113 protein-coding genes, 1 tRNA gene and 1 pseudogene (1 of these 115 running past the window's edge) are annotated in these 109,625 nt (G+C 64.6%); 57 read left to right on the top strand and 58 right to left on the bottom strand.

The features are described 5' to 3' along the window. Positions 1-542, top strand: partial view of a tetratricopeptide repeat protein gene (locus RAD15_RS36705; protein WP_458183601.1) — the 3' portion only. It extends 286 nt beyond the left edge of the window; only the last 542 of its 828 coding nucleotides appear in the window; its start codon lies off the left edge, out of view; its stop codon occupies positions 540-542. 59 nt (positions 543-601) lie between these two features. Here RAD15_RS36705 and xth read toward each other — a convergent pair whose 3' ends face one another. Beyond that, positions 602-1,399 carry an exodeoxyribonuclease III gene (gene xth / locus RAD15_RS36700; protein ID WP_458183600.1) on the bottom strand — a complete coding sequence of 266 codons (798 nt, stop codon included), beginning with the start codon at positions 1,397-1,399 and terminating at the stop codon, positions 602-604. A 135-nt stretch (positions 1,400-1,534) separates the two neighbouring features. Between xth and RAD15_RS36695 the strand changes: the two genes are divergently transcribed. Then, entirely contained in the window at positions 1,535-3,865 is a 2,331-nt protein-coding gene (locus RAD15_RS36695; protein ID WP_458183599.1) for an ATP-binding protein, read from the top strand. Between the two features lie 4 nt (positions 3,866-3,869). Here the strand turns inward: RAD15_RS36695 and erpA are convergent, their stop codons facing one another. Next, positions 3,870-4,199, bottom strand: a complete 330-nt coding sequence (erpA, locus tag RAD15_RS36690) for an iron-sulfur cluster insertion protein ErpA (protein WP_145665718.1) — start codon at positions 4,197-4,199, stop codon at positions 3,870-3,872. Between the two features lie 122 nt (positions 4,200-4,321). On the opposite strand from erpA, the gene RAD15_RS36685 reads away from it, so the two are divergent. The 12 genes from RAD15_RS36685 (at position 4,322) to surE (ending at position 16,458) form a co-directional block, all read left to right on the top strand. Then, positions 4,322-5,518 carry a deoxyguanosinetriphosphate triphosphohydrolase gene (locus RAD15_RS36685; protein ID WP_458183598.1) on the top strand — a complete coding sequence of 399 codons (1,197 nt, stop codon included), beginning with the start codon at positions 4,322-4,324 and terminating at the stop codon, positions 5,516-5,518. Between the two features lie 9 nt (positions 5,519-5,527). Beyond that, positions 5,528-7,318 (top strand): arginine--tRNA ligase, encoded by a 1,791-nt coding sequence (gene argS, locus RAD15_RS36680; RefSeq protein ID WP_458183597.1) that lies wholly within the window; start codon positions 5,528-5,530, stop codon positions 7,316-7,318. A 140-nt stretch (positions 7,319-7,458) separates the two neighbouring features. Continuing rightward, the gene (locus RAD15_RS36675) at positions 7,459-9,066 is read left to right on the top strand and encodes an SPOR domain-containing protein (RefSeq protein ID WP_458183596.1); all 1,608 of its coding nucleotides are present in this window, start codon (positions 7,459-7,461) and stop codon (positions 9,064-9,066) included. 46 nt (positions 9,067-9,112) lie between these two features. After that, complete coding sequence (gene nagZ / locus RAD15_RS36670; protein ID WP_458183595.1) at positions 9,113-10,141, top strand: beta-N-acetylhexosaminidase; 1,029 nt, start codon at positions 9,113-9,115, stop codon at positions 10,139-10,141. After that, on the top strand, positions 10,138-10,977 hold the full coding sequence (locus RAD15_RS36665) for a segregation and condensation protein A (RefSeq protein WP_458183594.1): 840 nt from the start codon (positions 10,138-10,140) through the stop codon (positions 10,975-10,977). The genes nagZ and RAD15_RS36665 overlap by 4 nt, the downstream gene beginning before the upstream one ends. Positions 10,978-10,998: 21 nt before the next feature. Beyond that, on the top strand, positions 10,999-11,751 hold the full coding sequence (scpB, locus tag RAD15_RS36660) for an SMC-Scp complex subunit ScpB (RefSeq protein WP_458183593.1): 753 nt from the start codon (positions 10,999-11,001) through the stop codon (positions 11,749-11,751). Between the two features lie 165 nt (positions 11,752-11,916). Continuing rightward, on the top strand, positions 11,917-12,150 hold the full coding sequence (locus RAD15_RS36655) for a twin-arginine translocase TatA/TatE family subunit (RefSeq protein WP_018317874.1): 234 nt from the start codon (positions 11,917-11,919) through the stop codon (positions 12,148-12,150). A gap of 87 nt (positions 12,151-12,237) precedes the next feature. Continuing rightward, positions 12,238-12,774, top strand: a complete 537-nt coding sequence (gene tatB / locus RAD15_RS36650) for a Sec-independent protein translocase protein TatB (protein WP_458183592.1) — start codon at positions 12,238-12,240, stop codon at positions 12,772-12,774. Next, a complete protein-coding gene (tatC, locus tag RAD15_RS36645) occupies positions 12,771-13,583 on the top strand; it encodes a twin-arginine translocase subunit TatC (RefSeq protein WP_092181319.1) in 813 nt (270 codons plus the stop codon). The genes tatB and tatC overlap by 4 nt, the downstream gene beginning before the upstream one ends. A gap of 196 nt (positions 13,584-13,779) precedes the next feature. Next, positions 13,780-15,111 (top strand): serine--tRNA ligase, encoded by a 1,332-nt coding sequence (serS, locus tag RAD15_RS36640; RefSeq protein WP_458183591.1) that lies wholly within the window; start codon positions 13,780-13,782, stop codon positions 15,109-15,111. Positions 15,112-15,207: 96 nt separating this feature from the next. Next, the gene (locus tag RAD15_RS36635; RefSeq protein WP_458183590.1) at positions 15,208-15,585 is read left to right on the top strand and encodes a hypothetical protein; all 378 of its coding nucleotides are present in this window, start codon (positions 15,208-15,210) and stop codon (positions 15,583-15,585) included. Positions 15,586-15,690: 105 nt separating this feature from the next. Next, positions 15,691-16,458 carry a 5'/3'-nucleotidase SurE gene (surE, locus tag RAD15_RS36630; protein WP_458183589.1) on the top strand — a complete coding sequence of 256 codons (768 nt, stop codon included), beginning with the start codon at positions 15,691-15,693 and terminating at the stop codon, positions 16,456-16,458. A 3-nt stretch (positions 16,459-16,461) separates the two neighbouring features. Here surE and RAD15_RS36625 read toward each other — a convergent pair whose 3' ends face one another. After that, positions 16,462-16,833 (bottom strand): response regulator, encoded by a 372-nt coding sequence (locus RAD15_RS36625; protein ID WP_128925878.1) that lies wholly within the window; start codon positions 16,831-16,833, stop codon positions 16,462-16,464. Positions 16,834-17,060: 227 nt separating this feature from the next. Between RAD15_RS36625 and RAD15_RS36620 the strand changes: the two genes are divergently transcribed. Together RAD15_RS36620 and RAD15_RS36615 are read left to right on the top strand one after the other, a co-directional pair. Continuing rightward, positions 17,061-17,711, top strand: a complete 651-nt coding sequence (locus RAD15_RS36620; protein WP_458183588.1) for a protein-L-isoaspartate(D-aspartate) O-methyltransferase — start codon at positions 17,061-17,063, stop codon at positions 17,709-17,711. Between the two features lie 109 nt (positions 17,712-17,820). Then, a complete protein-coding gene (locus tag RAD15_RS36615) occupies positions 17,821-19,224 on the top strand; it encodes a peptidoglycan DD-metalloendopeptidase family protein (protein WP_458183587.1) in 1,404 nt (467 codons plus the stop codon). Positions 19,225-19,388: 164 nt separating this feature from the next. Here the strand turns inward: RAD15_RS36615 and RAD15_RS36610 are convergent, their stop codons facing one another. Continuing rightward, on the bottom strand, positions 19,389-20,393 hold the full coding sequence (locus RAD15_RS36610; RefSeq protein WP_458183586.1) for an ATP-binding protein: 1,005 nt from the start codon (positions 20,391-20,393) through the stop codon (positions 19,389-19,391). A gap of 181 nt (positions 20,394-20,574) precedes the next feature. On the opposite strand from RAD15_RS36610, the gene yajC reads away from it, so the two are divergent. Genes yajC through RAD15_RS36580 form a run of 6 tightly spaced genes read left to right on the top strand, consistent with a single transcriptional unit; the run spans position 20,575 to position 26,225 of the window. Beyond that, positions 20,575-20,952 (top strand): preprotein translocase subunit YajC, encoded by a 378-nt coding sequence (gene yajC / locus RAD15_RS36605; protein ID WP_458183584.1) that lies wholly within the window; start codon positions 20,575-20,577, stop codon positions 20,950-20,952. A 47-nt stretch (positions 20,953-20,999) separates the two neighbouring features. After that, entirely contained in the window at positions 21,000-22,604 is a 1,605-nt protein-coding gene (gene secD / locus RAD15_RS36600) for a protein translocase subunit SecD (RefSeq protein ID WP_458183583.1), read from the top strand. A gap of 10 nt (positions 22,605-22,614) precedes the next feature. Then, positions 22,615-23,634, top strand: a complete 1,020-nt coding sequence (secF, locus tag RAD15_RS36595) for a protein translocase subunit SecF (RefSeq protein WP_458183582.1) — start codon at positions 22,615-22,617, stop codon at positions 23,632-23,634. A 60-nt stretch (positions 23,635-23,694) separates the two neighbouring features. Then, a complete protein-coding gene (locus RAD15_RS36590; protein ID WP_458183581.1) occupies positions 23,695-24,078 on the top strand; it encodes an Mth938-like domain-containing protein in 384 nt (127 codons plus the stop codon). Next, positions 24,075-24,935, top strand: a complete 861-nt coding sequence (locus tag RAD15_RS36585) for a phytoene/squalene synthase family protein (protein ID WP_458183580.1) — start codon at positions 24,075-24,077, stop codon at positions 24,933-24,935. The genes RAD15_RS36590 and RAD15_RS36585 overlap by 4 nt, the downstream gene beginning before the upstream one ends. Positions 24,936-24,980: 45 nt before the next feature. Further along, complete coding sequence (locus RAD15_RS36580) at positions 24,981-26,225, top strand: threonine ammonia-lyase (protein ID WP_458183579.1); 1,245 nt, start codon at positions 24,981-24,983, stop codon at positions 26,223-26,225. A gap of 10 nt (positions 26,226-26,235) precedes the next feature. Here RAD15_RS36580 and RAD15_RS36575 read toward each other — a convergent pair whose 3' ends face one another. The 6 genes from RAD15_RS36575 to RAD15_RS36550 form a co-directional block, all read right to left on the bottom strand. Next, complete coding sequence (locus RAD15_RS36575; protein WP_458183578.1) at positions 26,236-27,414, bottom strand: aminotransferase class V-fold PLP-dependent enzyme; 1,179 nt, start codon at positions 27,412-27,414, stop codon at positions 26,236-26,238. Between the two features lie 28 nt (positions 27,415-27,442). Then, positions 27,443-27,856, bottom strand: a complete 414-nt coding sequence (locus tag RAD15_RS36570) for a GFA family protein (protein WP_458183626.1) — start codon at positions 27,854-27,856, stop codon at positions 27,443-27,445. 93 nt (positions 27,857-27,949) lie between these two features. Then, complete coding sequence (locus tag RAD15_RS36565) at positions 27,950-28,507, bottom strand: CAP domain-containing protein (RefSeq protein WP_458183577.1); 558 nt, start codon at positions 28,505-28,507, stop codon at positions 27,950-27,952. An 82-nt stretch (positions 28,508-28,589) separates the two neighbouring features. Further along, entirely contained in the window at positions 28,590-29,684 is a 1,095-nt protein-coding gene (locus RAD15_RS36560; RefSeq protein ID WP_458183576.1) for a serine/threonine protein kinase, read from the bottom strand. A 7-nt stretch (positions 29,685-29,691) separates the two neighbouring features. Further along, positions 29,692-31,119: a methylenetetrahydrofolate--tRNA-(uracil(54)-C(5))-methyltransferase (FADH(2)-oxidizing) TrmFO gene (gene trmFO / locus RAD15_RS36555; protein WP_458183575.1), complete on the bottom strand. Its 1,428-nt coding sequence runs from the start codon at positions 31,117-31,119 to the stop codon at positions 29,692-29,694. A gap of 125 nt (positions 31,120-31,244) precedes the next feature. Further along, entirely contained in the window at positions 31,245-31,397 is a 153-nt protein-coding gene (locus RAD15_RS36550) for a DUF1127 domain-containing protein (RefSeq protein WP_007590701.1), read from the bottom strand. 647 nt (positions 31,398-32,044) lie between these two features. Between RAD15_RS36550 and RAD15_RS36545 the strand changes: the two genes are divergently transcribed. Then, positions 32,045-32,371 carry a hypothetical protein gene (locus tag RAD15_RS36545; protein ID WP_458183574.1) on the top strand — a complete coding sequence of 109 codons (327 nt, stop codon included), beginning with the start codon at positions 32,045-32,047 and terminating at the stop codon, positions 32,369-32,371. A 61-nt stretch (positions 32,372-32,432) separates the two neighbouring features. Here the strand turns inward: RAD15_RS36545 and RAD15_RS36540 are convergent, their stop codons facing one another. Both RAD15_RS36540 and RAD15_RS36535 read right to left on the bottom strand, forming a co-directional pair. Further along, the gene (locus tag RAD15_RS36540) at positions 32,433-33,257 is read right to left on the bottom strand and encodes a lytic murein transglycosylase (RefSeq protein WP_458183573.1); all 825 of its coding nucleotides are present in this window, start codon (positions 33,255-33,257) and stop codon (positions 32,433-32,435) included. A 129-nt stretch (positions 33,258-33,386) separates the two neighbouring features. Further along, complete coding sequence (locus RAD15_RS36535; RefSeq protein ID WP_458183572.1) at positions 33,387-34,295, bottom strand: DUF2189 domain-containing protein; 909 nt, start codon at positions 34,293-34,295, stop codon at positions 33,387-33,389. 334 nt (positions 34,296-34,629) lie between these two features. Between RAD15_RS36535 and RAD15_RS36530 the strand changes: the two genes are divergently transcribed. Continuing rightward, entirely contained in the window at positions 34,630-35,019 is a 390-nt protein-coding gene (locus tag RAD15_RS36530; protein WP_458183571.1) for a DUF3597 domain-containing protein, read from the top strand. Between the two features lie 53 nt (positions 35,020-35,072). Here the strand turns inward: RAD15_RS36530 and RAD15_RS36525 are convergent, their stop codons facing one another. Further along, entirely contained in the window at positions 35,073-35,348 is a 276-nt protein-coding gene (locus RAD15_RS36525; RefSeq protein ID WP_458183569.1) for a GNAT family N-acetyltransferase, read from the bottom strand. Positions 35,349-35,668: 320 nt separating this feature from the next. Between RAD15_RS36525 and RAD15_RS36520 the strand changes: the two genes are divergently transcribed. Further along, positions 35,669-36,067: an SPW repeat domain-containing protein gene (locus tag RAD15_RS36520; protein WP_458183568.1), complete on the top strand. Its 399-nt coding sequence runs from the start codon at positions 35,669-35,671 to the stop codon at positions 36,065-36,067. 46 nt (positions 36,068-36,113) lie between these two features. Here RAD15_RS36520 and RAD15_RS36515 read toward each other — a convergent pair whose 3' ends face one another. From RAD15_RS36515 to RAD15_RS36505, 3 genes are all read right to left on the bottom strand, one after another. Then, positions 36,114-36,389 carry a GNAT family N-acetyltransferase gene (locus tag RAD15_RS36515; protein WP_458183567.1) on the bottom strand — a complete coding sequence of 92 codons (276 nt, stop codon included), beginning with the start codon at positions 36,387-36,389 and terminating at the stop codon, positions 36,114-36,116. 11 nt (positions 36,390-36,400) lie between these two features. Next, positions 36,401-36,916, bottom strand: coding sequence for a DUF3828 domain-containing protein (locus RAD15_RS36510; protein ID WP_458183566.1), 516 nt, complete (start codon positions 36,914-36,916; stop codon positions 36,401-36,403). Positions 36,917-37,006: 90 nt separating this feature from the next. Then, the gene (locus tag RAD15_RS36505) at positions 37,007-37,372 is read right to left on the bottom strand and encodes a hypothetical protein (RefSeq protein WP_458183565.1); all 366 of its coding nucleotides are present in this window, start codon (positions 37,370-37,372) and stop codon (positions 37,007-37,009) included. A gap of 94 nt (positions 37,373-37,466) precedes the next feature. On the opposite strand from RAD15_RS36505, the gene RAD15_RS36500 reads away from it, so the two are divergent. The 3 genes from RAD15_RS36500 (at position 37,467) to RAD15_RS36490 (ending at position 40,547) form a co-directional block, all read left to right on the top strand. After that, positions 37,467-37,964: a hypothetical protein gene (locus tag RAD15_RS36500; RefSeq protein WP_458183564.1), complete on the top strand. Its 498-nt coding sequence runs from the start codon at positions 37,467-37,469 to the stop codon at positions 37,962-37,964. 105 nt (positions 37,965-38,069) lie between these two features. Beyond that, positions 38,070-39,677, top strand: a complete 1,608-nt coding sequence (locus tag RAD15_RS36495) for an acyl-CoA synthetase (RefSeq protein ID WP_458183563.1) — start codon at positions 38,070-38,072, stop codon at positions 39,675-39,677. Positions 39,678-39,686: 9 nt separating this feature from the next. After that, on the top strand, positions 39,687-40,547 hold the full coding sequence (locus RAD15_RS36490) for a PCC domain-containing protein (protein ID WP_458183562.1): 861 nt from the start codon (positions 39,687-39,689) through the stop codon (positions 40,545-40,547). Between the two features lie 13 nt (positions 40,548-40,560). Here RAD15_RS36490 and RAD15_RS36485 read toward each other — a convergent pair whose 3' ends face one another. After that, positions 40,561-42,630 carry a DUF1217 domain-containing protein gene (locus tag RAD15_RS36485; RefSeq protein ID WP_458183561.1) on the bottom strand — a complete coding sequence of 690 codons (2,070 nt, stop codon included), beginning with the start codon at positions 42,628-42,630 and terminating at the stop codon, positions 40,561-40,563. A gap of 274 nt (positions 42,631-42,904) precedes the next feature. Here RAD15_RS36485 and RAD15_RS36480 point away from each other — a divergent pair, with 274 nt between their 5' ends. The 4 genes from RAD15_RS36480 (at position 42,905) to RAD15_RS36465 (ending at position 46,571) form a co-directional block, all read left to right on the top strand. Then, a complete protein-coding gene (locus RAD15_RS36480; protein ID WP_458183560.1) occupies positions 42,905-43,672 on the top strand; it encodes an AAA family ATPase in 768 nt (255 codons plus the stop codon). A 950-nt stretch (positions 43,673-44,622) separates the two neighbouring features. Next, positions 44,623-45,204 (top strand): SRPBCC family protein, encoded by a 582-nt coding sequence (locus RAD15_RS36475; protein ID WP_458183559.1) that lies wholly within the window; start codon positions 44,623-44,625, stop codon positions 45,202-45,204. 2 nt (positions 45,205-45,206) lie between these two features. Further along, positions 45,207-46,160 carry a YVTN family beta-propeller repeat protein gene (locus RAD15_RS36470; protein ID WP_458183558.1) on the top strand — a complete coding sequence of 318 codons (954 nt, stop codon included), beginning with the start codon at positions 45,207-45,209 and terminating at the stop codon, positions 46,158-46,160. Between the two features lie 186 nt (positions 46,161-46,346). Next, on the top strand, positions 46,347-46,571 hold the full coding sequence (locus RAD15_RS36465; RefSeq protein WP_458183557.1) for a hypothetical protein: 225 nt from the start codon (positions 46,347-46,349) through the stop codon (positions 46,569-46,571). Positions 46,572-46,669: 98 nt separating this feature from the next. Here RAD15_RS36465 and RAD15_RS36460 read toward each other — a convergent pair whose 3' ends face one another. From RAD15_RS36460 to RAD15_RS36435, 6 genes are all read right to left on the bottom strand, one after another. Beyond that, a complete protein-coding gene (locus tag RAD15_RS36460; RefSeq protein WP_458183556.1) occupies positions 46,670-47,596 on the bottom strand; it encodes a nucleoside hydrolase in 927 nt (308 codons plus the stop codon). Positions 47,597-47,631: 35 nt separating this feature from the next. Further along, complete coding sequence (locus RAD15_RS36455) at positions 47,632-48,273, bottom strand: HAD-IA family hydrolase (protein WP_458183555.1); 642 nt, start codon at positions 48,271-48,273, stop codon at positions 47,632-47,634. A gap of 18 nt (positions 48,274-48,291) precedes the next feature. Next, positions 48,292-48,855 carry a DinB family protein gene (locus RAD15_RS36450; protein ID WP_458183554.1) on the bottom strand — a complete coding sequence of 188 codons (564 nt, stop codon included), beginning with the start codon at positions 48,853-48,855 and terminating at the stop codon, positions 48,292-48,294. Between the two features lie 136 nt (positions 48,856-48,991). Next, entirely contained in the window at positions 48,992-51,967 is a 2,976-nt protein-coding gene (gene uvrA, locus RAD15_RS36445) for an excinuclease ABC subunit UvrA (protein WP_458183553.1), read from the bottom strand. Positions 51,968-52,256: 289 nt separating this feature from the next. Further along, positions 52,257-52,940 (bottom strand): outer membrane protein, encoded by a 684-nt coding sequence (locus RAD15_RS36440; protein ID WP_458183552.1) that lies wholly within the window; start codon positions 52,938-52,940, stop codon positions 52,257-52,259. Between the two features lie 236 nt (positions 52,941-53,176). Beyond that, positions 53,177-53,944, bottom strand: coding sequence for an outer membrane protein (locus RAD15_RS36435; RefSeq protein WP_458183551.1), 768 nt, complete (start codon positions 53,942-53,944; stop codon positions 53,177-53,179). 451 nt (positions 53,945-54,395) lie between these two features. On the opposite strand from RAD15_RS36435, the gene RAD15_RS36430 reads away from it, so the two are divergent. Then, positions 54,396-54,893: a single-stranded DNA-binding protein gene (locus RAD15_RS36430; protein ID WP_018317913.1), complete on the top strand. Its 498-nt coding sequence runs from the start codon at positions 54,396-54,398 to the stop codon at positions 54,891-54,893. Here RAD15_RS36430 and RAD15_RS36425 read toward each other — a convergent pair. Then, positions 54,890-55,234, bottom strand: a complete 345-nt coding sequence (locus RAD15_RS36425; RefSeq protein ID WP_458183550.1) for a low molecular weight protein tyrosine phosphatase family protein — start codon at positions 55,232-55,234, stop codon at positions 54,890-54,892. The genes RAD15_RS36430 and RAD15_RS36425 overlap by 4 nt on opposite strands. A 272-nt stretch (positions 55,235-55,506) precedes the next feature. Here RAD15_RS36425 and RAD15_RS36420 point away from each other — a divergent pair. The 3 genes and pseudogenes from RAD15_RS36420 (at position 55,507) to RAD15_RS36410 (ending at position 59,647) form a co-directional block, all read left to right on the top strand. Further along, a pseudogene (locus RAD15_RS36420) lies at positions 55,507-55,905 on the top strand (DUF2306 domain-containing protein). 168 nt (positions 55,906-56,073) lie between these two features. After that, a complete protein-coding gene (gene gyrA, locus RAD15_RS36415) occupies positions 56,074-58,839 on the top strand; it encodes a DNA gyrase subunit A (protein WP_458183549.1) in 2,766 nt (921 codons plus the stop codon). A 19-nt stretch (positions 58,840-58,858) separates the two neighbouring features. Next, complete coding sequence (locus RAD15_RS36410; protein ID WP_458183548.1) at positions 58,859-59,647, top strand: substrate-binding domain-containing protein; 789 nt, start codon at positions 58,859-58,861, stop codon at positions 59,645-59,647. 50 nt (positions 59,648-59,697) lie between these two features. On the opposite strand, the gene RAD15_RS36405 is transcribed toward RAD15_RS36410, so the two are convergent. Together RAD15_RS36405 and RAD15_RS36400 are read right to left on the bottom strand one after the other, a co-directional pair. Then, a complete protein-coding gene (locus RAD15_RS36405; RefSeq protein WP_458183625.1) occupies positions 59,698-61,551 on the bottom strand; it encodes a potassium transporter Kup in 1,854 nt (617 codons plus the stop codon). A 194-nt stretch (positions 61,552-61,745) separates the two neighbouring features. Then, a complete protein-coding gene (locus tag RAD15_RS36400) occupies positions 61,746-62,003 on the bottom strand; it encodes a hypothetical protein (protein WP_458183547.1) in 258 nt (85 codons plus the stop codon). Between the two features lie 261 nt (positions 62,004-62,264). Between RAD15_RS36400 and coaD the strand changes: the two genes are divergently transcribed. From coaD to RAD15_RS36370, 6 genes are all read left to right on the top strand, one after another. Then, complete coding sequence (coaD, locus tag RAD15_RS36395; protein WP_458183546.1) at positions 62,265-62,762, top strand: pantetheine-phosphate adenylyltransferase; 498 nt, start codon at positions 62,265-62,267, stop codon at positions 62,760-62,762. A gap of 36 nt (positions 62,763-62,798) precedes the next feature. Continuing rightward, entirely contained in the window at positions 62,799-63,362 is a 564-nt protein-coding gene (locus tag RAD15_RS36390; protein WP_458183545.1) for a peptidylprolyl isomerase, read from the top strand. Positions 63,363-63,371: 9 nt separating this feature from the next. Further along, on the top strand, positions 63,372-63,785 hold the full coding sequence (locus RAD15_RS36385) for a hypothetical protein (protein WP_458183544.1): 414 nt from the start codon (positions 63,372-63,374) through the stop codon (positions 63,783-63,785). Beyond that, positions 63,782-64,246, top strand: coding sequence for a peptidylprolyl isomerase (locus RAD15_RS36380; RefSeq protein ID WP_458183543.1), 465 nt, complete (start codon positions 63,782-63,784; stop codon positions 64,244-64,246). Before RAD15_RS36385 ends, RAD15_RS36380 begins: the two co-directional genes overlap by 4 nt. Positions 64,247-64,398: 152 nt before the next feature. Further along, positions 64,399-65,484, top strand: a complete 1,086-nt coding sequence (gene queA / locus RAD15_RS36375) for a tRNA preQ1(34) S-adenosylmethionine ribosyltransferase-isomerase QueA (RefSeq protein WP_458183542.1) — start codon at positions 64,399-64,401, stop codon at positions 65,482-65,484. 166 nt (positions 65,485-65,650) lie between these two features. After that, positions 65,651-66,781 carry an acyltransferase family protein gene (locus tag RAD15_RS36370; RefSeq protein ID WP_458183541.1) on the top strand — a complete coding sequence of 377 codons (1,131 nt, stop codon included), beginning with the start codon at positions 65,651-65,653 and terminating at the stop codon, positions 66,779-66,781. 48 nt (positions 66,782-66,829) lie between these two features. On the opposite strand, the gene RAD15_RS36365 is transcribed toward RAD15_RS36370, so the two are convergent. From RAD15_RS36365 to RAD15_RS36350, 4 genes are all read right to left on the bottom strand, one after another. Next, a complete protein-coding gene (locus RAD15_RS36365) occupies positions 66,830-67,867 on the bottom strand; it encodes an aspartate-semialdehyde dehydrogenase (RefSeq protein ID WP_458183540.1) in 1,038 nt (345 codons plus the stop codon). Positions 67,868-68,110: 243 nt separating this feature from the next. Next, positions 68,111-68,716 carry a PepSY domain-containing protein gene (locus RAD15_RS36360; RefSeq protein WP_458183539.1) on the bottom strand — a complete coding sequence of 202 codons (606 nt, stop codon included), beginning with the start codon at positions 68,714-68,716 and terminating at the stop codon, positions 68,111-68,113. Positions 68,717-68,967: 251 nt separating this feature from the next. After that, positions 68,968-69,714 (bottom strand): TetR/AcrR family transcriptional regulator, encoded by a 747-nt coding sequence (locus tag RAD15_RS36355; RefSeq protein ID WP_458183537.1) that lies wholly within the window; start codon positions 69,712-69,714, stop codon positions 68,968-68,970. A 135-nt stretch (positions 69,715-69,849) separates the two neighbouring features. Beyond that, positions 69,850-71,004, bottom strand: a complete 1,155-nt coding sequence (locus RAD15_RS36350) for a patatin-like phospholipase family protein (RefSeq protein WP_458183536.1) — start codon at positions 71,002-71,004, stop codon at positions 69,850-69,852. Positions 71,005-71,237: 233 nt separating this feature from the next. Between RAD15_RS36350 and tgt the strand changes: the two genes are divergently transcribed. After that, the gene (gene tgt, locus RAD15_RS36345) at positions 71,238-72,386 is read left to right on the top strand and encodes a tRNA guanosine(34) transglycosylase Tgt (protein WP_458183535.1); all 1,149 of its coding nucleotides are present in this window, start codon (positions 71,238-71,240) and stop codon (positions 72,384-72,386) included. A 1-nt stretch (position 72,387) separates the two neighbouring features. On the opposite strand, the gene RAD15_RS36340 is transcribed toward tgt, so the two are convergent. Then, positions 72,388-72,603, bottom strand: coding sequence for a hypothetical protein (locus tag RAD15_RS36340; RefSeq protein ID WP_458183534.1), 216 nt, complete (start codon positions 72,601-72,603; stop codon positions 72,388-72,390). A 223-nt stretch (positions 72,604-72,826) separates the two neighbouring features. Here RAD15_RS36340 and cysK point away from each other — a divergent pair, with 223 nt between their 5' ends. Next, on the top strand, positions 72,827-73,804 hold the full coding sequence (cysK, locus tag RAD15_RS36335) for a cysteine synthase A (protein WP_458183533.1): 978 nt from the start codon (positions 72,827-72,829) through the stop codon (positions 73,802-73,804). A 3-nt stretch (positions 73,805-73,807) separates the two neighbouring features. Beyond that, positions 73,808-74,047, top strand: coding sequence for a BrnA antitoxin family protein (locus RAD15_RS36330; RefSeq protein WP_458183532.1), 240 nt, complete (start codon positions 73,808-73,810; stop codon positions 74,045-74,047). Positions 74,048-74,090: 43 nt separating this feature from the next. Here RAD15_RS36330 and RAD15_RS36325 read toward each other — a convergent pair whose 3' ends face one another. The 5 genes from RAD15_RS36325 to solA form a co-directional block, all read right to left on the bottom strand. Beyond that, positions 74,091-74,843, bottom strand: coding sequence for an amino acid ABC transporter ATP-binding protein (locus tag RAD15_RS36325; RefSeq protein WP_458183531.1), 753 nt, complete (start codon positions 74,841-74,843; stop codon positions 74,091-74,093). Positions 74,844-74,854: 11 nt separating this feature from the next. After that, positions 74,855-75,697: an amino acid ABC transporter permease gene (locus RAD15_RS36320; protein ID WP_458183530.1), complete on the bottom strand. Its 843-nt coding sequence runs from the start codon at positions 75,695-75,697 to the stop codon at positions 74,855-74,857. Continuing rightward, positions 75,694-76,437 carry an amino acid ABC transporter permease gene (locus RAD15_RS36315; protein WP_458183529.1) on the bottom strand — a complete coding sequence of 248 codons (744 nt, stop codon included), beginning with the start codon at positions 76,435-76,437 and terminating at the stop codon, positions 75,694-75,696. The genes RAD15_RS36320 and RAD15_RS36315 overlap by 4 nt, the downstream gene beginning before the upstream one ends. A 98-nt stretch (positions 76,438-76,535) precedes the next feature. After that, positions 76,536-77,348 carry a transporter substrate-binding domain-containing protein gene (locus RAD15_RS36310; RefSeq protein ID WP_458183528.1) on the bottom strand — a complete coding sequence of 271 codons (813 nt, stop codon included), beginning with the start codon at positions 77,346-77,348 and terminating at the stop codon, positions 76,536-76,538. Between the two features lie 70 nt (positions 77,349-77,418). Then, positions 77,419-78,588 (bottom strand): N-methyl-L-tryptophan oxidase, encoded by a 1,170-nt coding sequence (solA, locus tag RAD15_RS36305; protein ID WP_458183527.1) that lies wholly within the window; start codon positions 78,586-78,588, stop codon positions 77,419-77,421. Positions 78,589-78,713: 125 nt separating this feature from the next. Here solA and RAD15_RS36300 point away from each other — a divergent pair, with 125 nt between their 5' ends. Next, positions 78,714-79,673, top strand: a complete 960-nt coding sequence (locus RAD15_RS36300; protein ID WP_458183526.1) for a LysR family transcriptional regulator — start codon at positions 78,714-78,716, stop codon at positions 79,671-79,673. 52 nt (positions 79,674-79,725) lie between these two features. Here RAD15_RS36300 and RAD15_RS36295 read toward each other — a convergent pair whose 3' ends face one another. Next, positions 79,726-81,156 carry a caspase family protein gene (locus RAD15_RS36295; RefSeq protein ID WP_458183524.1) on the bottom strand — a complete coding sequence of 477 codons (1,431 nt, stop codon included), beginning with the start codon at positions 81,154-81,156 and terminating at the stop codon, positions 79,726-79,728. A gap of 204 nt (positions 81,157-81,360) precedes the next feature. Further along, positions 81,361-82,236 carry a DMT family transporter gene (locus tag RAD15_RS36290; protein ID WP_458183523.1) on the bottom strand — a complete coding sequence of 292 codons (876 nt, stop codon included), beginning with the start codon at positions 82,234-82,236 and terminating at the stop codon, positions 81,361-81,363. Between the two features lie 150 nt (positions 82,237-82,386). Between RAD15_RS36290 and RAD15_RS36285 the strand changes: the two genes are divergently transcribed. Further along, a complete protein-coding gene (locus tag RAD15_RS36285; protein WP_458183522.1) occupies positions 82,387-82,785 on the top strand; it encodes a RidA family protein in 399 nt (132 codons plus the stop codon). Positions 82,786-82,843: 58 nt separating this feature from the next. Here RAD15_RS36285 and RAD15_RS36280 read toward each other — a convergent pair whose 3' ends face one another. From RAD15_RS36280 to RAD15_RS36270, 3 genes are all read right to left on the bottom strand, one after another. Next, the gene (locus RAD15_RS36280) at positions 82,844-83,389 is read right to left on the bottom strand and encodes a hypothetical protein (protein WP_458183521.1); all 546 of its coding nucleotides are present in this window, start codon (positions 83,387-83,389) and stop codon (positions 82,844-82,846) included. Further along, the gene (locus tag RAD15_RS36275; RefSeq protein ID WP_458183520.1) at positions 83,334-83,684 is read right to left on the bottom strand and encodes a hypothetical protein; all 351 of its coding nucleotides are present in this window, start codon (positions 83,682-83,684) and stop codon (positions 83,334-83,336) included. Before RAD15_RS36275 ends, RAD15_RS36280 begins: the two co-directional genes overlap by 56 nt. Positions 83,685-83,856: 172 nt before the next feature. Continuing rightward, positions 83,857-84,444 (bottom strand): formyltransferase family protein, encoded by a 588-nt coding sequence (locus RAD15_RS36270; RefSeq protein ID WP_458183519.1) that lies wholly within the window; start codon positions 84,442-84,444, stop codon positions 83,857-83,859. Between the two features lie 494 nt (positions 84,445-84,938). Here RAD15_RS36270 and RAD15_RS36265 point away from each other — a divergent pair, with 494 nt between their 5' ends. Next, on the top strand, positions 84,939-85,172 hold the full coding sequence (locus RAD15_RS36265; RefSeq protein WP_458183517.1) for a hypothetical protein: 234 nt from the start codon (positions 84,939-84,941) through the stop codon (positions 85,170-85,172). A 5-nt stretch (positions 85,173-85,177) separates the two neighbouring features. Here RAD15_RS36265 and RAD15_RS36260 read toward each other — a convergent pair whose 3' ends face one another. The 3 genes from RAD15_RS36260 to RAD15_RS36250 form a co-directional block, all read right to left on the bottom strand. Then, positions 85,178-85,480, bottom strand: coding sequence for a hypothetical protein (locus tag RAD15_RS36260; protein ID WP_011087444.1), 303 nt, complete (start codon positions 85,478-85,480; stop codon positions 85,178-85,180). A gap of 91 nt (positions 85,481-85,571) precedes the next feature. Continuing rightward, complete coding sequence (locus RAD15_RS36255) at positions 85,572-87,617, bottom strand: acetoacetate--CoA ligase (RefSeq protein ID WP_458183516.1); 2,046 nt, start codon at positions 87,615-87,617, stop codon at positions 85,572-85,574. Between the two features lie 869 nt (positions 87,618-88,486). Further along, positions 88,487-88,714, bottom strand: coding sequence for a hypothetical protein (locus tag RAD15_RS36250; protein ID WP_458183515.1), 228 nt, complete (start codon positions 88,712-88,714; stop codon positions 88,487-88,489). A 258-nt stretch (positions 88,715-88,972) separates the two neighbouring features. Here RAD15_RS36250 and RAD15_RS36245 point away from each other — a divergent pair, with 258 nt between their 5' ends. Then, complete coding sequence (locus RAD15_RS36245; protein WP_458183514.1) at positions 88,973-89,692, top strand: outer membrane protein; 720 nt, start codon at positions 88,973-88,975, stop codon at positions 89,690-89,692. A 12-nt stretch (positions 89,693-89,704) separates the two neighbouring features. Here the strand turns inward: RAD15_RS36245 and RAD15_RS36240 are convergent, their stop codons facing one another. Then, positions 89,705-89,920, bottom strand: a complete 216-nt coding sequence (locus tag RAD15_RS36240) for a hypothetical protein (RefSeq protein ID WP_458183513.1) — start codon at positions 89,918-89,920, stop codon at positions 89,705-89,707. 145 nt (positions 89,921-90,065) lie between these two features. On the opposite strand from RAD15_RS36240, the gene RAD15_RS36235 reads away from it, so the two are divergent. Further along, positions 90,066-91,157 (top strand): AI-2E family transporter, encoded by a 1,092-nt coding sequence (locus tag RAD15_RS36235; RefSeq protein WP_458183512.1) that lies wholly within the window; start codon positions 90,066-90,068, stop codon positions 91,155-91,157. A 145-nt stretch (positions 91,158-91,302) separates the two neighbouring features. Then, positions 91,303-91,695, top strand: coding sequence for an NUDIX hydrolase (locus tag RAD15_RS36230; RefSeq protein ID WP_458183511.1), 393 nt, complete (start codon positions 91,303-91,305; stop codon positions 91,693-91,695). Positions 91,696-91,717: 22 nt separating this feature from the next. Here RAD15_RS36230 and RAD15_RS36225 read toward each other — a convergent pair whose 3' ends face one another. From RAD15_RS36225 to RAD15_RS36210, 4 genes are all read right to left on the bottom strand, one after another. Next, on the bottom strand, positions 91,718-92,002 hold the full coding sequence (locus tag RAD15_RS36225) for a hypothetical protein (protein ID WP_458183510.1): 285 nt from the start codon (positions 92,000-92,002) through the stop codon (positions 91,718-91,720). A 161-nt stretch (positions 92,003-92,163) separates the two neighbouring features. Continuing rightward, on the bottom strand, positions 92,164-92,403 hold the full coding sequence (locus RAD15_RS36220) for a hypothetical protein (protein ID WP_458183509.1): 240 nt from the start codon (positions 92,401-92,403) through the stop codon (positions 92,164-92,166). A 259-nt stretch (positions 92,404-92,662) separates the two neighbouring features. After that, complete coding sequence (locus tag RAD15_RS36215; RefSeq protein WP_458183508.1) at positions 92,663-92,905, bottom strand: hypothetical protein; 243 nt, start codon at positions 92,903-92,905, stop codon at positions 92,663-92,665. A 243-nt stretch (positions 92,906-93,148) separates the two neighbouring features. Further along, a complete protein-coding gene (locus RAD15_RS36210; protein WP_458183507.1) occupies positions 93,149-93,319 on the bottom strand; it encodes a hypothetical protein in 171 nt (56 codons plus the stop codon). 260 nt (positions 93,320-93,579) lie between these two features. Between RAD15_RS36210 and RAD15_RS36205 the strand changes: the two genes are divergently transcribed. Beyond that, positions 93,580-94,251 (top strand): hypothetical protein, encoded by a 672-nt coding sequence (locus RAD15_RS36205; protein ID WP_458183506.1) that lies wholly within the window; start codon positions 93,580-93,582, stop codon positions 94,249-94,251. Positions 94,252-94,598: 347 nt separating this feature from the next. Here the strand turns inward: RAD15_RS36205 and RAD15_RS36200 are convergent, their stop codons facing one another. From RAD15_RS36200 to RAD15_RS36185, 4 genes are all read right to left on the bottom strand, one after another. Then, positions 94,599-94,760 (bottom strand): hypothetical protein, encoded by a 162-nt coding sequence (locus RAD15_RS36200; protein ID WP_458183505.1) that lies wholly within the window; start codon positions 94,758-94,760, stop codon positions 94,599-94,601. Between the two features lie 175 nt (positions 94,761-94,935). Then, positions 94,936-95,011, bottom strand: a tRNA-Lys gene (locus tag RAD15_RS36195). 327 nt (positions 95,012-95,338) lie between these two features. Continuing rightward, positions 95,339-98,014, bottom strand: a complete 2,676-nt coding sequence (locus RAD15_RS36190) for a glycosyltransferase (protein WP_458183504.1) — start codon at positions 98,012-98,014, stop codon at positions 95,339-95,341. A 217-nt stretch (positions 98,015-98,231) separates the two neighbouring features. Further along, positions 98,232-98,819: a beta-1-3, beta-1-6-glucan biosynthesis protein gene (locus RAD15_RS36185; protein ID WP_458183503.1), complete on the bottom strand. Its 588-nt coding sequence runs from the start codon at positions 98,817-98,819 to the stop codon at positions 98,232-98,234. Between the two features lie 266 nt (positions 98,820-99,085). Between RAD15_RS36185 and RAD15_RS36180 the strand changes: the two genes are divergently transcribed. Beyond that, a complete protein-coding gene (locus RAD15_RS36180; protein WP_458183502.1) occupies positions 99,086-100,711 on the top strand; it encodes a glycoside hydrolase family 17 protein in 1,626 nt (541 codons plus the stop codon). Here RAD15_RS36180 and RAD15_RS36175 read toward each other — a convergent pair. The 3 genes from RAD15_RS36175 to RAD15_RS36165 all read right to left on the bottom strand — a co-directional run bounded on the left by RAD15_RS36175 (position 100,671) and on the right by RAD15_RS36165 (position 103,082). After that, on the bottom strand, positions 100,671-101,051 hold the full coding sequence (locus RAD15_RS36175; RefSeq protein ID WP_458183501.1) for a hypothetical protein: 381 nt from the start codon (positions 101,049-101,051) through the stop codon (positions 100,671-100,673). The two genes, RAD15_RS36180 and RAD15_RS36175, sit on opposite strands and share 41 nt — an antisense overlap. 231 nt (positions 101,052-101,282) lie before the next feature. Further along, positions 101,283-101,540 carry a hypothetical protein gene (locus RAD15_RS36170; protein ID WP_458183499.1) on the bottom strand — a complete coding sequence of 86 codons (258 nt, stop codon included), beginning with the start codon at positions 101,538-101,540 and terminating at the stop codon, positions 101,283-101,285. A gap of 201 nt (positions 101,541-101,741) precedes the next feature. Beyond that, positions 101,742-103,082, bottom strand: coding sequence for a hypothetical protein (locus RAD15_RS36165; protein WP_458183498.1), 1,341 nt, complete (start codon positions 103,080-103,082; stop codon positions 101,742-101,744). 168 nt (positions 103,083-103,250) lie between these two features. On the opposite strand from RAD15_RS36165, the gene glmU reads away from it, so the two are divergent. Beyond that, entirely contained in the window at positions 103,251-104,618 is a 1,368-nt protein-coding gene (gene glmU, locus RAD15_RS36160) for a bifunctional UDP-N-acetylglucosamine diphosphorylase/glucosamine-1-phosphate N-acetyltransferase GlmU (protein ID WP_458183497.1), read from the top strand. Between the two features lie 6 nt (positions 104,619-104,624). Here glmU and RAD15_RS36155 read toward each other — a convergent pair whose 3' ends face one another. Continuing rightward, positions 104,625-104,843, bottom strand: coding sequence for a hypothetical protein (locus RAD15_RS36155; protein WP_458183496.1), 219 nt, complete (start codon positions 104,841-104,843; stop codon positions 104,625-104,627). 218 nt (positions 104,844-105,061) lie between these two features. Between RAD15_RS36155 and glmS the strand changes: the two genes are divergently transcribed. From glmS to RAD15_RS36140, 3 genes are all read left to right on the top strand, one after another. Next, on the top strand, positions 105,062-106,888 hold the full coding sequence (gene glmS / locus RAD15_RS36150) for a glutamine--fructose-6-phosphate transaminase (isomerizing) (RefSeq protein WP_458183495.1): 1,827 nt from the start codon (positions 105,062-105,064) through the stop codon (positions 106,886-106,888). Between the two features lie 86 nt (positions 106,889-106,974). Then, complete coding sequence (locus RAD15_RS36145) at positions 106,975-107,745, top strand: DUF502 domain-containing protein (protein ID WP_458183494.1); 771 nt, start codon at positions 106,975-106,977, stop codon at positions 107,743-107,745. Positions 107,746-107,849: 104 nt separating this feature from the next. Continuing rightward, positions 107,850-108,707 (top strand): DUF1932 domain-containing protein, encoded by an 858-nt coding sequence (locus RAD15_RS36140; RefSeq protein WP_458183493.1) that lies wholly within the window; start codon positions 107,850-107,852, stop codon positions 108,705-108,707. A 10-nt stretch (positions 108,708-108,717) separates the two neighbouring features. Here RAD15_RS36140 and RAD15_RS36135 read toward each other — a convergent pair whose 3' ends face one another. Beyond that, positions 108,718-109,239 (bottom strand): AAA family ATPase, encoded by a 522-nt coding sequence (locus RAD15_RS36135; RefSeq protein WP_458183492.1) that lies wholly within the window; start codon positions 109,237-109,239, stop codon positions 108,718-108,720. Between the last annotated feature and the right edge of the window lie 386 nt (positions 109,240-109,625).

Genomic DNA, 109,625 nt, shown 5'->3' with positions numbered 1-109,625 from the left:
ACATGCGCGCCTTCGAATATTTCAGCCGGATTGCCAATGCGCATGCCGAGGACAGCCCGTCGGCGCCGCAGGCGCAGGTCGTGGCCAACGCCTTCGTCGCGCTCGGCCGCTACTATCTGGCCGGCATCCCGAACTCGAAGATCAAGGCCGACCCTGATAGGGCGCGGGAGATGTTCTCCTATGCCGCCTCCTATTTCGGCAATGCGGATGCGCAGTACGATCTCGCCCGGCTCTACCTGAAGACGCCGGACGCCTCGCGCGAGGACTTCCGCTATGGCGCGCGCTGGCTTGGCCTTGCGGCGCAGAAGGGCCAGCATGAAGCCCAGGCGCTGCTCGGCCAGATGCTGTTCAACGGCGACCGCCTGCCGCGGCAGGCCGCGCGCGGCCTGATGTGGCTGACGCTGGCGCGTGACAGTGCCGGAACCGACGAGACCTGGATCAAGGAAAACTACAGCCGCGCCTTCGCGAAAGCCTCCGACGACGACCGCGCCATGTGCCTGCAAATGCTGGAACAGTGGGTCCAGGGCGGCCGCCGGGAGTAGGATTGGTCCCGTAGGGTGGGCAAAGGCGCCTCGGCGCCGTGCCCACCACCAATCGGCGCTTACGCCGCCTCCAGATCCAGATCAGCCCACACCGGCACGTGGTCCGACGGCTTCTCCCAAGCCCGCACATAGCTGTCGATGCCGACATTGGCGAGCCGGTCGCTGGCCTGTGGCGACAGCAGCAGATGGTCGATCCGCAGGCCATGATTCTTCTGCCAGGCGCCGGCCTGGTAATCCCAGAAGGTGTAAAGCCCCGGCTCGTCGGTGACGGCGCGCAAGGCGTCGGTGAGGCCGAGGCCGAGCAGGGCCTGAAAGCTCTCCCGCGTCTCCGGCTTGAACAGGGCGTCCTCGGTCCAGGCGGCGGGGTTGTGGACGTCGCGGGCATGCGGGATGACGTTGAAGTCGCCTGCGAGGATCAGCGGCTCCTCGGTCTTGAGGCGCTCCTTCGAATACTCAAGAAGCCGGGACATCCATTTGAGCTTGTAGGGATATTTTTCGGTCCCGACCGGGTTGCCGTTGGGCAGATAGAGGCAGGCGATGCGCAGGACGCCGCGCTTGAGCGTCACCACGCCTTCGAGGAAGCGGGCATGGGCGTCCTCGTCGTCGCCGGCCAATCCCGACTTGGTCTCGTCGAACCGGAGCTTGGAGAGCAGCGCGACGCCGTTGAACGTCTTCTGTCCGTGCGTGACCACGTTGTAGCCGAGCGCCTCGATCTCCAGCCGCGGGAAGGCCTCGTCGACGCATTTGATCTCCTGGAGGCAGACGATGTCGGGCTGGCACTCCTTCAGCCAGGTCAGCAGGAGATCGATGCGTTGCCGGACCGAGTTCACGTTCCAGGTAGCTACTCTGATGGGCATGTCGGCGGGGCTCCGGGCAGGGGCCATGGTTAGAACAAACTGCCAACGCGCCCGTCAAGGACGCCGCAAAATCTCCCACAAAATTAACCCGGCTTAAGCAGGCGGCAGGCCATTGATCGTCAAAAGGTTCCACGGATGGGATGGCCGGACAAATCCATGACGCGAACTGAGCCGCGCGACGGCCTGATCGGCGCGTTCCTGTACTGGCTCGGCGGCTTCGAGATCGAGGACGGCCTTGTCGCCGATCTCAGCGAGCGCGAGCTGCGCCGCATCCGCGCCAAGCAGATCGACGCCGTGATACGGCTGATCCCGGTGACGATGGCCGTCACCATGCTCAACGTCGCCATCGTGCTGATCCTGTTCTGGGGCAGGGGCTGGAACGACTTCCTGGCGGTCTGGGGACTGACGCTCGCCACCACCGCCTCGCTTGCGGTGCGGGCGTGGCGGCGGTCGCACCGGAACCCGCCGCAGGAGGCCTCGCCCCGCGCCGCGCGGCAGATGCTGCGGCAGGCCTTCTTCCTCGCCGCGATCTGGGGCACGCTGCCGCTCGCACTGTTCAGCCGCATCGAGCCGACCAGCCAGCTGCTCCTGGCCTGCCTGATGGTCGGCATGATGTCCGGTGGCGCCTTCACGCTCTCGACCTTCCCGCGCGCCGGTCTCGTCTACCTCGCCACCATGACCATTGCCTGCGTCGGCGCGCTGCTGCTCTGCGGCGCCGGGCCGTATCTGGTGACTGCCGTGTTCCTGCTGCTGTTCGCCTTCTTCATGGCGCGCAACATCGTCTCGCAAGGCAACCTGTTCCTCGGCAATCTCAAGGCCCAGCTCGAGCTCGAGCGGCAGACCGAGATCATTTCGCTGCTGCTGAAGGACTTCCAGGAGAACGCCAGCGACTGGCTGTGGCAGACGGATGCCGAAGGGCATCTGGTCGACGTGCCCGAACGCTTCGCCGACGTCGCGCAGCTGCCGCTCCCGCTGCTGAAGGGATCGCATTTCGCCGACGTGCTCGACATGCTGTGCCCCGAGGACAAGAGCGCGGCCTACAACATCGTCGGCTTGATGGAGCAGAGCGAGCCGCTGCACGAGATGAACCTCAAGGTCGTCGCCGGCGGCGAGGCGCGGCTGTGGTCGCTGACGGCGAAGCCGGCCTACGACCGCGACGGCCAGTTCCTCGGCTATCGCGGCTTCGGCCGCGACGTCACCGAACGCTGGCGCGCGGAAAAGGCCGAGGCCGAGAGCCGCGCCAAGTCCGACTTCCTGGCGGTGATGAGCCACGAGATCCGCACGCCCATGAACGGTGTGCTCGGGCTTGCCAGCATGCTGCTGGAAACAAACCTCGATCCGGAACAGCGCGAGGCGGTCACCACGATCCGCGAGTCCGGCGACAATCTCCAGCGCATCCTCAACGACATCCTCGACCTCTCCAAGCTCGAGGCCGGCCGCTTCGCGTTCGAGGCGATCGATTTTGCGCCGCAGGCGCTGGTCGAGGCTGTCGCGACCGTGGTTCGCGCGAGCGCCAAGAGCAAGGGATTGGCGGTCAAGGTCGAGCTCGATCCGAACTTGCCGCCGACGTTGCGTGGCGACGTCGCGCGCATTCGCCAGGTGCTGCTCAATCTCGCGTCCAACGCGGTGAAGTTCACCGATGAAGGCGAAGTGACGATCGCAGCCACCTGCCGGGCCCGTCGCGACTTGCTCGCGACCGTCGAATGGACTGTGACCGACAGCGGCATCGGCATCGCCCCCGAAAAGCTCGGCCAGCTCTTCAGCGACTTCGCCCAGGCCGATGCCTCGATCAGCCGCCGATTTGGCGGCACCGGGCTCGGCCTTGCGATCTCCCGGCGCATCATCGAGCAGATGGGCGGCACCATCGGCGTCACGTCAATGCCGGGCGAAGGCTCTACCTTCCGCTTCACGCTGGTGCTGCCGTGGAGCCAGGCGCAGGCCTCCGATCAGTTGGACGGCCGCGACGAAGCCGACGATCTCAAGGCTCGCATCGCCGGGCTCGACCGGCCGCTGAAGGTGCTGGTCGCGGAGGACGACGCCGTCAACCGCATGGTCGTGAGCAAGATGCTGGGTGCCTTCGACGTCGAGCTGCGCGTCGTCACCGACGGCGTTGAAGCCGTGGCTGCGGTCTCGGAGAGCGACTACGACGTCGTGCTGATGGACGTGCGCATGCCCGAGATGGACGGCCTTGCGGCGACCCGCGCGATCCGCTCCGAAGGCGGGCGCTTCGCGGCCTTGCCGATCGTCGCGCTGACCGCCAACGCCTTTCCCGAGGACGTCAAGATCTGCCGCGAGGCGGGCATGTCGGACTTCCTGGCCAAGCCGCTGCGCAAGCCCGCGCTGGTCACGGCCTTGCTGCGCGCGCTCGACGGCCACACGGATGCGGAGGATGCGCCGCTTCAGCCGGAGCTGACGCCGGCCGATGTGGAGTGGACGGACGAGGAAAGACAGATCACAGGCGCGTAAGCGCTCAGATCGAGAAGCTGGTCCCGCAGCCGCAGGACGCCGTCGCGTTGGGATTGTTGACGCGGAACGAGGCGCCGATCAAATCGTCGACGAAGTCGACCTGCGATCCCTCCAGGAACGGCTGCGAGGCGGAATCGACCAGCACGACCGCATTCTCCTGCTCGATCACGAGATCGTCGTCGGTGCGGTCGCGGTCGATGTCGAACTTGTACTGGAAGCCGGAGCAGCCACCGCCCTCGACGGAGATGCGCAGCATCGCGCCAGAGCCTTCGCCCTTGAGGATCTCCCCAATCCGGCGTGCGGCCCGGTCACTGATGGTTACGGCAGTCGTCATCGCAGGTCTCCGATAGTCCCGCGGTCATATCCAATTCATTTGGTATCCCGCGTCCGGCATAGTTAAGTGCCACCATACGCAGAATCAAATGGATAGGGACTAAATTCGCCGTGTCCGTCGGAATGGCTGCCCCCCACGCGCCCTATGCCTGCGACCCCGATCGCAGCCGCGGCCGGCTGGTCGCCGAACCCCCGAGCCGGACCCGCAGCCCGTTCCGCCGGGATTGCGACCGGGTGATCCATTCCACCGCGTTCCGCCGTCTGAAGTACAAGACCCAGGTGTTCGTGTTCCATGAGGGCGACCACTACCGCACCCGGCTGACCCATTCGCTGGAGGTGGCGCAGATCGCCCGTGCCCTGGCCCGGCAGCTCGGGCTCGACGAGGACCTCACGGAAACCCTGGCGCTCGCCCACGACCTCGGTCATCCGCCGTTCGGCCATGCCGGCGAGCGGGCGCTGGACGCCTGCCTGAAGGACTTTGGCGGCTTCGACCACAACGCCCAGACGCTCCGCGTCGTTACCTCGCTGGAGCACCGCTATCCCGAATTCGACGGGCTGAACCTGACCTGGGAAGCCCTGGAGGGCATCGTCAAGCACAACGGCCCGCTGACCGATCGCAGCGCTGCTCCGGTCGGGCGCTATCGCGAGCACGGCATTCCCGTCGGCATCGCCGACTACATCAAGAGCTACGATCTCGAATTGTGGAGCTTCGCCTCGCTCGAAGCACAAGTGGCCGCGATCGCCGACGACATTGCCTATGACGCCCACGACATCGACGATGGCCTGCGCGCCGGCCTGTTCCACCTCGACGATCTCAAGGTGATGCCGCTCACCGCGGAGATCATCGCCGAGACCTCGGCGCACTACCCTGAGCTCGAAGACGTCCGGCGCGGCGCCGAACTGGTGCGCGAGCTGATCTCGCATCTGATCGGCGCGGTGTTTGCGGAGGCGCGGAAGAACCTCGCCGCGGTGAAGCCGCAGTCGGCCCAGGACGTGCGCCAGCAGAGCCGGGCGCTGATCGCTTTCCCCGCCGAGGTCGCCGAGGAGGAGGCCGCCATCAAGGCCTTCCTGTACCAGCACATGTACCGCCACAAACGGGTGATGCGGGTGATGGGGGAGGCGGAACAGATCCTGTTCGACCTGTTCGCAAAATACCTGAAATCCCCGGCCGAACTGCCGCCGGAATGGCTCGTGGGGGCAGGGGCTGACAATGAGGGCGACCGGGCCCGCCGGATCGGCAATTTCATTGCCGGAATGACCGACCGTTTCGCCCTGACCGAGCACCAGCGGCTTTTTGACTCGACCCCGGATTTGCGTTAGGCGGCGGCCATGCCCGACACATCCTCAGCATTGCATCTGTTCGCCGACGTGCTCGCACGCGTGCACGCCGCCTGCCGCACGCTCGCGGCGGAAGCCGGCTGGCCCGAGGGCATCGATTTCTCGCGCGTGGTGGTCGAGCCGCCCCGCGATGCCACCCATGGCGACATGGCGACCAACGCCGCCATGGTGCTTGCGAAAGAGGCAAAGGCAAAGCCGCGCGACCTCGCCGAGCAGATCGCCGAGCGGCTGCGCACTGATGCGCTGATCGCCAAGGTCGATGTCGCCGGTCCCGGCTTCATCAACCTGACGCTGAAGCCGGCCGCCTGGGCCGAGGCGCTGCGCACTGTGTTGCGCGAGGGGGCCGACTACGGCCGCGTCCGCGGCGGCTCCAAGGTCAATGTCGAATACGTCTCGGCCAATCCGACCGGACCGATGCATGTCGGCCATTGCCGCGGCGCCGTGTTCGGCGACGCGCTGGCGAGCCTGCTCCAGTTCGGCGGCCACGACGTCACCCGCGAATATTACATCAACGACGCCGGCGCCCAGGTCGACGTGCTCGCGCGCTCCGCGTTCCTGCGGTATCGCGAGGCACTTGGCGAGGACATCGGTGCGATCCCGGAAGGCCTTTATCCAGGGGACTACCTCAAGCCTGTGGGCGCGGCGTTGGCCGGGGAGCATGGCGACAAGCTCCTCGCGATGAGTGAGGCCGAATGGCTGCCGACGGTGCGCGCCAAGGCGATCGCGATGATGATGGACGAGATCAAGGACGATCTCGCCGCTCTCAACATCCGTCACGACGTGTTCTTCTCCGAGCGCTCGCTGATCGAGACCGGCAACAACAAGGTCGCCGAGACCATCGATTTCCTGAAGGCAAAGGGCGACATCTACGAAGGCCGCCTGCCGCCGCCGAAAGGCGCGCCGGTCGAGGATTGGGAAGACCGCGAGCAGCTGCTGTTCAAGGCAACCGCTTACGGCGACGACGTCGATCGTCCGCTGATCAAGTCGGATAATTCCTACACCTACTTCGCCTCCGACATCGCCTACCACAAGAACAAGTTCGACCGCGGCTTTGCCGAGATGATCGACGTCTGGGGCGCCGACCATGGCGGCTACATCAAGCGGATGCAGGCGGCGGTGAAGGCCACTACCTCGGGCAAGGGCGCGCTCGACGTCAAGATCGTCCAGCTCGTGAAGTTGCTGCGCAACGGCGAGCCGGTGAAAATGTCCAAGCGGAGCGGGGACTTCGTCACCTTGCGTGAGGTGGTGGATGAGGTCGGCCAGGACGCCGTCCGCTTCATGATGCTCTACCGCAAGAACGACGCGGTGCTCGACTTCGATCTCGCCAAGGTCATGGAACAGTCGCGCGATAATCCGGTGTTCTACGTCCAGTACGGTCACGCCCGCGGCCACTCGATCTTCCGCAACGCGCGGGCCGAGGTGTTCCCGGAACTCTCCGAGGATGCCGGCAAGCGCATCGCCTGGCTCGGTGAGTCGGCGGTGGAGCGGCTGTCGGACCCGGTCGAGCTCGATCTTCTTAAGCGTCTCGCAATTTATCCGCGCATGCTGGAAGCGGCCGCCGCGGCCCATGAGCCGCACCGAATTGCCTTTTATCTCTATGAATTAGCGAGCGAATTTCACGCACTTTGGACGAAGGGGCGCGATTTGCCCTATTTACGCTTCATTATCAATAATGATGCAGATCTTACAAAGGCGCGACTGGCCATGGTCCAGGGCGTCGTCTCTGTCCTGGCATCGGGCCTCGCCATCCTCGGCGTCCATGCTCCGGACGAGATGCGGTAGTTTGGGGCGAACTACTTAAGGGGAATTCGGGGGTAACCGGCAGAAGCCGGATCGCTTAGACTTGGTTGAAAGCCTTGTGGGTCGAAAGCCGTGCCTTGGTCGAGGGGCGCGCGGCTTTCCCGAAGGGACGCATCATCACGATGGCCGAACGATATCAGAACAGACCGTTTCCCTCCGATGACTATGGTCGGGCCGGTGACCAGCACGGCAAGGCGGAAAATGATCCCTTGGCCGAGCTCGCCCGCTTGATCGGACAGACCGATCCGTTCGCAGCGCAGGGGCGGCCCAGCGCGCACTCGCCGACACCACCCGCGCCTTCGCAGGGGTATCAGCAAGAGGATGACCGGCAGGACGATTATCAGCAGGACTATGCCGAGCCGGCAGCGCCGTCGCCGCCGTCATGGATGCGGCGCGCCAATGTGCAGCCGCAGCCGGCGCCGGCTCCCGAGCCTGACTATCCCGTCAATCCGGTTCATCCGTTGCATCGTTATTCAGCCCAGCCGGCGGCGCCCGAGCCTGAGCTTCATCAGCCGCAGGCCTATCAGGACCACGCTTATCAAGCTCAGGCTTATCAAGCTCAGGCCTACCAAGATCAGACCTACCAGGATCAGACCTACCAGGATCAGGCTTATCAGCAGCCCGCTCAGGCGTATCAGGAGCAGGCCTATCAAGAGCCGTACCCGCAGCAGCAGCAGCCCGATCCGGCGCGCTACGACGACGCGCTCTACGGACGGCTGGAGGCGGGCGAGCAGGACTATCAGCGCGATCCGGCCTATCCGGACGATCCCTACGCGTTCCAGAGCGACTATCCCGAGGCCGATCTCGACGAGCCCAAGAAGCAGCGCGGCGGCATGATGACCGTCGCGGCGATCCTGGCGCTGGCCGTGGTCGGGACCGGCGCCGCCTTCGCCTACAAGACCTATGTGGGCTCGCCCCGCAGCGGCGAGCCGCCGATCATCAAGGCCGACAACACACCGACCAAGGTCGTGCCGGCGCCGACGGACTCCTCGGCCAAGGTGCCGGATCGCATGGTCAGCGGCGATGGCACCGAGAAGATCGTGCCGCGCGAGGAGGCGCCTGTCGACGTCAACGCCAAGGCGGGCGGTCCCCGCGTGGTGTTCCCGCCGCTGAACCAGAATGCGAATCCGCCGCCGGTGGCGAGCGTGTCGCCGTCCACGGTGCCGCCGCCCAGCGCGGGTCCAATCCCGAGCAACGGCACGCTGCCGGCCAACGCGCCGCGCCCGATCAGGACTGTGGCCGTGAAGGGCGATCAGACCGATAGCGCCACGCCGCAATCGGCCGCGGCCAAGCCGGCAACGGCGCCGAAGCCTGTTGCCGCACCCGCTGCACCGCGTAATCCGCCGACCTCGGCCAATGCCAGTGCCAACCAGCCGATGTCGCTGGCGCCGCAGGCATCGCCAGCCGCCGAACCGCCGCAGCGGATGGCCGCGACCAACCCGACGCAAATCGCGCCCGCCAGCAGCGGCGGTGGCGGCTACGTCGTGCAGGTCTCCTCGCAGCAGAGCGAGGACAGTGCCGCCGCATCCTACCGGGTGCTTCAGGGCAAGTACGGCAGCGTGCTCGGGTCACGTTCGCCGGTGATCAAGCGGGTGGATCTCACGGACAAGGGCAAGGGCGTCGTCTACCGCGCCTTTGCTGGTCCCTACGGTTCGGCCGAGGAAGCGACGCAGGCCTGCAACAGCCTGAAGTCCGCTGGCCTGCCGTCCTGCTTCATCCAGAGGAATTAACGGCCGTTTCCTTGACCCCCTCGCGGGTCAGGGTTAATCGGCCGTTATGAGCACGCGGGCCTTCATTACCGGCGTTTCCGGAACGGAACTGACCGCCGCCGAGCGGGAGTTTATCCGCAGCGAACGCCCATGGGGTTTCATCCTCTTCAAGCGCAACGTCGCAACACCAGCTCAAGTTGCTGCGCTGGTTGCGGAATTGCGGTCTGCGGCCGGTGCCGCTGACGCGCCTGTCCTGATCGACCAGGAGGGCGGACGGGTGCAGCGGCTGGGTCCTCCGCACTGGCCGGTCTATCCGCCGGGCGCCGTATTCTCGATCTTGTACGACACTGATTCGGTGCTGGGGCTCACTGCGGCGCGCCTCAGCGCTCGCCTGATCGCAGCCGATCTCGCCGATCTCGGCATTACCGTGGATTGCCTGCCGCTGGCCGACGTGCCGGTGTCGGGCGCGGACGCCGTCATCGGCAACCGGGCCTATGGCACCGAGCCGGGCAAGGTCGCGGCGATCGCCCGCGCGGTCACCGAGGGCTTGGAGCAGGGCGGCGTGCTGCCGGTCCTCAAGCATATCCCCGGCCATGGCCGTGCCACCGCCGACACCCATTTCAAGCTGCCGACCGTCGACACGCCCAAGGACGAGCTGGAACGAACCGACTTCGCCGCGTTCAAGCCGCTGGCGGACCTGCCGATGGCCATGACTGCACATGTTGTGTTTAGCGCGGTCGACCCCGCCCATCCGGCGACGACATCTGCGACAATGATCACTCAGGTGATTCGCGGCGCAATCGGGTTCCAGGGTTTGTTAATGAGTGATGACGTGTCGATGAACGCGCTGTCGGGGAATATCGCCGAGCGGACCCGCGCCATCTTCGCGGCCGGTTGCGACATGGCCCTGCATTGCAACGGCAATATCGAGGAGATGCGCGAAGTCGCCGCCCAGACACCCGAGTTGTCGGGCAAGGCACTGGAGCGCGCGAACGCTGCGCTCGCTGCGCGCAAGGCACCGCAGCCGTTCGACCGCGTGGCCGCGCGCACTGAGCTGGACGCATTGATCGCACGGGCAAACACGGCATCGGCATGACCGCAGAAATCCTATCGTTTGAAACCGGGCGGCCCGCAGAGCTCGCCGAGGGTGAGCCGGCGTTGGTGGTGGACGTCGAGGGCTATGAGGGCCCGCTCGACCTGCTGCTCGCGCTGGCGCGGCAGCAGAAGGTCGATCTCGCCAAAATCTCGATCCTGGCGCTGGCCGATCAGTATCTCCACTTCATCGAGGCCGCGCGAAAGATCCGGCTCGAACTCGCTGCCGACTATCTCGTGATGGCGGCCTGGCTCGCTTTCCTGAAGTCGCGCCTGCTGCTGCCGGAGCCGCCGAGTGCGGAAGGCCCGAGCGCGGAGGAGATGGCAACCGCGCTCGCCAATCGCCTGCGCCGGCTGGAGGCCATTCGCGAAGCGGCCAACCGGCTGATGAACAGGCAGCAATTGCTGCGCGACATCTTCCCGCGCGGCGAGCCCGAGCAGATCGCCGAGATCAAGCATCCGAAATACACGGCGACGCTGTACGACCTGCTCACCGCCTACGCCTCGCAGCGCCAGTCGCGCGTGCTGGCGAGCGTGCATCTGGCCAAGCGCACGGTGTGGTCGCTCGCCGAGGCGCGCGCCACGCTGGAGCGGCTGGTCGGCAGCATCAGCGAACAGGATGACTGGGGCGTGCTCGATGACTTCCTGGTCCGGCACGTCGCTGATCCGACGCAGCGCGCGACGGTGTTCGCTTCCAGTTTTGCCGCCGCGCTCGAACTGGTGCGCGAAGGCCAGCTGGAACTGAATCAGAAAGAGGCGTTTGCGCCGATCTATTTCCGGAAGGGGCGCCCGAAACCGGTCGTGGACGCAGCTCCTGCGCCCGATGCGCCGGTCGGTTAAGTGCAAGAAGGAGAATCTGCCATGGCAAGCCTGGCTGAAGTGCGGGTAGAAGAGGCCGAGCCGATGGAGAACGAAACCCAGGCGCGTCCCGAAGAACTGCGGCTGCTGGAAGCGCTGCTGTTCGCTTCGAATGAACCACTGGATACCGCGACGCTGGCCAAGCGCATGCCCGAGGGCGTGGACGTCAAGGCCGCGCTCGAGCAGCTGCAGGCCGACTATGCCTCGCGCGGGGTGAATCTCGTGCGCGTCGCCAACAAATGGACCTTCCGCACCGCCGGCGATCTCGCCTGGCTGATGACGCGGGAGAGCACCGAGACCCGCCGCCTGTCGCGTGCCGCGATCGAGGTGCTGGCGATCATCGCCTATCACCAGCCCGTGACGCGCGCCGAGATCGAAGAGATCCGCGGCGTCGTCACCTCGAAGGGCACGCTCGACGTGCTGCTGGAGACCGGCTGGATCAAGCCGCGCGGCCGGCGCAAGACGCCCGGCCGTCCCCTGACATTCGGAACCACCGAGGACTTCCTGTCGCAGTTCACCCTGGAGCAGCTCGGCGACCTGCCGGGTCTCGAGGAGCTGAAAGGTACGGGCCTGCTGGATTCGCGTCTGCCGACCGGTTTCAGCGTGCCGACGCCGTCCGATGACCCGACGCTGCGTGAGGACGAGGACCCGTTGGAACCGGGCGAGGACCTCGATCTCGCGCTCGCGCCTGCGGTCGAGCCCGAGACGCCGGAAGGCGGCGACGAGGGTGGCAGCGAAGGCGGCACTGAAGAGTGACGCCCGTCCGATTACCGGTGCCTGCGACCAGTTAACACTAGCAAGATTACGTAGTGCCAACAGCGAATTGGCGCTGCCATGGTCCTTGTTTTTGACACCCGCCAAGCCTAGGTTTCGGTGAAGATCGGCCGGGTCCCCGGCCATGCGTGTTTGGAGGGTTGCAGGATGGGTTCACTCAGCATTTGGCACTGGATCTTGGTGATCGCAGTGGTCCTGCTGCTGTTCGGCCGCGGCAAGATTTCGGATCTGATGGGCGACGTGGCGCAGGGCATCAAGGCGTTCAAGAAGGGCATGCAGGACGACGACAAGCCCGCCGAGAAGCCCGAGCCGGCCAAGTCCATCGAGCACAATGGTGCGCCGACCGCGGCACGGTCCGACGTCGGCAGCAAGGCCGTCTGAGCCAGAGAGTACGCGAGACACGGGTAGCGCCCGATCCTGCGCGCAAGGGATTGGGCCGGCTGCGGCTTCGCGTGAACGGAAGACCTCATGTTCGACATCGGGTGGAGTGAACTGGTCCTGATCGGGGTCGTGGCCCTGATCGCCATCGGCCCGAAAGAGCTGCCGGGCGTGCTGCGCATGGTCGGGCAGTGGATGGGCAAGGCCCGCAAGATGGCTGCCGAATTCCAGGGCCAGTTCCAGGAAGCGATGCGCGAGGCCGAAATGGCCGACCTCAAGAAGAGCTTTGACGAGGTCAAGGAAGCCGCCACAGGGTTCAATCCGCTGACCTCGCTCCAGAAGGACGTCAGTGACGCGCTCCGCGTCGATGCGCTGGACAAGCCGGCCGAAACCTCCTCGACGACGGCTGTCGAACCAGCAGCCGCTTCAAGTGAAGCGCCGGCGACTTCAAGTGAAGCGCCGGTAACCCCGACCACTCCGGAAGCGCCGACGCCCGCGACCTTCATGGAAGCCGAGGCGCATGCGGCCGCCAACGAGCCGCTCGCCATCACCCGTGAGGTCGAGCCGGCGCAGGTGACGCAATACACCGCGCCATCCGATGCGATCAAGGACGCCAAAGCGTCATGAGCGACGCCGATATCGAGGCCAGCAAAGCCCCGCTGATGGACCATCTGATCGAGCTGCGGTCGCGGCTGATCAAGGCGCTGCTCGGCTTCGGCGTGGCCTTCATCTTCTGCTTCTTTTTCGCCAAGCAGATCTACAACGTGCTGGTCTGGCCGTTCGTGTGGGTCGCGGGTCCCGAGAACTCCAAGTTCATCTACACGGCGCTGCTGGAATATTTCATCACCCAGCTCAAGCTCGCTTTGTTCGGCGCCGGCTTCATCTCGTTCCCGATCGTGGCGACGCAGATCTACAAGTTCGTGGCTCCCGGGCTCTACAAGCACGAGAAGCAGGCCTTCCTGCCGTATCTGGTCGCGACCCCGTTCTTCTTCGTGCTCGGCGCGGCGTTGGTCTATTTCGTCGTGCTGCCGATGCTGGTCCGCTTCTCGCTCGGCATGCAGCAGGCCGGCAGCGACGAGACCGCGCAGATCCAGCTCCTGCCCAAGGTCGGCGAATATCTGTCGCTGATGATGTCGCTGATCTTCGCCTTCGGCATCGCCTTCCAGCTTCCGGTGATCCTGACGCTGCTCGGCCGTATCGGCATCGTCACCTCGAAAATGCTGCGCGAGAAACGCCGCTATTTCATCGTCATCGCTTTCGTGATCGCGGCCGTGCTGACGCCGCCCGACGTGCTCAGCCAGTGCTCGCTCGCGATCCCCTTGCTGGCGCTCTACGAGGGCTCGATCATCGCGGTGGGGATGGTGGAGAAGAAGGCCGCGGCTGCGCAGGCGGCCACCGGCACTGACGTGTCGACGCCGGCCAATCCGGCGGAGTAGGGCGGCCACACCCTCGCTGTCATTCCCCGCGAATGCGGGGAATCCAGTACGCCGCGGCCTATCGGGGAATCACTTCCGTCTCTGGAATACTGGATCATCCGCCTTCGCGGATGATGACAGCCGTGCTAGGAGACGCGCCAATGTAAGTTGTCAGTATAAATGTTGACTATTTACGCGCTGATCCAGGACCACCGCCATGCACGACATCAAATCGATCCGCGACAATCCGCAAGCCTTCGACGCCGGCCTCGCACGGCGAGGTCTGAAGCCGTTGTCGGCCTCGCTGCTCGCGATCGACGAGAAGCGGCGGTCGGCGATCCTGGCCTCCGAGCAGGCGCAGGCCCGGCGCAACGCGGCCTCCAAGGAAATCGGCGACGCCAAGAAGGCGAAGGACGAGGCGCGCGCGGCCAAGCTGATGGCCGAGGTCGCCGAGCTCAAGACCACGATGCCGGAGCTCGAAGCCGCCGCGAAGACCGCCGACGAGGAGCTGACGAAAGAGCTGTCCGCGATCCCCAACATTCCGTTCGACGAAGTGCCCGATGGTGTCGACGAGCACGGTAACGTGCAGCACCACGTGTTCGGCAACAAGCGCAACTACGGCTTTGCGCCGAAGCTGCATGACGATCTCGGCACCGCGCTCGGCTACATGGATTTCGAGGCGGCGGCCAAGCTGTCCGGCGCGCGCTTCGTCGTGCTGAAGAAAGGGCTGGCGCGCCTCGAGCGCGCGATCGGCCAGTTCATGCTCGACCTGCACACCACCGAGCACGGCTATACCGAGATCAACCCGCCGCTGCTGGTGCGCAACGAGGTGATGTTCGGCACCGGGCAATTGCCGAAATTCGAGGACGATCAGTTCTGGGCCATCAAGGGCGAACTGCTCGCATCGCCCGATCACGAGCGGCTGAAGACCGAGCGCCTCGGCCTCATCCCGACGGCGGAAGTGTCGCTCACCAACCTCGCGCGCGAATCCATTCTCGACGAGAAGCAATTGCCGATGCGGCTCACCGCGTTGACGCCGTGCTTCCGTGCCGAGGCGGGCGCGGCCGGGCGCGATACGCGCGGCATGATCCGCCAGCACCAGTTCACCAAGGTCGAGCTGGTCTCGATCACGACGCCTGAGACGAGCAGGGACGAGCTGGAGCGGATGCTGTCCTGCGCCGAGCAGGTGCTGCAGAAGCTCGACCTGCATTATCGCGTGATGACGCTCTGCGCAGGAGATATGGGATTTTCGTCGCAGAAAACCTATGACATCGAGGTCTGGATGCCCGGGCAGGGCGACGGCGGCATGTTCCGCGAGATATCGAGCTGCTCGGTCTGCGGCGACTTCCAGGCGCGGCGCATGGATGCGCGCTCACGCGGGCCCGATGGTAAGCCGCGTTTCGTGCATACGCTGAACGGTTCCGGCACTGCGGTCGGCCGCGCGCTGATCGCGGTGATGGAGACCTATCAGCAGGAGGACGGCTCGATTGCCGTGCCCGACGTGCTGCAACCCTATATGGGCGGGCTCAAGGTGGTCGCGCGCGACTAAAGCGCATTGCTCGCCGGTAACGGCGGAAACGTTTGGTTGCGAAGATCGGGCGGCCGGTTATCCTGCCGGCCACCCGACAACGCGAACCCTCCGTTCATGGCCTTGCACCGCGACATCTTCTGGGTCGGCAGACAATGGGCGGTGACGGGTGCCGGAATCCAGGCCGTCGACCAGCGCCTGCGTGGCGTTCTGGACATCGAAATCGCGCGGCTCTGGGACGACGATCTCGTGCAGAGCCGGCGGGCCAAGCCCGGGGTCAATGTCGAGGATTTCGACAAGGCGCTGACGATGGCGCGCAGCCGGTATCCCAAGATACCGATCAAGGCACCGGTGTCGGCTCCCATCGTCGCGCAATTGGAAGTCCTTCGCGCCGTCGAAGCCTCGCCGGCCGTCAGTCCGGTCGTGCCGGCGATGGAGCTGCACGCGGAAGGCCGGCTGGCGCGCTTCCTGCCGCAATGGCGCATCCGCCAGTAACGGACCAGCCCGGAACCCCGGCCGTACCCAGATGGCCCGGTTTGCCTGATCGGCCATAGCCGGATAAGACGGCTCGGACCCCGCTTTCTGGAATCGACCTCACGCATGCGCATTCTCTGCACCAATGACGACGGCATCCACGCCCCCGGCCTCAAGGTCGTGGAGGAGATCGCGCGCGCGTTATCCGAGGATGTCTGGGTGGTGGCGCCCGAGCTCGACCAGTCCGGCGTCTCGCATTCGCTGTCGCTGAACGATCCGTTGCGCCTGCGCGAGGTCGGCCCGCGGCACTTTGCCGTGCGCGGCACGCCGACCGACTGCGTCATCATGGGCGCGCGTCATATTCTGGGTACCAAGCCGCCCGATCTCGTGCTGTCCGGCGTCAACAAGGGCCGCAACGTCGCCGAGGACGTGGTCTATTCCGGCACCATCGCGGGCGCGCTCGAAGGCACCATTCTCGGCCTGCCGTCGTTCGCGCTGTCGCAGGAGTTCAGCGTCGAGACCCGCGAGCGCCCGCCGTGGGACACGGCGCGCAAGTTCGGGCCCGATATCCTGCGCAAGGTGATTGCCGCCGGTATCCCGAAAGACACCGTCATCAACGTCAATTTTCCGTCCTGCGCGCCGGAGGATGTGCTGGGCATCCGTGTCACGCGCCAGGGCAAGCGCAATCTCGGTTTCTTGCGGATCGACGAGCGCAGGGACGGCCGCGGCAATCCCTATTTCTGGATCGGCTTCGAGCGCGCGGCGATGATGGATACACCCGCAGAGGGCACTGATCTCGCGGCGCTCCGCGAACGCTACGTCTCGGTCACGCCGCTCAGGCTCGATCGTACCAACGAGGCGTTTTCCGACGCGCTGAGTGAGACGCTGAGGTAGCAGTTAGCTGCCGCGCAGCGCGGCTTCGATGGTCTTGCCGAGCGCATCGAGCTGAAACGGCTTCTGGAGCGCCGGACGGTCGCGGTACTGCTCGGGCAAGCCCGAGGAGCCGTAGCCGGTGGCGAAGATGAACGGGCAGCCCTTCGCCTTGATGACGTCGGCGACCGGCGAGATCACCTTGCCGTTGACGTTGACGTCGAGAATGGCAATGTCGAACTCGGTCGCCTGGGCGAGCCGCATGGCCTCGGTGATGTCGCCCGCCTCGGCTGCGACCTTGTAGCCGAGCTCTTCGAGCATATCCGCAACCATCATCCGGATCATCACCTCGTCCTCGACGAGGAATACAGAGCGGCCGGAAAGCCCCGTCGCGGTCATGGTAGAGTCCTTGCCCATTGCCAAAAACGTTCGCAGATAACATGAATCGACGCAATGCGCGTTTCGACGAACGGATGCCTGAAAATGGCCATTGGGGCTCGCCCGTTGCAAGCCAATTTGTGGTCAAATGGTTCACGCGCAGCGTATCATGGGTTCCTGAGTAGGAACAAGATTCCGGTGCCTGGGCCTGAAGGCCTTCCGGCCCGGACAAGACGACACTGGTAGCAATGACCTCCCATCAGCCTCCGCCGGAAAAAATGATGTTTCAGCTCACGCTGAGGCGTCGAGGCATCAGCGACCAGGCGGTGCTGCGGACCATGGAGGAGGTGCCGCGCGACCAGTTCGTCGACGAGGCCGATCGCGACGGCGCCTATCGTGACAGCGCGCTGCCGATCGCCTGCGGACAGACCATCAGCCAGCCCTTCGTCGTCGCCTACATGACCGAGCAGCTCCAGCTCCAGAAGAAGCACCGCGTGCTGGAGATCGGCGCCGGCTCCGGCTATCAGGCCGCCGTGCTGTCGCGGCTCGCAGGGCAGGTGTTGACGGTCGAGCGTTACCGCCGGCTCGCGGACGCCGCACGCGCCAGGCTTGAGAAGCTCGATTATCACAATGTCGAGGTGATGCTCGGCGACGGATTGAACTTGCCTCCCAATATCGGCCCGTTCGACCGCATCATCGTCACCGCCGCGGTGGAGCAGCTTCCGGAGAACCTGGTCGAGCGGCTCGACATCGGCGGCATCCTGATCGCCCCGGTCGGCCCGCATCAGGGCGTGCAGACGCTGATCCGCCTGACCCGCAGCGAGGCCGGGATCGAGCGCAAGGAACTCGTCGAGGTCCGCTTCGTGCCGGCGCTGCCCGGCGTGGCGCGCGAGCTGTAGAATTCCGGATTGGCTGTGCCGCCAACGTCTTATTGGGAGGGTTAAGCCGTTATTTACTCGGCGCGTGTTTACTTAAAAGACCAGTTCTGTTGCGTACGAGTGAGTAACCATGTCCATCGTCGCCGAGTTGCTTTACTCGCGCCGCGTACCGCAGGTCGCGGTGCTGGCGCTGATCTCCTTCAGCTTCGCAGGGTGCAGTGCCGACATGTCGTCGCGGCTGTCCCAGTCGAATTTCTCCAACCCCTTCGCCTCTGAGCAGACCGGTTCGGTGCAGCAGGCGCCGCCCCCGCAGCGAGAGCTGCCGCAATATTCGCGGCCGCAGACGCAGCCCGGCTATTACCAGTCGCAGCCCTTGCCGCCGCCGGCGGTGTCCGCGCCGCAATCCTATCCGGTTGCGGCAGGTGGCGGGGTATCTGGTGGCGGCCGCGGCGTCAGCTCCTATGCGCCGCCGGCGCAGCCGCATCTCGAGACCACGGCCACCGTGCCGCCGCGCTCGGTTGCAGCGGCCCAGCCGGCCGGCGGAACCAAGATCATCGTCGGCACCAGCGATACGCTCGAGGTGCTTGCCAAGCGCTATCACGTCACGCCGCAGGCGATCCTTGCCGCCAACGGCTACAAGGGGCCGCGCGCGCTGTCGCCTGGCCAGCAAGTGATCATCCCGCATGCAGGCGCCACGGCCGCTGCGCCCGCGCCAGCGATGGCTCCCGTCGCGGCAGCTCCCGCGTTGGCGCCGGCGGCGAAGCCGGTCGCGGCCGTCGCCGCGCCGTCGAGCATGCACTTCGTCAATCGCGGCGACACGCTCGCCAGCATCGCTCGCAAGAACCATATCTCGTCGGCTGAGCTCGCCCGTGCCAACGGCCTCGATCCGTCGGCCAAGCTCAAGCTCGGCGCCAAGCTGACCGTGCCGGGTGCAAAGACCGCGGCCCTGGCAGCGCCGGTTGCCGCGGCTCCGGTCACGGCTGCTCCGATTGCAGGGACGTTGCAGCCGGTTGCGGCCGCTCCCGCGCCTGCCACCAAGATGGCCGCCGTCGCCGCGCCGGTGCAAAGCGCGCGCCTGGCCCAGGCCACGGCCAATGTCGAAGAGAAGCCCGCCGCGGAGGCCCCGGCGAAGGCTGCGGAGACCACCAGCGCGCTCCCGACCTTCCGCTGGCCGGTGCGCGGCAAGGTGGTCACCACCTACGGCGCCAAGACCAACGGCAAGTCCAATGACGGCATCAATCTCGCGGTGCCCGAGGGAACGCCGGTCAAGGCGGCAGAAGACGGCGTCGTTGCCTATTCCGGCAACGAGCTCAAAGGTTACGGCAATCTGGTCCTGGTTCGGCACTCCAACGGCTACGTCACCGCATATGCCCATGCGAGTGAGCTGATGGTGAAGCGCGGCGATACCATCAAGCGCGGTCAGGTCATTGCCAAGTCGGGTCAATCCGGGGAGGTGGCGTCGCCGCAGCTCCACTTCGAGATCCGCAAGGGATCGAGCCCGGTTGACCCGCTTCAATTCCTGAACGGGGCGTGAGCTCCCTCAGCTCGTCACTCTCTCCGCAAGAACGCAGTATCGCCCGCGAAAGCGGGCGATCTCGTTTCCGGAGACGCTGGCGCAATATGGAAAAGCCGCGGCGTACTGGATTCCCCGCCTGCGCGGGGAATGACAGCGGTGCGTAACGCGAGACCTTCTACTTCCTAGTTCGCCGTCAGCTTCACGCCGAGCCGTCCCGCCAGCTCCTGCACGAATTGCCAGGCGACGCGGCCCGAGCGCGAGCCGCGCGTGGTCGACCATTCCAGTGCCTCGCGCTCGAGCGCTTCGTCGTCCATCTTGATGCCGAAATGGCTGCAATAGCCGCGCACCATGGCGAGGTATTCGTCCTGGCTGCAGCGGTGGAAGCCGAGCCACAGGCCGAAACGATCCGACAGCGACACCTTCTCCTCGACCGCTTCGCCGGGGTTGATCGCGGTGGAGCGCTCGTTCTCGATCATCTCGCGCGCCAGCAGATGGCGTCGGTTGGAGGTGGCGTAGAGGATGACGTTCTCGGGCCGGCCCTCGATGCCGCCTTCGAGCACGGCCTTCAGCGACTTGTAGGACGCATCATTGCCGTCGAAGGAGAGGTCGTCGCAGAACACGATGAAGCGGAACGGGGACGCGCGCAGCTGCTCCATCAGCGCGGGCAGGGTCTCGATGTCCTCGCGGTGGATCTCGATCAGCTTCAGTTTGTCGGCCGGTTTGCGGTCCGCGTTGATACTGGCATGCGCGGCCTTCACCAGCGACGACTTGCCCATGCCGCGCGCACCCCAGAGCAGGGCGTTGTTGGCGGGCAGGCCGCCTGCGAAGCGCTCGGTGTTCTCCATCAGGATGTCGCGCATCCGGTCGACGCCCTTCAACAGGAACAGCTCGACGCGGCTGACCCGCGGCACCGCGGCGAGGCGGCCGTCGGGGTGCCAGACATAGGCGTCCGCCTGCTTGAACGACTCGCGTTCGACGGCCGGCTTGCCCTGGGCGGAGAGGTGCGCCGCAATGGTTTCCAGCGCGCGGACGACGCGCTCCTGGGAAAGGTCTGGGGATGCCTTGGCGATTGCTTTGGGGATTGCCTTAAGGGCCGCCGTGGGGCGTTTTGCCGCGACGCGGGCGGGCTTCCTGGCAGGGGTGCGGGGGCCTTTGCCGGCCGGGCTTTTGCTTGGTTTTTTGGGCATGTCCGAAGTTCCTGAGAATGCAGCCTTATCGGGCCTGAGGGCGCGCCGCAAGGTGGCCAAATCGCCGGTCTGGCAGCGTTGCAATTGGGGCAATGGCCGCTATAGTCCGCGCGAATTTGACCGAACCGGTCGCCTTTGAGGGCCTGACCGGCTTCCCCCCGTTCTCACGAGGATCGTCCGAATGTTCATTACCCCTGCGTATGCCCAGGCCGCGGGCGCCGGCGACACCAACAGCATGTTGATGTCGCTGCTGCCGTTCGCCCTGATCTTCGTGATCATGTACTTCCTGATTCTGCGTCCGCAGCAGAAGAAGGTCCGCGACCACGCCGACCTCGTGAAGAACATCCGCCGCGGCGACACCGTCGTGACCTCGGGCGGCCTCGTCGGCAAGGTCACCAAGGTCGTCGACGACGACCAGATCGAGTTCGAGATTGCCGACGGCGTGCGCGTGCGGCAGATGCGCGCGATGGTCTCCGGCGTGCGTGCCAAGGGTGAGCCGGCGAAGGAATCCAAGGATAGCGCGAAGGAAGCCGCCAAGGACGACGCCGCGTCGAAGTGAACGCGTCCGCGAGCACCTCAAGTCCCCTGATCTGACAGGTCCAGTCGATGTTGTATTTCACGCGGTGGAAGGCGCTCGGGATCATCCTGACGGCGCTGATCGTGTGCCTCTGCGCGGTCCCGAACTTCTTCCCCGAGGCGCAGGTCAAGACCTGGCCCGCCTGGGCGCAGCGCCGGCTGGTGTTGGGTCTCGACTTGCAGGGCGGCTCCTATCTGCTGCTCGAGGTCGATTCCAACTATGTGAAGAAGGAGCGGCTCGACCAGGTCCGCGACGACGTTCGCCGGACGCTGCGCGATGCCAAGATCGGCTTCACCGGCGGCGTCACCGTGCGCAACGACGCGGCCGAGGTTCGCATCACCAAGGACACCGACGTGCAGCCGGCGCTTGCCAAGCTGCGTGAGCTGTCCCAGCCGCTGGGCGGTCTGATGGGATCGAGCGGTCAGCGTGACCTTGAGGTTGCCGACGCCGGCGGCGGTGTGATCCGCCTGAGCATCCCGCAAGCCGCGATGCTCGACCGCATGCGCAAGACCATCGAGCAGTCGATCCAGATCGTCGAGCGCCGCGTCAACGAGCTCGGCACCGTCGAGCCCGTCATCCAGCGCCAGGGCAACGACCGCATTCTGGTGCAGGTCCCCGGCCTTCAGGATCCGACCCGCCTGAAGGAGTTGCTAGGCAAGACCGCTAAGATGGAATTCCGCATGGTCGATCCCTCCGTGCCGCCGGACCAAGCGCAGCAGGGCAGGTTGCCGCCGGAATCCGAGCTCCTGCCGGCGGCCACGCCGCCGCCGCCCAACTACGTGGTCAAGAAGCAGGTGCTGGTTGCCGGCGGCGATTTGATCGATGCCCAGGCAACCTTCGACCAGCGTACCAATGAGCCGGTCGTGAGCTTCAAGTTCAATACCTCGGGGGCCCGCAAGTTCTCACAGGCCACGCAGGAGAATGTCGGGCTGCCCTTCGCGATCATCCTTGACGGCAAGGTGATCTCGGCGCCGGTCATTCGCGAGCCGATCACCGGCGGCCAAGGCCAGATCTCCGGCAGTTTCACCGTGCAGTCGGCCAACGACCTCGCGATCCTGTTGCGCGCCGGCGCGCTGCCTGCGCCGCTCACGGTGGTCGAGGAACGCACCGTCGGCCCGGGCCTCGGCCAGGACTCGATCGAGAAGGGCGAGCTTGCGGCCTATGTCGGCTCGATCCTGGTCATTATCTTCATGCTGTTGACCTACCGGCTGTTCGGCGTGTTCGCCAACATCGCGGTGGCCATCAACGTCGCCATGATCTTCGGCCTGTTGTCGCTGCTCAACGCCACGCTGACGCTGCCCGGCATCGCCGGCATCGTGCTTACCGTCGGCATCGCGGTCGACTCCAACGTGCTGATCTACGAGCGCATCCGCGAGGAGCTGCGCGGCGGCCGCAACGCGATTTCGGCGATCGACGCCGGCTTCAAGCGGGCGCTCGCCACCATCCTCGATTCCAACATCACCACCTTCATTGCCGCCGCGGTGCTGTTCTACATCGGCACCGGCCCGGTGCGCGGCTTTGCCGTGACGCTCGGTATCGGCATCATCACCACGGTGTTCACCGCCTTCACCCTGACCCGGCTGATCGTCGCCTGGTGGGTGCGGTGGAAGCGGCCGCAGAGCGTGCCGATCTAGGAGCCTGATCGTGACTCACACCGTTCTCATCGGGCTCGGCATCCTCATTGCCGTCCTCACCGTGGTTGCGGCACTCGGCCTGCTGCCGTCGCTGCGCATCGTTCCCGACGAAACCCATTTCGACTTCACGCGCTTCCGGCGCATCAGCTTCCCGATCTCGGCGGCGCTGTCGATCGTCGCGATCACGCTGTTCTTCACCCACGGGCTGAACCTCGGCATCGACTTCAAGGGCGGCACGCTGCTGGAGGTGAAGGCCAAGTCCGGCACCGCCGACATCGCCGCGATGCGCACCTCGCTCGACGCGCTGGGTCTCGGCGAAGTCCAGTTGCAGCAGTTCGGCGGCCCCGAGAACGTCCTGATCCGTGTTGCGGAGCAGCCGGGTGGCGACGCCGCACAGCAGGCGGCCCTGCAGAAGCTTCGTGGCGCGCTCGGCGATAGCGTCGACATCCAGCGCACCGAGGTGCTCGGCCCGCGCGTCGCCGGCGAGCTGCTTGCTTACGGCATGCTCGGCCTGATGCTCGCGATCGTCTCGATCCTGATCTATCTCTGGTTCCGGTTCGAATGGCAGTTCGCGCTCGGCGCCATGATCGCCAACGTGCACGACATCGTGCTGACGATCGGCTTCATGTCGGTCAGCCAGGTCGATTTCGACCTGACCAGCATCGCGGCGCTTCTGACCATTCTGGGCTATTCGCTCAACGACACCGTCGTCATCTACGACCGCATCCGCGAAATGCTGCGGCGCTACAAGAAGATGCCGATGCCGCAGCTGCTCAACGAATCCATCAACTCGACGCTGTCGCGCTCGATCATCACCCACTTCACGGTGACGCTGGCGCTGCTGGCCCTGCTGCTGTTCGGCGGTCACGCCATCCACAGCTTCACCGCAGTGATGATGTTCGGTGTGGTGCTGGTCGGTACCTACACCTCGATCTTCATCGCGGCGCCGATCCTGATCTATCTCGGCGTCGGCGAGCATCGCGAGGATGCGCCCGATACGGCTACGCCGGCGAAGAAAAACAAGGCATGATCCGAACCGCATGCCCTCGCAGGCGTTTGCGAGGGCAGTAAGCCCATTCGGACGAAGCTCATGGCCGGCGATCCCAACGCACCGCATTTCCCGCGCTCGGCGCCGATCGATGCCTATGGCAAGGGCGGCTTCGCGTTTGCCGGCATGTCGCACCGGGGCTCGCTGCTGTGCCTGCCCGACGCGATCTGGGCGTGGGACGTGACGGACCCAGCGAAGATCGACCGCTATTCGCTGGACCGGGTCTTCACGGCCGCCAACAGCATCGACACGCTGCTGATCGGTACCGGAACCGGGCTCTGGCTGCCGCCGCCGCAGTTGCGCCAGGCGCTGAAGGCGGTGAGGGTGGTGCTGGACACGATGCAGACCGGCCCCGCCGTGCGCACCTACAACATCATGATGGGCGAGCGGCGCCGGGTCGCCGCCGCATTGATCGCCGTGCCATGAGCGCTGCGCCGCCGCCTGATTCCGTTGCCTTCTGCGCCGATCTCGTGCGCAACCACGACTTTCCGCGCTATGTCGCGACGCTGTTCGCTCCGGCCGCCGAGCGCCGCGCGTTGCTGGCGCTCTATGCCTTCAACGTCGAGATCGTCCGCGTCCGCGACCAGGTGAGCCAGCCCTTGCCCGGCGAAATCCGCCTGCAATGGTGGACCGACATGCTGTCGGGCCATGTCCATGGCAGCGCCGAGGGCAATCCGGTGGCGGCCGAGCTGCTGCGCGCGATCCGCGACTTCGACCTGCCGGTCGAACCGCTGTCGCTGCTCGCCGACGAGCACCAGTTCGATCTCTACAATGATCCGATGCCGACGCTGACGGCGCTGGAAGGCTATCTGGCCGCGACCTCATCAGCGCTTTTCAGTCTTGCGGCGCAGGTTCTGGCGCCGCCGTCAGAGGCGGCCGAGCACCTCGCCCGTCATGCCGGGTTGGCGGAGGGCATCGTGCAGGTCATCACCAACCTGCCGCGCGATGCCGCGCACCGGCAGCTGTTCCTGCCGCAGCAACTCCTGGCGAGCCACGGCTGCCTCATGGAGGATGTGTTCGCCGGCAAGGAGACGCCCAATCTGCATGCGGTGCTGGACGAGCTCATGGGCGACGCTCGACAACATCTGACTACGGCCTTGTCGCTGCTCGCCGAGCTGTCGGCATCGGTGCGTCCCGCATTTCTCCCGCTCGCGCAGGTGCGGGCCGAGCTCAGGCGCCTGTCGCAACCCGGGCGCAATCCGTTTACACCGCAGCCCGCGACGCGGCTGCGCACATTGTGGACGCTGTGGCGGGCCTCGCGCTCCCGGGAATTTACCAAATAGCGGCTGGCTTATCGCCCGAGCCGGCCAAATGCTCTATGCTGTCCCATGGCCGAGTTGTCCCAAACCACGCCCTCCGATCCGAGCGGCTTTCCGGTCGCTCCTCGCGACATTCATGCCGCCGCCGACACCATTCGCGGCGCCGTCGTCGAGACGCCCTGCAGCTACAGCCGCACGCTGAGCAACATCTGCGGCTGCGACATCTGGCTGAAGTTCGAGAACCTCCAGTTCACCTCCTCGTTCAAGGAGCGCGGTGCGCTCAACCGGCTCACGGCGCTGACGCCGGAGGAGCGTGCACGCGGGGTCATCGCGATGTCGGCGGGCAACCACGCGCAGGGCGTCGCCTATCACGCCAAGCGGCTCGGCATTCCCGCCACCATCGTGATGCCGGTCGGCACGCCGATGGTGAAGGTCGAGAACACCAGGCATCACGGCGCCGAGGTGGTGGTGACAGGCGCGACGCTGGAGGAGGCGGCCGCGTATGCGCGCAGCCACTGCGAAGCCCGCGGCATGATCTTCGTCCATCCCTATGACGACCCGCTGGTCATCGCGGGGCAGGGAACCGTCGGGCTGGAGATGATGAAGGCGGTGCCGGAACTCGACACGCTCGTCGTCCCGATTGGCGGCGGCGGGCTGATCAGCGGCATCGCCATTGCCGCCAAATCGATCAAGCCGTCGCTGCGGATCCTCGGCGTCGAGGCCTGGCTCTATCCCTCGATGTACAACGCCATCCATGACGGCAATCTGCCGGCGCGCGGCGACACGCTCGCCGAAGGCATCGCGGTGAAATCGCCGGGCAAGATCACCACCGAGATCGTCCGCCGCCTCGTCGACGACATCGCGTTGGTGAACGAGGCCGAGCTCGAGCGCGCGGTTGCGACCCTGATCTCGATCGAGAAGACGGTCGTCGAGGGCGCCGGCGCCGCCGGCCTCGCCGCGCTGATGTCAGATCCCTCCCGCTTCGCGGGCCAGAAGGTCGGTCTCGTCCTGAGCGGCGGCAATATCGACACGCGGCTGATCGCCTCGGTGCTGACACGCGAACTGGCGCGCGAGGGGCGGCTGACCCAGCTCTCGCTCGATATTCCTGACAGGCCCGGGCAGCTCGCCGCGGTGGCGGCATTGCTGGCCGAGGCAGGCGCCAACATCATCGAGGTCTCGCACCAGCGGACCTTCTCCGACCTGCCGGCCAAGGCGACGCTGCTCCAGCTCGTGATCGAGACCCGCGACAGCGCGCATCTCGACGAGGTCATGGCGAGGCTCAGCGCATCCGGACTGAGTGCGCGCTGCACCTAAGCGTCGACTGTTATCGCGGCGCTAGGCCCGCGAGATGCGCGATCAGCCGGTCAATCTCGGCTTCCGTGTTGTAGTAGTGCGGGGACGCCCGCACGAGCGGGGGCAGCGCGCGTGTCTCGGCATCGATGCGGGTGCTCGCCGGATCTGAAGCGCCGATGGTGATGCCCGCGGCGGCGGCGCTGCTGACAATGGCGGCCGCCCTGTAACCCTCCAGCGTGAAGCTCACGATCGCGCCTGGCGTGCGCCCGAGGTCGCGAATTGTGATGCCGCGAATGGTCGCGAGGCCGCTGCGCAGACGGTCCGCCAGCATTCGGCAGCGCTGCTCGATCGGGCCGAGGCCGATCGAGAGGGCATAGTCGACAGCCGCACCCAGCCCAAGCCGGGCCGCGTAATTGTTCTCCCAGTTTTCGAAGCGGCGGGCGTCGTCCCGCAACTGATAAGCGTCTCGCGAGACCCAGGGCGCAGCAAAATGGTCGATCATCGGCGGCTCAAGCTGTCGCAGCAACGCACGGCGGACGTAGAGGAAGCCGGTGCCGCGCGGACCGCGCAGGAATTTGCGCCCCGTGGCAGACAGCATGTCACAGCCGATGGCCTCGACATCGACCTGCATCTGGCCGACGGCCTGGCAGGCGTCGAGCAGATAGGGAATGCCCCGCGCCCGCGCGATCCTGCCGATCGCTGCCGCGGGGTTGACCAGCCCGCCATTGGTCGGAACCCAGGTGATGGCGATCAGCTTCACGCGCTCATCGATCATGCGTTCGAGCGCCTGGATGTCGAGCTCGCCGCTGGCATCGCTCGGCACCACGTCAATGATCGCGCCCGTTCGTTTCGCGACCTGAAGAAAGGCGACATAGTTGGCCGCGTATTCCGCCTCGGCGGTCAGGATGCGATCGCCCTTGCGAAACGGCAGCGCGTAGAACGCCATCTGCCAGGCAACCGTCGCATTCTCCACGAGGGCGATCTCATCGGACGCGGCATTCAGCAGCCGGGCGACCGAGCCGTAGACCGCGTCGAGCCGATCGGACTCGCGGTCGGCGGCGGCATAACCTCCGATCTCGCTCTCGAGGTCGATATGCCGCTTCATGGCTTCGACCACGGGCACCGGCATCAGCGCGGCCCCGGCGTTGTGAAGGTAGGCAAGGCGGGATGTGGCCGGCGTGTCGGCGCGGATTCGGTCGATGTCGATCAAGGAGAGCTTTGCCTCGCGTTACGCCGCTTCAGTGCGGCATTTCCTCGAATTGCGGCAGGTTGAGCGGTGTGTTCCATGCCATGCGGCGCTTGGTGAACATCTCGAGCTTCGGTGCGACGAGGTCGGGCCGGTCGAGGCTCCCCAACTGAACGAAGACCGTCTTGGGAAAACTGTCGAGGTTCGAGCTGAACACCCGCGAGCCGCATTCGGGGCAGAAATTGCGATCCAGGCCCTTGCCGGAATTGGCGACGTAGTGAAAGGCCTTCGGCGTGCCGCTGATGAGCGAGAAATCGTCCTCAGGCACGGCGAAGAAGGTCGCCATCTCGCCGCCCGAAGCGCGCTTGCAATCGTTGCAATGACAATTGGCGATGAAGGTCGGATCGGTGTCGAATTCGAACTTGATGGCGCCGCAGGCGCATTGAGCTGTGTATTTTTTGGCCATTGATCGCCTAAGCATTGGTCCAAGACTCCGGCGTGACCATATTGGCTGGCTGGAGATGAGCGCGCAACCGGACTTCCGGCGCGGCCTGTCGTCTCAGATGCAGAGGCTGAGCAGCTTGATGTGGCACTCGCTGGATTTTAGCTTCTTCGCGGGCGCGGCCTCGCGTTTCACGGCAACCAGCGGCTCCTTGTCCTTCTTGCTCTTGCCTTTGCCCTTCGGCTCGTAGTCGCCGGCGATCACCATGGCCCAATAGGTGCGCTTGCCGCTGGCATTCCTGGCGCTCGCGATGCCGACGCGGGAGGCGTTGTGCAGCAAGAGGTTCTTGCGGTGCCCGGACGAGTCGATCCACTGTCCCAGCGTCTTCTCGAAATTGTCGTAGCCGTAGGCGATGTTCTCGGCGGCGCGGCCTGCGCCGGCCGGTGCGACGCGGCGGTTGAACGGGCCGAGGGCATCGTGACTGAGATCGTCCTTCGCCGCCATCGCGCGGGCCTGGTCCATGGCGATGCGGTCCAGCGTTGAATCGCGGACGACGCGGACTTCACCATGCTTGAGACGGAAGCTGGAGATCTGCTCGGCCGGGGATTCGGCCATGGCGGGCGCTGCCGCCAGCAGGACAAGGCCGGCGATCAGGCCGCCAGCCACACGATGCATCATCGTCCCCCGAATGCCCATAACCCCGCCAGCCCGATTGATCCGAACGCTTCTCTATGGCCAATGTGGACGCTTCAAGGCGCTAGCTCGCCGGCAGGTCCGCCTCGAAATTGAAGCGGTCACGCAGGTTCTTGCGCTGCTCCAGGATGTCCTTGAGGAAGGCGCGGTCCTGGTCGTTCTTCATCATCGGCTCGATCAAATCGAGCTGGTTCATGGCGACCAGCTGCAGGATCTCGGTGCGCGGCTTGCCGCCGGCATCGCGCGGCAGCGCGTGCACCACCTGGATGTGCTCCGGCGGCTTCGGGCCTTTGGCCGCCGAAAGCGCGCTCCGAAGCTCGCCCTCGAGCGCGGCTTGGTCGGCTTCGACGAAGGCATAGAGCCCGACACCCGAACGGCGGTCGGCAAAGGCGACGATGGCGGTGTCACGCACGGCCGGGTTCTTGCGGATCAGTTCCGCCAGCACCGGTGCGTCGTTGACGAGCCGGCGGCCGCCGCCCTCGCGGTCCGTAAAATTGAACAGGCCGCGTGTGATCGCGCGATAGACCTTCTTGCCGGTGGCGAGCCATAGGCTCGCGGCGAACGATTTCTTCGCCAGGATCTTGCGCTCGCGCGGCGTCAGCGCCTCGGGCGCGTAGGAGCGCTTGTGCTTGAGCAGATGCCGGAGGTCTTCATAAGCGAGGATGCGATAGAGCTGGCCGCGCCGGTTGAAGCAGGCAGCGAGCTGGAAGTCGGTCACATAGGCGCGGCCGTCGCGGCCGACCAGCCAGTTCTGCTCCTTGGCGAGATCGTTGTGGCAGATCCCGGCGCGGCGCAGCCGGCGCAGCGCGGCCTTGGCCGAGCGGAAATAGGCGAGGTCGCCATGCGGCTTGGCCAGATGCAGTGCGACGCCGTCGACGAAGCCGCGCACCAACGCGCGGCGTCCGGCCCAAAGCAACTCAGGGCCGACATTGAGCCCTTTGGCGAGCGCCAGGGCGTGCTTCTCGCGGGCGAACAGATGCCGCGCCAGCAGGAACGACCACCACGGCACCTCGTCGAGCCGACGCAGCACGGCGTCGACCTCGCCGCCATCCCCGCGGAAGCGGCCGCGCTCGACGGTCGAGAACACGTCGCGTTTGAGCAGCACGCCCTCGGTCCAGCGCGCCGACAGCGTCGCGGCGTCGTCTTTGGGTAGGTTCATCGCAAACTCACGCGGCGGCGGCAATGCGCAGGTGATCGGCGATCCAGCGATCGAGATCGACGAGCGCCAGTGCACTCATCGCCTGCTTCTTGGCCACCGTCTTCTCGTTGCCGCGCAGCCGCGTGCCGTCGGGCTTCTTGGTCGGCACGGTCGCGAGCGGCGGAAACAGGCCGAAATTGATGTTCATCGGCTGGAACGAGCGCGTGCCCGGCTCGATGGTCTCGATATGGCCGCCGGTGATGTGGCCGAGCAGCGATCCGAGCGCCGTCGTACCCGGCGGGCTCGCAAGCGTCTCGCCGCGGGCGTCGGCCGCCGCATAGAGGCCGGCGATCAGGCCGACGCTGGCTGATTCCACATAGCCCTCGCAGCCGGTCATCTGGCCGGCAAAGCGCAGCCGCGGCTGCGCGCGCAGGCGCAGCTGGCCGTCGAGCAGCTTTGGCGAGTTGAGGAAGGTGTTGCGATGCAGGCCGCCGAGGCGGGCAAATTCGGCCTTCTCCAGCCCGGGGATGGTGCGGAAGATGCGCTGCTGCTCGCCGTATTTCAGCTTCGTCTGGAAGCCGACGATGTTGTAGAGCGTGCCGAGCTTGTTGTCCTGGCGCAGCTGCACGATGGCGTAAGCCTTCGTGGTGGGATCGTGCGGATTGGTGAGGCCGACGGGCTTCATCGGGCCGTGGCGCAGCGTCTCGGGGCCGCGCTCCGCCATTACCTCGATCGGCAGGCAGCCGTCGAAATAGGGCGTGTTGGTCTCCCACTCCTTGAACTCGGTCTTCTCGCCTGACATCAGCGCGGCGACGAAGCCGTCATACTGCTCCTTGGTCATGGGGCAGTTGATGTAGTCGGCGCCGTTGCCGCCAGGGCCGACCTTGTCGTAGCGCGACTGGAACCAGGCCACCGACATGTCGATGGATTCGCGATGCACGATCGGTGCGATCGCGTCGAAGAAGGCGAGCGCGTTCTCGTCGGTCAGTTCGCGGATGGCATCGGCGAGGGGCGCGGAAGTGAGGGGACCGGTCGCAACGATCACGTTGCTCCAGTCGGCCGGCGGCAGGCCTGCGATCTCGCCGCGGGCGATCTCGATCAGGGGATGGTCGTTAAGGGCCTTGGTGACGGCCGCCGAGAAGCCATCGCGGTCAACCGCGAGCGCGCCGCCGGCGGGCACCTGGTTGGCGTCGGCTGCGCGCATGATCAGCGAGCCGAGCCGGCGCATTTCGGCATGGAGCAGGCCGACGGCGTTGTTGGCGGCGTCGTCCGAGCGGAACGAATTGGAGCAGACCAGCTCGGCGAGCCCGTCGGTGCGGTGCGCCTCGGTCATGCGGGTCGGCCGCATCTCGTGCAGCACGACGGGCACGCCGGATTTCGCCACCTGCCAGGCGGCCTCGGAGCCGGCAAGGCCTGCGCCGATCACGTGCACGATGTTGGATTGGGGTCCTGTCATGGGGCGGACAGGTAGCGCTTTTCGGCGCCCAGTGGAATCGCCGAGATCGAGTTTTCTGCCATCAGAAACGACAACGCCCGCACGAGGCGGGCGCTATCGGTTCGTCCGGTGAGGGCTGAAGGATATCAGCCCTGGTACTGACCGGCGGCAACGCGCGGGATGTCCGAGCGATCGAGGCCGATGTCGGCCAGTTCGCGATCGCTGAGCTGGGACAGCTCGGCAACATTGCGCTGATAGTCCCGGAAAGCCTGGATCATGCGGATGAGCGAGAGCAGCATTGGTAGTCTCCTGTAGTTCGATTCAGCTCTTGTCCGAGCGTCATCGTTGAAATGAATATAGGTGAGAGTGGTGCAGTGCGAAAGTTCCGATGTTGCGATGCAGCTAAGCGGAGAGCGCATAGCATTGGTAAGGCGCGCTTAACCTCTTGGCAGTCCCGCCCAACAGCTAGGCGGGAGGCCACCGGAGATCCAATAAATGTCCGTGAAATCACGGGTTTATGGCAAATCTCGCGGTTCCGTTGATGGTACAGATAGGTTGCGTTCTCTGATCCGCCAGACGATGGGCACAGCTTGTAAGCCCAAGTCTCGCATGCGCGAATCGCATGAAGCAAAAAGCGTAAGAGTGAATATATATTCAAATTATGGATCGGTTCCACCGACTCAAAGGAGGGGAACCGGACTCCCCTGGCGCAGCTGGCGAAGGCATCGTAACGGTTTGCCGCAACGCCAGAATCTCTCTGCTGAAGGGGTTGAGGTCTACGCACCCGCCGCGTTGATGCCGCGCACACACGCCAAGCGTGTGAACGTCTGATTACGAAGTTGTAATGAAAATCAGAATTTTTGCATGCGGCTCTGCATCGCTTGCAACATCACGCAATTCTCGCGGGGAATTTATTGCGGCAAGTTGCCGCGTCCGGAGGAAAGTCATGGCGCAGATTCCGGCAATGTCGCCGGTTCTGTCCCAAGGACAAGAGAAGGAAGGTAACGTCATGACGAAGTTGCTCGGGGTTATCGCAATCGCCGCCGTCGCATTCGCCGTCGCGCCGGCCCAGGCCGCCAAGCATGCCGCGGGCGGTTGCAGCTCGGCCAATCTGGAGAAGACCGAGACTGCGATCGAGAACATGGCTGATGGCGACAGCAAGTTCGTCGCGCAGAAGGAGATCGCGGCTGCGCAGGACTCGCTGCTCAACGGCAAAATGGGTGCGTGCGGTGCGCATCTGAACAAGGCGATGCACGCCACCATGGGGAAGTGAACGCTCCACAGAGAGGGCCGGTCGCCGGGCGACCGGCCCTATGTGTTTTCTCGGGCGTGATCTAGGGGGCGCGTGCGAGTTGGGTGGCGAAATAGGCGACGGTCTTGGAGTAGACCTCGCTCTTGTTCCACTGCTGGAGCACCGCGAAGTTCGGGCTACCCGGCTGCCAATCCTTACCCTTCTGCCAGCCATAGCCGGCGAGATAATTGGCGGTGGAAGCGAGGACGTCGGGCGCGTTGTGCAGGAGATCGCGCTTGCCATTGCCGTCGAAGTCGACGGCGTATTTCATCCAGGACGAGGGCATGAACTGGGTCTGGCCGAGCTCGCCGGCCCAGGCGCCCTTCATGTCGCCAGGCGCGAGATCGCCGCGCTGAACGATACGCAGCGCTTCCATCAGCTCGCCGCGAAACTGCTCGGCGCGCCGGCAGTCATAGGCCAGCGTCGCCAGCGAGCGGATGGTGGCGAACTTGCCGGTGTTGACGCCGAAATCGGTCTCCAGACCCCAGATCGCGACCAGCACTTCGCCGGGGACGCCGTAGGTCTGCTCGATGCGCGACAGCACCGAGCCATATTGCTTCATCATGTTGGAGCCGCGCGTCATCCGCGGCGGCACCATGCGGCCGGAAAACTCCTCGAAGGTCTGGGTGAAGACCTTTTGCGAGCGGTCGCGGTTGAGCACGCTCTGATCGAGCGTCACGCCGGCGAGTCCGGATGCAATGGCCTGTTGCGAGATGCCCTTGGCCGCCGCGTCGGTTTTGAACTCCGCAAGCCAGGCGTCGAAATTGCCCGAGCCGCAGGCGACAGCGGCGAGCGCTGGCTGGGCGGATAGGATTGACGCGGAGAGGGCGAGGGCTGCGAGAGCGAGACGAGAAATCGTCGGGGTCATCAGGTGAAATTGATTCCGTGAAGTGATCAGACCGGCAGGCGCAATCTCGGTCGGAACCGCGGCCAAAGCAAGGCGTATGGCGTGACCGATCCTGCCCGAAGCCGGGCAGGATCGGATGTCACGAGATCGTCAAGCGTCTGTCCTGTTACGCCAGGGGAAGAGATTGGCAGGGAAGTCGGCGGCCGGCTTGCGCGGACGATGCGGCGGGGGAGGCACCGGACGGGCGCCGGGATCGGAGACGATGACCTTGCGGTAGAGATGCCAGGTGGCGTGGCCGAGCAGGGGGATCACCACGGCGAGGCCGAGGAAGGCCGGTATCGTGCCCAGCGCCAGCAGCACCGCCACGATCAGGCCCCAGGCCGCCATCGGCACCGGGTTCCTGGCGACCACGCGCAACGAGGTGACCATCGCCTCGAACGCGCCGGCATGGCGGTCGAGCATCAATGGGAACGACACGGCGCTGATGCAGAGCGCGGCGAGCGCGAACAGAAAACCCGTGCCGCAGCCAACCACGATCAGCCACCAGCCTTGCTGCGTCGTCAGCACGCGCATCATGAAGTCCGAGATCCCGGTCACGCCCTCGTAGCCGAACGCGGCGACATAGATCGCCTGCGCGGTCGCAACCCAGGTCACGAACAAGGCGAGCAGCAACGTGCCGAGGCCGAGCATGGCACCGAAGGAAGGCGAGCGCAGCACCTCCATGGCATCCCAGGCGCTGGCCTCCTCATAGCGCTCGCGCCGGCTGGAGAGCTCGTAGAGACCGAGAGCCGCGAACGGCCCGATCAAGGCGAAGCCTGCCGCGAGCGGAAACAACAGCGGCAGCACCGAATAGCCCATCACCACGCGGGCGAGCACGAGGCCCAGCACCGGGTAGATCACGCAGAGAATGATGGCGTGGCTCGGAACAGCCTTGAAATCCTCCCAGCCGCGCCTGAGCGCGTCGTGCAGGTCGGACAGCTGGATGGTTCGGATCACCGGTCCAGCCGCGTCGGCGGTCTGGGCCACGGTGGGGACATTGCCCTGGTAGAGTGTGGCCATGGTCGCTAGCTCCCTTGCCATGCGGCCGCATCCGGCGCCGGCAAACGGCGCAAGCGGCCGCAATTTTCGAGTTTCGCGATTCCAACCAGACGCGAATTCCGGATGGCATCGCGAGCTGAACGAGAAGCGTACGCCTATTTCCGAGTCCTGTCCCTCAAGCTTGGGCGAGATTCGATGCCGCAGTGCAACCTCGAATGTGTCATTCGGTCGTCATTTCGCCGCAGATAAGCTGATGCTGCTTGTCGGTTCGCAGAACTTCGCGGGCGCAACGCAGTAACTTCGTCTATAAGTGGCACTCAAGGCCCTTCCAACGGATCCTTTTCGGGGAACAGACATGAGCATTTTCGGTAAAATCATGGGCGCGATCTTCGGCAGCCATCCGGCTTCCGCCGCACCAGCAGGCAGCGCACCATCGGGCAGCGCGCCCGCAGGGGCCGCGCCGAGCGGATCTGCGCCCGCGGCGACGGTGGACGTTGCTTCGATCGTCGACGCGGCCGCCGCCGCGCACAAGGGCGAGAAGCTGGAGTGGCGCACCTCGATCGTCGACCTGATGAAGGCGCTCGACATCGATTCCAGCCTTGCTGCGCGCAAGGATCTCGCCAAGGAGCTCGGCTACACCGGCGACATGAACGATTCTGCCAGCATGAACGTCTGGCTGCACAAGCAGGTGATGTCCAAGCTCGCCGCCAATGGCGGCAAGTTGCCGCCTGAGATCAAGCACTGACCGACCCTCGGTCGTGCCGAAAGGGCCCGCGATCTCGCGGGCCCTTTTTGCATTCAGGCGACGAGGTCGGCATCCTCCGGATGCTTGTCGAGATAATCGACGACGAAGCCGCAGCCGGCGATCACCTTCCGGCCGTCGCGGCGGATCAAGTCCAGTGCGCCCTTGACCAGCTCGGATGCGATTCCGCGGCCGCGGAGCGCACGCGGCGTCTCGGTGTGGGTGATGATCACGGCCGACGGTGTCAGCCGGTAATTGGCGAAGGCGACTTCGCTGCCGACATCGAGCTCGAAGCGGCTCCTGTCCTTGTTGTCGCGTACCGATGCCGCCATGCCAGATCCTTCCAAGATGCGTACTGCTTGCTGATCTAGGAGCCTGCCCCCAGCCTTGGCAAGGCGCGGCCGAGGGAGCTTGCCGCACGGGAGCCATCTGTAAACGCGCGTCCCCGTAACTGCAGCGCGGTATGAGCAAGTCCCGCTTCGTGGAAACGACGCGAGACTCCAATAATTTCCGATGCCGCTCTTGCAAGTTCCACGGCGGCTCCCACGTCCATCAAAGGACATACGCCCGAATGCGGCCGGCAGGGTCGCTAGACATTCGGAGTGTCATGATTGCCAGCCGCAGACGTATGCCTCTTTGGTAGGAGGGTACGATGTCGGACTTTGGTTTTTTGAATACTCATCGCACATGGGAAGACTGGTGCGGGATGCTGGTGGGCGCGCTCATCGTGGCTTCGCCGTGGTTTCCCATCCAGGATCAGGCGGCGATCACCGGAAACCAGACGGCGGTGCTGAACACGGTCGCTATCGGTCTCGTCGTGTTTGGCATCAGCCAGCTCGAATATGTCGCCTTGCAGCGCTGGCAGGAGGTGACGACGATCCTGGTTGGATTATGGCTCATCGCCTCGCCTTATGCCCTCGGCTATTCCGGTGAGGGGTTCCTGCGCATCTACCACACGAGCCTCGGCGCGGTGGTGGTACTCCTCGGCGTGCTCCAACTGTGGCAGGACTGGGACCTGAATGACCAGGACATGCTCAAGCATGGGCAGTAGGCCGTAGATGTCGGCGGGCCCGCCCGGCTGCGGGCGGGCTCGCCGCTCATCGCTTCACCAGGTCCTGATAGTCCGGGTGCTTCTCGATCCAAGCCTTCACGAACGGGCATTGCGGGATCAGCTGCAATCCGGCGCTGCGGACCTGGTCGAGCGCGCCTTGCACTAGCTTCGAGCCGACACCCTTGCCGCCGAGCTCCTTCGGCACGTCCGTATGCTCGAACGTGATGACATTGCCGTCCAGCTTGTAATGCTCGGTCGCAAGATGGCCCTCGACCTCGAGCTCGAAGCGGTGATGGGCCTTGTTGTTGATGACGTCGCTCATGGCGTCTCCGGTCAGCTCTTCAGCGAGTCCGTCAGCATCTTGCGGATCGACCAGGCCTCGCCGTCGGAGGAACCCCTGATGTCGTCGATCCGCCAGCCGCCGGCCTCGCGCACGAAGTCGTAACGCACGATCTGGTCGGCGGGTTTCCGGTCGTTGCGGTGGCCGGTGATGGTCACCGCGATGATCGCCTTGTCGGCCTCCGTCTTCTCCGCGTCGACCTTGAACGATTTCACGTCCGGTTCCTGCGAATTGGTGACGGGATCGAAGTCAACCGGCCCGACGTCCCCCTTTGGCGTTTGCGCATCGGCCTTGGCCCACAGCGCGACCAGCGCCTTGGAAAGGTATTTTGCCTTCGCCGCCTTGTTCTCGATGATGAAGGCGCCGCCGCCGTCGCCCTTGCCCTTGGCGGCGCGAGTGTAGATCGCGGTCAGGATGGCGATGGGATCGCTTGCGGCAGGGGTCTCGGCGAATGCGGGGGAGGCGCCGGCGAGCAGAGAGGCGACGAGGAAGGTGCGACGGGTGAGCATGATTGTCCTGGAGATGATGGCGCGCGTCCACAGGCCGGAGCGGCCGGTGTCGGCGCGTATCTCTGTAGACCGTTGTGAAGGCCGTTCGGTTCAATCGCTCGCTTTGGCGAGCCGGGAATCTTCCGCCTGCGGCTGCGGGCGCAGGCAGCCCTGGCAGATGACGAGGGAGCGGTTGACCCTGGCGTCCTGCTCGGCCTCGATGCCGTCCTGGGCCTGCCACCATTCCTTGGAATAGGGCGCAAGCCCGGCTTGCGACCTGTTGCGCTCGGATACAGCGGTGCGCGTTGCGCGCGATGCCCCAGAGGCGGACCGCGGCTGATTGGGGTCTTCGCCGGCGCCATCCCAGGCATAGCGGGAAGGCCTGAAGGCGGGATCGGAGGAGAGGTGCGCTTGCGGGCCGACGGCGCATCCGGCGAGCGCCAGCGACAACAGGAGGAAGGCGGGCGCTTTGACCATGATGCGGGACTCTGTACGCGAGAACTGAGCGAGGTTGCGCTGATCATGTTTAAAATTTCCTGAACGATTGCGGCTGCGCCGGCGACCAACGCGCATGCGATATCTGTTCCTCCTGCTCACACTGCTCGCAACCGCCGCGCGCGCCGACGACGCAAAGCCGTTTAATCCCGCCGGCTATCCGGCCGGCGTGCAGAAGGCGCTGCGCTACGCCGTTGAGGAATGCGACAGCCAGGGCGGCGGAGAGGTCGCCTTCGCGCCGGACACGGTGCGCAAGGTCGACCTGACCGGCGACGGCCGCGACGACTACATCGTCGATTTCCGCGACACCAAGTGCGGAGACCGCGAGACCACCTATTGCGGAACGGGTGGCTGCGTCATGAACATCCTGGTCACGCTGCCGGATGGCAGTGTTCGCCCCGTGTTCGACGGCTATGTCCGCAGCTATGAGATCGTGGCGCCGCCGGTGAAGCGCGGGGCTGCGCGCACCATCCGCTTCGATCTGCATGGCAGCTATTGCGGCGGCTTTGGTGCGCAGGCCTGCGTCAAGCAGAAGGCGATCACGGCAACGCCGTTTGCGTTCAAGCAGCCGTAGGGCAGGTGCGCGGGCGGCGGCCTTGCGGGGGCACGGGCGATGGCGATAAATGGGCTGCAATGAGCGGGCGGCTTGCGTGCCGTCTGCCGTCGAAGAGGAAGCCCGATGCCGCTCCTGCGCATGTCCCGCCGCGTTATGAATCTCGCTCACATGCTGACCCAGAATGCGCGGCGGCATGGGGCGCGCCCCGGTTTCGTCTGGGGTGACAGATCCTGGACCTGGCGCGAGATCGATGCGCAGGTCTCGGCGCTGGCCGCGGCACTCGCCGCGCGCGGCATCGCCAAGGGCGACCGCATCCTCGTCCATTCCAAAAACGGCGACGAGATGTTTTTCTCGATGTTCGCCGCGTTCCGGCTCGGCGCGGTCTGGGTCCCCACCAATTTCCGCCTGATGCCGGATGAGGTCACCTATCTCGCAGAGGCCTCCGGCGCGAAGGCGTTTTTGTGCCATGTCGATTTCCCGGAGCATGCCGCGGCCGTGAAGGGTGGCGAATTGGAATTCACCTGGAGCCTCGACGGCAAGGCCGCGTTCGGCGAGCGCTCGGTGGGTGAGGCCATCGCTTCGCAGGCCGGAATGGTGGTCGAGAACGTCGCTGTCGAGCACGATGATCCCTGCTGGTTCTTCTTCACCTCCGGCACCACCGGCCGTTCCAAGGCCGCGGTGCTGACCCATGGACAGATGGGTTTTGTCGTCACCAACCATCTCGCCGACCTCACCCCCGGTGTCACGGAAGCGGACGCCTCGCTGGTGGTGGCGCCGCTGTCCCATGGCGCCGGCGTGCATCAGCTGGTGCAGACCGCGCGTGGCGTCCGCACCGTGCTGCTGCCGACCGAGAAATTCGACATCGACGAGGCCTTCCGCCTGATCGAGACGCATCGGGTCAGCAACCTCTTCACCGTGCCGACGATTTTGAAGATGATGGTCGAGCACCCCGCCGTCGACAAATACGACCATTCCTCGCTGCGTCACGTGATCTATGCCGGCGCGCCGATGTACCGCGAGGACCAGAAGGCCGCGCTGGGGAAGCTCGGCAAGGTCATCGTGCAATATTTCGGTCTCGGCGAGGTCACCGGCAACATCACCGTGCTGCCGGCCGCGCTGCACGATCCCGAGGACGGCCCGCATGCGAAGATCGGCACCTGCGGCTTCGAGCGCACCGGCATGCAGGTCTCGATCCAGGACGACGAGGGCCGCGAGCTCAAGGCAAACCAGAGCGGCGAGATCTGCGTGATCGGCCCTGCCGTGCTCGCCGGCTATTACGACAATCCTGAAGCCAATGCGAAGGCGTTTCGCAATGGCTGGTTCCGCACCGGCGATCTCGGCCACATGGACGAGGAGGGGTTCGTCTACATCACCGGCCGCGCCTCCGACATGTACATCTCCGGCGGCTCCAACATCTATCCGCGCGAGATCGAGGAGAAGATCTTGACGCATCCGGCGGTCGGCGAGGTCGCCGTGCTCGGCGTGCCGGATGCGACCTGGGGCGAGGTCGGCGTCGCCGTCTGCGTGGCGCGCGAAGGCGAGAAGGCCGTGAGCGAAGCGGAGATGGCGGCGTTCCTCTCGCCGAAGGTGCCGCGCTACAAGATGCCGAAGCGGTTCTTCTTCTGGGAGGCGCTGCCGAAATCCGGCTATGGCAAGATTCCAAAACGCATGGTGCGTGACGAGCTCGAAGCGCGCGGGCTGCTCGATCTCGACAAGACCAAGACGGGTTGAGCGGGCGTCATGCGCAGCATCAAGCAGCCGGGCGCCGCCGTCGCCGAACGCATCCAGTGGGTGGAGGTGAGGGGACGCGCCTTCGCGTTCACGCTTCAAGCAGGTTTGCCGCTGCTGGAAGCTGCGCGCCGCGGCTTTGCGGCCGAGGGATTTGCCGGCGGCGTGCTGAACTTCCAGAGCGGGGCGCTCGGACCGTTCGCCTATGTCATGCCGGCGCTGTCGAAGACCGGCGAGAATGCCGCGTTCTACAGCGACACGTATCGACCCGAAGGCGTGACGCACACCAGGCTCGGCAGCATGACGCTCGGCAGGCGCGACGGCGCGCCGTTCTTTCATTGCCACGCGCTGTGGACGGAGGCGGACGGCAAAGCCAGCGGCGGCCATATGATGCCGGACGAGACCATCGTCGCGGAGCCGTTCGAGGTCGAGGCCTTTGGTGTTGATGGTGCGACGTTCACCGCCGATGTCGATCCCGAGACGAATTTCAAGCTGTTCGGGCCGGTGGCGACTGCCAGCACCGGCTCGCGCACCACGAGCCGCGCTTTTGCATTGCGGCTGCGGCCCAATCAGGATTTTGCCGGCTGCCTCGAGGAGTTTTGCCGCGCGCACGGCATCGCGCGCGCGAAGATTCATGGCGGCGTCGGCTCGACCATCGGCGCGCGCTTCACCCATGGCGGCGTGACCGAGCCGTTCGCCACGGAGCTCGCGATAACGGCGGGAGCGATCGCGCCCGGCTCGTCCGGCGCGCTGGAAGCCGCGCTCGACGTTGCTCTGATCGACTACACCGGAGGCATTGCGGAGGGCCGTCTGATCCGTGGCGACAATCCAGTGCTGATGACCATGGAACTGGTGCTCGAGGTGTTGGGCTAGTAGCGGCGCGCGATCATCGGGGGCTGGAGCGTAGCTTGGCAATGGCCAGGAAGGTGGACTCACTGAACCCTGAGCTCGATCCCTGGAACAGGTTGAGCAAGGGAGATTGACCCTGTCCGGTGGTCTGGCTGTTCCTGACGTCATACATGGCGGAGAAACGGTTCAACAGCTTTTCAACCTTCGCGGGATCGGAGAGATCCTTGATCTTCATGAATTTGTCCACGAACTTGGCCTGCTGATCGATCGGCATCGCGGCCATCGAGTCAGGCAGATTGAAGGTGGTCCTGAACACCTCCGAGAGCGCCTTGTCGGCGAGGATGTCGTATGCGGACGTGATCTCTCCCGCCTTCCGCTGGAAGTATAGCGCCAGGCGCACGCCGGGATTCGTATCGCCCTGCTGCTGCTCAAGGCTTTGCTGGAGATAGTTCGCCTGTGTTTCCCGGAATTGGTCCTGCTTCTGGGGACCTATCATCGCAAGGCGTGCGACGTTGCCCTTGCTGTCGAAATTGAACGACGCCGCGATTTCGGCAAAGCGCGGATCGCTCTCGGTGTTTGCGAAGCTCTTTGGATTATTCAGATCGGACGCGAAGATCTTCTTGAGATAGTCGGTGCTGACCTTCTTGGGATCCAAACCCTTGGCGACGAGAATGAAATCGACCATCTTCCGGTTCGCAAGCAGCTCGGAGACACTTCCGATTCCTGCGATGGCTTCCTGATAGGATACCGAGTCTTTCTGGGCTTGTTCCCGAACTGCTTTCTGCTGCTCAGGGCTTGCCAATTTCAGCGCTGCAACGACGTAGTCTTTCGCGATCTGGAGGACTTTAGCCGGGTCCTGAGCCACCAAGGGGGTTGTGAGATTCCCCTTTGCGTCGAAGTTGAAGGCCTTTGCGAGCTCGACGTATCGATCGTCCTTGAGCGTATAGACGTAGCTCTTGGGATCGCTGAGATCGCTTTCGAGGACAGCCTTGAGGGTAGCTTCCGAGACCTCTTTGGGATCGAGGCCGACGGCGCCCAGCGCAAAATCACGTACGGCCGGCGTCGATACGAACGCCTGGACTGACTTGATGTTGAGGATGGCGTTTCTGAACAGCGTGCGTGCCAGGGCTTCGCTCAGTGGGCTTGCTGCGGCATAGACGTCGGACTTGCTGTCATCGAATGCTTGTTTCGTGAGCGTGACATTTGCCGCGGTCTGCGCGGACTGGCCCGGCGGAAGGGACCCGTCAGGCGAAAACTCGAACGCGCCGGCCAAGTCTACGAAGTCACCTATCGTCGCTATCTGGTCGCCGAGGCTGGATACGCTCTTCGTGTATGATTCCAGGTGATATTTTTCGACCAGGATCTGGATGTTGAGCTGATTCACGTCGGCGCCCGGTTGCGAGAGCTGGGCCGTGTAGTCGGCGATCTTCGTATTGGTGGCGCTCACGTCCGATTTGGCTTGAGCGAGTTGAGCGTTGAGGCCCGGCAACTGAGACGCGAAAGTGGTGTTGACATAGCTGTTCGGATCGGATGGATCGCTGCGCAAGGCCTGACTTATCGTGTCACGCGGCCACTTGCTTTCGTCGATCCCGAATGCCGAATTGACGTAGTTCCGAAGGCGATCGTCGTTTAGGAGCTGGTCTGCACTGGTTATATTGCCGATCTGGGCGCTGTAGTAACTTGAGGCGTCGGTAAGCGCATCGACCTGGTTCTTCTTGGTCGCCGTATACAGGCCGATCATCTCGTCGGTCTGGTCCTCCGATTGCGCAACCGGCGTTGCGCCGCCACTGAAGGAGAATGCTGCGGCAAACTCCCGGTAGCGCTTGTCGACCAGCTTGTTGACGAAGCTCTTTGCGTCGGAGAGGTCGCTCTCCAGCACCTTTCTCATGAAAGCCTTGGCGTAGGCCATGTCTTCCAGGCCATATGCTTTCGTTGCATAATGATAAAGGCGATAATCCTTCATCAAATCGTCGACGGTTTTCACCTTGCCGATGTTGGCTTTGTAATAGGCTGCCTCTCGCGCCACGTCCGCTTGCTGCTCGACCCGCGTCAGGGACTGCTTGAGATGGTGCGCGATGTAGTTGTAACTGAAATACGTTGTCACCATCGCGCATTCCTCGCGGCTCTACGGTCCCGGACTTCCGTCAATCATTGCCGGGGTCGCGAGGTGGGGGCCGGCGTCATGCCAGCAGACTCTCTCACAGCTGCGTTTTCTCGGGGCTAGTCTGGCCGCAATCGTAGATTTCGATTTGTGATCAGGTAACGCACGCCGTGTTTGTTGCTATTTGTTGCTGTATGTTTCTCAGACGCAGCTTTCGCGAAGATTGTGTTCCTGATATGTTCCGGTCAAAAGGTCGATCGGAATGAGTTGAAAGCCTGGCATGAGCCGAAGAAGCGGTCGAACGATCAACCTGCCGGCGCCTTACCTGAAACGGGTCTGGCTCGACCCGTCGCACGTCCACGATCGCGAGGCTTATCCGTTTTGCTTGCCCATCTTTCCCGATGATTTCGAGCTCAACTTCGAGGCCGCCATCACGATCATCGTCGGAGAGAACGGCACCGGCAAGTCGACGATCCTCGAGGGCATTGCGGCGCTCGCCGGCTACGACGACGCCGGTGGCGGCAAGGGCTACATGCCCGTCGACCACTCCGAAGCGCGGGAGAAGATGGGAGGACAACTCTCCAAAGCCTTGCGGGCAAGCTGGCTGCCGAAGATCACCAATGGCTGGTTTTTCCGCGCCGAGAGTTTCTTCTCGGTAGCGCGATATCTCGACAAGGCTGCACGAGATGCCGGTCAGGTCGGCCCGGATTTCCTGTCGCATTCCCATGGCGAGGGCTTCCTGCGCTTCTTCGAGGAGCGCTGCCGGCGCCAGGGCATCTTCATCTTCGACGAGCCGGAATCGGCACTTTCGCCGGCGCGCCAGATCGAATTCCTGAAGCTGCTGCGACGCATGGAAGAGTCCCGCATCTGCCAGGTCATCATGGCAACCCATTCGCCGATGCTGATGGCCTATCCCAACGCGCGGCTGCTGCGGCTGGGGAAATACGGGCTTGAGCCAACGACGGTGGAAGAGACGGATCATTACCGGCTGATGCGGGAGTTCTGCGACGATCCGCGCGGATTCGTGGAGGCGGCGCTGGCGGAGTAGGTGAGGGTCGCGATCGACGCCCACACTCGTGTCCCGGACAAGCTGCAACGCGTGAGCGTTGCGGCGCAGAGCCGGGACCCAGAAGCCGCGCACGTTGCTGCTGCATGGGCCCCGGCTCTGCAGCGCACCGCACCGGACGATGCTTCGCATCGCCGGGGGCGATGCGCTGCGTCCGGGGCACGAGAGCCCGAATTCATCGCGCATTGCTACCCAGACCATATGCACGGTCTCGCATTCTCGCGGCACATCGTGCCCGAGCTTTGCTTCAGTTGCCGCCCTCAGAAGTGCCGAGGGCGCAGGGAAGGCAGGGTGCCGGCTGGCACCCGCGGTCCACTGTGCGAAAATTGCGCTACGAGAAGCTGCACAGCGGCGTACAGGTGAAGCCAAACATCCGGCCTTCCCTGCGCAGTGGTTTGACGGCTTATGTCGTGCTCTCCCCGGGGAGCGATGCACTATTGCCCCCGTCGCCTTGCGGATGGCTGATGCGCGGACCCGGTTGGGCCGCAGCAATCACCACAAGACTTGGCGCACAGACCCCGGGCGCCAGGACCACACGATTTTGCCGTACGCTGGCTGCACCGGTCGTATGCGCGACGGCTTTGCTCACGGAGTGACCCGCCCTGCAAACCACCTTCGCGCCGACGCCGCCTGCGTCCACCACGTCCCATCCCGCGTGTCGTGACGATCGCGATGCGCCCCTCGGCCCGGGCTGGGATGGCTTTCTATACGATATTCCGAAATTCGCATAAAGAGAATTATTTTCACATGGCGGCGTTGACCCTCCCATCGGTGTTTTGCCCGCCGGGTGGCGCAAGGGGATGTGGAGGCCCGCAAGGGCTCCGCCGCAAGCGCGCCACGAACCGGTCTCCCCTCGGCCCCAAAATGCGCTAGGATGAGCCCAGCGCGCGCCCCAAGTCGCGCGCGATCAACGAGACGTATGAGGAAACGAGATGAGGGTGACGATTGGACGGCGCACGGCGATGGCTGCGGTGCTGACGGCTGCGGGCGCGGCGGCTTTGACGGTGGCGTTTGCGCCGGCCTTCACACCAGCCTGGGCGCATGGGCCGACCCGGCAGAAGGTGCGCGAATCTATCGAGATCAATGCGGCCCCGGCCAAGGTGTGGGTCGTGATGGGCAATTTCCAGGACATGAGCTGGCTTCCGCCTGTGACCAAGACCGAGGGCGAGAAGGGCAACGAGGTCGGCGCGACGCGGAAGCTGACCCTCACCGGGGGCGCCACGGTGGATGAGGAGCTCTACAAGTTCGACGCCGCCGCGATGACCTATTCCTACCGGATCACCGCCGTGGACGTGAAAGTGCTGCCGGTGACCAACTATTCCTCGACGTTGACGGTGACGCCGAGTGCCGACGGCAAGGGCTCGACGCTGGAATGGGCCGGCGCCTTCTACCGCGGCTTTCCCAACAACGATCCGCCGCCGGAGTTGAGCGACGAGGCCGCCAAGACGGCGGTGAGCGGGCTCTACAAGGCCGGCCTCGAGGCGCTGAAGAAGAAGATCGAGAGCGGAAGCTGACCGTGCGGGCGCTGGTTCTGGCGGCGCTCGCCGCCAGCCTTTGCGCTGCCAGTCTCGGTCGGTCGTCCGCCGAAGAGGCATTCGTCACCAACCAGCTCAGCGACGATCTGATGGTCGTGGATCTTGCCACCGCGCATGCGGTGGCAACCATCCCGGTCGGCGGCAAGCCGGCCGGAATCGCCGTCAGCGCGGACGGCCGCTTTGCCTATGTGACGAGCCCCGACGCCAAGGCGGTGACGGTGGTGGACGCCGCAGCACGGCAGGTCTCGGGGCGCATCGAGGTCGGCGGCGGGCCGCTCGGCATTGCCGTCGCCCCCGACGGCAAGACGGTCTATGTGGCGGACTGGTACGCGGCGGCGGTGCGGGTGATCGATACCGGCTCGCGGAGCGTTATCGCCAGCATCGCGGTTGGCGCTTCGCCTTCGGGGTTGGCAGTGACCCCCGACGGCAGGCTGCTGCTCTCGGCGGACCGCGACGACGACAGCGTCTCTGTGGTGGATACCGCGACGCGCCAGCGCAAGGCGACGATCAAGGTCGGCACCCGCCCGTTCGGCGTCACCATCGATGCCGAGGGCAAGCGCGCCTACACCGCCAATGTCGGCTCCAACGACGTCTCCGTGATCGACATTGCCGCGGGTACCGAAATCGGCCGGGTGCCGGTCGGGATGCGCCCCTATGCGGTGGCACTGACGCAGGGCCGCGGCTTCGTCACCGATCAGTATGGCGGCACCGTCAGCGTGTTCGATGTCGCGACCTTGAAGCCGGTGAAGCGCATCAATGTCGGCGACTATCCCGAGGGCATCAATGCGACCGCCGACGGCAAGCGCGTGATCGTCGCCTGCTGGGAGAGCAACACGCTCGATATCATCGACGCGACCGAGCTGAAGGTGATCGGCGAGGTCAAGACCGGCGACGGTCCGCGCGCATTCGGGGCGTTCTTGCGCAGGACGGAGTAGGGGGCGGTCGTAGCCCCTTCGTAGCCCGCACGAGCGCAGCGACATGCGGGACAGAGCCCGCCTCGTCCACCGGCGCTCCCGGATATCGCTGCGCTCATCCGGGCTACGACATGGCGATCGAACCGGATGTCCGCTTGAACCGACAGATGCTATCCGGGATTGCGGCAGGAAACGGAGACGTTTGCGATGGAAAAGTGGGTCGAGCTTGCGGTGTCGTGGTTGCCGTTTCTTGTTCTGATCGGGCTGTGGTTCTGGTTCTCGCGGCGGGCCGGAATGCAGGCGCGCGGCAAGTCAGGCGTGACCATGATCGAGCTCTACGAACAGCAGGTCACCGAGACCCGGCGGATGAACGGCTTTTTGGAGCGGATCGCGCAGTCGCTGGAGAAACACGAGCCGTCGCGCGGCAACTAGCGTGTCGTGCGTAGGGTGGGCAAAGGCGCAACGCGCCGTGCCCACCATCTCTCCGCGATCACGGCACGGAATGGTGGGCACGCTTCGCTTTGCCCAACCTACGGCACTTTCGACGCGGCGAAGTCGCGCAGCTTCACGAAAAAATCCTTCAGGATCGCGTTGCGGTCCACATAGGTCACGTAGCGGATCGGATGCCGCCGGCGGTCCGCACTCCAGGTCATCTGATCGGTGAGAACCGGGGCCGGGATGATCACGCTCGGCGCCCACGCGGGATTGAGCAGCCAGCCGACCGGCGCCATGTCCCAGATCTCCTTGGCCCAGCCCATGTGATCGGACGAATATTCCTTGAAGCGCATGGCGAGGAACGCGCCGATGCTGCCGTGCGGCTCGACATAGCGCTCGATCTCCGGCACCGTCGAGTGCAGGCGCGAGGTGACGCCCCGGCACGGCACGAGAACGAGCGGCACACCGCTGTCGAGCAGCACCTGCGCGCCGCCGACATCCTGCTTGAGGTTGAACTCGATGGTATCGGGCCATTCCAGCGCATGGCCGCCGAGCCAGACCACCACGACGCGGTCGATGATGTCAGGAGCTCTAAGCAGCGCCGAAGCAACATTGCTGATGGCGCCGATGGCGATGACGTAGAGCGGATTGTCGGGCGAGCCCGCGCGCGCCCGGGCCACGAGGTCGTCGACAGCGGGCGCCGCCTGCGCCGTCTTGGCCGGACCGACATAGTCGGTGACGCCGCGGTGAACCAGGCCTTCCGGCGCGACGCCAAGGCGCTCCAGCAGGCGAAGGATTTCCTGATAGCTCAGCTCCATGCCGTGGCCGGGACTGTCCGCGCGCGCATTGAAGAACGGCGCGGCGTAGATCGCCTCGACGTCAAAACGCTCCGGCGACAGCAGCATCTGCACCAGCGCGAACTGGTCGTCGATCTCGTTGTAAGTGTCGGTGTCGAGCACGACGCGCAACCGGCCCTCCGGTGGCTCCAGGAGTTTGAGGCGGGCTGCATCCGTGAGTGTCATCGACGTCTCCCTGGGCCGTGCGCGGCGATTGCGGATCAGGCTCTCAGCGGAATCCGGCAGACCACCTCGGCAATCTCCTCCATCTGCGCGAACATGTGATCCGGCGCAAGCGCCTGCAATGCCGCCGGCGCCGCATAACCCCAGCTGACCGCGCCGCAGGCAATCCCCACGGCGTGCGCCGCTTCGATGTCGCGGACCTCATCGCCGATCGCGATGACCTTGCCCGGCTCGACGCCGGCGCGCCGGATGACGCGGCGGAATTTCGCGGGCTTGCCGAATATCGACGCCGAGCAGTCGAAATGCGCAAACAGCGCCGCGGCCTCGCCAAGCTTCTCGCGTGCATTGGCCTCGCTGTCCGAGGTCACCAGTGCGAGCTGCACGTCGTTGTCAGCCAGCGTCCGTAGCATCGCCTCGACGCCCGCAAACAGCGAAATCTCGCTGGCTGCCTCCGCCTTCAGCCGCCGCGCATGCCGCGCGATCGCCGGCAGCTTCCACAAGGGCACCTCGAGGTCGCTGAGGATCTCACGCGTCGAAGCATGCCGCAGCCCCTCGACGTCCTCATCCCGGACCCGGCGAAAGCCGAAGCGGTCGGCGACGTCGTTGATGGTGCGCAGGAACCACGGAAAGCTGTCGGCGAGGGTGCCGTCGAGGTCGAAGATGGCGAGGGCGTAGGGCATGGAGGCGAAGTTATACCCCTACGACTTCCAGACGGTCTGCTCAGACCATCCGAGTTCGCTAAACTCGGCGGCCCGGAGCGGGGCTTCTCCCTCGGCAAAGAACTCATCGAGCTGAGGCGGGGCGACTGATGTCTCGGACAGCATGGCGTGCGCCTGCCCGCGATGGTGGATCTGATGCTGGAAGAGATGCATGAGGAGCCGGTCGCACCGCTCGGTCTGCACCTGCGTGTCGCGATTGATCTTCACGATGTCATCGAGCAGCGCGGGCGTCAGCGTATCGCAGAAGGTGATCAGCCGCTTGTCGATCGCAGCTTGCGCGGGCTTCAGCGCGGTTAGGGAAGGGTACGGCACCTCGTTTTTCCAGGCCGCCGGTCCGAGCCAACCACCCTCAAGCGCATCGATATAGAAGAGATCGATGACATGGATGTGGTTCAGGGTGCGTTGCAGGCTCGGGAAGAAGCCGGTGCGGTGGGCTTCGAATTCAGCCTGGGACAGCGCGTCGCAAGCTGAGAGCAGCCGATGGTTGGCCCAGGCGTTGTTGTAGGCGAATGCGCGGTAGGTTTGGACGAGGCTAGCGGACATAGCGGCTCTCCCTTGCAGCCGGTCGCCTGTAGCCCGCATGAGCGAAGCGATATGCGGGGCTGGTGATTGCCTCACGAGTGGTCCCGGATGTCGCTTCGCTCATCCGGGCTACGCTGACCCAACGCAGTCCAATGATTTACTCCGCCGCCTCGCTCGTGCTCCTTCGCTTCGGCTTCCTTGCCTTCTTCAGCACCGGCTCCAGGAATTTGCCGGTGTAGCTCCGCGGCGCCTTGGCGATGTCTTCCGGCGGGCCCCAGGCGACGATCTCGCCGCCGCCGTCGCCGCCTTCGGGGCCGAGGTCGATGACCCAGTCTGCGGTCTTGATGACTTCGAGATTGTGCTCGATGACGACGACCGTGTTGCCCTGCGCCACCAGCTCGTGCAGCACCTCCAGGAGCTTCTTGACGTCGTGGAAGTGCAGGCCGGTGGTGGGCTCATCGAGGATGTAGAGCGTGCGGCCGGTGGCACGCTTCGACAGCTCCTTGGCGAGCTTGACGCGTTGGGCTTCGCCGCCCGACAGCGTGGTGGCCTGCTGGCCGACATGGATGTAGTCGAGGCCGACGCGGTGCAGGGTCTGGAACGTCTCACGCACGCGCGGCACCGCCTTGAAGAACTCGGCGGCCTCCTCGACGGTCATGTCGAGCACGTCGGCGATGGACTTGCCCTTGAACAGGACCTCCAGCGTCTCGCGGTTGTAGCGCTTGCCCTTGCAGACGTCGCAGGTGACGTAGACGTCGGGCAGGAAGTGCATCTCGATCTTGATGACGCCGTCGCCCTGGCACGCCTCGCAGCGGCCGCCCTTGACGTTGAAGGAGAAGCGGCCCGGCTCGTAGCCGCGCGCCTTGGCTTCGGGGAGCCCTGCGAACCATTCGCGGATCGGCGTGAAGGCGCCGGTGTAGGTCGCGGGATTGGAGCGCGGGGTGCGGCCGATCGGCGACTGGTCGATGTCGATGATCTTGTCGATATGCTCGAGGCCTTCGATGCGGTCGTGCGGCGCGGCGCCTTCGCTGGCGCCGTTCAGCTTGCGCGCGATGGACTTGTAGAGCGTGTCGATCAGGAGCGTCGACTTGCCGCCGCCGGAGACGCCGGTGACGGCGGTGAACAGGCCGAGCGGAATCTCGGCGGTGACGTTCTTGAGGTTATTGCCGCGCGCGTTCACCACCTTGATGGTGCGGCGATGGTTCGGCGGGCGCCGCTCCGGCACCTCGACCTCGAGCTCGCCGGTGAGATACTTGCCGGTCAGCGATTTCGGGTTGCGCATGATCTCGGCGGGCGTGCCTTCGGCGACGATGTGGCCGCCATGCATGCCGGCGCCGGGACCGATATCGAGCACGTAATCGGCAAGGCGAATGGCGTCCTCGTCATGCTCGACCACGACCACGGTGTTGCCGAGGTCGCGAAGGCGCTTCAGCGTATCGAGCAGGCGCGCATTGTCGCGCTGGTGAAGGCCGATCGAGGGCTCGTCCAGCACGTAGAGCACGCCCGTCAGGCCCGAGCCGATCTGCGAGGCCAGGCGAATGCGCTGGCTCTCGCCGCCGGACAACGTGCCGGAGGAGCGGGAGAGCGTGAGGTAGTTGAGGCCGACGTCGAGCAGGAAGGTCAGGCGCTCGCGGATTTCTTTCAGGATACGTCCGGCAATCTCGTTCTGCTGCGCGTTCAGAGCCGCCGGCACGGTCTCGAACCACTCGCCGGCCTTCCTGACCGACATCTCCGAGATCTCGCCGATGTGCCTGGTGCCGATCTTGACGCAGAGCGCCTCGGGCTTGAGCCGAAAACCCTTGCAGCCCTCGCAGGGCACGTCGTGGAAATACTTTGCCAGCTCTTCGCGCGCCCACTCGCTCTCGGTCTCGCGGTAGCGGCGGTTGATGTTGGTGATGACGCCCTCGAACGGCTTCTTGGTGTCGTAGGAGCGCACCCCGTCCTCGTAGGAGAACTTGATCTCGTCCTCGCCGGAGCCATGGAGGATCGCGGTCTGTGTCTTCTTCGGCAGATCCTTCCATTTGGTGGTCAGCGTGAACTTGTAGTGCTTGCCGAGCGCCGTCAGCGTCTGCGTGTAATAGGGCGATGACGACTTGGCCCAGGGCGCGATCGCGCCCTTGCCGATGGCGAGCTCCTTGTCGGGGATGACGAGGTCCTCGTCGACATGCTGCTCGACGCCGAGGCCGCCGCAGGCCGGGCAGGCGCCGTAGGGATTATTGAAGGAGAACAGCCGCGGCTCGACCTCGGGGATGGTGAAGCCGGAGACCGGGCAGGCGAATTTTTCCGAGAACAGGATGCGCTCGGGCCCGCTCTTGTCATGGATCTTTGCGGTCTTCTTCTTTTCTTCGGCGGGCGCAGCCGCCGGCGCGTCGGCGAACTCGACGACGGCGAGGCCTTCGGCGAGCTTCAGTGCGGTCTCAAAACTCTCGGCGAGGCGCTGGCCGATGTCGGCGCGCACCACGATGCGGTCGACGACGACGTCGATGTCGTGCGGGAATTTCTTGTCCAGCGTCGGCGCTTCCGCCAGCTCATGGAAGGTGCCGTCGATCTTGACGCGCTGAAAGCCTTTCTTGAGCCATTCGGCGAGTTCTTTCCGGTACTCGCCCTTGCGGCCGCGCACGACCGGCGCGAGCAGATAGAGACGCGTGCCCTCGGGCAGCGCCAGCACGCGGTCGACCATCTGCGAGACGGTCTGGCTCTCGATCGGCAGGCCGGTGGCCGGCGAGTAGGGCACGCCGACGCGCGCCCAGAGCAGGCGCATGTAGTCGTAGATCTCGGTGACGGTGCCGACGGTGGAGCGCGGGTTCTTCGAGGTCGTCTTCTGCTCGATCGAGATCGCCGGCGACAGGCCGTCGATCTGGTCGACGTCGGGCTTCTGCATCATCTCCAGGAACTGGCGCGCATAGGCCGACAGCGATTCGACGTAGCGGCGCTGGCCCTCGGCGTAGATGGTGTCGAAGGCGAGCGAGGATTTGCCGGAGCCGGAGAGGCCGGTGAACACCACCAGCTTGTCGCGGGGAATCTCGACGTCGATGTTCTTGAGGTTGTGCTCGCGCGCGCCACGGATCGTAATTGCGCGCAGGCTCGAGCCCGCGTTCTGTTGTTGGCGCTTCGCCTTGATCACTTCATCCATCCGAGTTGCCCTCAAGGAAGCCCAAAGGTGCGCGATCGCGCCAACAAAAAAGGCGCGCTTCGCCCGGAACCGGGATCGGCGCCGATGGGTATGGCAGCGAACGTAGGAAGAACGGAGACGGATTTCCAGAGGGAGTTGCGAATCGTCAACGGAATGTTGGCGCGCTGGCGGCATCTGGCAGCAGCGGCCCTTTGGAGGACTGCACGGGAGGTGCCCCCAAAAACAAAAAGGCCGGCGCGAGGCCGGCCTTTCGTGACGATGTAACGTCGGTAGCGATCAGTACTTGAACTCAGTACTTGGCAACAACCGGGGCGCCGAAGTGATAGTTCACGCCGACCTGCACGGTGTGGAAGTTGAGCGTGCCGGGGTTCACCGGAGCGCCGATACCCGAGAAATAGGTTTCGCCGCCGAGGCTGCGATAGAGGTACTCGCCCTTGACCGACCACTGCGGAGCGAAGAACGCCTCGACGCCGGCGCCGACGGTCCAGCCGGAGTGCCACTTGCTGTCGGAGACGGTCACGCCGAGCGCGCTGACGCTGAGCTTGTTGTCGATCCAGGCGTAACCACCGGTGCCGTAGAACAGCACGTTGTTGACGGCCCAGCCGATGCGGCCGCGGACGGTGCCGAGCGCGTCGGTCTTGGAGCTGGTGGTGACGGGAATGCCGAGAACCGCAACGGTCGCCGAGGCGCTGACGTCAGCCCAGGAACCATCGGCCTCGAGGCCGAACACGACGTTGCCGGTCTGCCAGTTGTAGCCGGCGGTGCCGCCGACGAAGCCACCCTTCATCTTCGGGTCGCCCGAAGCGTTTTCCCAGGCGCCGCCACCGACGATACCGAGGTAGAAGCCGGTCCAGTTGTAGACCGAGGCCACAGCCACCGGAGCCTTGGTGTAAGGGCGAGCCGCGAGATCAGCCGCCGAAGCGGGGGCAGCCAGAGCGAACAAACAGGCCGAAGCCAACAAAACCTTCTTCATTTTCAATCTAATCCCAGTCCCAGTTTCTGTTGTTGCCTTCCGCAATCGGGAAAGACAGCGGACGCCGTAGTCCAGCTGACGTCGTGCTTACACCAGCAAAGCCGCAAGTTGTGTCTCCGAAAAGCCACAACAGCCCGAAAATGGTGCAATTGCTGCCCTGTTATTCCCAGGGGAGCTCGAAAACGACAAGGCCGGCTCCAGGCCGGCCTTTCGATTTCCTAATGATATCAGGACGTTCAGTACCTGCCGATGAGCGGGCCGCCCCAGCGATAGTTGACCCGGATCAGGGCGATATCGACGTCCTGGCTGATGCGCTCGGAGCGTGTAACCGCACCGAGCGGTCCGGCGAGGAAGTTGCCGGAGCCGGTGAAATTGAGGGTGCGGTTGCCGAGGAAGATGTGGTCGTATTCGAAGCCCACCGTCCAGTTCGGCGCAAATCCGAACTCGATCCCGGCACCCACCGTGCCGCCCCAACGGGTTTCGCTGGTCCGGTCGAATTCGAGGCCGGTTGCGACGTCATAGCCGCGGTAGCGGTCGCCGACGACGGCGCCGCCGCCCTTCACGTAGAACAGCACGTTGTTCCAGGCGTAACCGACCTGGCCGGTGATCAGACCGAACGAGTCGATCTTCGAGCGATTGCGCAGGCCGGTCACCGCGCTGATATTGTCGCCGGAGAAATCGGCCCAGTTGCCCTGGCCTTCGAGGCCGAACACCCAACTGGCCGACTGCCAGCGATAGCCGACCTGACCGCCGACGGTGCCGCCGACCGCATTGTGGCAGCCTTCGCCGACCAGAACCCCGGCAGCGCCGACGAAGTCCCAGCACTTGTGGCTGGTCCCGCCACCGCCGTTGATGCCGATGTAGAAGCCGCTCCAGTCGTAGATGGTCGCGACCATCGGCGCCGGAGCCTTGGTGTAGGGACGCGCAGCCATATCCGCCGCGCTTGCGGGAGCCGACAGGCTCAACGCCATTGCACCGATTGCACCAATCAAAATCTTATTCATTGCAGTCTCCCCAGTTTCGTCCGCTTCTTGAAAATCCCCGAAGCGGTTGATCAGGCGCGACGCCCATATGAACTTAATTCCGAGGCAACCGTAGTCCCTGGGGAGCGCAGAGTCCGTCTCTGAAATGCCACACTCGCCAGCCGGCTGAAGTGGCCATAACTTGATGAATGTTAAGCGATTTTGGACGTTTTCGGGAACCCGGAATGGTTCCATCCAGCCGGTGTCCTTTAGCGGCAGATCGGCCCGATCGCGCCAGCACATTCGACGCCGTTCCGGATAAGAACAAATCTGGAACAACACCGGTATCGATGCTATATGTGGGGATAACCTGAGGGGTAACGGGCTGATCAGCCCTCGCAAGCGTATAGGGTCCCTCAACAGGGGCGCAGCGGATCGCGGGGAGCGGGCCCGGCCTTTTGAAATTCAGTGGCATTCGGAGTGGAGAGCGGCGATGGCGGGAAGCGTCAACAAGGTCATTCTGGTTGGAAATCTCGGCAAGGATCCTGAAATCCGCCGCACCCAGGACGGGCGGCCGATCGCCAATCTGAGCATCGCGACGTCGGAGACCTGGCGCGACAAGAACAGCGGCGAGCGCAAGGAAAAGACCGAGTGGCACCGCGTCGTGATCTTCAATGAAGGGCTCTGCAAGGTCGCCGAACAGTACCTGAAGAAGGGCGCCAAGGTTTACATCGAGGGCGCACTCCAGACCCGCAAATGGACCGATCAGAGCGGCGTCGAGAAGTACTCCACCGAGGTTGTCCTCCAGGGCTTCAACTCGACGCTGACGATGCTCGACGGTCGCGGTGGCGGCGGGGGAGGCGGCAGCTTCGGCGACGAGCCGGGCGGCGATTTCGGCTCCTCTGGTCCGGTCAGCAGCGCGCCGCGCCGTCCCGTCGCCGCTGGCGGCGGTGGCCGCAACAGCGATATGGACGACGATATCCCGTTCTAAGATTGAGAGGGGCCGGGTCGGGACAGGAAACGGCCAACTCGGCTTTCCAGCATCCGGACCAAGACTGGATCCATGAACTCGTAATCGTCGGGAATGTCGAGGCAGATGACCCGCTTGCCATTCAGGCTGGATCGGAATTTCCGGTTCAGCCTGTTGAGGTGGGCCTTCTCCATGACGAAGATGATGTCGGCCCATTCGACCTGTTCGGCAGACAGCAGCACGTCCGCGCCGTTCGAGATGCCGGCCGAGTCGGTCTCGATCCCCGGCCATGTCGAAAAGACTTGCTCGGCGGTCGGGCTGCGGAGGCGGTTGGCGCTACAGACAAACAGGACGTTGGTCACTCGTCGCTCCAGGAGAACCGGGTACATACACAGCTTCTGATCGCCGGCGGAATTGACGACATCTCCGTTTTGAGCCGGCCGGAGCGTTCGGTCCTCGGATCAGTCTGCTCGTGTGAAAGGGCAGGATTCCTTACCAATTAGCGGCTAGCGCTGGCTTTTCCGGGCTTTGCCTCATGCGTTGCCTGAGCTTTTGACGACGCTCGATGTGAATGTCATTAACTTTATGTTAATCCTATTCACATGGTCGGTTCCCGCCGGCTGGGATGTCCCGCATGAGCCTCGCCCCACTGTTTGACGCCGCTCCCGCGATCCTTCTGCACGCCTTTGCGGCCATGGCCGCCTTCGCCCTGGGCCTCGTGCAGTTCGCCGCTCCCAAGGGCACGCTGCCGCATCGGACCGTCGGGGTGGATCTGGGTCGCCCTGATGGTGCTGGTGGCCGCCTCGTCATTCTGGATCCACCAGATCCGGCTGGTGGGCCGTTCAGCCCGATCCATCTGCTCTCGATCTTCACGCTCGTCGTGCTGCCGCTCGCGGTGTGGCGGGCACACACCCATCGCGTCGCCGATCACCGGCGGATGATGATCCTGCTGTTCGCCGGCGCCCTGGTGGTGGCGGGGCTGTTCACGCTGGTGCCCGGACGTATCATGCATCGGATGATTTTCGGGGGCTGACGGGCCGTTTCCGGCAGGCCATTTCGAGGTCGCTCAAGATGGCGGCGCGGAGTGCGTAAGTCTCTGGAAAAACAGTCGGAAAAAGCGCTTCCCTTGGCCTTGCAAGGGTGGTTATCAGGCCCCCGATGCGCTATATGATTCCCAGATAAAATCTCACCGGATTCCCCTTTGGCTGACGACGACAACAAGCCCGGCGACCAGCCGGCGCAACCCTCGGACATTCGCCCCGTCTCCATCTTCGAGGAGATGAAAAAGTCCTATCTCGACTACGCCATGAGCGTGATCGTGGCGCGCGCGCTGCCTGATGCCCGTGACGGTCTGAAGCCGGTGCATCGCCGCATCCTGTACTCGATGAACGAGCAGGGGCACACGCCCGACAAGAAATACGTCAAGTCCGCCCGCGTGGTCGGTGACGTCATCGGTAAGTATCACCCGCACGGCGACCAGTCGATTTACGACGCCATGGTCCGCATGGCGCAGGACTTCTCGATGCGCGTGCCGCTAATCGACGGCCAGGGCAATTTCGGCTCGGTCGACGGCGATCCCCCGGCTGCCTATCGTTACACCGAAGCGCGCCTGACGAAGGCGGCGCTGGCGCTGTTGGCCGACATCGACAAGGACACCGTCGACTTCCAGCCGAACTACGACAACAACGAGACCGAACCGTCGGTCCTGCCGGCCAAGTTCCCGAATCTTCTCGTCAACGGCGCCGGCGGCATCGCGGTCGGCATGGCGACCAACATCCCGCCGCACAATCTCGGCGAGGTCATCGACGCCTGCGTTGCGCTGATCGACAACCCCGCGCTCACCATCGACGAGCTGATCAACATCGTGCCGGGGCCGGATTTCCCGACCGGCGGCGTCATTCTCGGACGGCAGGGCATCCGTTCCGCCTATCACCTCGGCCGCGGCTCGATCGTCATGCGCGGCAAGGTCGCGATCGAGACCATCCGCAAGGAGCGCGAGGCGATCATCGTCACCGAGATCCCCTACCAGGTGAACAAGGCGACGATGGTCGAGCGCATCGCCGAACTGGTCAAGGAAAAGAAGATCGAGGGCATCGGCGATTTGCGCGATGAATCCGATCGCGACGGCTACCGCGTCGTCATCGAGTTGAAGCGCGACGCCGTGCCGGACGTGGTGCTGAACCAGCTGTACAGGTTCACGCCGCTGCAGACGAGCTTCGGCGTCAACATGGTTGCGCTCGACAGCGGCCGTCCGCGGATCATGCATCTGAAGGACCTGCTGGCGATCTTCGTCGACTTCCGTGAACGGGTCGTCACGCGTCGCACCAAGTACCTGCTCGCCAAGGCGCGCGATCGCGCGCACATCCTGGTCGGTCTGGCGATCGCGGTTGCCAATATCGACGAGATGATCCGCGTCATCCGGACCTCGCCCGACCCGACCACCGCGCGCGACACCCTGATGTCGCGCGACTGGCCGGCCCGGGATGTCGAGGACATGCTGACGCTGATCGACGATCCCCGTCACCGCATCAGCGAGGACGGCACGATCCGGTTGTCGATGGAGCAGGCGAGGGCCATTCTCGATCTGCGCCTTCAGCGCCTCACCGCACTCGGCCGTGACGAAATCCGCGACGAGCTCGACAAGCTCGCCGGCGAGATCGCCGACTATCTCGATATCCTGCGCTCGCGCGAGCGCGTGCTGGGCATCATCAAGACCGAGCTTGCCGAGGTGAAGGCCGAGTTCGCCACGCCGCGCCGCACCGTCATCATCGAGCAGGAAGGCGAGGTCGAGGACGAGGACCTGATCCAGCGCGAGGACATGGTGGTCACCGTCTCGCACGCCGGCTACGTCAAGCGGGTGCCGCTGTCGGCCTACCGGGCGCAGCGCCGCGGCGGCAAGGGCCGCGCCGGCATGCAGACCCGCGACGAGGACTTTGTCTCGCGCCTGTTCGTGGCCTCCACGCATACGCCGGTGCTGTTCTTCTCGTCGCGCGGGCAGGTCTACAAAGAGAAGGTCTGGCGTCTGCCGATGGCCGCGCCGAACGCGCGCGGCAAGGCTCTGATCAACATCCTGCCGCTGGAGCAGGGCGAGCGCATCACCACCATCATGCCGCTGCCCGAGGATGAATCGACCTGGGGTAACCTCGACGTCATGTTTGCCACCACCGGCGGCAATGTCCGCCGCAACAAGCTGTCCGACTTCGTCGATGTCCGCCGCTCCGGCATCATCGCCATGAAGCTCGACGAGAACGAAGCCATCGTCGACGTGCAGATCTGCACCGAGCGCGACGACGTGCTGCTGACTACGGCCGCCGGCCAGTGCATTCGCTTCAGAGTCAGTGACCCTCGACCTGATAAGGATGGCGAGATCAAAGAGCACGGTGTTCGGGTCTTCGGTGGTCGAACCTCGATGGGCGTTCGAGGCATCTCGCTTGAAGATGACAAGGTCATCTCAATGTCGATTTTACGTCATGTCGAGACCACGTCGGACGAGCGCTCGGCCTATCTGAAGATGCGCCGCGCGGTGGCCGGCGAGGCCGCGGCCGAGGAGCCCGCTGCGGATGACGCGGAAGAGACTTCCGGCAGCTTCCAGCTTGCCCAGGAGCGCTATATCGAGATGTCGGCGCAGGAGCAGGTCGTGCTGACCGTCTCCGTCAACGGCTATGGCAAGCGGACCTCGTCCTACGAGTACCGCACCACGGGCCGCGGCGGCAAAGGCATCGTCGCCATGAGCGTCAACAACCGCAACGGCAACCTTGTCGCGTCCTTCCCCGTGGAGGATGCGGATCAAATCATGCTGGTGACCGACAAGGGGCAGCTGATCCGCTGCCCGGTCGAAGGCATCCGCATCGCCGGCCGCTCGACGCAAGGTGTCATCGTGTTCGACACAGCCGAGGACGAGCACGTCGTCTCGGTCGAGCACATCACGGAAGAGGCGGAGAGCGGCAACGGGGCGAATGGGGAGTAATCCATTGGGGAGCACTCTCGTGCCGCGATATGTCGCTGTCCTGCTTGCCGTCCTGGTCAATGTCGCTCTGGCGACGGGCGCGGCGGCCGCTGACGTCAAGGTGATGATCTCGGCCGGGTTCTTCGCCGTGTACCAGGAGCTTGGGCCCGCCTTCGAGAAGTCCACGGGCCACAAGCTCATCACCACGCGCGGGCCTTCGGTCGGCGATTCACCGGAAGCGATTCCGACGCGCCTGTCGCGCGGCGAAGAGGCCGACGTGGTGATCATGGATGGCGTCGGCGTCGATCTGCTGGACCAGCGCGATCTGAGCCGACAGGGCAGTCGGATGCCGCTCGCGGAATCCTTCATCGGCGTTGTGGTGCGGGCAGGGCAACCCCAGCCCGACATCAGCACGATCGACGCGCTGCGCAAGACGCTGCTCGCGGCAAAGTCGATTGCCTATTCGGACAGCTCCAGCGGCACCTATCTGTCGACCGTCGGATTCAAGAAGCTCGGCATTGCCGACGACATCTCCGGCAAGACGCGCAAGGTGCGCGGTCCGCCTTCAGGCGAGCCCGTGGCGGCCGTCGTCGCCCGCGGAGAGGCCGAAATCGGTTTCCAGCAGGTCCCGGAACTGATCCACGTGCCGGGGATCGATTTCGTGGGCACGGTGCCGGCTGAGATCCAGCCGCCGACGCTCTTTGTCGGCGCCTTGCCCAAGAACTCACAACAGGCTGAGGCCGCAATCGCCCTGCTGCGCTTCCTGTCCTCTGCCGATGCAGCGGCCGTCATCACGAAAGCCGGAATGAGGCCATTGCCGCCGGGTTGAAGGCTGTAGCCCGGATTACGCTTGCGCTCCATCCAGGCTACACGCTTTCACTAGATTTCCAGCTCCGTCCCGAACTCCACGACCTGCTTGGTCGGCACGCCGAAGAACGCGGCGGAACGTTCGGCGTTGCGCTGGAGGAAGGCGAACAGGCCTTCGCGCCAGACCCACATGCCCGGGACGTCCTCGCGCGGGATGATGGTCTCGCGGCCGACGTAATAGGTGATGTCGGAGAGGTCGATGCCGGGCAGCTTGCCCTGGCGGCAGACGAGAGTCAGTCCTTCATAGATCGTCGGGTTCTGCATGAAGCCGTAATGCAGGATCACGCGGGTGATGCCGGGAATGATCTCGATCACCTCTGCGCGCTCCTCGTCGGGAATGTGCGGAGCTTCCTCGATCAGCACGGTGACCAGCAGCACGCGTTCGTGCAGCACGCGGTTGTGCTTGACGAACTGGGTCAGCGCCAGCGGCACGCCGCGCGCTGCAGATGCCAGGAACACGGCGGTCCCGGGCAGCCGCGCGCTGCACTTGTTGACCGCGGTCTCGATCAGGTCCTCCTCGGGCTGGCGCAGCCGCGCCCGTGCCGCCTCGACCAGCTTCACGCCGGCGCGCCAGGTCAGCATCATGAAGGCAACGACGGCCGCGAGGAGCAGCGGAAACCAGCCGCCCTCGAACAGCTTGACCGAATTGGCCGAGAAGAAGATCACGTCGATGACGAAGAAGAAGCCATTCACGGCAACCACCAGCCAGGGCGAATAGCCCCACTGGATCGCCACCAGCGCGGCGAGCAGCGTCGTGATCGCCATCAGGAGCGACACGGCGATGCCGTAGGCGCCGGCAAGCGCGTCGGATGTGCCAAAGCTCAGGACCGCCCCCAGCGTCGCCGCGGCCAGCAGCCAGTTGACCAGCGGCACGTAGATCTGACCGATCGCATCGCTCGTGGTGTGGCGGATCTGCATGCGGGGCAGGAAGCCGAGCTGGATCGACTGCTGCGTCAGCGAGAACACGCCGGAGATGATCGCCTGCGATGCGATCACGGTCGCCACCGCCGAGAACGCGACCAGCGGATAGTGCAGGGCGTCGGGACAGAGCTGGAAGAACGGATTGTCGATCATCGTGGGATCGGTGATCAAGAGCGCGGCCTGACCGAAATAGTTCAGCACCAGCGCGGGCAGGCAGATCGCGAACCAGGCCAGCCGGATCGGCAGGCGGCCGAAATGCCCCATGTCGGCATACATGGCCTCACCGCCGGTCACCGCGAGGAAGGCCGCGCCGAGGATTCCGAAGGAGATGTGAAAGTCCTGGTGGATCAGGAATTCGAAGGCGTAGAGCGGGCTGAGCGCCGCCAGCACGCCCGGCGCCTTGACGATGCCGTGGATGCCGAGCGCCGCGAGCACCCCGAACCAGGCCAGCATCACCGGTCCGAAGATGCGGCCGATGAAGCCGGTGCCCTGCTTCTGCATCATGAACAGGCCGACCAGGATGGCGATGGTCACCGGCACCACGGCCGGCGCGAGCGAGGGGGCGTCGACCTTGAGACCCTCGATGGCTGAGAGCACCGAGATGGCCGGCGTGATCGCGCCGTCGCCATAAAGCAGCGCGGCCCCGACGAGGCCGACCACCAGCAGATGCGCCCGCCAGGTGCCGGGCTGGGCGTTGCGGGCATGGAGCAGCGCCAGCAGCGCGACGATGCCGCCTTCGCCGCGGTTGTCCGCGCGCAGGATCAACAGCGCATATTTCAGCGAGATGATCAGCAGCAGGGCCCAGAGGATCAGCGAGACAACCCCCAGGACAGCCTCCGGGGTTACTGTCGCACCATGGGCGGCAGCCTTGGCGGCTTCCTTCAGGGCATAGAGGGGGCTGGTACCGATATCGCCATAGACCACCCCGAGGGCGCCCATGGTCATAGCAAGCGGCAGCGGATCAGGATGGTGGCCGGAAGCGACTGCGGGCGTACTGGACAAAGGCAACCCCCCGATGGGATCGCGCCCGACGGGACATTCCGGCGGGCGCGAGCATCACGCAGTCTGCGACGAGACGTCGCAAATATCTACGGGTTTATATTCGGGGGAGTTACCTGACGCGAAGCTGACAGATCCGACTACGGGGTGCGGTCGGCGGTGACGAGGCGAGCCTCCCGGACATTCGCCTTGGTGCCGGCCTTGCGCAGGCAGGATGCCTCGAAATTCGGCCAGGCCTGCTGCGAGCAGTCCTTGCCGATGGTGCGGATGTCGAACCGGTCGCTCTTGGCCAGCGGCTGCGGCACGCTGGCCTCGACGGTCGGTGCAAAGCCGGGCAGGAGGGTGAGGGCGGCAGCAACGCACGCAGAGATGGCAATCGCCGAAAGAGCCTTGATCATTGACAGTCCCCTGTGATGCGGCCGCCTGCGCCAGGTGAGCGGCCCGTCATTCGTTGGCCGGATTAGTAACCATGGCCAGTTTCCGGACGTCTTCGCCGACATGGGAAATGGTTTCGTTCGCCGTGCTCTTTGTTTCGTGGCCGCCCGCAGGACGAAACAATTCGGGCGATTCCGACATGGTCCGGCGGAAAAACCGGCAAGAAACTGACACGGAACCTGCCCGGCTTGCCGGGCCGGGCCGGGCGCGGTAGGACGTGGCCCATGCCGCGCATTGCCTTCTACCCAGGTTCCTTCGACCCCATCACCAACGGCCATCTGGACGTGGTCCGGCACAGCGTTTCCCTGTGCGACAGGCTCGTTGTCGCGATTGGCGTCCACCCGGGCAAGAAGCCGCTGTTCTCGACCGACGAGCGGCTGAAGATGCTCCATGACGTCTGCGATCCGGTGGCGACCCAGGCCGGCTGCGTGCTCGAAGCCGTGACGTTTGACGATCTGTCGGTGACCGCAGCGCGCAAGCACGGTGCGACGATGATGATTCGGGGCCTGCGCGACGGCACCGACCTCGACTACGAGATGCAGCTTGCCGGCATGAACGAGGCCATGGCGCCCGAGGTGCATACGGTCTTCCTGCCGGCCTCTCCCATGGTCCGCCCGATCACCGCCACTTTGGTGCGCCAGATCGCCGCCATGGGCGGGGACGTCTCGACGTTCGTTCCGCCGCTGGTTGCGGCACAGCTCAAGACAAAATTCGCCGGCTGACGGCGCGCTTCCTCTCTCATCTGATCCGGAGTTGTCATGATCCGAATTCTCGCAGTTCTTGCCGCGCTTCTGTTCGCGGTGCCGGCGGTGGCCCAGCAATTGCCGGCCAACCTCGACAAGGCCAACGCCATCGTCATCGACACCACCAAGGGCCGCATCGTCATCAAGCTCAGGACTGATCTGGCGCCGCAGCACGCCGAGCGCATCAAGCAGCTCGCGCGCGAGGGCTATTACAACAACGTGCCGTTCCATCGCGTCATGGACGGTTTCATGGCGCAGACCGGCGACGGCGAGAAATTCAACGGCACCGGCGGCTCGAAATATCCGAACCTGAAGCAGGAATTCTCCAAGGTGCATTTTGCGCGCGGCATCGTCGGCATGGCCCGGCGCGGCGACAGCGTCGACACCGCGAACTCGCAATTCTTCATCATGTTCGCGGACGGCGGCAGCCTCGACAACCAGTACACCGTGATCGGCGAGGTCGTGCAGGGCATGGACGTCGTCGACAAGCTGAAGAAGGCGCCGCCCGGATCGGGCAGCGGCACCGTGACCGATCCCGACAAGATGGTGAAGGTGCAGGTCGCTTCCGACATCAAATAGGAGAGCACGATGGCGCGCCGTGGCGAAAAGCTCCTGGTAGCCGCCGCGGCGCTCCTGCTTGCCACCTCCGGCGCCGCTGGGCAGACGCCTGACCGGGTTAACACCATCCGCGACGTTGCCGTGCGGCTCTACAGTTGCTGGAGGCCGCCGCCGCCCTCCCGGGCCCGCCCACTCGACATCACCGTCGCCGTGAGCTTTACCCGGGACGGAAACATTCTGGGCCATCCGAAGATTACCTATGAGTCCGCGGAGGCCTCCGACAATGACCGGCTCCAGTACCGGATCGCGGTGATGGAGGCATTGCAACGCTGCACGCCGATGCCATTTACCGATGCAATGGGCGGCGCCGTTGCGGGGCATCCATTCAAGGTCCCATTCCACGGCCGGAAGACTTCACCTCCAACCCAAGAGAGACGAGCATGAGCGCCACCGAAAACACCCTGATCCTCGAGACCACGCAGGGCCCCGTCACCATCGAGATGCGGCCTGACCTCGCGCCCGGCCATGTCGCGCGCATCAAGGAGTTGGTCCGCGAGGGCTTCTACGACGGCATCGTGTTCCATCGCGTGATCGAGGGCTTCATGGCCCAGACCGGCTGCCCGCACGGCACCGGCACCGGCGGCTCCGGCAAGAAGCTGAAGGCCGAGTTCAACAAGGAGCCGCATGTGCGCGGTACCACCTCGATGGCGCGCGCCGCGAGCCCCGATTCCGGCGACAGCCAGTTCTTCATCTGCTTCGACGACGCCCGCTTCCTCGACAACCAGTACACGGTGTGGGGCAAGGTCACCGAGGGCATGGAGAACGTCGACAAGATCAAGCGCGGCGAGCCGGTGCAGAACCCCGACAAGATCGTCAAGGCGCGGATGGCCGCGGACAAGGAATAGTCACCCGTCATTCCGGGGCGTGTTGCGACAAAATCGACGCACGATGTCGATTTTGCGCAGACAGCGCGAACCCGGAATCTCGCGCCACAATCTCGGGATTCCGGATCGCCGCGCTGGAGGCGCGGCGTCCGGAATGACGGTGCTAGTGAGACATGCGCACCGATCTCTTCGATTTCGATCTGCCCGCCGAGCGCATCGCGTTGCGCCCGGCGAGCCCGCGCGACTCCGCGAAGATGCTGGTCGTCGAGGACGGCGCGCTGCGCGACGAGACCATCGCCGACCTGCCGCAATGGCTGAAAGCGGGCGACCAGCTCGTCGTCAACGACACCAAGGTGATCGCGGCGCAATTGAAGGGCCGCCGCATCGGCCGCGAGACCGAGCCGAAGATCGAGGCGACGCTGATCAAGCGGCTCGACGGCTCGCGCTGGCAGGCGCTGGTGAAGCCGGCGAAGAAGCTCACCGCCGGCGACCACATCCGCTTCGGCAACGAGGGCAAGGTCTGTCTGCTCGGCCATCTCGACGCCGAGGTCGAGGCCAAGGGCAGCGAAGGCGAGGTGACGCTGTCGTTCTCGTTCCACGGTCCGGCGCTCGACCAGGCCATCGCGGATCTCGGCAGCCCGCCGCTGCCGCCCTACATCGCCTCGAAGCGCACGCCCGACGACCAGGACCTCGCCGACTACCAGACCATGTTTGCCGCGAACGAGGGCGCGGTGGCGGCGCCGACCGCCGGCCTGCATTTCACGCCGGCGCTGGAGCAGGCGTTGCGCGCGCGCGGCGTCGGCATCAACCGGGTCACGCTGCATGTCGGGGCAGGGACGTTTCTGCCGGTGAAGGTGGACGACACCGACGGCCACAAGATGCATGCGGAGTGGGGCACGATCCCGGCCGAGACCGCGGAGCGGCTCAACATCGCGCGGAAGAACGGCGGCCGCATCGTCGCCGTCGGCACCACGTCATTGCGGCTGCTCGAAAGCGCAGCCGGCGAAGACGGTACCATTCAGCCGTTCGCGGCCGAGACCTCGATCTTCATCACCCCCGGCTATCGCTTCCGCGCGGTCGACGTGTTGCTGACGAATTTCCATTTGCCGAAGTCGACCTTATTCATGCTGGTCTCGGCATTCTCCGGGCTGGAGACGATGCAGCGGGCCTATGCCCACGCCATCGCGCAGGGCTATCGGTTCTATTCCTACGGTGATGCCTGCCTGCTGTTTCGCGCACGCGATTCCCAGCTGCCGTAGCCTGGGGCCAGGCGAAGCGCGTTCACTGGTTGTGCGTCTTTGCTGTTTCGCAAGCAATTGGACCTAGCGTCGTGCCGAGCGATGGAGACGCCTGCCTGATGCGGGCGTTTTGCTGGCGGGAAGGGCCCACCAACCCGCGCCAGCGAATGGTTGAGGAATGGTAAACTTGCCGACACCGGCAGCGTACACCGCAACGGCCCCGTTCACGGAGCGAACATTCGTCGCGCTCGACGGATTGCGCGGGGTCGCGGCGATCATGGTTGCCCTGCGCCATGCCCCTTTCCTCTGGGAAAGCGCGCCCGGGCCGACCGGATGGATGAGAAACAGCTACCTGGCTGTCGACCTGTTCTTCGTTCTCTCGGGCTTCGTGCTGGAGCACGCCTATCGAAAACGCTTCCGCCAGGGGATGTCGGTTTGGTCCTTCATGCTCGCGAGGCTCCAGCGGCTATACCCGCTGTACGCTCTGGCATTCATCCTCTCGCTGCCATTTCTGCTCGGGCAGCTTGCAGATGGCGTGCCGGATCCGGTGCAGAGGATCCTCGGCCTGCTCTGTAGCGCGCTGATGCTGCCGACCCCGAGTCCTGCTTATCCCGATGCCGATCTGTACCCGTTCAACTTCGCCGCCTGGTCGCTGTTCTTCGAGCTTGCGGCAAACCTGCTGTTTGTGGCCTTCGGACCGCGGCTCGGCACAAAATCCCTGATCTGGCTCGTCGGCAGCTTCGCCCTCGCGCTTGTGGTCTGCGCGACGATGGGATGGCTTGGGTTCGGCATCGAAGTCGCCAAGCGAGGTGTCCTGGGCGGCGGACCAACCTGGGAGACGTTCGGCGCCGGTGTGATCCGGGTCGGGTTCTCGTTCTTCGCGGGCGTGCTGCTCTACCGATTTCACGAAACGGCAAGGTTGCGCCCGGCAAGACCCGGATTCGCGCTTGGCTCGTTTGCTCTCGTCACGGCCATTCTTGCGCTGAGTTTTCCCGGAGGTCTCGATCTCGCGCTGAGCCTGATCTCCGTCATGGTCGTGTTTCCGCTCGCGATCATGATCTGCGCGCGTTTCGCTCCTCCGAGCGGCGCTTTGGCAAACACGATGCACACCCTCGGACTGCTGTCCTACGGAATCTATGTTCTGCAGGTCGTGACGTTCCATGCCGTGGAGGTGTGCGCGGGAAACCTTGGGATTCAATCTGCCCTTGTCGGGCTCGTCGCGATCCCCATTGTCGCAGCGGCGGCCTACGCGGCCACCGTTTTCGTCGATGTTCCCGTCAGGCTGACGATGAAACAGGCGTTGAAGGGATTAGCGTAGGAGCAAGGGACAGGCGACGCGCTTGACGCCGCCTGTCCGATGGTCAGCTCACGCCATCACGCGCTGCGGCAAGAGCTCCGCGATCTGCACTGCATTCAGCGCCGCGCCCTTGAGCAGCTGGTCCGCCGCCACGAACATCGAGATCGAATGGCCTGAGGGGTCGCTGAGATCCTTGCGGATGCGGCCGACCAGGACGTCGTCCTGGCCCGAGGCGTCGATCGGCATCGGGAAGTAGTTCTTGGCGCGATCGTCGACCACCTTCACGCCGGGCGCCTGCGCCATGATGGCGCGGACCTGGTCCTCGGTGATCTCCTTCTCGCATTCGAAGGTGATGGCCTCGCAATGGGCGCGCAGCACCGGCACGCGCACGCAAGTGACGCCGATCGCGATGTTCTCGTCCTCGAAGATCTTGCGGGTTTCCTTGATGACCTTGGTCTCTTCGTCGTTGTAGCCGGTCTCAGGATCGACGGCGGTGTTGTGGTTGAACAGGTTGAACGCGTAGGGGTGCGGCATCACCTTGGGCGTATAGACCTGCCCGTTGAGATTGGCGCGGGTGGATTCGACGAGCTCCTCCATCGCGGCCGCGCCTGCGCCGGAGGCCGCCTGGTAGGTCGAGATGATCACGCGCTTGATGCGGTTCTTCTGGTGGATCGGCCACAGCGGCACCAGCGCGGTGATCGCGGCGCAGTTCGGGTTGGCGATGATGCCCTTATGGTCGCGGATGCGGCCGGCATTGATCTCGGGGATCACCAGCGGCACGTTCGGATCCATGCGGAAGGCGGAGGAGTTGTCGACCACGACGGCGCCTGACTTGACCGCAATCGGCGCGAACTTCTTCGAGATGCTGCCGCCGGCGGAGAACAGGGCGATATCGACGCCTTCGAACGAGCGCTCGGTCAATTCCTCGATGACGACATCCTTGCCGCGGAACGACACCGTCTTGCCGGCGGAGCGGGCGCTGGCCAGCGCCTTGAGCTTGCTGACGCGAAAGCCGCGCTTGTCCATGGTGGCGATGAATTCGGCGCCCACCGCACCGGTGACGCCGACAATCGCGACGACGGGATCGTTACTCACTTTGTCCTCCATTGCATTTCGGTTGAGCTGAGATTTAGGCAACAAAAAAAGCCCCGGACCATCGAGGGCGGGGCTTCGGTAGAGCTGATGCGTTCTAGTCGACGACTACGCGCGCACGCCTCCCCGGGCCCCTGAGGCCGTGGTGGTTTTGGTCGTGCGTTTGGTGGTCGTGAACATGGCGGCGACTTATGCGGGAGAGTCTTGCGCCCGTCAATGGCTTTTCGGCCCGGTCGATGCCGGGGCCGAACCTGCGGCTTACTTGGCCCGCGCGCCCGGCGGCTCCAGGATGACTTCCTTGAGGTCGTCGCCGCTGATCACGACGATCGCGAAATTGAGCCGGCCGCCTTCGCGCACCAGGCCGCCGCTGATCGCCTTGCCCGAGGCTGCGCGCTCGGCAACACGCACCGCATCGGCGAGGCGGTGCCTGATCGCACCGAGCGCTGCGAGGTTGCTGCGATCGTCGAGGTCGAGCTCGGCGAGGGGGAGGGCGGCTTCCCCGCCGATGAGCTCGCCGGTCGTCGCATTGATGGTGTGGCGCCAGATGCGGTCGTTGTGCAGGGTCTTCACCCGGTACACCGGCACCCCGGAGGCCCCGTCGAAGCTCACATCCGCGGTCGTGGCGCCGGCGTGCCGGGCCTCTGCGATCGCCATCGCCTGACTGATCGAGACCGAGGAGCTGCGGAAGCGCTCGATCTCGCGGCTGACGGCCTGGCGGTCGGCATCCGTGTCACCATCTGTGTCGCTGTGAAGGGCGGTCGGCGTGCTGCCGGTGGTCACGATCGCCCGCGCCGGCGCGGCGAGGAGCAGCGCGGGCAAGGCGATTGCCAGCAGTCGCGAGGTCCATCGTTTGGTTGTCGTCATGCTCGAAACCCTCGGCCACCGAGTGTGCCGGATGATCGTAAAGAATTCGCGGCCGGCCTTGGGCAAAGGCCGGCCGCGGAACGTCGTGGGCGGGCTGGTCCCGGCACGGCGATCTTCGCGCTACGGGCCACTTTTGGGGCTGGTTAAAAAGCGGTCCGTATCGCTTATAACTAAACCATACCGTATCGTTTTATTTCGGTCAACGGCGCGGACAGGTTCCCGTGGGAAAAGCGCGCGATCTCACGGAATTGTCAGCGGCCGGGGCGTCGCCGCGGCGTGCCTTTGGCGGCTCTTTGGACGCGGTCGGCAGGTCCCAGTGCACCGGCGAGGAACAGCTTGATGGCTGTGCGCATGCGCTTTTCCGCGACCTTCAATTCGAGCGCTGTTCCGAACGTTGCCATGCGGTGGGTGTGACCGGCGACGACGTCGAGGAATACTTCCGCCGCGATGGTGGTGTCTTCGATGTCGAGCGCGCCTTGCGCCACCAGATGGTCGAAGAAGCGCGCCGTGGTGTCGACGGCCTTGAGCCAGCCTTCTTCCATGCCGAGCTTGGCGACGTCGGGGAAGTTGATGGCCTGTGACGTCATCATGCGGCTGAAGGCGACGGCGTCGGGTCCGCAGGTGAATGTCAGCATCTCGCGCCCGATCTCGATCAGCCGCTGTTCGACCGAGATGTCCGCAGGGCTGCCGAGCTGGGTCTCTGCCGCCGCCGACAGCGGCGCCAGCCAGCGCGCGATCTCCCGCCTCAGCACGGCGGCGAACAGCCCACGTTTGTCGCCATAGCGAGCGTAGACGGTGGGCTTGCTGACCCGGGCCGCCTCCGCAACCGCATCGAGCGAGGTCGCGTCGAAACCGCGATCCAGGAACAGGCGGGTAGCGACCTCGATCAGCCGTTGATCGCGCTCGATGGCGGCGGTTTTCGTCGGCCTGCCGCCGCGCGATTTCGGCACCTCGCGCCGCGGCGCTGCCGATCTTGTCTTGGTCGCAGTCAATCCCATGCCCAATGATTCCTGCGCGGTCGTTACATCAGTCATTGCTCTATAACGCGCAGCAGCCGGGGCGTCATCGCGAATCTGGCCGAATTGGCCGTATCGTCAACGGTCTCGATATGACCTCGTTCCCTCACGAGGGGCTCACGGAAGCGTGGAGGTCCAGGCCTGGCCGGCGGCCGCCTTCTCGTATCCGTACTGATACAGTGCCCGCATATAGCTGGTGTCGAACCCTTCCGAGGGCGGGGCGGGATAATCGCGGGCGATGTAGGAGAGATGGAAGCCGAGGCGGTTGCGCTTGGCGAAATCATAGGTCGAGAAGATGATCGAGCGCGTCTGCGACTGGGTGATCGCCGACAGGCTGCGTGAGGCGACGTCGATGGTACTGTTGGAGACGAGCTCGAAATTGCGTTCGATCTTCTTGTTGACGAGGATGTAGATGTTCATCTTCGCGTTGCCCGGTAAGCGGTCCTGCGTGAGCAGGGCTTCCGGCAGCGTCAGCACCGGCGCGGTCACGCCGCCGTCGACATGCATCTCCTGAAATTTGCGGCCCTGGCCCTCGGCGTCGATCATGATCGGCGGAAATACCAGGGGAATGCTGGCGGAGGCCGCCATCACGTCGCGAAACAGTTTCAGGGCCTCTGGCGTCGCCACCGCCGCGATCTTGCCCATGTCCCAGATCGCGGTGCGCTGGGTGTCGAGATCGGTCGTCACCACCAGGAGCTTCCGGCCCTTGGCGTTCTCGCGTGCGACTTGCGCCATGATCTCGGGCCCGACATAGCGGGCGACGAGTTCGCGCAGCCTTGTGTTGCCGAACAGGCCGGATCCGAACAGCACGCGCATGATGCTGGGATCGTTCAGGAGGCTCTCCGCGATGCCGCTGGTGTAGACCTCCTTCAGCGTGTCGTCGTACTGGGAGCCGAGAAACGCAAAGGGGGCGATCAGGCCGCCGGTGCTCACGCCCGAGACCACCGAGAAGGTGGGGCGGGTTCTGGCAGCGGTCCAGCCGTTGAGCACGCCGACGCCATAGGCGCCGTCCCCACCGCCGCCGGAGAGCGCCAGATAGGACTTCGTCGCGTTGCTGTTGTCCTTCTCGAAGCTGAATTTCGTGACGGGTTCGTCGGCGTAGCGCCTGAGGCCGTCGATATCCAGCACGCGCGACGTGCTGGCCTCGGCGGCCGTATAGGGCGTGCGGGGCAGGGAGGTGCAGGCGCCGAGCGCCAGGTTGCACGCCAGGACCAGGAAGCCGATGAAGCGGGCGCCTGCCGGCCTCGTCCAGCGACGCGAAGGGCCGGACATTTCAGTCGAACATGAAGGGAGGGGCATCGTCGGTGGCTGGCGATCACGCATATACTGCCGCCGGCAAATTCGCCGCGGCATCTCGTCCAGCCCCCACGGTAAAACTACACGGTATCGTTTTATTTTGCAAGCCTCGGCGGAACATCAGGTCCGCGTCAAATGTGTCTCAGTCTGACGCATTGCGGGGCCTGAGCGGGTTGATCGGTCCCCTCCGACACGCAATAAGCACCGCCATGAATCGTCCTGACACCGGTCTTCCCAATCATTTCGAACTGCTCGCCACCGACGGTACCGCGCGCACCGGGCGCCTGACCACGCCGCACGGCGCGGTGCGCACACCGGCCTTCATGCCGGTCGGAACCGCCGGCGCCATGAAGGGCATGCACTGGCGGGAGGTGCGCGAGGCTGGCGCCGACATCGTGCTTGGCAACACCTACCACCTGATGCTGCGCCCCGGTGCCGAGCGGATCGCCGGGCTCGGCGGCTTGCAGCGCTTCACCGGCTGGAACGGTCCGATGCTCACGGATTCCGGCGGCTTCCAGGTGATGTCGCTGGCTGACCTACGGAAGGTCAGCGAGCATGCCGTGACCTTCCGTTCGCATATCGACGGCGCCAAGGTCGAGCTGTCGCCGGAACGCTCGATCGAGGTGCAGCGTTTCCTCGGCTCCGACATCGCCATGCAGATGGACGAATGTGTGCGGCTGCCGGCCGAACGCGCCGACATCGAGCGCGCCATGCAATTGTCGCTGCGCTGGGCCGAGCGCAGCAAGCGAGCCTTCGAGAGCGCGCCTGACGGCTACATGCTGTTCGGCATCGTGCAGGGCGGCGACATCCCGCAGCTTCGCCACGAGAGCGCGCAAGGCCTCGTCGAGATCGGCTTCCATGGCTATGCGATCGGCGGCCTTGCGGTCGGCGAGCCACAGGCCGTGATGCTGGCGATGATCGACGAGACGGCGCCGCTGCTGCCGTCCGACCGGCCGCGTTATCTGATGGGCGTCGGGACGCCCGACGACATTCTCGAAGCGGTGAAGCGCGGCATCGACATGTTCGATTGCGTGATGCCGACGCGCAATGGCCGTCATGGCGTCGCGTTTACGCGTTTCGGCCAGGTGAATTTGCGTAACGCGCGCCACGCCGACGATCCACGCCCGCTCGACGAAGAGAGCAACTGGCCGTCGGCGCGCAGCTACGCGCGCGCCTATCTGCACCATCTCGTCAAGGCGGGCGAGACGCTGGGAGCGATGCTGCTGTCAGAGGTCAATATCGCTTACTACCAGTTCCTGATGCAGGGCATCAGGGACGCGATCGCACACGGAACGTTCGAAGAGTTCTATCGGCGTACGCGTGAGGACTGGGCGAGGGGCGACATCGCCCCGCGCTAGATCAGTTGCAAGTGAAGCGCTGCTTCACGGCGTGCTTGGTGACGAAGCCATAGCCGCAATTGTCGCAGGTCCAGAGATAGCTGATGACGTGGTCCGAGACGTAGGCAGATGCTTCGGCGGCGACCATGGAGTCGGCGCAGACGGGACAGGTGGGCAACTCGCTGCAACGCGGATCGCGGTTCGCGACGGTCGACAACACTTCAGCAACTGCTGACATCGTGGTGACCTCCCTGCTTTAAGACGTAGGTCTAACATAAGCAGAAGCAGTTGACGAGGTCGCAACACAAATGCGTTGATTTTCTGCTATTTGCAGCTCACGCGATTTTGCGATGCAGCGTATTTAACATGTGCCGCATTCACGCTTGCGTGTCGCCGCAAGCTGTCTCTAACTGCGCAACAGCCGCGACCAAGGCGCAAATTGTTGCCACAGGGAGTTCATCATGGACACATCGTCCACCACGGGTGCAGCGCACCAACCCGGCCGCGGCCGGATCTACTCTTCGATCGTCGAGGCTTTTGGCGACACGCCGATCGTGCGCTTGCGCCGGCTGCCGGGCATGCAGGGCGTGAACGCGACCATTTTGGCAAAACTTGAATATTTCAATCCGGCCGCCAGCGTGAAGGATCGCATCGGCGCGGCCATGATCATCGCCATGGAGAAGGCCGGCATCGTCAAGCCGGATACCGTGCTGATCGAGCCGACCTCCGGCAATACCGGCATCGCGCTCGCCTTCGTTGCCGCATCGCGCGGCTATCGGCTCAAGCTGGTGATGCCGGAATCGATGTCGATCGAGCGGCGCAAGATGCTGGCCTTTCTCGGCGCAGAGCTGGTGCTGACGCCGGCAGCCCAGGGCATGAAGGGCGCGATTGCGACCGCCGAAGAGCTTCTGAAGACGACGCCAAACTCCGTCATGCCGCAGCAGTTCAAGAACCTCGCCAATCCCGAGGTGCACCGCCGCACCACCGCGGAGGAGATCTGGAACGACACGGGCGGTAACATCGACTTCTTCGTCGCCGGTGTCGGCACCGGGGGCACCATCACCGGTGTCGGTCAGGTGCTCAAGCCGCGCAAGCCTTCGTTGCGCGTGGTCGCGGTCGAGCCGGAGGAGAGCCCGGTGCTGTCGGGTGGACAGCACACGCCGCACAAGATCCAGGGCATCGGTGCCGGATTCGTTCCTGATATCCTCGACCGCGCGGTGATCGACGAGATCGTGAAGATCAACTCGACGACGGCGATCGAGACCTCGCGCGCGCTGGCGCGGCATGAGGGCATTCCGGGTGGCATCTCCTCGGGCGCGGCGATTGCGGCCGCGCTTCAGATCGCCAAGCGTCCGGAAGCTGCGGGAAAGACCATCCTGGCTATAGTGCCGTCCTTCTCCGAGCGGTATCTTTCGACGGCTCTGTTTGAGGGAATCTAGGACATGGCGGATCAACCGAGGCGGCCGCGCACGCTGGGCGATGCGCGGACCGAAGCCGAGGCGGCGTTCAAGAAGGTGACGGCCAAGGTCGCCGCGGCGCCACCGAAGCCGAACGTGGCGCCGGGCATCAAGGAGCAGGTCACGCTGCGCATCGACCAGGACGTGCTCGAGTTCTTCCAGGAGGGCGGCCCCGGCTGGCAGGACCGCATCAACGAGGCGCTGCGGAAGGCTGCGGGGAAGTAGCCGCCAGCTGCCTGGGTGCCGAAAAGCCGGCGCACCCGAGGGCTCAGAGGACCTGCGACAGGAACCGCTGTGTCCGCTCGTCCTTGGCCGCCGTAAACAACGTTTCCGGCGGTCCGTGCTCGACGATGACCCCGCGATCGGTGAAGTAGACGTGATCGGCGACCTCGCGGGCGAAGTTCATTTCGTGGGTGACGAGGAGACATGTCATCCCATCCTCGGCAAGCTCCCGGATGGTGACCAGGACCTCCTTGACCGTTTCCGGATCTAGGGCGGCGGTCACTTCGTCGAACAGCATGATGTCCGGTCGCATCGCCAGCGAACGGGCGATGGCCACGCGCTGCTGCTGTCCGCCGGAGAGCTCACCGGGATAGGTGTCCTCCTTCCCCGCGAGCCGTACTTTGGCGAGCAGAGCCCGGGCGCGCGCTTCGACCTCGGCGCGTTTCTGGCCGAGAACATGGATCGGCGCCATCATCACGTTCTGGAGCGCAGTCTTGTGCGGGAAAAGGTTGTACTGCTGGAATACCATCCCGACCTTGCGGCGAAGCGCCAGCTTGTCGAGCCTGGGATCGGTCACCTCGATGCCTTCGATTTGAATGCTCCCGGAGGTGATCGGCTGGAGCGCGTTGATGCAGCGGATCAGCGTGGACTTTCCCGATCCCGAGGGGCCGATGATGCAGATCACCTCGCCTTTTTTGACCGACAGGCTGATGCCTTTCAGGACCTCGAGCGCGCCGAACGACTTTCTGACGTCAACGCATTGAACGATGGGCTGATCCGGAGTCCAGCTCGTGGCCATGCTCTGCTTCCTCAGCGTACGCGGAACCGACGCTCGAGATGAGCGGTCCAGATGTTGATCGGATAACAGTAGAGAAAGAAACACAGCAGCGCGAAACCGTAGAGCGGTGCGAACAGTTCCGGTCTGCCGCCTTCGGCAGCATGCACTTGCGCTGTCAGCGTGAGCATTTCCGAAACACCGACGATCGATGCGAGGACTGTCGACATCGCGACGATCGCATAGATGTTCATCCAGGGCGGCAGCATGCGCTTGATGCATTGTGGCAGCATGATCAGCCACATCGTCTGGCGCCGCGTGAACGAGAGCGATTCCGCCGCCTCCCATTGCGTCGACGGAATGGAGCGGACGGCCCCGCGCACGACCTCGGCGACATTCGCCATGACGGGCAGGGCGAAGCCGACTGTCGCCTTGATCCAGTCCGGCAGGGGGATGGTCGTTTTGAACAGGGTGACTTGGAAGGGCACCAGAAACATGACGAAGAACAGCAGCACCAGCCAGGGGGCGTTGCGGAAGAATTGAGTGACGAGCCAGCTGACGGCTGCGAGCAGCCGGCGCTCCGACAACAAGGCGAGACCCAGGCCCAGCCCGGCGATGGTCCCCAGCAGCATGGCCAGCAGGGAGATCAGGATGTTGAAGGCGAACCCGCGCAGCAGCAGCGGCGACCATTTCACGATGACCTGGAGCGGAGACAGCAACGTCGATCCGGTCTGCGCCCATGCAGTAGATGCGGCCATGACGGCGCAGAAGCAGAGGATCGCAGCGGGCAGCGGGCCGATCCGAACGGACATCCGGTCCGGGGCGGGACGATACGGCAGAAGGACGGCAAGCCTGTGCCCGGATCCGGCGGTCTTCATCGCGCATAACCGGGGATGCGCATTGCCCGCTCCCAGCGATGCATCAGCCAGACGAGGACACCGACAAGGATGCCGTAGGTCGCCAGCAGCACGACCATCATTTCGAAAACGTTCTGCGATTCCGACCAGATCTGCTTGACCGCATAGAGCGTTTCGGGAACGGCGATCGCGTAGGCGAGGGTGGTCGTCTTGAGCAGGTTGACGAGGTTGTTGTTCAGTGCGGGAAGGCAGACGCGAATGGCCAGCGGAAGGACGATATGGATGTAGGCCTTGAGGCGCGTGTATCCGAGCGCCTCCGCGGCTTCCAGCGTCGTCCTCGGCACCGCCTCGATGCCGGAGCGGAAGATCTCCACGTTGAAGGCGCCCGCGAACAGTGACAGCGAAATGATGGCCCATTGGACGTTGCTGAGCAGCGGAACGCGCATGCCGGCCGCCTCGACGGCCGGAAGCATGGTGCCGAGGCCGAAATAGAAAAAGAAGAGCTGGACCAGCGGTGGCGTGTTGCGGAACACCACCACGAAGGCATTGACGGGCAACCGCAGCAATGTGGACGGACTGCCCTGCATCAAGGCGCCAGCGGCACCGATGATGAGGCTCAGCAGGATCGTCGTGACACTCAGAAGCAGCGTCATCTTGAGGCCGCCGAAATAGCGGCCCCAATCGTACGCATCGTAGAACACGGAGAAATTCAGCCCCGTCGTCTCGTAGAGCCGCTGAAACCAGTTGCCGATTGCCTGCATGTTGCGCGACACCGAAGTGTGGAGGCGATGCCTCGTATCAGTGCATTGGTTCGACCTATTCGGAGCGCAGGACCGTTCCGGCGCTCCGCCTCATGCGCTCATTTGTCCTTGAATTGCTCGTGCATGGAGAGCGAATATTCGGTCGGAGAAATGCCCCACTTCTTTTCCGCATTCACGATGAAGCCGGTCTTCATCCAGTCCTTTGTCGTATCTTCGAGCAGCTTCTGAAGGCTGGTGTTCTCGAGTGCGACGGCGATCATCCATGGCGATGGCAGAACGCCTTTCAGGGGCAGGTCATAGTCCGTCTTCCACTCGTCCTCGAGCAGTTTGCCTTGCAGGAAGGTCTGATCGTAGACATAGCCGATGCAGTTGCCCTGCTTCATGGCGAACAGAGGCTTCTCCGAACCATCAAACGCAACAATTTCGGGGCCGTAGGATTTGGCGACATCCTTGTTGTACCAGGCTCCCGACGTGGCGCAGACGGGTTTTCCCTTGAGGTCGGCCCAGTCCTTGATGCCGGCCTTCTTGTTGAGAAGGATGTTCACGTAGTCCGAATAATACAGCGGCTCGATGGCTTGAACGACTCGGCGGCGTTCCGGCCTGTCCGACATGGTCGCGATCAGCAGATCAACCTTTCCCTGCTGAAGAAACTCGATTCTGTTGGAGGCTGCGACCGGAACGAGCTCGAGCTTGACTCCGAGGCGCTTGGCGATGTCCGCGGCAAGATCCGGCTCGATGCCGACCACATTGCCCGTGGGATCGCGGAAGCCGAAGGGCTTGTAGTCTGCCTTGACGCCGACATTCAACGTGCCGCGCTGCTTGATGGCATCGACGCCATCGGCCGCCTGAGCGCTGCCGAGCATCAGCAGCAGCGTGGCACCTGTCATCATGGAACGGACCAAATTCTTCATCGGATGACACCTCCAGGATTGCAATCACGACACGCGTCGTTTTTTCGCGGTACAAAGTTCGTGCCAAATCTCACGCAAATCGAGACACGGAGAACGGGCTGAGGTCGATCGCGCTTCGACCGTCGGTCACCATTCCGGCCACGACGTTGCCGATCCCTGCCGAGTGCTTGAAGCCATGGCCCGAGCAGGCCGAGACGACGACGATCCTGTCCTGGTCGGGATGCCGGTCGATGATGAAGCCCCGATCGGGCGTCACCGTGTAGATGCAGGCGGCCGCCTGTGCGACGCGCGGCGTGGCGCCGGCGAGCCGCCCCTCGACGTGCTTGCGGTACATTTCAGCCGACTCCTTCGGATCGACGGTGCGGTCGACGGTATCGGCCGTCGTGCTGGTTTCGTACTGCTCGGTCGCGACCTTGAGGCGGCGATCGCCGGGCAGGGGTGGGAAGCCGTAGAGATAATCGACGTCCGTCGCGCCATGCATCCAGATGAACACAGGAGCGTTGGTGCGATACGCGCTCGTGTCGTCGAGCTCGTACCAATGCAGCACCTGACGCTTCACGGTGAGCACGCGGTCAAACGGCGCGCCGAGCAGGTGAGCATTCCAGCCGCCGGCCGACACGACAACCTGATCCGCCTCGAATGTGCCTGAAGAGGTTTCCACCCGAACGACGGAACCTGTCTGCGCGATCGAGAGAACTTCGACCCCCGTGCGTATCGTTGCTCCGAGCTGCTCCGCGCGCGTCAGTTGCGCCGTGATGCAGCGCTCTGGAAGAACGTATCCCCCGCCGGGCTCGTAATAGGCCTTCTCGTTGCCCTGGAGGTTCAAGAACTGCGGGAAGCGATAAGCCACTTCTCGCCCGTCGATCACTTCGTGCGCAATGCCGAAGTCACGGGCTGCCCCGATCGAGCGTGCGACGAAATCCGGCTTGCCGTGGTGCGACGTCTCGCCAACGCCGGGTGCCATGACGATGAGGCCACATGGGTTCAGGAGTTGGTCAGACGTCTCGGCTTCGAGCTCACGCCAGATCCGGTGCGAATCCAGGACCAGGGGCACGTAATCGAGGCCCTCACCGACGGCCTGCCGGGTGATGCGGGTTTCGCCGTGGCTGGATCCCATCATGTGGGGAGGCGCAAAGCGATCGAGGCCGACCGCCTTTACCCCTCGCTTTGCCAGTTGATAGAGCGCCGCGCTTCCCATGGCACCGAGGCCGATCACCAGAATGTCCGCTCGCTCGCTCATCGATCGAAACTGCTTAATTGTTGGGACTGCATGAATTCTGCTTTCAAATGCGGCTCACCTACAAGAATAATTCATATAATGAAGCAAATTTGCATGTTCACATGACTTCTGCTTAAGTCATGGAGATGCAGTCACCCGTCCCCGACCTGCGAAGCCTGCAGATTGTCGCCGCTGTCGCGGACTCCGGCAGCATGCTGGAGGCGTCCCGCCAATTCGGGATGACGCAGTCCGCCGTGTCTCAGGCGGTGCGGCGTGCCGAAGCCGCGGTCGGCGTCGCGTTCTTCAACCGGACCCGCAGGCCGCTCACGCCGACCCGGGCAGGACGCATCCTTGCAGACCGCGTCCTCGATCTGAACCGAGACCTCGACGTGCTTCTCGGCACACTCAGGGCGGCGGCCGAACAGTCCGAGCGTATTGATCTCAGGCTCGGCCTCGTCGATTCCTATGCCGGCACCGTCGGCGCGCACCTCGTCAAGGAGCTGATGTCGGGGTCGATCGCTCTAAGCCTGTCGGCATGGTCGGGTCTTGCTCATTCTCATGCGGAGGCCTTGGTGCGTCGCATGATCGATGCGGCGATCACATGCGACGCCATGGATGACCTCTATGACGTCGAGCGTTTCCCGTTCTACCGCGAGCCGTATCTGCTGGTGGTGCCGCGCGGACTGGAAGCCGAATTTGCCGATCTCGATTTGCGCGAGATCCTCGCCCGGCATCGTCTGGTCCGGCACAGCGAACGCTCCTACGTCGGTGCGCAAGTCGAGCGCCATCTGAGTCGTTTGGGTATTCGTCCGCCACGGGCCTTTGAGTTCGACACCTCGGACAGCTTGGTCGCGATGGTCGCTACCGGTATGGGCGTGGCGATCACCACGCCGCTGTGTCTGTTGCAGGGGCTCGCTCACGCTGCTCAAGTGAGCGCTCTCCCTCTGCCGGGCCCTGGATTTTTTCGTGATCTGCTTCTGGTGACCCGCCGCGGAGGTCTCTCGTCACTGGCGCCGCGCATCGCAGAGATGGCCCGGACCAGCATTACGATGCAGGCGATGCCGCGCATCCGGACGCTCGTGCCCTGGTTCACCCAGGATTATTAGCAACGGAGAAGCCCGGCGCGAGCCGGGCTTTGTCTTGAAGCGCCGTCCTGCCTCAGCGGCGGAACATGCCGCCCATCATGCCGCCGACAACGCCACCCACGAAAGCGGCGCCTGCGGCATCGCCGGGGCTGCTGCGTTGCGGAGCCGGTGCCGGCGCGCTGCCGCTTGCGGGGGCGCTGGAGGCACGCCGGGCCGCCTTCTGGCTGCTATCGCTTGCGGTCGGCGGTGCAGCCACGACCTCGGAGAGCAGGGCCTTGTGCTGGGGCTTGTTGAGGTAGCCTGACGAAGGATAGCCGCGTGCGGCCTGCCAGCGCTTGAGCACCGAGCGGGTCTCGTCGCTGAAGACGCCGGTCTGCTTGGCATCGAAGCCGAGCCCGGTGAGGCGACGCTGCACGTCGCGGCGCTGGTTCTTGTCGAGGCCAATCTGGTCCTCGGTGAGCTGGCTGGCCTCATCGGTAAAGGCTGCGGGATCGACGCCGGCGTTGAGCGTGCGGGTCGCGGTCGAGGGGCCGCTCTTGATCGCCGCGAGGCGTGCCAGCGCCAGCGCCTTGAACTGACCGTTCGGATAGGCGGAGAGGTAGGCGTTAAGCTCTTCCGGCTTGTTGCTCTCCTTGACCGAGCGCCAGTATTCGAGCTCGACACCGTCCGAGCTCCCGTTCGCCGCCGGCACGATGCCAGAAGCGGTCGGTGCCGCATTGGCGACCTGGCTCGTCGGAGCCTGATTGAGATAGACCGTGCCAGTCAGGTTGGTGTGGCCCCAGGGCAGCTGGCCTTTGCGGGTCTCTTCATTGACCTGGGCGCGGACCGACGTCATTGCCTGCTGGATCTCGACGCCGGGCTTGGTGATGTTGTCGATCAGCGCGCGGGTGAACGGGCTGTTGTTGCCTTCCTGGCCGTCGAGCGCAGTCTGGCCCGGGCCGGTGGCGAACGCGATCAGCGTGCCTTCGCCGGACTTCATCTCGGCGAGACCGCTCTGCACGTTGACGCTGCGGGTCGCCGAGTTCGACTTGATCTTGGCAGCGAACGGATTGTCGCGGCAGGCGTCGAGGAAGACGAGCTTGACCTTGGCATCGCCCATGGTCTGGTCGAGCGTCAGGTCGATGTTGATGGCGGCGCCCAGCTTGACGTCCATCTCCGACTTGATGTCGGCATCGACGGGCAGCAGGTAGTTGGTGCCGCCGACGGCGATGCCGTGGCCGGCATAATAGAACAGCGCGATATCGGAGCCCTGCGCCTTGCGGCCGAAGTCGAGCAGCTTCTCGGTCATCTGGTCGCGGCTGAGATTGGATCCTTCGATCACCTCGAAGCCGACATTGCGCAGCGTTGCAGCCATCGCCTTGGCGTCGATCGGCGGGTTCGGCAATTGCGCGACATTCTTGTATGTGCCGTTGCCGACGACGAAGGCAACACGGCGGTCGGCTTTCGCGGCACTGACCGACAACGCCACGCACATGAGCGACGCGAGGAGGGTGAGATAGCGCATCTGAAATCCCCAGAATCGAATTGCAGGCAGCAACAAATTGGCAACGAACCTACACGAAGTGCCCGACTTCGCGCCACCTAAACGGCGGTACGTCCCGTTCAACCCGCTGCTGTGTTGCCGAATGTGCACGATGGAGAGCCTCTCCAACGTGATCCAAATCACACGCTCGACCACTTTGTTTTGTCGCGTGAGGCAGCGGTTGGTTCACTGCGCGCGGGCGGGAACCGGCGGCGCAGGCTTCAAATTCAGGAGGTTGCCGCACAGGATCAGCGCCGCGCCGAGCACGGTCCAGGCGTCGAGCCGCTCCGAATACAGCAGCCAGCCGACGGTCGCGGTGAGGGGAACCCGCAGGAAGTCCATGGGAACCACGATGGTCGCGTCGGCGTAGCGGAGCGCGCTGGCGAGGCAGTAATGCGAGAATGTGCCGCAGATTCCGATGACGAAGAGCCAACCCCAGAGGACGGCTGACGGCCAGGTCCAGACATAGAATGTCGGCAGCAACCCCATGACGAACTGCACCACGATCATCCAGAACAGGATCGACAAGGCGCTGTCAGTCCGGGTCAGCGATTTCGCCAGGATCATGGAGATGCTGAAGCCGATCGCGGCTCCGAGCGCGATCAACTGGCCCGGATTGATCTCTCCTGTCGCGGGTCGCACGATCATGACGACACCGACTATGCCGAGCGCGACAGCGGCGATCTTCCAGACCGTCATGCGCTCGGACAGGAAGGTTGCAGCGAGCAGTGCGGTCCAGATCGGCATGGTGAATTCGATCGCGACGACCTGGCCTATCCCGATCAGCGTCAGTGCGTAGAACCAGCCGAGCTGTGCGAAATAATGCACCCCGTTGCGTGCGAGGTGCTGCGGCAGGCGCTTGGTCGCGATCGCCTTGAAGCCACCGGCGCGGGAGATGAACGGCAGGAGCAGCGTGAACCCGATCACCGATCGTACTTCCATGATCTGGAAGACGTTGAGGTCGCGCGTCGTCTCACGCCCGGCGACCGCCATGACCAGCATCAGCGCCAGCCAGCCGGCCATCCACAGTGCAGCCATCGTTTTGGACGGTGTCGCAGTCATTGGGCGGAAGCGCGGGAGATCGAATTTGAGGGGACGGCCGGTATCGGCGACATCGCCGCGGTTTGCAACGGCCAAATCTGCGGATGCAGCGATGCAGGGCGACGTGCTAAGGCATCAGCGAACAACGACAAGAAACGGGAGTCTTCGCTCATGAACATCTTGCAGCCGGCCGATTGGAAGAAGCCGCGTGGCTTTTCCCATGGTGTCGTCGTGGCAGGGCCGGGACGCTGGGTGGTGCTGGCCGGCCAGACCGGCGGCGACGAGGCCGGCAATTACGCGCCCGACATGGCGGCGCAGGTCGCGACCGCGCTGACGCGCATCATCAAGCTCCTGGGCGAGGCCGGCGCCGGCCCCGAACACATCGTTCGCCTGACCTGGTACCTGACGAGCCGCAGCGAATATGAGGCCGCGGGTGCAGGTATCGGCGCAGCCTGGAAGGACACGCTCGGACGCAATTTCCCGCCCTCGACGCTGCTCTATATCGGCGGGCTCGTGGACGACCGCGCCAAGGTCGAGATCGAGGTCACCGCGTTCGTGCCGGGCGCATAAAAAAATCGACCCGGCGCGGATGCCGGGTCGATTGTCGTGTCATCGTGCTGTCGTCTTGTTATTTCGACAGCGAGATATTGGCGCCGCGGAACTGGCTGTCGGCGCGCATCGTGACGTTCTGCTTGTTGCCGGACGTCTTCAGCGAGATGTTGGCGTTGAAGCCGGCGGTGGAAGCGACCAGTTCGTAGGTCCCTCCGCCACCGCGGCCCTGGAGCGAGCCGGAGATGTTGCGGCTGGCCTCGGACCAGCTGCCGGCGATGGCGCTGCCCTCGGCCTTGACGTTGGCGCCGAGGTTGAACTTGTAGGCGTCGCTGGCGCAGGTCAGCGACATCTCCATGGTCGGTCCGATCGGGGCGTATTTGGCCCGGCAGCGAATCCGCTCGGTCGAGCCGTCATCCAGGGTGACGGTGCCGCCGCCGCTCCAGCTGCCCGCCAGCGGGGCGAAGGGGCCGGACTGGGCGTTGCTTTCAGAGTTGGCGATCCCCGCTGCAAACAAAACGGCGGCCGCGATCAGCAGCCGCCGGTTCCGGGCGCGAGCTTCGATTGGCTTATTGGCGCGATGCTTCCCACCGCCCGCTGCACGGTATGCCTGCAGATGCTCCATTCCACTTCCCCGATCCGGCGTTGCCGTTGAGTTGACCGTTGGCATATGCACCATTGATCGAAACTTTCACAAGTCCCCCGCTGCCGATGGTGCCGGAAACGTTAGCGCCGGGCGCGGTGATCTTGCCGTCGGCAACCGTCAGCAGGGAGCTCGCAGTCGGCTCGCAGGTGCCGCTCTTGGTGACGATGGTGACCTGCCAGTTGCCGTCATAGGGGCTCTGGGCGAAGGCGGGAGCGGCGAAGGTGCCGATGAAAACTGAAGCGGCACAGAACGCCGCGATGCGATCAAAACGCATGAATTCCGTCCTTGAATTTGTCTGATATGCTGACGCTTATTCGGGCGAAATGTGACGGAAATTTGTTGCAATGCCAAATCGAAAATTGTTCCTGTGGAAACAATGGTTTATTTGCGTTTCCGCGCGCAATTTTCGAAGCAAAATCAAGGCCCCCTGACGTTAAGGGTAAACGTCAGGAGAGACTCGGTGCAGAAGTCGCGAACTGCTCGTCCTGGACCTTGAACGGCAGTGCCTTGTGGACATTGGCATAATCGATCACGTCGGCCAGCAGCTTGAGCCCAAGCGGGGCGAGCGCGCGCTCCCACAACTCGCGGGCAGTCTCGCCCTTCTTGACGAAGCACCAGTCCTGGGCGGCGATGGCGCCGGCGTCCATGCGATCGGCGAGATGGTAGATCGTGCCGCCAGCGATCGGATCGCCTTCCTTGATGGTCCATTCCACGGCGGCCTTGCCGCGGTGGCGCGGCAGCAGCGAGGGGTGATAGCCGATCCCGCCCAGCTTCGCTGCGGCGAGCGCGTCCTTGCCGATCCGGGCGTGGCTGTGCGCGGTGATGATCAGATCGGTGTCGGGGGCGATCTCGGAGGCCACCACCAGCTTCGGATTGGCCTGCACCGCCACCTCGATGCCGGCAGCCTTGGCGGCCGCGGCGAGGCGATCCTCGGCATCGGCCACGACGACCCGCACGACGGGCACGCCGTGCTCCCGGAGCATGTTCAGGGTGGTCACACCGAAATGGCGGGAGCCGACGAGGGTAATGCGCATGGGTGTCCGATCCGTCTCGCAACTGCGTCATCCCCCGATAACACGTCCGGACGCCCCCGCGGGGCGTTTGCGCCGGTTATCAACAATGCGCCGGGCGCAGGGCGCACGATGAATTCGGCGATTTGCGCGGGCCGACCGCTCAGGTGCTCCACGCGCGCTGCCCTGCCGCCACGATCGGATGGCCAAGTGGTGGAAATGTCGGTTCCTGTGTTTCGTTTCGAACAGAAGACAGACCCGGTTTGGCGTTAGAACATGCATCAACCGGGGCTGGCGACATTTCATCCCGCATCCGTTTTCGAACCCGGGTTTGGCCGCTGGCGTGATCGCCAGCGGCTTTTTCATGCCGCACGTCATGAAATCATCCGACGGTAATACGTTCTCAACCAGCCTGGCGTATCGACGAATCTGTCGCGGATTTGTATTGCGTACCGCGACACCGAAATGTCCCGCCGGCGTGGGTGCGCCGCGCGGGCCCTTTCGTCGGGACCGATGCCATGCCGAGCGCGATTGAGCAGATCGTCGACAGCTATGTCCGACTGAAGAACCGGCGTGGCCTCGACCAGCTGATGATGCACAGGCAGCGGCTCGCGGTCGATCTGAAGAGCAGGTCCGGCTATGATTTCAGCCTGCCGATCGGCCAGATCGACGAGGAGATCGCGGTCATCGAAGCGGGGCTGAGCCGGCTGAAGGCGGATGCCGTTGATTTCGGTGCGATGCGACTGCGCTGACGCGATCAGTCCCGCCGGCCGCCGTCGATGACCGTGAAGAGCGGCCGTGCCGGGGTCGGCTCGACCAGGAGCTCTTCCACCAGAGCGGTTGCCGCATCGACATATTTGCGGGTCGGCTTGTCGAGCTCGCGTTTCGCCTCGTCGTCGAGCGCGACCTTTGCGGCCTCGACCAGCTTGCGCATGCGCGCCGCATGGTCGTCGCCCGCGGTCAGCGTCGCCCGCGCCAGCGAGCGCAGCACGAACAGCTCGCCCTCGAGGCGGAGCAGACGGTCGTTGAGCCTGGTGAGGACGGCGTTGAGGTCGGCCATGACTGGTGTTCGGTACGAAGGATCCGTCCTGATCTAGCGGCGATCGGTGAACGGAGTGCAAATGCCATTGGCGCAATTGGGGCAATCTCCCTCATGCCGCGGTTCGCGCCAGATAGTCCCGCGCGAAGGCGAGATACCAGTCGAGGCAGGCGGGATTGGCCATCGCCTCCCTGTTGATGACCTTCTCGACCGGCTGGCCGAGCAGCAGCTTCTTGATCGGCAGCTCCTGCTTCTTGCCGGACAGCGTGCGCGGAATCTCGGCCACGGCGAAAATCTCGTTGGGCAGGAAACGTCGGGACAGACCGGCTTCGATCGCCCTGTTGATCCTGGCCTGCATCGCGCCGTCGAGCGCGATGCCCTCGCGCAGCACCACGAACAGCGGCATGTAGCTGTCGCGGCCGAGATATTCGAGGTCGACGACGAGGGAATCGAGCACCTCCGGCAGGGCCTCGATCGCGGAATAGAGCTCGCTCGTGCCCATGCGCAGGCCGTGCCGGTTGATGGTGGCATCGCTGCGGCCGTAGATGATGCAGGAGCCGTCCGGATTGACCTTGAGCCAGTCGCCATGCCGCCACACCGGCCCGCGGCCGCTGCCGTCGAAATTGTCCGGATAGGTCTCGAAATAGCTGGCGCGATAGCGCGCGCCGTCCTTGTCGTTCCAGAAATAGAGCGGCATCGAGGGCATCGGCTCGGTGCAGACCAGTTCGCCCACCTCGTCGATCACGGCATGGCCCTGTTCACTGAAGGCTTCCACGGCAGCTCCCAGCGAACGGCATTGCATCGCGCCCGGCGTCTGCGGCAATTCGCGATTGCCCCCGATGAAGGCGCCGGCGAAATCGGTGCCGCCCGAGATGTTCGCCCACCAGATGTCGGCCTGCGCCTTGCTGCCGTTGACTTTCGACAGCGCGGCGAAGCGGTCGTTGAACCAGTTTTGCGTATCGGCGCTGAGCGGCGAGCCGGTCGAGCCGAGGCAGCGCAGTCGCGACAGATCGCCGGCGGCGGTCAAATCAATCTCGGCCTTGGCGCAATTGGCGAAGAACGCCGCGCCGGCGCCGAAGAAGGTCGCTTTCGCCTGCGCCACGAAGCGCCACAGCGTGGTCCAGTCCGGCTTGTCCCTGGTGCCGCCGGGGCTGCCGTCGAAGATGCAGCAGGTGGTGCCGCTGAGCAGGCCGCCGACCTGCGAATTCCACATGATCCAGCCGGTCGAAGAGTACCAGTGATAGCGCTCGCCGAACGAGTTCTCGTGATAGGAGCAGCCGAGATCGTTGTGCAGACCGAGCAGCGCCAGCACCACGATGACGATGCCGCCATGGCCGTGCACGATCGGCTTCGGCAGGCCGGTGGTGCCGCTGGAATAGACGATCCAGAGCGGATGATCGAACGGCAGCCATATTGGCTCGAACGCATCGATCGCCACGCCCGTCCTTGCGGTGATGTCGGAGAGCAGGGCGTCCGGTGCGGGCGCGGCGGCCGCGCTGTGGAGGATGACGTGTTCGACTGTCGGCAGGGATCGCCGCAGCTCCGTGACGACGTCCTTGCGGTCGTGCCGACGGCCGGCATAGGTCACGGCGTCGCAGGCGATCAGCACCTTTGGCTCGATCTGCTTGAAGCGGTCGATCACGGCGGGCGCGGCCATGTCGGGCGCGCACACGCTCCAGACCGCGCCGATGCTGGCGCTCGCCAGGAATGCGATGATGGTCTCGGGGATGTTGGGCAGATAGGCCGCGACCCGGTCGCCGGGCTTGATACCCAAACCCTTCAGATGCAGCGCCAGCGCGGCCGCCTTGCGCCGCAGCTCCGGCCAGCTCGTTTCCGTGAGCCTGCCATCCTCGCCAGCGCTGACGATCGCGGGCAGGCCGGCGGCATGGGCGGCGTCAACGTGGCGGAATACCTGGCGGGCATAGTTGACCTGCGCGCCGGGAAACCAGACCGCGCCCGGCATCTTGCGCTCGGCGAGGACGGCCGCAAACGGCGTCGGCGATTGCAGATCGTAATAGTCCCAGATGCTGCGCCAGAAACCGTCGAGATCGCGCACCGACCATTGCCGCATCTCCTCGTAGCTTGCGAAGGAGAGGCCGCGCTGCCCGGCGAGCCAGTTGCGGTAGAGAGCGATCTGGGGAACGAAGGGAGCGGTCATTGCGTGTCGGATTCGATTGTGGGGAAGGGGAGTGTAACTGGTGTCGCGGTGTAGCAGAAGCCGCGCTTCGATCACCGAATGGCAGGCATGACATCGCAATCTCGCGGCGCAACTTCGCCCGAGTCTTGCGTCGTCCTCTACGTCCTCCTGCCCTTATCGTAACAAGGGCGCAGGGAAGGCTGGGCGCCGGCTGGCACCCGCAGGTCCGTGCGCCGAAAAAGATGCACACGGGGTGGACCACAGGTCAGGCAATCGCCTGGCCTTCCCTGCGCGATGGTTTTACGGCTTACTTCGTGCTCTCCCCGGGGAGCGATGCACTATTGCCCCCGTCGCCCCGTGGATGGCTGATGGTCGCGCCCGGTCGGGCAACGCACATCACCACAGGACTTGACGCACAGACCCCGGGCGTCAGGACCACACGACTTCGCCGTCCGCGCACGTCCTCGCTGGGACTTCGAGAGCTGGCATGTGCTCACGCCCGAAGCCATGCGAAGACGCTGTCGGCGCCGTGTCGTTCGCGCGAGAGGCGTTGCTCACGGTTTCCCGCCCTGCAATGCCTGTTACGCCCGACGCCATCGCGTCCATCGCTACCCGGCCCGCGGTTCGTGACGATCGCGATCCGCCCCTTGTCTCGGGCCAGGGTGTTTCGTTTGTACGATAAATCCGAATTTCGGTAAAGTAGAATATATTTGTGGCGGTGGGTTGACAGGCGAGGCCGGAGATTTGCGCGGGTGTTTTGCCCCGACGTCGGGCAACGCAAGGTCTCGTAGCCCGCATGAGCGAAGCGATATCCGGGACTCCAACCGCGAGCGGCCGCGGATGTCGCTGCGCTCACCCGGACTACGATCGCTGTCTTGTATCGCTTCAGCCTACCACTCGATGCCCGCCCAGCGCCGTCCGAACACCGGCGGCTTCGTCTTCACCGCTTGCCAGCCGAAGAAGTGATGCTTGCCGGACCAGGCGTGCACCACGCCGCTGCAGATGGTGCATTTGAAGCTGCCGGAATGCGCCTCGCTGTGCTCCTCCCTCGTCGCGGTGTAGTTCATGCTGCACCCGGTGCAGGTGAATTCTTCTGTCGTCCAGATGCTGTTGGCCATTGCACGTCGGTGTCTCGAGGAGTTTCGCGGAAAAGGTAGGAGAGGGGTTTTGCATCGGCGTAAACCGGCCGGCAGAAATCCGGTTAATCGCCGTTAGCCAAACCGGCCTGCGGCCCGCGGATATTGCAGGATTTTCCCGATGTGCGGCGCCCGTCAGTCCCGATCGCGCCGCCGGCAGGTCCAAGCGCGCGCTTGATCCGGCAGCTAGATTTCACCCCGGTCGCCTCGGTCTGAAAGCGCGCAAGTGGGGGTGAGATCATGGGGAAGAAGCTCTTTTTGACGGCTGCGCTGCTGTCGCTGGCAACGCCGGCATTTGCCGCGGATATCATCGCGCCCGCGCCGGTGAAGGCGCCGGTGCCTGCTGCAATCTTCACCTGGACAGGCTTCTACATCGGTGCACATGGCGGCGGCGCCTGGAGCAAATGGACCGGCATCGACCCGACCGATCCGGCCGCCGTCTGGACTGCGGTCACCGCCCGCGGCAGCGTGGTCGGCGGCCAGATCGGCGGTAACTACCAGATCAGCAATGTCGTGGTCGGCCTGGAAGGCACCGGCGCCTGGTCCAGTGTCACGCTCAACGCCGGCGGTCCGTTCGGCGGCGGCGCCGGCTTCAGCTTGACGCTGAAGAACGACTACATCGCAACGGTGGCCGGACGCTTCGGCGTCGCCTTCGATCATGTGCTGCTCTACGCCAAGGGCGGCGCGGCCTTCACCCGCGACAAGTACAATGCCAATAACGGACTTGCCGGCGCGCTCGCCGGTTCCGCCTCGGGCAGCTTCAACCGCACCGGCTGGCTCGCTGGCGGCGGCGTCGAGTGGATGTTCATGCCGAACTGGTCGGTGAGGGCCGAGTACAACTACATGAGCTTTAACGTGATCACCGAGCTGCCGGTGACCACGGGCAATCTGGCCGCGACGCCGGCGAACGTGAAGCTGAACATCCAGACCGGAACGGTTGGTGTGAACTACCACTTCTAAAGCCTGACGAAATCAGCCTCGGCCGGGTCGCATGTCCCGGTCGATCCGCATCTGGACGCGCCTGATGGCGAGCAGCGGCAGCCTGCCTTGCACCCGTCCGGAGCGGACCCTGTCGCCGATGGCATAGGCGTAGTGCCAATAGCCGGGCGCGGCATTCCGCCTCAGCGAATAGCGGACGCCGCGGTGGATGCCTGCATGCGCGTCAGGCTCTCTGGGTTGGGGTGACATCGCGCTGGCAATGCAGAATCGTCCGATGCGTTCCTGACCGCGCCGGATCGCGTGGGAACAGGTCGTCTTGACGCCCGGTCTGTTGCTGGCAATAACGCTGGACCGCGTAAGCGCCGGAACCCGCGTCGATGCCGCAAGGAAGGTCGTGCCCGTGAAAAGTCTCCGTCAGCTCCTGACGGGTGAGGACATCATCCAGCTCGTCATCCGGCTCGGCCTGCTCGGCCTGCTGATCATCTGGACCTTCCTGATCATCCGCCCGTTCGTGCCGATCCTGGCCTGGAGCGGCGTGCTCGCGGTCGCGTTCTACCCGGCCTTCAGCTGGGTCGCCAAGATCCTCGGCGGCCGGCCCAAGACCGCAGCGGCAATCCTGACCTTGATCACGCTCGGCATCGTTATTGGTCCTGCGACCTGGCTCGGTCTCAGCGCGGTCGACGGCGTGCGCGAGCTGGCGCACCAGCTCGGCACCGGCGACCTCGCGCTCCAGTCGGCGCCGGAGCAGCTGAAGTCGTGGCCGCTGGTCGGTCCATGGCTCTATGACCTCTGGGAGCAGGCCTACAACAACATCCGCGCGGTGCTGCGCGAGGTCGCGCCATATCTCCAGCCGCTGGCGGGACCGCTGCTGTCGCTCGCCGGCGATGCCGGCGTCGGCACGCTCCAGTTCCTGGTCTCGGTGTTCGTGGCCGGCTTCCTGTTTCCGCATGGGCCGCGACTGGTTGCGGCCGGCCGCGGCTTCCTGTTTCGCATCGTGCCCGAGCAGAGCGAGCATTTCCTGGGGCTGGCGGGGGCGACCATCCGCGCCGTGGCGCAGGGTGTGATCGGCGTCGCGATCGTGCAGGCACTGCTTGCCGGCATCGGCTTCAAGCTCGCTTCCGTGCCGAGCGCCGGCCTGCTCGCCTTCATCGTGCTGCTGCTCTCGATCGTGCAGATCGGTGCCTTCCTGGTGCTGCTGCCGGTGATCATCTGGATCTGGACCGCCAAGGACGTCACCACCGCGCTGGTGCTTACCGTGTTTCTCGTCCTGGTCGGCTTCATCGACACCATGCTGAAGCCGCTCGTCATGGGGCGCGGCCTGACCACGCCGACCATCGTGATCTTCGTTGGCGTGATCGGCGGCACGCTCGCCCACGGCATCGTCGGCCTGTTCATCGGGCCGATCATCCTGTCGGTGGCCTGGGAGATGATGATGGCCTGGATCAGGACGGAGGACCGCGCGGGAGCCGGAGCAGGCGAGGGCTGATTTCGGATCTCGAACGGCGCGGTCTTCCCGCCGTGTCGCGCCGAGGCCGACGGCTCGGCGCCTGTGATCAACGCACGCCCCGAACTTGTCTATCCGATTAGACAAGTTACGATCGGAACGATTCTGTTTTTCTCCTACGGCAGCGATGGCGAAGTCTTCCAAGCTGGTTGCCGCCAAGCGCGGCAAGGTATTGTTGGTCAGACGCCGGTCGGACGGCCTGTGGATGTTCCCGGGCGGCCGCAAGCGCGCGCGCGAGTCCGACAAGGACTGCCTGCGGCGCGAGATCAAGGAGGAGCTGCCCAAGCTGAAGCTCGGCAGGATCAGCCTCTGGAAGGAAGTGAAGGCCAGGAACAAGCGCTCCGGCCGCAAGATGAGCGATGCGATCTTCATCGCCAAGGGTGCCAAGGGTCGGCTGGCGATCGGCGACAAGAAGGAGATCGACCGCGCCGTCTGGCAGAAGCCGCGCGGCATTCGCCTGACGCCGACCTCGCGCTACATCCGCGATCGCCTGTTTCCGAGGAAGCCGCGGCGAAGATGAGGTCGCCGCCCCCGTCCGGGCTTTAGTCTTCTCTCTCCGAGGTGCGCGCGCGTCCGGCAAATCTTCGCGACGCGCCTGCGGCTGGTTGCGGCGCGGCGATCCGGACGGCTTCGGCCTCGCGCAGCTCCTTGCGGGCTTTGCGTGCATTGCGCATCGCGCGCTTGATGAAAGGGTGCGGCGAGTCCTCCGCGAAGAACAGCACCACCTCGCAACCCGGACATTGCCGGGTGTAGCCGTCCTGCAATCGCCCGGCGCGATCGCGAAACACGCCTTTGCAGCGCGTGCACTGAATCTGGACGAAACTCATGCGCGATCGACAATGACTGTTGGAAATGGATCGTCAGGTGATCTCAAATGTCTGAAGAAAGCTTGAACGCGCTGCGGCAGGCTTCGCCAAAGCCGATGCAGCGAGCGCGAGCATGCCGGCGGTGCTCGCGCAACGCGCGCAGTGAGGTTATGGCGCTGAAGTTATGGCTTGGCCGCCATCGTCTCCAGGCAATGGTTGAGATAGGCGGTGCGATCCCGCGGCAGCACCTTCTCCAGATCCGCCTTCAGCGCGCATTCGCGCTGACGCATCTGCTCGGCCCGGCGCTTCTCGGCCGCCTCCCGGTATTCGGGCGCAACCTTGTTGGGGTCGACGAGGGCCTGCGCGCGGGCGGGCGCGGCGGCAAGGAGTGCGATGGCCGCGATGACAATGAATGGTTTCAAATGAGCCTCCGTAAAAGGAGGCATCCTAGCGCGCGGCGGGCGCGCGCTCAAACGCCGGGGATGCGGTATCTCGCTCCGGCATGGGTTGAGCCGCGCCGACGAGGGATGTGAACCCATTCAAAGAGTGTGAACCAGTTCACAAGCGCTCCGCGGATTCGCTGTTATGACGACGTCATTGCTTCACCAATGCATTTTCAACGAAACGCCCCAGTGTCCAAGCGCTGGGGTTTTTCGTGTTTGCCCTGCACGCAGGGCGCCGTCATTTCGAGGCGTGGTCGATCTTGTGCCCCAAATGCCCGGTGTCGTGATCGCGCCGCAACTGACTGAGCGACGTCTCGTTCAACTGGAGCAAGACCTCACTGAGTTGGGTCGCATCGGGATAACCGGCCGCAAATCCCTTGCCGTAGATCTTGCGCAATGTCCCGATCAGCGTGTTGCCGTGCTTCTTGCTGATCGCGCCATCCTTGTCCCGATGGCGACCGTCTAGGCCCGGCTCTTTCATGTGTCTCTCCCTGTGTGGCGTCTTGCGCGCCTCCAGAGAGCGTGCTCCCAAACGGGGAGACTGGCAACGGCATGGCGCGGATCGGCGCAGCCAGGCCGCATGAAACGGGTCGCAACCGATCGCCGAGGCCCTCGCTATGAAAGCCCCGACGTCACCAATGGATGTGTCGGCAACACCCCGGCGCTCCCGCAAGCGACGGGGTTTTCATGTCAATGGGATCACGGAGTTCGCGCGGCGGGGCCGCTAAGCGGCTTGCTCCTCAAACGAAGTGTAGACCCGGCCAGCTGGGTCAACGACCTGAACGTCCCAGCACCCGTCCTCGACAAGCTCCTTGGCCTTCTTGAGGGCCGCGCTGAGTGACAGCCGCTTGAGGCTGACGACGCCTGCCGTGTCGAAACCGTTGATCTCAAACATGCCGTTCCTCCGGTTTTGCTGAATCCTACACTTTTTGGGGAGGTTGTCTGCGGCTTTGTTGTGCTTCGAGCCAGGCTGCCCCATCGCATGGCGCCCCGTAATCGGCCGGGGTGGCCGGGCCTGCCAGCCGGCCGGGCCGCTAACGTGGAATTAATCCAAAAAGCCCACAATTTTAGGCAGTTGTAGATGGGTGCTGCGTAGAGGAGCCGTCGCGAGGACGTTCCGGCGTTGGCTTCCTTTTGCTCGCTCATTGGAGGTCAATGCAGGTGACCGCAACTTTCGAAACGCAAGGCCTCGTCGAACAATTCGACCCCGCAGCGCTCGCGTTTGCGGCCGCAGCCCCCGAACCCGCAGCCGAGGAAGCTGCAGTACCGATCAAGCGGTCCAGCCGGAAATCGCTCCTGGCCCTGTCGGTGTGCGCCCTGGCCATCAACGGCTCGGCGGCCATCTATACATCGCCGTCCGATTTTCAGTCGCTGAATGTCGGCCGTCTGGCCGAACTGTTGCCGCGCTGGGAAGCGCCCGCGCCAAAGGCGGATCCGGTTGTCGCGGCCTTGAAGGATATTCAGTCGGCCCAGCAACAACACACGGCCTCGCTCCAGGAGAGTAGCCAGGCATTGCAGCAGAACGCAGCTCTGCTGCAGCAGGATTCAATGGTGCTGCTGTCTCTGCGACAGAGCATCACGGACGAGCGGGTCGATGTGAGGAAGATATCTTCGCAGCTGTCGACGCTGATCGCGAAGGTCGACTCGCTGCAAGGTGCAATGATGTCGGACGTCACGTCCTCCATTCGAAGAGCGAATGCTCGCTACGGAATGTCCGCCGCGATGCGCAAGCGGTTGCTGGCGCGGCCATCGAAATCCGTCGGGCCTGTTTCGGTTGGAGGCGCTCCGCTGAGCGTGCCGGCGGCGATTCCAGCCCCGGAAAGCTGAGGACAGGTCGAGCAAATCACTCGAGACGATGTCCGCACAAGCCTGGCCCGCGAGGTTACGCTGGCAGGTTTGGGTAACGGCGTTCAATCATTCGGCCTCGCCCGCCAGCCGTATTCCTGGTGTGGGATTGTGGCAGTGATCTCGACGTCTCTGGTGGCCGACAGCCGCCAGGCTGCCACCCCGAAGCACAAGGTCAGGGTTAGGGCGGTGGCAAGCAGAAGTATCGAGACGAAATGACTCACACGCGTCGGCCCCGCAACTTGAAACCATGAAACCATAAAGGAGAGCGAGCACGGGTTGATGATTCGAAAAATGCAGGCGCGCTGTCCTAGGGGCTGATTTCCCCATCAATCATTTGGGCCGAAAGCGCTCACCAGTCCGATCGTAATGGGCACCAGGGCAACGATAGTCCACAGAGCGGGCGAGCTTGAGGACAGGCCGGTGACAAATATCCAGAGGCCGAAGGCCACAATGGCCCCTGAGATCGCATAGGGAATTGCTTTTTGCATAGGCCGATCCACCAGCAACGAGGGATCGATTACGCCTGTACGACTCTCAGCTGGGTGAAACGTTCCTATGCCGCCAACGTCACTATGCTTGTCCTCGCGCCTAACGCAGCAATGGCCGCGCCGAAGGCCGACCGCAATTCCGAAGCCCGGTCGCAGGTGGGATAAATTTCAATGTTGGTGAGCGCGCTGGGGCTCGAACCCAGGACCCCGTGATTAAAAGTCACGTGCTCTACCGGCTGAGCTACGCGCTCCCATGGCCGCTGATGGCTTCAAAGAGATCGCCATCGTGTTCGGACATTCGAGAAGCATGTCTTGCCGCCGCGTTCGACTGAAGCGCTGCGGGGAAAACCGGCTGTTTCCGGATCATGCTGTCGGCCCGGGCTGTGTAGGGGCAGTGGCTGCGGAGGTCAATAGCAGCGGTGGCTGCCGAAACACGTGGCAGGGGCGGGGAATTGCTCGCCGTATCCGTTGCTTAGGCGGGGATTCTCGACTCGATTGGCGGGCAGCCATCCACGCCGAACTGCGAGGGATCGCATGCGGCGCGGGGGTCTCCTCCGCGCCGTGACGTCTCCCGCTGGTCAGTTCGTCTCCCGCCGCACCTCGTTGGGCACCGGCACGGCCTGCGGCGTTCCGGCGGGCGTCGGCAGGGCGACTGGGCGGAGCCCGATCAGCTCGGCGGTGCGGACCGCGCTGTCGCGCCAGAACTGGAACGAGTTGATGCGGCTGAGCTCGAGGATGGCGATGGCGACCGCAGCCAGGAACGGCAGGCTCTGCAGCACCAGCACGCCGGCGAAGATGTAGATCTCGGTGATCTGCCGGAAGCTGTTGGAGGCGATCAGCACGCCGGCGCCGACCAGCAGCAGGGTGCCGATCACGGCCTCCCAGAACGCCTGGAACTCGATCGACATCCGGCTGAGGCCGCCCTTGGAGGTGCGCGCGAAGGCGATGTGCTCGGTGATGAGGCCCTGCGCGACCGCGCGCGACACCGTCCATTGCACGCTCATCGCAGCGATCATGGCGCCCAGCATCTGGCCGGGTTTGATCGCGACGCGGGCGCGGTACATCGACAGGAAGTGCGCGAGCGAGACGATGAAGGCGCCGATGATCGGCAGCGTCAGGATCTTGTCGGGGATGGCGATGTCGGCAAAGGCGACGATCGGCACCCAGACGAGGTTGAGCAGGGCGACGACGACGCCGAGGCTTTCGGCGCCCAGCCAGTTCAGCCAGCCCAAGCCATATTCGCGCTTCTGGTCGGGCGTCAGCCGGCTGCGGCCGGGCAGGAACTGCCGCCAGTGCTTCTTCACGATCTGGAGGCCGCCATAGGCCCAGCGGTGACGCTGCTTCTTGAAGGCCTCGTAGGTGTCGGGCAGCAGGCCCTGGCCGTAGCGGTGATTGGTGTAGTGGGTGGTCCAGCCGAGCTCCTGGATTGCCAGGCCGAGATCTGAGTCCTCGCAGATCGTGTCGGACGACCAGCCGCCGGCCATGTCCATCGCGGCGCGGCGGATCAGGCACATCGTGCCGTGCACGATGACGGCGTTGAGCTCGTTGCGCTGGACCATGCCGATGTCGAAGAAGCCGGCATATTCGCCGTTCATGATGTAGTGCATGATCGACAGGTCGCCGTCGCGATGCTCCTGCGGTGCCTGCACGAGGCCGACGCGCGGGTCGGCGAAAGCGGGCACGAGGTCCTTCAGCCAGTCGGGATCGACGACATAGTCGGCGTCGAGGATGCCGATGATCTCGGCGTCGACGGCGGTGCGGTCCATCGCGATGCGCAGCGCGCCGGCCTTGAAGCCCTGGACCTTCTCGGCGTTGATGAACTTGAAGCGTTCACCTAGCGCGCGGCAATGATCCTGGATCGGCTGCCAGAAGGCGGGATCCGGCGTGTTGTTGATGATGACCACGCATTCGTAGTTCGGATAGTTCAGCCGCGACAGCGCATCCAGCGTCTGCTTCAGCATGTCGACCGGCTCGAAATAAGCGGGGATGTGGATCGAGACCTTCGGGTAGTAATTCTCGGGAACGTTCTCGACCGGCTTGCCCTTGGAGAGCAGCCGCTGCGGCGGCCGGCCGAAGGCGACCGCGGCGATCTCGTCGATGCGCGCCATCGCGATCAGCACCAGCGGAACAAGCAGGATCATGCCGAGCGTCAGCGCGAAGGCCGAGCCGAAGATGAAATAATGCCCGTTCCAGAATGCGAACACGGTCGCGGCCCAGGCGCCGACGCCGTTCGCGGTTGCCGACAGCAGGAACGCCTGCTTCGCGGTCGGCTGCTCCAGCCGCAGGATCGGCAGCGACAGGAGGACGCCGACCAGCAGCGCAATGCCCATCAGCTTCCAATAGTCGGGGTTCTCCACCGGACCGGTCCAGGCGAATTTCGGCTCGCGGCTGGCGTTGAGGATGCCCCAGTACGGACCGACGCCGCCCTCGAAGAACTTCCAGGGCTGATCGATGGCCTCGACGATGTTGTATTCCATGCCGATGGCTTCGGCGCGGCTGACGAAGTTGCGCAGGATCAGCGCCTGCTGGAATGGACCCGGGTCGGCGTTGCGCAAATTGTAGCCCTGGCTCGGCCAGCCGAACTCGGCGATCACGATGCGCTTGCCGGGGAACAGGTTGCGCAGCAGATTATAGCGGTCGACGGCCTGGTCGACGGCCTGGTCCGAGCGGAAGTTTTCCCAATAGGGCAGCACGTGGGCGGCGATGAAATCGACGCTGGAACCGAGGTCGGGATTGTCGCGCCAGATGTTCCAGATCTCGCCGGTCGTGACGGGCACGCGGACCGAGCCCTTCACCTTCTTGATCATGTCGATGAGGTCTTCGACCTTCTGCTCGCCGCGGTAGATCACCTCGTTGCCGACCACGACGCCGACGACATTGCTGTTCTTGCGGGCGAGCTCGATGGCGGCCTTGATCTCGCGCTCGTTGCGGTCCTTGTCCTTGTCGATCCAGGCGCCGACGGTGACCTTGAGGCCGAACTCGGCTGCAATCGGCGGCACCAGTTCCACGCCGCCGGTGGACGAATAGAGACGGATCGCGCGCGTCATCGTCGACAGCGTCTTCAGGTCGGCGCGGATTTTCTCCACCGTCGGAATGTTGTCGATGTCGGGGTGGGCCGAGCCTTCGAACGGTGCGTAGGAAACGCTGGGCAAGAGACCTTTGAAGTCGGGCGCGGGTTCCCTGTCGCGCATGACTCCCCAGAGCCCTGCGTGAAGCGCGGACACGAGCAACAGAACGGCGGCGACAACGCGCATCGCGGCTAAACCAAAAGGGGCTGAGGGGGCAGGGAAGCGGATCCGACCCCGAGATCCGACCAAGTCCGCGGCAAGTGGAGCATACCTCTGCCGCGCGGTTTCACAACTGTCATGGCCTCATGTCCTTATGAGGGCATGGCCTTTTTCGATGAGCGCGCGGCAGTGCCAACCGCTCCTATGGCCGATCGTTCCTGAACGACAGCTGAAACGATCGCGGCTATTTCTGGGGCGCCGGTGTCGGGCTTGCCGCAGGCGAGGGGCTCGCTGTCGGCTGGGGGGCTTGCGTGGTGGGCGCCGCCGGCTGGGAGGCGCTCGCCGCCGCCTGCTGCGGCTGGGAGGCCGGGTTGATCCAGCAGGCGTGCACGCGGCTGTCCAGGGTCTCGGCGACCTTGGGATCGATCTGGCCGCCGAAGCGGGTCAGGCAGCGGAACGCCGCCTGGATGTGGCCGCCGGGGCAGCCGAAGCGGTCGTAGAGGTCGAGATGGCGGAAGGCGGTATCGAGATCATCCCGCCACATCAGCCGCACCACGCGCCGGCCGAGCCAGACGCATTCGGGGTTGCCGGCAGGACCGTTGATCACCTGGGCCGCTTCCGCGAACTCGTCGGTACGGCGCTGGTTCTGGGCTGCGTCCTTGGCGGCGGCGTCGGCGGGCTGGGCGGCTGCCTTGCCCTGGTCGGGGGCGGGCGTACCGCTCTGGGCGGAGGCGCCATTCAGACCGGTCAGAATCAGAAGGGAGGAGGCGGCCAAGGTGGCGGCGAACTGCCGCAGGACCGCATTTCGTGACTGACGCACCCGTTGCCGCATGAATTCCCCAACTGCTCCACTGACCGCCCGCGTGAGGGACCCGCGCGGACGCGCTAGCTGATGGCGCCCAAATGGGTCTCCAATGCGGCGGAAAATTCCTCGTGAATGCCATGACCTGTATTTCGAATTTTGTCCAGCAAAGTCACGATCCTAGGCCCCGGTCGAACGGCCGCAGCCAAATTCGGCGGGGGAGGAGAGCATCGGTCGCCTGTTACCCCCTTGGCAGACAGCGTGCGAGCAGGTAATCGACGGACCCTTCGTGGAGGATGGAACCGATTTCTCTTCGTACGCCACTGGCGCTTCTGCTCGTTTCACTGGGTGCGATTGCTGCCGTGTGGTGGTGGCTTGCCACGCCGATCACGCTCGCGCGCGCCCCGATCGATCCCGCCGACAAGGTCCAATGCGTCTCCTATGCACCGTTTCGCGGCGAGCAATCGCCGCTGAACGCATGGACCCATATTGAGGCCGACCAGATCGAGCAGGACCTGCGTCAGCTCAAGGAGATCACCGACTGCGTCCGCACCTATTCGATGGAGAACGGGCTCGACCAGGTGCCGGCGATCGCCGCCAGGGTCGGCGGGCTGAAGGTGCTCCAGGGCATCTGGCTCTCCAGCAACCGCACCAAGAACTTTGAGCAGGCGGCGCTCGCCGTTCGCCTCAGCAAGGAATTCCCCGGCATCATCACCGCGGTCATCGTCGGCAACGAGGTGCTGCTGCGCGGCGAGATGACGACCGCGGACCTCGTCTCCATCATCCGCTCGGTGAAGGCGCAGGTCAGCGTGCCCGTCACCTATGCCGACGTCTGGGAGTTCTGGCTCAGGAATCGCGAGGTCTACGACGCCGTCGACTTCGTCACGATCCACATCCTGCCCTATTGGGAAGACGTTCCGGTCCGCGCGAAATTCGCCGCCGCCCATGTCGAGGCGATCCGCGAGCGCATGGCGGTGGCGTTTCCGGGCAAGGAGATCCTGATCGGCGAGACCGGCTGGCCCAGCGAGGGCCGCATGCGCGAGGGGGCGCTGCCCTCGCGCACCAACCAGGCGCGCGTCGTCTCGGAAATCCTGACTCTCGCGAAAGCGCAGAAATTCCGCGTCAACCTGATCGAGTCCTACGACCAGCCGTGGAAGCGCAAGCTGGAAGGTACGGTCGGCGGCTATTGGGGCCTCTATGACTCGGTGCGTCGTAACCTGAAATATCCGCCAGGCCAGCCGATCAGCAATTTCCCGTACTGGAAATGGTACATGGGCGCGGGCATGGCCCTCTGCGTGCTGGTGTTCGCGGTAGCCGGCCTCACGCTGCGCAGGCGGCCGTGGACGCCGCGCTTCTCGGCCTGGCTCGGCGTCGCCATCTCGGCGACCTCAGCGGGCATCCTGCTCGGGATCGGCGCCGACAAGATGTACTATGAGAGCTACGGCATCGGCGGCTGGCTGCATTGGGGCGTTCTGCTGCTGGCCGGCATTCTGTCGCCGATCTTCTGCGCGCAGGCGATGGTGATCGGCCGGAGTCTACCGACCTTCCTCGATCTGCTCGGTCCGCGCGAGGGCCGGAAATGGTCGAAGCTCACCGCCGTGCTCGGCCTGACGCTGGCGGTGACCGCGGTGATCGCGGCGCAGACCGCGCTCGGCTTCGTGTTCGACCCGCGCTATCACGACTTCCCCTACGCCTCGCTGACGATGGCGGTGGTGCCGTTCGCTCTGCTGATGCTGAACCGTCCGCAGATCGGCCAGCGTCCGATCGCGGAGGCGGTGTTCGCAGGCCTGCTGACGCTGGCGGCGGCGTATGTGCTCGTCAACGAAGGCCGCGACAATTGGCAGTCGCTGTGGACCTGCGCAATCTATCTGCTGTTCGCGCTCACGCTGTGGCGGGCGCGGGCCGAGCAAATCCAAGAATGAACAGGCCGATCGCCAGGCCCGACAGCACGACATTGTAGAGCACGATGCCGAGGCCGGCGGCGATGATGCCGACGGTCAGGAGCACGATCGACGGCCGCATCAGGTTCAGCGTCGCCACCACCAGCGCGACGATGCCGAACACCGAGTTCTTGAACAGCACGGTCGAGACCGAGCGCGCCTTGCAGATCAGCGTCTGCAAGCCGGCATCGCAGGCGAGCCCGACGGTCGAGTTCTCGATGCCGAGATAGCGCAGATAAAGCGCATAGCCGACAGAGGCGAAGCCGACGACGATCAGGAACTGCACCTGGTAGGGCGTGAGGCGGAAGGGCTTTTTTGTCATGGGCGCAATATGGTCGGGATGGCGGAAGGGAGCAACAGGGAAGGTGGAGGTTTCTGTTCGGCTGGCGGGGTGCTTCCGGCGTCCGAGAGCCGCATGCTCGCCCAACTCTGAACATTCATCGATGATCGCGCGGCGCAGGGAGACAATCGCGAGCGGTGTTTGACACGGCGACGGCGCCGACCATGTTGATCGGCGCCGTCTGCCAGCGTTGAACGACGTGACGTCGCACCATCACTTCTTGCGGGTGTTCGAGCCCGTGGTGCTGTGCATCTTCTGTCCGGGTGCGCTTTCCGAATGGCCCGGTCCGGCCGTCGTATTCTTCTGGTGACCGGGCGCATATTCGGACGCGCCGGGACCTGTCGAAGGCTTCGTGGTGTTCTGCATCTGCTGACCGGGCGCGTTGCTCGATGCGCCCGGCGATTTCGTTCCTTGCGCGAGCGCCGAGGATGCCGCCAGAAGGGCCGCCGTCGCGATGATGAGTTTCTTCACGTGTATGTCTCCCTTGGTCATGGAGGCGGGCGCGAGCGATTTCGCGTGTCGGCCGCTCCGGTTCACGGTCGGGATAACTTGGCAATCAGCGGGTGGTTTCTGTGGCGGACCGAAATTTAGGTCCATCGATGTGCGTGAAAACACGCGGGTATTCACTGCGCGTTCAGATGGACGCGGCGCCTGTCCTCGATGGACGCAATGCTATCGCCTGAAGAATGAGGACAGCGTCGATCCCGCAGAAGCTGAAGCAGACGCAGTCTCCGGTTTTGCCGGCGCCGGCTGCGCCGCAGGAGTGGGCGCGGGCTCCTCGCGCTTCGATGAGCGCTTGGAGGAATAGCTGCGGCGGCGCTTGTCCGGCTTTGCATTTGGCGCCGGCGCCGGTGCGCTCTCGGCTTGCGGTGCTGCGTCCTGGTTCTTCTCGGAGTTCTTCTCCTGAACCCTGTCTTGGCTCTTCTCCGTCTTCTCCGAACCGCCGCGCATCGACAGCCGCTGGCCGTCGAACACGGTGGTCTCGCAGTGGCGGTCGCTCTCGGCGAGCCCAGCGCAGAGTTTTGCCGCGGCAGCCGCGTTGACCAGAGGCCCCGCACCGAGGCGGAGCTGCATGCCGAGGCCGGTGGTGCCTTCCTTGATCATGATGATCGGACGCAGCGCTGCGACTTCCGGATTGGATTTGGTCACGCCGCGCCATAGCGCGCGCAGGCCGTCGATCGAGTTGGCGCCGCCGAGGTCGATCGCAAAGCGCGTCTGCTGGACTGCGATCGCGGGAGCTTCGCTTTCAGTTGCCTCCGGCGGCTTGGTCGATGTGGCGGCGACTTCGGTCGGGGCGGGTGCCGGCTCGGCCTTTTTCTCGGCGGCCTTCTCGGTCGTCTCGGGCTGAACCAGTTTCGATGCGGCCGGATCAGGCGGCGCCATCATCGACTTGGACGGCACCAGCGGAAGCATCGGCAGCGCCGAGGTCGTTGCCGGCGCCTGCGACACCAGCGATGCGGCAGCAGCGGTCTGCGGCGGCGGATTTGCCGGCTCCTTCGCCTGGTCCTTGGCGGTCGCGCGCGGCTTGTCGCTGGATGGCGCGGGCACCGAGGCAACCGGCCCGACGCTGGGCGCAGCCGCCGCGGGCTGCGCGTCAGGTGCCGGCGTGTCCTGCGGCTTCGCGCTCTGCTTGGCGATGGTACCGGTGACGGAATCGAGCCCTTGCTCCAGCACGGTCACGCGTGAATAGAGCCGGTCGCGATCGGTGTTCAGCGTCTCGATGGCGGCGGCGAGCCGGCGGGCCTCGTTCTGGCTCTCCTTGGTCAGCATCTGGAGCCGGTCGGCCTGGCGCGCGAGATCGGCGGACGCGACCTGGTCGCGCCGCCAGCCGAGCTGGGCCTGGTTGGCCATCACCGCGATGACGACGGCGCCCACGGCCCCCACGCCCCACGAGCCCAGCCGCCACATCATGCGGCGGTCGAACGTGCCTTCCTCGGCCAAAAGTCCGGAGAACAGCCCGCCGGTCTCCTTGGTGCCGAAGGCGTCCGCCAGTGGGTCGGAATCCTTTGCCATGAACGTTAAGTGCCCAGCCCTGTCCGGCTTCCCCGAATCAATCAGGGAACATTAACAGGAAAACCCCGTCGCACTTGAATTCCGGGCGTTTGCGGGGGTAGCAAGGCAGCAGCTCATGACGGCATCGGCCTGCCGCCAATTGATTCGGCCGCATCTGACAGGATTTCGATGACCGCCCGTTCCAGCCAAACGATCGTGCTCGCCGCCGGCGAAGGCACGCGCATGCGATCGAGCCTGCCGAAAGTGCTGCATCCCGTCGCACACCAGAGCCTGCTCGCGCATGTGCTCGCCGCCGCGCCAAAGGGAACCGGCACCTCGCTCGCGGTCGTGATCGGCCCCGACCATCAGGCGGTGGCGGACGAGGCGAGGCGCATCCGCCCCGACGCGCTCACCTTCGTGCAAGCCGAGCGGCTCGGCACTGCGCATGCGGTGCTGGCGGCGCGCGAGGCGATCGCGCGCGGCGTCGACGATCTCCTGATTGCGTTCGGCGACACGCCGCTGATCTCGGCCGAGACCTTTGCGCGGCTGCGCGCGCCGCTCGCCAGGGGCGCTGCAATCGCCGCGCTTGGCTTTCGTGCCGCCGACCCCACCGGCTACGGCCGCTTCATCGTCGAGGGCAAGCGTCTGGTCGCGATCCGCGAGCAGGCCGATGCCAGCGCCGAAGAGCGCAAGATCAATCTGTGCAATGCCGGTGTAATGGCGATCGACGGCCGCCGCGCGCTCGAAATCCTCGGGCAGATCGGTAATGCGAATTCCAAGGGCGAATATTATCTGACGGACGCGGTCGAAATCGTCCGCAAGCAGGGATGGGAGTCCGTGGTGATCGAGACCAGCGAGGACGAGGTGCGCGGCATCAACACCAAGGCGCAGCTCGCCGAGGCGGAAGCCGTGATGCAGGCGCGCTTGCGCAAGGCGGCGATGGAGGCCGGCGTGACGCTGATCGCGCCGGAGACGGTTTATCTGTCCGCCGACACCGTGTTCGGCAAGGACGTGACGATCGAGCCGTTCGTCGTGATCGGCCCGGGCGTGTCGATCGCGGATGGCACGGTGATCCATTCGTTCTCGCACATCGTCGAGACCAAGCTCGGCAAGAAGGTCTCGATCGGCCCCTATGCTCGGCTTCGTCCCGGCACCTCGCTCGGTGACGGTGCACGCATCGGCAATTTCGTGGAGACCAAGGCGGCGACGCTGGAGGCCGGCGTCAAGGTCAACCACCTCTCCTACATCGGCGACGCCACCGTCGGCGCCAATTCCAACATCGGCGCAGGCACCATCACCTGCAACTACGATGGTTTCAAGAAGCACAAGACTGTCATCGGGCAGGGCGCCTTCGTCGGCACCAACTCCTCGCTGGTCGCCCCCGTCAAAATAGGCAACGGCGCCTATATCGGCTCCGGCTCGGTGATCACGCGCGACGTGCCTGACGATGCCATGGCGCTGGAGCGCAACCAGCAGACCATCCGGGAAGGCGGCGCCGTGCGCTATCGCGAGATGAAGACGGGCGGCAAGAAAACCGAAGAGAAGACCGGGAAATAGTCGGCGCTATTCGTCGTCGGCGAATTCGGAGAAGATGGCGCGGGTCAGGCGCCAGCCGCGCTGCTTGGCGCGCTTGGCCGGCTCGCCTTGCCCATGCTTGACGAAGACCGGCTTGCTTTCCTTGCCGCGCTGGGGCGGCGGCCAATGAGCGAGGTGGGTGCCCGAGGTCTCGCTGGCACGCAGATACAACGACGACAGACCTTTGCGGTCGGATGAGCCTTTCATGGCCTTGTTCTCCTGACCGGAATCGTTGGCCAAACTTGTTGACAACAAGTTAATGCGCGAGGTTAAAGGCCGGCCACATCGACGCAGGCCGGGCGTGGCGCCGGCGATGCTGTCTCAATCCGCAATAATTATTGAGTATATGGTTCCCTCGGAATTTCGCTAAAAACTGGCCGCGTCGTTTAGGCGATTTTTCGACGATTTGGGGGATATTGATCCGCATGTGCGGGATTGTCGGCATTCTCGGGCGCGAGCCGGTTGCAGAGCAATTGGTGGATTCGCTCAAACGTCTTGAATATCGCGGCTATGACTCCGCGGGCGTCGCCACGCTCGAAGGCATGCACCTGGAGCGCCGCCGCGCCGAGGGCAAGCTGAAGAATCTGGAGAAGCGGCTGGAAGCCGAGCCGCTGAAGGGCACGACCGGCATCGGTCATACCCGCTGGGCCACCCACGGCAAGCCGACCGTCAACAACGCCCATCCGCATGCGACCAAACGGCTCGCTGTCGTCCACAACGGCATCATCGAGAATTTTCGTGAGCTGCGCGAGGAGCTCGAAAAGAAAGGCGCGGTGTTCCACACCGAGACCGACACCGAGATCGTGCTGCATCTCGTCGACGAACTGCTGACGCGCGGCAACAAGCCGGTCGAGGCGGTGAAGCTGGCACTGGGGCGGCTGCGCGGTGCCTTCGCGCTCGGTTTCATCTTCGCCGGCGAGGACGATCTGATGATCGGCGCCCGCAACGGCCCGCCGCTCGCGATCGGCTATGGCGACGGCGAGATGTATCTCGGCTCCGACGCCATCGCGCTCGGCCCGTTCACCGACACGATCAGCTATCTCGAGGACGGCGACTGGGTCGTGCTGACCCGCAAGAGCGCGACCATTTTCGACAAGGATGGCCAGGCCGTCCAGCGCGACAAGATCAAGCACGCCGCATCGACCTCGCTGGTCGACAAGGCCAACTACCGCCATTTCATGGCGAAGGAGATCCACGAGCAGCCGGAAGTGGTCGGCCACACGCTGGCGCGCTATGTCGACATGGCGACCGAGCGCGTCTCGCTGCCGGTCAAGCTGCCGTTCGACTTCAAGAACATCCAGCGCATCAACATCACGGCTTGCGGCACCGCGAGCTATGCCGGCTTCGTCGCGAAATACTGGTTCGAGCGGTTTGCGCGCCTGCCGGTCGAGGTCGATGTCGCCTCCGAATTCCGCTACCGCGAGGCGCCCTTGCGCAAGGGCGATCTTGCCATCTTCATCTCGCAATCAGGCGAGACCGCCGACACGCTGGCGGCGCTGCGCTATGCCAAGGCCGAGGGCGTGCACACGATCGCCGTCGTCAACGTGCCGACCTCCACGATCGCGCGTGAGAGCGAGACCGTGCTGCCGACCCTCGCGGGACCCGAGATCGGCGTCGCCTCGACCAAGGCCTTCACCTGCCAGCTCATGGTGCTCGCAAACCTTGCGATTGCGGCCGGCAAGGCTAGAGGCGAATTGTCCGAGGCGGACGAGACCAAGCTCGTCCACGGCCTCGTCGAGGTTCCGCGTTTGATGGCGGATGCGCTCACCATCGAGCTGCAGATCGAAAAGCTTGCGCACAGGATCGCCAAGTCCCGCGACGTGCTCTATCTCGGTCGCGGCACCAGCTTCCCGCTCGCACTCGAAGGCGCGCTGAAGCTGAAGGAGATCTCCTACATCCACGCCGAGGGCTATGCCGCGGGCGAGCTGAAGCACGGGCCGATCGCGCTGATCGACGAGACCATGCCGGTCGTCGTCATCGCGCCCCACGACCGCGTGTTCGAGAAGACCGTGTCGAACATGCAGGAGGTCGCCGCCCGCGGCGGCAACATCATCCTGATGACCGACGCCAAGGGCGCGGAGGAGGCGACCGTCGAATCCCTCGTCACCATCGTCATGCCCGACATGGCGGCGGCCTTCACCCCGATGGTCTACGCCGTCCCCGTGCAGTTGCTCGCCTATCACACGGCTGTCGTCATGGGCACCGACGTCGACCAGCCGCGCAATCTCGCGAAATCGGTGACCGTAGAATAGGCAGAACGGACCGGCCGGTCGCATGTGGTCTTCCAAAACCTGCTAGAAGACCCTAGCTTGTTTGCTGCGACTGACCTGGAACCCGAATGACCACCCGCGACGACGCGCCTGCGCCTCTCGATCCCATCCCGGAACCGCATACCGGCCTGATGGGCCGCTTCCGCAATTATTTCCTGACCGGCCTCGTCGTGACGGGGCCGATCGCGATCACCCTCTATCTCGTCTGGTGGTTCGTCACCTGGGTCGACGGCGTGGTGCGGCCGTTCGTGCCGCTGGCCTATCGCCCCGAAACCTATTTGCCCTACGTCGTTCCCGGCTGGGGACTGATTGTCGCATTCTTCACGCTGACGCTGGTGGGATTCCTTGCGGCCAATTTGATCGGCCGGACGCTGGTCGATGTCGGCGAGACGCTGCTCGGCCGCATCCCGGCGGTGCGCGCCATCTATCGCGGCCTGAAGCAGGTGTTCGAGACGCTGTTCTCGGGCAAGGGCTCGAGCTTCCGCAAGGTCGGCCTGGTCGAATTTCCCTCGCCGGGCATGTGGTCGATCGTGCTGATCTCGCAGTCGCCTAATGAAGACATCGCCCGCAACCTGCCGGGGCAGGAGGAGCACGTCTCGGTGTTCCTGCCGTGCTCGCCGAACCCGACCACCGGCTTCTTCTTCTATGTGCCCAAGAGCAAGATCATCGAGGTCGACCTCAGCGCCGAGGACGCCGCGACGCTGATCATGTCGGCCGGCGTGGTGCAGCCGGGCTCGGCGCCTGACCCGAAGAAGGCCGCGGCGCTGGCGGGCATGGCCAACGCCGCGCGCATTGCCAATGCTTCGGCGCTCCAGCCCCAGCCTGCGAAGGTGGAGTAGGGCCATTCCTCCACGGGATGGCCGCCGGTCACGCGGGCGTTCGCATCCTCTGCTAGTCTCCGTTTGAACCGAGTGCGTCGCTCGGTATTCGACTGGAGTGCACGATGTCCAAAACCATTGCGATCCTCGCCCCCGGTGCCATGGGCAGCGCGGTGGCCCGCCGCCTCGGCGAGAATGGCGCACGCGTGCTGACGTCGTTGAAGGGGCGGAGCGAGGCGACGCGCAAGCGCGCCGCGGATGCCGGCATGGTCGGTGTCGAAGACGATGAAATCGCGAGCGCCGATGTCATCCTCTCGATCGTGCCGCCCGGCGAGGCCGTTGCGCTGGCCGAACGGCTGGCGGCGCTGATCGTCAGGCGCGCGAAGAAGCCGGTCGTGGTCGATTGCAACGCCGTGAACGTCGATACAGTGCAAAGAATCGAGGAGATCATCGGCTCGGCGCAGGCGCCGTTCGTCGATGCCGGCATCATCGGCTTTCCGCCGCAGCCGGGCGGCAAGAGCCCGGCCTTCTACATGTCCGGCGAGTATGCCGGAGACGTTGCCGTACTGAAGGATCTCGGGCTCGACGTGCGGATCGTCGAGGGACCGGTCGGCGCGGCGTCGGCGCTGAAAATGTCCTACGCCGGCATCGTCAAGGGCCTTGCCGGCATCGGCTCGGCCATGGTGGTTGCGGCGACGAAAGCGGGCGCGGCGGATGCGCTGCGCGGCGAACTCGCGCTGAGCCAGCCCGCGGTTCTGGCCCGGCTCGAAGTCGCGCTGCCGGACATGATCCCGAAGGCCTATCGCTGGGTTGCGGAGATGCGGGAGATTTCCGGCTTTCTCGGCCCCGATCATCCGGCCAGCCAGATCTATGAGGGCTTTGCGAGGTGGTTCGAGCATCTCGCCGAGGATGCGAACGGCGAGGCGGCGGACACGGGGCTGATGAAGGCATTCGCTGCGGGTATCGCGCAGAAGAAATCCTAGCCGTCTGGTCCTAGATGGAATCCAGAAAATCCGCGATCTCCCGGTCGCGTCTCAAGCGCACGACCGGGACATCAGCGCCATATTGCACACGCTCGGCCTCGATGACGGGCGCGCGCTCGGTGTCGTAGCGCCAGGCCTCCTTCATCAGTTTCCAGTCGAACTGTTCCGGACAGCCCTCGGGCAGATCGGGACGCATCGTGTCGCGATCGAAGGCCGAGCGCCAGAGAATGCGCCACTGGCAAAGCCAGCGCGGGCGGTCGATGACGACCAGCGTATCGGCGTGCGCGAGCGTGAGATCGAACGCCAGCCCCGAAAAACTGCCGTCGACGACCCACGCATCGCCCGCGATGGCATCAGCGACGCGTGTCCGAAAGCTCGGCTTGTCGGACGGCTTCCAGCCCGGGCGCCAGTAGAGCACGTCGAGATGCACCACCGGCAGGGCGAGCTTTCGCCCGAGATTCCGGGCGAGGCTCGTCTTTCCGCTTCCCTGGGAGCCAACGACGATGATCCGGCGCATGGTGGACGGTTTCATAAAATCAGGCTCGGCGGAAGATGGCATCGCTTTTGACGCTCTCTTCGCAAGCCGAGTTGAACGGCTTGTGCGAAGCTCCATCGGCACCGTCATTGCGAGCATAGCGAAGTAATCCAGAATCTTTCCGCGGAAAGACTCTGGATTGCTTCGCTGCGCTCGCAATGATGTTGTGGACGGCCCCACCTGAACGGCATCAAGTGCCAAAACGTGGTCGCCGGAGCGCCACAAAGAGGGGAGCCGTCCATGGCGAAGTTTATCCGAGCGGCGATTGATCTGGGCAAGAACTATTTTCAGGTTCATGGGCTCGAGAGCGAGGGCGGCCGGTCAATCTCGCGCAAGGTCAAGCGTTCGAAAATGCATGAGGTCTTTTCGCAGATCGAGCCCTG

The organism is Bradyrhizobium sp. 14AA (genome assembly GCF_054185205.1).
Note: the sequence above shows the minus strand (reverse complement) of the source record. Positions and strands in the feature narration are given on the sequence as shown.

What these genes read in the sequence shown, in the direction of transcription:
- erpA (WP_145665718.1), bottom strand. Translation starts at nt 4,199, where the DNA reads ATGACGACTGCCGTAACCATCAGTGACCGGGCCGCACGCCGGATTGGG.
- RAD15_RS36685 (WP_458183598.1), top strand. Translation starts at nt 4,322, where the DNA reads ATGGCTGCCCCCCACGCGCCCTATGCCTGCGACCCCGATCGCAGCCGC.
- RAD15_RS36460 (WP_458183556.1), bottom strand. Translation starts at nt 47,596, where the DNA reads ATGACACTCACGGATGCAGCCCGCCTCAAACTCCTGGAGCCACCGGAG.
- RAD15_RS36675 (WP_458183596.1), top strand. Translation starts at nt 7,459, where the DNA reads ATGGCCGAACGATATCAGAACAGACCGTTTCCCTCCGATGACTATGGT.
- RAD15_RS36310 (WP_458183528.1), bottom strand. Translation starts at nt 77,348, where the DNA reads ATGAAGAATTTGGTCCGTTCCATGATGACAGGTGCCACGCTGCTGCTG.
- RAD15_RS36440 (WP_458183552.1), bottom strand. Translation starts at nt 52,940, where the DNA reads ATGAAGAAGGTTTTGTTGGCTTCGGCCTGTTTGTTCGCTCTGGCTGCC.
- RAD15_RS36245 (WP_458183514.1), top strand. Translation starts at nt 88,973, where the DNA reads ATGGGGAAGAAGCTCTTTTTGACGGCTGCGCTGCTGTCGCTGGCAACG.
- RAD15_RS36275 (WP_458183520.1), bottom strand. Translation starts at nt 83,684, where the DNA reads ATGCGTTTTGATCGCATCGCGGCGTTCTGTGCCGCTTCAGTTTTCATC.
- tatC (WP_092181319.1), top strand. Translation starts at nt 12,771, where the DNA reads ATGAGCGACGCCGATATCGAGGCCAGCAAAGCCCCGCTGATGGACCAT.
- RAD15_RS36230 (WP_458183511.1), top strand. Translation starts at nt 91,303, where the DNA reads ATGGCGAAGTCTTCCAAGCTGGTTGCCGCCAAGCGCGGCAAGGTATTG.
- RAD15_RS36625 (WP_128925878.1), bottom strand. Translation starts at nt 16,833, where the DNA reads ATGACCGCGACGGGGCTTTCCGGCCGCTCTGTATTCCTCGTCGAGGAC.
- RAD15_RS36665 (WP_458183594.1), top strand. Translation starts at nt 10,138, where the DNA reads ATGACCGCAGAAATCCTATCGTTTGAAACCGGGCGGCCCGCAGAGCTC.
- RAD15_RS36250 (WP_458183515.1), bottom strand. Translation starts at nt 88,714, where the DNA reads ATGGCCAACAGCATCTGGACGACAGAAGAATTCACCTGCACCGGGTGC.
- RAD15_RS36475 (WP_458183559.1), top strand. Translation starts at nt 44,623, where the DNA reads ATGAGGGTGACGATTGGACGGCGCACGGCGATGGCTGCGGTGCTGACG.
- queA (WP_458183542.1), top strand. Translation starts at nt 64,399, where the DNA reads ATGCGCACCGATCTCTTCGATTTCGATCTGCCCGCCGAGCGCATCGCG.
- RAD15_RS36585 (WP_458183580.1), top strand. Translation starts at nt 24,075, where the DNA reads ATGAGCGCTGCGCCGCCGCCTGATTCCGTTGCCTTCTGCGCCGATCTC.
- RAD15_RS36485 (WP_458183561.1), bottom strand. Translation starts at nt 42,630, where the DNA reads ATGGTGACAACGTATTTCAGTTACAACTACATCGCGCACCATCTCAAG.
- RAD15_RS36385 (WP_458183544.1), top strand. Translation starts at nt 63,372, where the DNA reads ATGGCGCGCCGTGGCGAAAAGCTCCTGGTAGCCGCCGCGGCGCTCCTG.
- RAD15_RS36510 (WP_458183566.1), bottom strand. Translation starts at nt 36,916, where the DNA reads ATGCTCACCCGTCGCACCTTCCTCGTCGCCTCTCTGCTCGCCGGCGCC.
- RAD15_RS36265 (WP_458183517.1), top strand. Translation starts at nt 84,939, where the DNA reads ATGCCGAGCGCGATTGAGCAGATCGTCGACAGCTATGTCCGACTGAAG.
- secD (WP_458183583.1), top strand. Translation starts at nt 21,000, where the DNA reads ATGTTGTATTTCACGCGGTGGAAGGCGCTCGGGATCATCCTGACGGCG.
- uvrA (WP_458183553.1), bottom strand. Translation starts at nt 51,967, where the DNA reads ATGGATGAAGTGATCAAGGCGAAGCGCCAACAACAGAACGCGGGCTCG.
- RAD15_RS36515 (WP_458183567.1), bottom strand. Translation starts at nt 36,389, where the DNA reads ATGAGCGACGTCATCAACAACAAGGCCCATCACCGCTTCGAGCTCGAG.
- coaD (WP_458183546.1), top strand. Translation starts at nt 62,265, where the DNA reads ATGCCGCGCATTGCCTTCTACCCAGGTTCCTTCGACCCCATCACCAAC.
- solA (WP_458183527.1), bottom strand. Translation starts at nt 78,588, where the DNA reads ATGAGCGAGCGAGCGGACATTCTGGTGATCGGCCTCGGTGCCATGGGA.
- RAD15_RS36320 (WP_458183530.1), bottom strand. Translation starts at nt 75,697, where the DNA reads ATGAAGACCGCCGGATCCGGGCACAGGCTTGCCGTCCTTCTGCCGTAT.
- RAD15_RS36530 (WP_458183571.1), top strand. Translation starts at nt 34,630, where the DNA reads ATGAGCATTTTCGGTAAAATCATGGGCGCGATCTTCGGCAGCCATCCG.
- RAD15_RS36495 (WP_458183563.1), top strand. Translation starts at nt 38,070, where the DNA reads ATGCCGCTCCTGCGCATGTCCCGCCGCGTTATGAATCTCGCTCACATG.
- RAD15_RS36290 (WP_458183523.1), bottom strand. Translation starts at nt 82,236, where the DNA reads ATGACTGCGACACCGTCCAAAACGATGGCTGCACTGTGGATGGCCGGC.
- RAD15_RS36695 (WP_458183599.1), top strand. Translation starts at nt 1,535, where the DNA reads ATGGGATGGCCGGACAAATCCATGACGCGAACTGAGCCGCGCGACGGC.
- RAD15_RS36500 (WP_458183564.1), top strand. Translation starts at nt 37,467, where the DNA reads ATGCGATATCTGTTCCTCCTGCTCACACTGCTCGCAACCGCCGCGCGC.
- RAD15_RS36365 (WP_458183540.1), bottom strand. Translation starts at nt 67,867, where the DNA reads ATGGAGGACAAAGTGAGTAACGATCCCGTCGTCGCGATTGTCGGCGTC.
- RAD15_RS36355 (WP_458183537.1), bottom strand. Translation starts at nt 69,714, where the DNA reads ATGGGATTGACTGCGACCAAGACAAGATCGGCAGCGCCGCGGCGCGAG.
- RAD15_RS36175 (WP_458183501.1), bottom strand. Translation starts at nt 101,051, where the DNA reads ATGACAAAAAAGCCCTTCCGCCTCACGCCCTACCAGGTGCAGTTCCTG.
- RAD15_RS36340 (WP_458183534.1), bottom strand. Translation starts at nt 72,603, where the DNA reads ATGTCAGCAGTTGCTGAAGTGTTGTCGACCGTCGCGAACCGCGATCCG.
- RAD15_RS36330 (WP_458183532.1), top strand. Translation starts at nt 73,808, where the DNA reads ATGGCGGATCAACCGAGGCGGCCGCGCACGCTGGGCGATGCGCGGACC.
- serS (WP_458183591.1), top strand. Translation starts at nt 13,780, where the DNA reads ATGCACGACATCAAATCGATCCGCGACAATCCGCAAGCCTTCGACGCC.
- RAD15_RS36560 (WP_458183576.1), bottom strand. Translation starts at nt 29,684, where the DNA reads ATGAACCTACCCAAAGACGACGCCGCGACGCTGTCGGCGCGCTGGACC.
- RAD15_RS36655 (WP_018317874.1), top strand. Translation starts at nt 11,917, where the DNA reads ATGGGTTCACTCAGCATTTGGCACTGGATCTTGGTGATCGCAGTGGTC.
- RAD15_RS36215 (WP_458183508.1), bottom strand. Translation starts at nt 92,905, where the DNA reads ATGAAAGAGCCGGGCCTAGACGGTCGCCATCGGGACAAGGATGGCGCG.
- RAD15_RS36430 (WP_018317913.1), top strand. Translation starts at nt 54,396, where the DNA reads ATGGCGGGAAGCGTCAACAAGGTCATTCTGGTTGGAAATCTCGGCAAG.
- RAD15_RS36350 (WP_458183536.1), bottom strand. Translation starts at nt 71,004, where the DNA reads ATGTCCGGCCCTTCGCGTCGCTGGACGAGGCCGGCAGGCGCCCGCTTC.
- RAD15_RS36165 (WP_458183498.1), bottom strand. Translation starts at nt 103,082, where the DNA reads ATGGCAAAGGATTCCGACCCACTGGCGGACGCCTTCGGCACCAAGGAG.
- RAD15_RS36360 (WP_458183539.1), bottom strand. Translation starts at nt 68,716, where the DNA reads ATGACGACAACCAAACGATGGACCTCGCGACTGCTGGCAATCGCCTTG.
- surE (WP_458183589.1), top strand. Translation starts at nt 15,691, where the DNA reads ATGCGCATTCTCTGCACCAATGACGACGGCATCCACGCCCCCGGCCTC.
- tatB (WP_458183592.1), top strand. Translation starts at nt 12,238, where the DNA reads ATGTTCGACATCGGGTGGAGTGAACTGGTCCTGATCGGGGTCGTGGCC.
- RAD15_RS36315 (WP_458183529.1), bottom strand. Translation starts at nt 76,437, where the DNA reads ATGCAGGCAATCGGCAACTGGTTTCAGCGGCTCTACGAGACGACGGGG.
- RAD15_RS36525 (WP_458183569.1), bottom strand. Translation starts at nt 35,348, where the DNA reads ATGGCGGCATCGGTACGCGACAACAAGGACAGGAGCCGCTTCGAGCTC.
- RAD15_RS36520 (WP_458183568.1), top strand. Translation starts at nt 35,669, where the DNA reads ATGTCGGACTTTGGTTTTTTGAATACTCATCGCACATGGGAAGACTGG.
- RAD15_RS36135 (WP_458183492.1), bottom strand. Translation starts at nt 109,239, where the DNA reads ATGAAACCGTCCACCATGCGCCGGATCATCGTCGTTGGCTCCCAGGGA.
- RAD15_RS36300 (WP_458183526.1), top strand. Translation starts at nt 78,714, where the DNA reads ATGCAGTCACCCGTCCCCGACCTGCGAAGCCTGCAGATTGTCGCCGCT.
- RAD15_RS36190 (WP_458183504.1), bottom strand. Translation starts at nt 98,014, where the DNA reads ATGCGCGTTGTCGCCGCCGTTCTGTTGCTCGTGTCCGCGCTTCACGCA.
- RAD15_RS36200 (WP_458183505.1), bottom strand. Translation starts at nt 94,760, where the DNA reads ATGCAAAAAGCAATTCCCTATGCGATCTCAGGGGCCATTGTGGCCTTC.
- RAD15_RS36620 (WP_458183588.1), top strand. Translation starts at nt 17,061, where the DNA reads ATGACCTCCCATCAGCCTCCGCCGGAAAAAATGATGTTTCAGCTCACG.
- RAD15_RS36570 (WP_458183626.1), bottom strand. Translation starts at nt 27,856, where the DNA reads ATGGCCAAAAAATACACAGCTCAATGCGCCTGCGGCGCCATCAAGTTC.
- RAD15_RS36260 (WP_011087444.1), bottom strand. Translation starts at nt 85,480, where the DNA reads ATGGCCGACCTCAACGCCGTCCTCACCAGGCTCAACGACCGTCTGCTC.
- tgt (WP_458183535.1), top strand. Translation starts at nt 71,238, where the DNA reads ATGAATCGTCCTGACACCGGTCTTCCCAATCATTTCGAACTGCTCGCC.
- RAD15_RS36185 (WP_458183503.1), bottom strand. Translation starts at nt 98,819, where the DNA reads ATGCGGCAACGGGTGCGTCAGTCACGAAATGCGGTCCTGCGGCAGTTC.
- RAD15_RS36535 (WP_458183572.1), bottom strand. Translation starts at nt 34,295, where the DNA reads ATGGCCACACTCTACCAGGGCAATGTCCCCACCGTGGCCCAGACCGCC.
- RAD15_RS36400 (WP_458183547.1), bottom strand. Translation starts at nt 62,003, where the DNA reads ATGATCAAGGCTCTTTCGGCGATTGCCATCTCTGCGTGCGTTGCTGCC.
- yajC (WP_458183584.1), top strand. Translation starts at nt 20,575, where the DNA reads ATGTTCATTACCCCTGCGTATGCCCAGGCCGCGGGCGCCGGCGACACC.
- RAD15_RS36180 (WP_458183502.1), top strand. Translation starts at nt 99,086, where the DNA reads ATGGAACCGATTTCTCTTCGTACGCCACTGGCGCTTCTGCTCGTTTCA.
- RAD15_RS36455 (WP_458183555.1), bottom strand. Translation starts at nt 48,273, where the DNA reads ATGCCCTACGCCCTCGCCATCTTCGACCTCGACGGCACCCTCGCCGAC.
- RAD15_RS36225 (WP_458183510.1), bottom strand. Translation starts at nt 92,002, where the DNA reads ATGAGTTTCGTCCAGATTCAGTGCACGCGCTGCAAAGGCGTGTTTCGC.
- trmFO (WP_458183575.1), bottom strand. Translation starts at nt 31,119, where the DNA reads ATGACAGGACCCCAATCCAACATCGTGCACGTGATCGGCGCAGGCCTT.
- RAD15_RS36155 (WP_458183496.1), bottom strand. Translation starts at nt 104,843, where the DNA reads ATGAAAGGCTCATCCGACCGCAAAGGTCTGTCGTCGTTGTATCTGCGT.
- RAD15_RS36490 (WP_458183562.1), top strand. Translation starts at nt 39,687, where the DNA reads ATGCGCAGCATCAAGCAGCCGGGCGCCGCCGTCGCCGAACGCATCCAG.
- RAD15_RS36580 (WP_458183579.1), top strand. Translation starts at nt 24,981, where the DNA reads ATGGCCGAGTTGTCCCAAACCACGCCCTCCGATCCGAGCGGCTTTCCG.
- RAD15_RS36615 (WP_458183587.1), top strand. Translation starts at nt 17,821, where the DNA reads ATGTCCATCGTCGCCGAGTTGCTTTACTCGCGCCGCGTACCGCAGGTC.
- RAD15_RS36240 (WP_458183513.1), bottom strand. Translation starts at nt 89,920, where the DNA reads ATGTCACCCCAACCCAGAGAGCCTGACGCGCATGCAGGCATCCACCGC.
- RAD15_RS36550 (WP_007590701.1), bottom strand. Translation starts at nt 31,397, where the DNA reads ATGCTGCTCTCGCTCATCCGCATGATCCAGGCTTTCCGGGACTATCAG.
- RAD15_RS36140 (WP_458183493.1), top strand. Translation starts at nt 107,850, where the DNA reads ATGTCCAAAACCATTGCGATCCTCGCCCCCGGTGCCATGGGCAGCGCG.
- RAD15_RS36480 (WP_458183560.1), top strand. Translation starts at nt 42,905, where the DNA reads ATGAGCCGAAGAAGCGGTCGAACGATCAACCTGCCGGCGCCTTACCTG.
- RAD15_RS36205 (WP_458183506.1), top strand. Translation starts at nt 93,580, where the DNA reads ATGCAGGTGACCGCAACTTTCGAAACGCAAGGCCTCGTCGAACAATTC.
- RAD15_RS36435 (WP_458183551.1), bottom strand. Translation starts at nt 53,944, where the DNA reads ATGAATAAGATTTTGATTGGTGCAATCGGTGCAATGGCGTTGAGCCTG.
- RAD15_RS36405 (WP_458183625.1), bottom strand. Translation starts at nt 61,551, where the DNA reads ATGACCATGGGCGCCCTCGGGGTGGTCTATGGCGATATCGGTACCAGC.
- cysK (WP_458183533.1), top strand. Translation starts at nt 72,827, where the DNA reads ATGGACACATCGTCCACCACGGGTGCAGCGCACCAACCCGGCCGCGGC.
- RAD15_RS36390 (WP_458183545.1), top strand. Translation starts at nt 62,799, where the DNA reads ATGATCCGAATTCTCGCAGTTCTTGCCGCGCTTCTGTTCGCGGTGCCG.
- glmU (WP_458183497.1), top strand. Translation starts at nt 103,251, where the DNA reads ATGACCGCCCGTTCCAGCCAAACGATCGTGCTCGCCGCCGGCGAAGGC.
- RAD15_RS36465 (WP_458183557.1), top strand. Translation starts at nt 46,347, where the DNA reads ATGGAAAAGTGGGTCGAGCTTGCGGTGTCGTGGTTGCCGTTTCTTGTT.
- RAD15_RS36545 (WP_458183574.1), top strand. Translation starts at nt 32,045, where the DNA reads ATGGCGCAGATTCCGGCAATGTCGCCGGTTCTGTCCCAAGGACAAGAG.
- RAD15_RS36295 (WP_458183524.1), bottom strand. Translation starts at nt 81,156, where the DNA reads ATGCGCTATCTCACCCTCCTCGCGTCGCTCATGTGCGTGGCGTTGTCG.
- scpB (WP_458183593.1), top strand. Translation starts at nt 10,999, where the DNA reads ATGGCAAGCCTGGCTGAAGTGCGGGTAGAAGAGGCCGAGCCGATGGAG.
- RAD15_RS36540 (WP_458183573.1), bottom strand. Translation starts at nt 33,257, where the DNA reads ATGACCCCGACGATTTCTCGTCTCGCTCTCGCAGCCCTCGCCCTCTCC.
- RAD15_RS36590 (WP_458183581.1), top strand. Translation starts at nt 23,695, where the DNA reads ATGGCCGGCGATCCCAACGCACCGCATTTCCCGCGCTCGGCGCCGATC.
- glmS (WP_458183495.1), top strand. Translation starts at nt 105,062, where the DNA reads ATGTGCGGGATTGTCGGCATTCTCGGGCGCGAGCCGGTTGCAGAGCAA.
- RAD15_RS36210 (WP_458183507.1), bottom strand. Translation starts at nt 93,319, where the DNA reads ATGTTTGAGATCAACGGTTTCGACACGGCAGGCGTCGTCAGCCTCAAG.
- RAD15_RS36565 (WP_458183577.1), bottom strand. Translation starts at nt 28,507, where the DNA reads ATGCATCGTGTGGCTGGCGGCCTGATCGCCGGCCTTGTCCTGCTGGCG.
- RAD15_RS36610 (WP_458183586.1), bottom strand. Translation starts at nt 20,393, where the DNA reads ATGCCCAAAAAACCAAGCAAAAGCCCGGCCGGCAAAGGCCCCCGCACC.
- RAD15_RS36270 (WP_458183519.1), bottom strand. Translation starts at nt 84,444, where the DNA reads ATGCGCATTACCCTCGTCGGCTCCCGCCATTTCGGTGTGACCACCCTG.
- RAD15_RS36380 (WP_458183543.1), top strand. Translation starts at nt 63,782, where the DNA reads ATGAGCGCCACCGAAAACACCCTGATCCTCGAGACCACGCAGGGCCCC.
- xth (WP_458183600.1), bottom strand. Translation starts at nt 1,399, where the DNA reads ATGCCCATCAGAGTAGCTACCTGGAACGTGAACTCGGTCCGGCAACGC.
- RAD15_RS36325 (WP_458183531.1), bottom strand. Translation starts at nt 74,843, where the DNA reads ATGGCCACGAGCTGGACTCCGGATCAGCCCATCGTTCAATGCGTTGAC.
- RAD15_RS36635 (WP_458183590.1), top strand. Translation starts at nt 15,208, where the DNA reads ATGGCCTTGCACCGCGACATCTTCTGGGTCGGCAGACAATGGGCGGTG.
- nagZ (WP_458183595.1), top strand. Translation starts at nt 9,113, where the DNA reads ATGAGCACGCGGGCCTTCATTACCGGCGTTTCCGGAACGGAACTGACC.
- argS (WP_458183597.1), top strand. Translation starts at nt 5,528, where the DNA reads ATGCCCGACACATCCTCAGCATTGCATCTGTTCGCCGACGTGCTCGCA.
- RAD15_RS36505 (WP_458183565.1), bottom strand. Translation starts at nt 37,372, where the DNA reads ATGGTCAAAGCGCCCGCCTTCCTCCTGTTGTCGCTGGCGCTCGCCGGA.
- RAD15_RS36145 (WP_458183494.1), top strand. Translation starts at nt 106,975, where the DNA reads ATGACCACCCGCGACGACGCGCCTGCGCCTCTCGATCCCATCCCGGAA.
- RAD15_RS36450 (WP_458183554.1), bottom strand. Translation starts at nt 48,855, where the DNA reads ATGTCCGCTAGCCTCGTCCAAACCTACCGCGCATTCGCCTACAACAAC.
- RAD15_RS36285 (WP_458183522.1), top strand. Translation starts at nt 82,387, where the DNA reads ATGAACATCTTGCAGCCGGCCGATTGGAAGAAGCCGCGTGGCTTTTCC.
- RAD15_RS36255 (WP_458183516.1), bottom strand. Translation starts at nt 87,617, where the DNA reads ATGACCGCTCCCTTCGTTCCCCAGATCGCTCTCTACCGCAACTGGCTC.
- RAD15_RS36280 (WP_458183521.1), bottom strand. Translation starts at nt 83,389, where the DNA reads ATGGAGCATCTGCAGGCATACCGTGCAGCGGGCGGTGGGAAGCATCGC.